Below are 112,159 nucleotides of genomic sequence, written 5' to 3' on the forward strand. Positions count from 1 at the left end.
GCGAGGGGTTCTGGAACAGCTCGATGTAGCTGCCGATGTCGATGGTGCCGAACAGCGAGTTGGCGGTCAGCAGGGTGCCGCCCGGGTTCAGCGAGGCGCTGATCACGTACAGGAGCGGGAACAGCGCGAACACGGTCGCGGCGATGCCGACGAGGTGGCGCCAGCCGGTCTCGCGGAAGTACTTGCCGAATGGCCGGCGCGGCTCGCGGCCCTCGCCGCGGACGCCGGCGCCTGCACCGGAGGTGACGATCGCGCTCGTGGAGGGCTGGGAGGGCTGGGTGGTCTGGGAGATGGTCATGTCAGTTCAGATCCTCCAGGGCCTTGGTGCGCCGGAACGCGATGACCGAGATGGTCGCGACGAGGATGAAGATGATGATCGAGAACGCGCTCGCCAGGCCGTAGTCGGAGGTCGAGCCGACGAAGGCGACCTTGTAGACCATCGTGATGAGGATGTCGGTGGCGCCGACGTTCACCCCGGCGGTGATGTCGCGGGGCCCGCCGCCGGTGAGCATGTAGATCAGGCTGAAGTTGTTGAAGTTGAACGCGAACGACGAGATCAGCAGCGGGGCGACCGCGACGAGCAGCAGCGGCAGCTTGATCGCCCGGAACACCTGCCAGGCGCTCGCGCCGTCCACGCGCGCGGCCTCCTGCACATCCTCGGGGATGGACTGCAGGGCGCCGGTGCAGATCAGGAACATGTACGGGAAGCCCAGCCAGAGGTTCACGAGGATGATGCTGGCCTTGGCCAGCCACTCGTTCGTCAGCCACGGGATGTCGGCGCCGCCGAAGACGACCACGTTGAGGAACCCGAACTCCTGGTTCATCATGCCCGCCCACACCAGCGCCGAGAGGAACCCCGGGAAGGCGTACGGCAGGATCATCAGCACCCGGTAGTACTTCTTCGACTTCATCCGGGGGTCGTTGAAGACGATCGCGAGGAAGAGACCCAGCGCGAAGGTCGTCAGCACCGACAGGATCGCGAACGCGAAGGTCCACACCAGCACCTGCAGGAACGGCCCGCGGATGGACTGCTCGGCGAACGCGCGCGTGAAGTTGTCGAAGCCCACGTTGATCTGCCAGCCGGGCCTGAGCTCGGTGCCGTCCTCGGCGGTGAAGGCGCCGGTGCCGATGTCGCTGTAGACGACGCCGCTGCTGGTGTCGGTCATGGTGCCTGCGGCCTCGTCGTAGACGAGCTTGGAGGTGTAGACGTAGGCGGACGACCCGTCGGGGGTGCGCAGCATCCCGTCGTTGGGGTCGTCGCTGAGCGGCACCGACATCTCGGCGATGCGCTCCTGCTGGGCGACGATGTCGCCGAAGGTGAGGGTGGTGTATCCGGCCAGGCCGACGGCCTTGCCGCCGTCCATCTCGGCGCCGGAGACCTCGTCGAGCGGCCGCTCCTCGCCACCGAGGAGCACGTCGCCGTCGGGGTCGGTGACCAGGAACGACAGCTCGCCGAGCTGGTCGACGATCGTGAGGTCGTAGGAGGGCGAATCCGGCACGCGCTCCTGGGCCGAGAGCATCAGCGCGTTCACCGCGCTGTCCTTGTCGGCGTTGTGCCCGGTGCCGTAATTGGTGAAGGCGACGTAGCCCGTGTAGAGCGCCGCGAAGATCTGGAAGACGAAGAGGAAGACCAGACCCGGCATGAGGTACTTGGCCGGCAGCCTGCCGCGGCCCAGGTACACCCAGACGGCGAGCAGGGCGACGGCGATGACGATGGCCGCGACGACCCACTGGTCGGTGCGGATCAGCACGAGGGCGGCGAAGACCGCCAGCGCGAGGATGAGCCCGAGCAGGACGATCTTGAGGAGCACGAGCCCCCAGCCGCCTCCGGCGGCCTCGGCGATGCGGGTGGCGCGACGCTGGCGCGTGGTCGCGGGCGCGGAGGAGGCGCGGCGCTCCGGGTCCTGGGTGATGGTCATGGCTGTCCTCGTCGGGAGTCGCGGATCGGCGGATGCAGAGGAGCCGGGCGGCATCCGCAGGGGATGCCGCCCGTCTCGTCTCGGATTACTTGCTGATCGCGCCCTGGATGTCGGCGCTCATCTTCTCCCACAGTGCGGCCGGGTCGCCGCCCTTGTTGTTGATGAGGGCCGTCTCGGTGACGCCCCAGAACTGCCACACCGCGCCCATCTCGGGGATGCTGGGCATCGGGACGGCGTTCGCGCCGACCTCACCGAAACCGGCGGTGATCGGGTCGCTCTCGACCGCGGCCTCGAAGGCCGACGTCAGAGCAGGAGCACGGCCGCCGACCTCGTAGAGGGCGGTCTGCACCTTCTCGGAGCCGACGTAGTTGAGCAGGAACTCGTTGGCGGCGAGCTTGTTCTTGCTCTCGGCGCTCAGGAAGAAGCCCTGCACACCGGCGAAGGGCTGTGCGTCCTCGCCACCGGCCGACGGGATCGGGTCGATCGCGATGTTGAGGCCGGCGTCGACGGCCGCGGGGGCGTTCCACGGACCGGTCAGGAAGAACGGCGACTTGCCCGCGAGGAAGTTCTCCTTGGCGAGGTCACCGGTGATGTTGGTGTTAAGGATGCCGGCGGCACCCTGCTCGCCGAGCCACGCGGCGAACGCCTTGCCGCCGTCGTTGCCGATCTGCAGGTCCTCGGCGTTGTAGCTGCCGTCGGAGTTCTGGCCGAAGACCGGGGCTCCGAATGAGGTCTGGAACGGGTACAGGTGGTACGGGTCGGCCTGCTCGGGGTCGAGACCCACGAGGAAGGCGTACTCGGTGCCTGCGGCCTTGCCCTTGGCGACCATGTCGGCGAAGTCGGCCGGCGCCTCGGCGACGAGGTCGGTGTTGCGCATGAGGCCGATGTTCTCGATGGCGTACGGGACGCCGTAGAGCTGGCCGTCGTAGCTGAACGCGTCCAGGGCGATCTGCTGGAACTCGCCCGAGCGGTCGCCGAGCTCGACGGGGGCGACAACGCCGTTGTCGACGAGGACACCCAGCCAGTCGTGAGCGCCGACGATGACGTCAGGGCCCTTGCCCGTGGGCGCCTGCTGCACGAACTGGTCGCGGATCTCGCCGAACTCCTTCTGCACGAGCGACACCTTCACGCCGGTGTCGTCGGTGAACTCCTTGGCTGCGTCCTTGACGACGTCGGCGCGGTCCGCGTCGACCCAGACGGTGATCTGGCCGGAGAACTCTGCCTTGTCGCCCGACGCGTCGTCGCCGGACGGGGTGGACGATGCGCAGCCGGCCAGAGCCAGTGCGGACGTGGCGGCGATGGCGCCGAACGCGAGGATGCTCCTCTTGGTCACCTTCATTGGTGCGTGCCTCTCTCGATGCGGGTGAACCTGCAAATCTGCAAGCGCTTACAGTATGCCTTGCCGAAATGCGGATGCGCAACGGCCGAGTTCACCGATATCAACCTGTGATGCGAGCAGCATCCGGCCCGTCGTCATGGAAACGCTTCCATATCGGATGCCGTCAGCACGGCGTCCTGTCCGGATCCTCCGCCCTCTTGCAGGTTTGGCCGTGATCGTCAAGGCGGGCGACCGCGCCACCGGACCGGCCTAGGGTCGGTCACGTGGCTGGCACGACAACCCGAAGCACCCGCAGCATCCGTCTGGAGTGATCCGATGAGCACCGTCGATGAGCATCCGACCGAGGCCCTGCTCGATGGTCGATACCGCCTGGCGACCTGTGTGGGCCGCGGCGGCACGGCACTGGTCTACCGGGCCGAGGACGTGCTGCTGGGCCGCACCGTGGCGATCAAGCTGCTGCGGCAGGCGGACGAGATGCCCGTCGAGGAGGAGCGCATCCGCGGCGAGAGCGCGCGGCTGGCCTCCCTCGATCACCCCTCGCTGGTGACCCTGTACGACGCCAAGCTCGATCCCGGGCATCCGCGTTACCTCGTGATGGAGTACGTCGACGGCCCGACGCTCTCGGGGCACCTGACGCACGGGCCGCTGAGTCCGGATGAGGCGGCAGACCTCGCCGTCGATCTGGCCGAGGCGCTGCAGGCAGTGCACGTGCGCGGCATCATCCACCGGGACGTCAAGCCCTCGAACGTGCTGCTGACCCGCGACCCGCATGACCGGCGCTGGATCGCGAAGCTCGCCGACTTCGGCATCGCCTACGACCCCGACGACGCGCGCATGACCTCGCCCGGAGTGGCGATCGGCACGGCCGCCTACATGGCGCCCGAGCAGGTCCGTGCGCAGGAGCTGACGCCGGCGGCGGACATCTACGCGCTGGGCCTGGTGCTGATCGAGGTGCTCGCAGGGCGACGGGCTTTCCCGATGACCGACGGGGTGCAGGCCGCACTGGTGCGCCTGACATCGTCGCCGTCCATGCCGGAGAACGTCGACGAGGCGTGGATCGAGTTGCTCACCCGGATGACGGACGACGAGCCGCTGCGGCGCCCCACGGCCGCCGAGGTCGCCGAGGCGGCATCCGCCCTGGGCGGCGCACGGACGCACTCGGGTGCGGTCACGGCGGTCACGGCCACGGCATCCGCTGCCACGGCTTCCGGAGCCACGCCATCCGGATCCGCCGCGCGGTCGGGTCAGGATGCTGCGGATGCCGACGGCACGCGCAGCATGACGGCTGCGGGCGGGCTGACGGCCGCGTCCGAGGACGACGAACCGGGGTCCACCCGGGAGTTCCCGGTGCCTGTCGGCCTGGCGGCCGGTGCTGTCGCCGCCCCGAGGCGGCGGCCCAGACGCTGGCTCGCGGTGCTGGGCGCAGCGACCGCGGCGATCGCGTTCGCGTGGGGATCAATGAGCCTGCTCGATCTCTCTCAGAGCGCCGAGCCGACCCGCACGAACCCGCCGGTGGTCTCGACGCCGCTGCCGACCCCGGCCGACGTCGGCGAGACCGAGGCACCGGCCGAGGACACGGCCACCGTCGACACGCAGACCGTCGATACGCAGAAGCGCGATGCCGAGGAGAAGGCCGGGGAGCCGGCGTCGAATCCGAACAAGGGGCCGGGAAGCAACTCGGGCAGCGGCAGCGACGCGAACTCGGGCAACGGGAACGGCGCAGGCAGGGGCAACGGCAAGTGACCCGCCAGATGACGTGACCCGCCAGATGACAGGGCATCCGGCATGGTTCGCCCGTACGTCGTATGGTGGTCATCATGGCTGACAGCTCCTTCGACATCGTCTCCAAGGTCGACCACCAGGAGGCCGACAACGCCCTCAACCAGGCCCGCAAGGAGGTCGAGCAGCGCTACGACTTCAAGGGCACCGGTGCCTCGATCGCGTGGAGCGGCGAGCAGATCCTCATCACTGCGAACTCCGAGGAGCGCGCCAAGGCCGTGCTCGACGTGTTCCAGTCCAAGCTCATCAAGCGCGGCATCTCGCTGAAGAGCCTCGACTCGGGCGACCCGGTGGCCAGCGGCAAGGAGTACCGCCTGGTCTCGAGCCTGAAGGACGGCATCTCGAGCGAGAACGCGAAGAAGATCGGCAAGATCATCCGCGACGAGGGCCCCAAGGGCGTGAAGAGCCAGATCCAGGGCGACGAGTTGCGCGTGCAGTCCAAGAGCCGCGACGACCTGCAGGCCGTGATCGCCCTGCTCAAGGGCAGCGACCTCGACATCGACCTGCAGTTCATCAACTACCGCTGAGGTCGCCTCGCGCGCGAGCGCCCGGAGAGTATCCGCGTATCACCCGGCCGGCCAGACCCTCCCTGTCAGTGCGGCGCGGTGCGCAGCATCCGTTCGTCACGAGTAAGATCTCGAGAACAGGACCGTGTGGGGCGGTCCTGAAGACGCCGCATGGCGCACAGTGGGGGTGACACCATGGTGTACGTCGACCAGCGACCGCCGGGACGATCGCAGACGGAACAGCAGCACGTGCCGCAGCCGGGCACCGAGATGCGGAAGCAGCTGCTGGCGGACGGGCTGTTCCATCTGATCGGCGAGCGCATCGTCAGCGGTGAGCTGGCGCCGGGCGCACGCATCCGCGATGCCGCACTGGCCGCGGAGCTGGCCGTCTCGCGCACCCCCGTGCGGGAGGCGCTGCAGCGCCTGGAGCGGATCGGGCTGGTGACGATGTACCCGAGCCGCTACACCGAGGTCACCCTGGTCACCGCCGAATCGATCGCGCGGGCGCGCGCGTTCGCCGGCATGCAGGCGGGATTCATCGCGCGTCTGACCTCTGAACGTCTGACCGAGGACGAGCTCGCCACCGCAAGCGTGCTGATCGGCCGTATCGCGGAGACTGTCTTCGATGCCGCCGCCTGCTCGCAGGCCCGCCGCGATGCGATCCGCTACCTGTCCGCGCGCAGCGGCGATCCACTGCATCAGCACCTCTTCGACGACGCGAGCCTCACGCTGGCCCGCGCCCTGAAGGACTACGCCATCACCCCCGAGGAGCGTCCGGTCGTCATCGCGGCGTGCGAGGAGCTGACCGCTGCGCTGCGCCGCCACGACGCGGATGCCGCCGAGCGCGCCTGCCGCGAGATCTACGGCGTGCGCTGAGCCTGAGCCTGAGCGGCCCAGCCGGTGACCCACCGGCTCAGGCGCGCGTACGCCTCGTCACGGGCCTCCCGTCCGGAGAGGAACACGTCGTGCAGGGCCCCGTCGATGCGCTCGATCGTGACCGACGGTCCGAGCCGCAGTGCGGCCCGGGCGATGTCGTCGACGACGAGCACGCTGTCGGCGCGAGTGAGCTCATCCGACCAGCGGGTCGGTACTGCCGTGCGCGCCGAGAGCAGCACGCACACCGGCGCGTCGATGTGCAGACCCGCCGAGACGCTGCGGTGTCCTTCGAGGATCGCGTGCAGCCACGCCGCGTGCACGAGCATGCTCTGCTCGGGGCGCCATGCGAGGTCGATCTGCATCGGGTCGTCCTCGACGGCGACCTCGTTCTGCGCGCGGGAGTAGAAGCCCAGGTCGACCTGCGGTGCGGCATCCTTCGGCCACCAGCGGGCCTGCAGCCCGACCATCGGAGCGATGGCGGCGCGGGCGACGCCGAGCTGGAACTCCAGCCAGGGAGAGTTGAGCACGACGGCATCCGCCTCGCCCGGATGCCGTGATGCCCACAAACTCAGCGTCAGCCCGCCGGTGGAGTGGCCGAGCAGCACGAGGCGGCGCCCCTCGGCATCCCCTCGGGCGGCGAGAGCGGCGGCGATGTCGGCGTCGTACTCGGTGAGGTCGGTGATGTAGCCGGGGGTCTGGCCCGGCCGCAGGCTGCGGCCGTACTTGCGCAGATCGAGGGCGAAGAACCGGGCGCCGCGCGCCGTCCAGAACCGGGCGAGCCGCTTCTGGAAGAAGTAGTCCGACCAGCCGTGCACGTACAGCACGTCGACGTCGGCCAGTGGCCGCGGATCCCATCCGAACCGCCACCAGGGTGCGGCCTGCGGCAGCGCGCGGACGAGGGTCGCGACGAGTTCGCCCTCGGAGTCCTCGCCGAGAGGCAGCGTCAGCTGCTCGAACTCGTCACCGAGGACATCCGGAACCCACTCCGCCATGCCGTCACCCTACCGGCGGTGTTCGCTCGCTCAGGAACCGGCGGACCCCGAGCTCATTCTCCGCGCGAGACGCGCACCATCTCGTCGCGCGGCACGAGCTTGACGCGCTCGCGCTCGCTCTCGTGAGCCGCACCGAGTGCGAGTTCGTGCTCGTCGAGCCGGTGCCAGCCGTCCAGGTCGGTCCAGGTCACGCCACGTTCGGCGAGCAGCGCCGGGATGGCGTGATCGGAGGGATCCTCCGGCTGCCACCAGGAACCCTGGTCGTTGATCAGGTGGCGGACGGTCTCCATGGCATCCGACTTGGTGTGGCCGATCAGGCCGACCGGTCCGCGCTTGATCCAGCCGGTGGCGTAGATGCCGGGCACCCGCTGATTCGACTTCGTCTCGAGCACCTGACCCTCGCGGTTCGGGATCACGCCGTGCTTCTTGTCGAACGGCACCCCGGGCAGCGGCGAGCCGAAATAGCCGATCGCCCGGTACAGGCCCTGCATCGGGATCTCGCGCAGCTCACCGGTTCCGACCGCACCGCCGGCGCCGTCGGACTTCGTGCGCTCGTAGACGAGGGCCGCGACGCGGCCGTTCTCGTCCTTCTTGACCTCGACCGGTCGCGCCCAGAAGTGCAGGTGCAGACGACGGGATGCCGTGCCGCCGGCGTTGTTGACAGAGTCCCTCTGACGCCAGGACTGCAGGATGCGGTCGATCACCATGACCTGCTTGTTGCTGGCCACGGCGTCCTTGGAGGCCTCGTCGTAGTCGAAGTCCTCGTCGTAGACGACCATGTCGACATCGCGCAGCTCGCCGAGTTCGCGCAGCTCGAGCGGGGTGAACTTCACCTGTGCGGGACCGCGGCGCCCGAACACGTGCACATCGGTGATCCTGCTGGCCTTCAGCCCCTGGTAGACGTTATCGGGCACCTCGGTGACGAGCAGGTCGTCGGCGTGCTTGGCGAGCATCCGCGAGACGTCGAGGGCGACGTTGCCGTTGCCGATGACGCCGACGGACTCCGCGTCCAGCGGCCAGTCCCGAGGCACGTCGGGGTGGCCGTCGAACCAGCTCACGTAGTCGGCGGCGCCGTAGGAGCCCTCGGCGTCGATGCCCGGGATGTCGAGCGAGGTGTCGCGCACGGCGCCCGTGGCGAAGATCACGGCGTTGTAGTGCCGCTTGAGGTCGTCGAGGGTGATGTCGGTGCCGAAGCGCACGTTGCCGAACAGCCGGATGTCGCCGCGGTCGAGCACGTTGCGCAGTGCCGTGATGATGCCCTTGATGCGGGGGTGGTCGGGGGCGACGCCGTAGCGGACCAGTCCGTAGGGGGCCGGGAGCTGCTCGAACAGGTCGATCGACACATCGAACTTGCGCTCGGCCTTGAGCAGGATGTCGGCGGCATAGATGCCCGCCGGTCCCGCCCCGACGATGGCCAGCTTGAGCTTCGTCATGGGGTTCCTTCCGTCAGCTGCTGCGATCAGCCAGTGTCTCCGCGAACCGCGTGAGCGCCTCGCGCACCGCCCCCTTGGGCAGCACGGAGAGCGCGGCGACGGCATCCGCCGTCCAGGTGCGGGCGAGCTCGAGGGTGCGCCGGGTGGCGTCATGGTCACGCAGCTCGGCGAGCGGTCCGTCCAGGATCGCGGGATCGGCGCCTTCACCGATGCGCGCGACGCCGTCGTCGATGCGACGGGCGAGGTCGATGTCGGCCGGCGCGGAGCCGGTCTTCAGCAGCAGGGAGGGCATGGTGGGCACGCCGGCACGCAGGTCGGTTCCCGGAACCTTGCCGGTCTCCTGCGCGTTCGCGGACAGGTCGATCACGTCATCGAGCAGCTGGAATGCGACGCCGACCTTCTCGCCGTACACGCGCATCGGCTCTTCGAACTTCGCCGGGGCGTTCGAGAAGATCACGCCGCCCTGAGTGGAGGCGGCGATGAGCGAACCGGTCTTGTCGGCGAGCACCCGAAGGTAGAACTCGATCGGGTCATCGCCCGGCTGGACGCCGACGGTCTCGTGCATCTGCCCGAGCACGAGACGCTCGAACGTGTCGGCCTGCAGCCGCATCGCCCGCGCGCCATAGCGCGACATGATCTGGCTGGCGCGGGAGAACAGGATGTCGCCGGTGAGGATGGCGATGTTGTTGCCCCAGACGCCGTGCGCGGCGGGCACACCTCGTCGGGTGTCGGCGCCGTCCATGACGTCGTCGTGGTACAGCGAGCCGAGGTGGGTGAGCTCGAGCGCCTTGGCGACGTCGATCACCGCGGGGATGCTGCCGTCGCCGAGCTGGGCGGCCAGCAGCGTGAGCACGGGGCGGATGCGCTTGCCGCCGGCCTCGTACAGGTAGCGCGCCGCGGCGTCGGCCACCGGGTCGGCGTGCTTCAGCTCGTCGGCGAGGCCCTTCTCGACGAGGTCGAGGCCGTCTTCGATCTGCGAGGCGATACGCCGGGCGGCGGGACCGAGGAAGACGCGGTCGCTGAAGCCCAGACGGCTCGCAAGTCGCGTGCCCGGGGAAACGGGGCTCGAAGTCACGCCCTCCAGCCTACCTGCGCGCGGCGGTGCCGACGTCCGCGGGACTGCATCCGTCTGTTCGTCACGTAATGCCGATATTCGTGCCGGATTCCGAGAGGATGCGCCAAATGGACGGGAGATCGGCGCCAGGGAGGACGCTCAGGCGAGGGCGTCGACGAGGGGACGGAACTTCACCCGGGTCTCGAGCAGCTCGGACTCGGGGTCGCTGCCGGCGACGATGCCGGCCCCGGCATATGCCGTCACCCGGCGCGCACCCGACGCGTCGGACGCGGCCGGCGCGAACTGGGCGCAGCGCAGCGCGATCGCCCACTCGCCGTCACCGGACGCGTCGATCCAGCCGACCGGGCCCGCGTAGCGGCCGCGGTCGAACGGTTCGATCCGGCGGATGGCCTCGACGGCGGTCTCGGTGGGTGTGCCCGCCACGGCGGCGGTGGGATGCATGGCCCCCACCAGGTCGAGAGAGGAGGCTCCGTCGCCCAGCTCGCCCTCCACATCGGTGGCGAGGTGGAACAGGTTCGGAAGCTCCAGGATGAACGGCTCGTCGTCGGCGCGGAGGGTGCGGGTGTGCGGGCGCAGGGTGGCGAGCACGCTCTGCACCGCGAAGCGGTGCTCGGCGAGATCCTTGACGCTGGCGGCGAGCGCGGCCGAGGCCTCGGCATCCTCCTCCGGGTCGGCGCCGCGCGCCGTCGTGCCGGCCAGCACCCGCGCGGTGACGGTGCGGGCGTGGGAGGTGACCAGCGTCTCGGGGCTCGCGCCGATGAGCCCGTCGACCGCGAACGTCCAGGTGTCCGGATAACCGGTAGACAGGGCCCGGACGAGCCGGCGCAGGTCGGCGTCGCCGGGCAGGGTGCCGGCCAGGTCGCGGGCGAGGACGACCTTGCTGTACTGACCGGCGGCGATCTCGTCGAGCGCGAGCCGGACGGCATCCTGATAGCACCGCGGAGTCTGCGCGCCCGGGCCGACCCGCCCGGCCCAGTGCGGGCCGTACGCGGCCGGCTCGGCGACCGGCGCGAAGTCGGCGGCCTCGGCGCGACGGATGCGGGTGATCCAGCTGCGCCCGTCGCGCAGGCCGATGACGGTATCGGGGACGATGAGGATGCTGTCGGCAGCCGAGTCCTCGTCGAAGGTGAGCGCGCCGAAGGCGACCAGACCGGTGCCGGGCAGGCCGAGCGGGTCGTCGATCTCGGCATCCGCGGCGATCTCGCGCCAGACGTCGGCGAGGATGTCGGACCGGCGGCGATCGCGGCCGGCGGGGATGCTGATCGTCGCCGCCACGCCGTCGCCCGCGGCCACGATCCCCTCGCCTCGGCGCAGCCAGGCGATCGGCTGCGCGGCGGAGGTGTGTGCCAGCAGATCGTCGACGGGCGGGATCTCGCGGGTCTGCGCGACCAGGCGGATGCTGCTCACCCCTCCAGCCTACTTCCCGCGCACGGGCGTGCCTGCCCGCTGGGCCACTGAGGCTCTCGAAGGGCCCTGCCACCGCTGGGTCCCTGAGGCTCTCGAAGGGCCCTGGCGTGCGTGGCCCTTACCGCGCCCGCCCGAACGCCTCGAGACGATCCAGCCACACATCCGCGGTGGCGTCGTCGAACGGCGCGACCTGCGCGCGCACCTGCTCCTCGAGCTCGAGCGCACGGGCTTCCAGATGGGCGATGACGTCGGCCGGATACCCGTACCTCACCAGGTGCTCGGCCCACTCGTCGCGGTCGTCGACCCAGGTGCCGCGCTCCCCCACGACGCGGATGACATCCAGGTCCATGTCAATGCCCTGGGCGAATGCGGGCAGCCCGCCCGGCACCGCGGCATCCGTCTCGCCTGTCCAGCGCAGATCCCAGGCGAGGTCGATGTAGATCCGCATCCCCTTCGGATGCCGCCTGTTGACGGTCAGCGCGTGATCGGCGGCGCCGGTCCCGGCATCCGGATGGGGAATGAGGGTGACGTTCGCGCCGGATGCCGTGAAGTCGCGCCCCGGCCGGTAGCTGCGCCATCCTTGCGGCTGGCCGACCCAGTCGCCCCAGCGGTCCGACCCGAGATAGATCTCCTCGTTCGACCAGTGCGGCGAGCCGTCCCACTTCCGCCACTGGACGATCATGGGCGTGCCGGGGGCGGGGCGATTCGCGTTCACCCGGCGAGTCTACGACCGGGCGCAGACACCCCGCCCGGCGAGCCGCGCCCGGCGGCCGTAGGATCGAGGCATGGAGCCGAACCGCGCCGATCTCGGCAAAGACCCCTCGCTCGTCAGCGGAATGTTCGACCAGGTCGCGGCCGGCTATGACCGCACGAACACCGTGATGACGTTCGGCAACGATGTGCTGTGGCGCGCGGCGACCACCCGCGCGGTAGCCCCCCAGCCCGGTGAGCGGATCCTGGATCTGGGCGCGGGCACCGCATCCTCCTCGGCATCCCTGGCCGCCAGCGGTGCCGACGTCATCGCCGCCGACTTCTCCGCCGGGATGCTGGCCGAGGGACGGCGCCGCCACGGCCACCTGCCGAACCTCGCCTTCGTGCGCGCCGACGCCACCGACCTGCCTTTCGACGAGGGCGAGTTCGACGCCGTCACCATGTCGTACAGCCTGCGCAACGTGCAGCAGCCGAAGAAGGCGCTGCGCGAGCTGCTGCGCGTCACGAAGCCCGGCGGGCGCCTGGTCATCAACGAATTCTCGACGCCTCCCGGCCGGCTCTTCCGCGGGCTCTACCGCTTCTACAACGCGCAGATCCTGCCGCGGGTGGCGCGCATCGCGGGCACCAACGCCGAGGCCTACGACTACCTGAACGAATCGATCCGCGACTGGCCCGACCAGCGCACACTGGCGGCGTGGATCCGCGAGGCGGGCTGGACCGAGGTCGCCTACCGCAACCTGTCCTTCGGCATCGTCGCGCTGCACCGGGCTCGCAAGCCGTTGAGCTGAGGGTTCAGCACCGAGCGGCCCTCAGCTCGCCGCGAGCCGCTTCTTCTCCGCCTCGACGTCGAAATCGGCCTTCGGCCACGGCGGGTCGATGTCTTCGAGTGCGTCGATGAGCAGCTCCTGCACGGCCAGGCGCGCGTACCACTTGTGGTTCGCCGGGATCACATGCCACGGGGTCTCCGGCGTCGAGGTGCGCTCGATCGCCATCTCGTACGCGGCCATGTACTCGTCCCAGCGCCGCCGCTCATCGACGTCGCCGGGGTTGTACTTCCAGTGCTTGTCGGAGCGGTCGAGCCGCTCCATCAGCCGGTCGCGCTGCTCGTCGCGCGAGATGTGCAGCATGACCTTGACCACGCGGATGCCGGATGCCGCGATGCGGCGCTCGAAGTCGACGATCGCGTCGTAGCGGCGCTCGATCTCGGCCTCGTCGGCCAGCCCGTGCACACGAGCGATCAGCACGTCCTCGTAGTGCGAGCGGTCGAAGACCCCGATGAATCCGGGCCGGGGCAGCCGCTTCTCGATCCGCCACAGGAAGTCGTGCGCGAGTTCCTCCTCGGTGGGCGCCTTGAACGCTGCCAGTTCCACGCCCTGGGGGTCGACCCCGCCGACGACATGACGGACGATGCCGCCCTTGCCCGCGGAGTCCATCGCCTGCAGCACGAGCAGCACGGCATCCTCCGCCTCACCGGTGCGCGACGCGGCGAACAGCCGCTCCTGCAGCTCGCCGAGCACCTCGCGCCGCGACTCGAGTTCCTTGTCGCCGGCCGCTTTGTCGCCCTCGTACCCCGGCGTGCCGTCGGGGTCGACCGTGTCGAGACGGAACCCCTCCTCACGCAGGATCTCGCCCGGAGCCTGGGTCCACCCGTCCTTGCTCATGCAGACATCATGCCGCGCCGCCGCCCGATGTCCGAGACCCTCGGCACAATCGAGTCATGGACACCTCACTTCTCGTGATCGTCGTCGCGGTGATCGCCGCGGCCCTGGCCGGCGCTCTCGGCTTCCTGCTCGGCGCGCAGCGGGCGCGCACGGCGGATGCCGCACGGCAGGCCGAGGCGCAGGCGGCGCTGCTGCGCGCCGACGCGCTGGAGCGCGAGGCCACCGCGCTGCGCGCGGAGGTCGCGTCGCGGGTGCAGGAGGAGCGCGCGCTGGGCGAGCGCCGGGTCGCCGAGGCGCGGGCGCTCGGGGATTCCGCGGTGGCGCAGGCGAAGAAGGATGCCGAGCGGATGCTGTCCGAGGTGCGAGCCGAGCATGTGCGACGGCTCGCCGAGGTGCGCGAGGAGGCGGATGCGGATGTCGCGGCCGAGCGCGTCCGTGCCGCCGAGCGGCTGGAGGAGCTCAAAACCGACCAGAAGCGGCTGTCCGACGAGTTCGACGCCCTGAGCCGGCGGGCGCTGGAGGCGAACTCGAAGGTGTTCCTGCAGCAGGCCGAGGAGCGGCTCAAGCGCAGTCAGAGTGAGGGTGCGGCCGAGCTGCAGAAGCGTCAGGATGCCGTGCAGCAGCTGATCGAGCCGATCCAGAAGACCCTCGACACGGTCAAGACCGAGATGACGAGCGCCGAGAAGGCGCGGCTCGAGGCGAATGCGGCGCTGTCGGAGCAGCTGCAGTTCATGCGGCAGTCGTCGGAGCAGCTCGGGTCCGAGACCCGCAACCTGGTCAACGCACTGCGGGCGCCGCAGGTGCGCGGGCGCTGGGGCGAGCTGCAGTTGCGCCGTGTCGTCGAGGCGTCGGGCATGGTCAACCATGTCGACTTCGACGAGCAGCTGCATCACACGACCGATGACGGCGCGCTGCGCCCCGACCTCGTGGTGCATCTCGCGGGTGAGAAGCGCGTGGTCGTCGACTCGAAGGTCGCGTTCAGCGGCTATCTCGAGGCTATGGAGGCCACCGACGACACGGTGCGCACGCAGCGGCTGCAGGCGCATGCCCGTCACCTGCGCAAGCACATCGACGACCTCGGCGCCAAGGAGTACTGGGACGTGGTGGCCGGCTCCCCCGAGTTCGTGGTCATGTTCGTGCCCGCTGAGCCGTTCCTGACGGCGGCGCTCGACCAGGACTCCACGCTGTACGAGTACGCGTTCGAGCGGAACGTGGTGATCGCCACCCCGTCGACGCTGATCGCGCTGCTGCGCACGGTGGGGCACGCCTGGCGGCAGGATCAGCTCGCGCAGGAGGCGCAGCAGATCTTCACGGTCGGCAAGGAGCTGCACAAGCGCCTCGGCACGCTGGGCCAGCATCTTGCGAAGCTCGGGCGGAGCCTGAACTCGACCGTCGACGCGTACAACAGGTTCGCCGGGTCGCTCGACCGCAACGTCGTCACCCAGGCGCGGCGGTTCAGCGCACTGCAGGGCCTCGACGAGGTGCTCACCGACACCTCACCGGTGGAGGCGCTGGCCATTGCGCCGCAGAAGGCCGACCTGTACGACGACGAGGACGGCGGGCAGGAGCGCTACGCGAGCGCCGACGTCGAGGCGATCGCCGACCGCCTGAGCTGACCCGCGCGCGCGGCAGCGACCGCGACCCCGGGCCGGCGTAGCTGATCCGGCCGACCGAGCATTTACTGGGCGTAGGAGAAAGCGCGGAGGTAGGACGGATTCCGCGGTATACGTCCTACGCCGGATGAATCGCCTACGCTCGTGCGACGGCCGGCACGCTCACGTTCAGCTCATCCGGCTGACCACGGCAACCACCAGTCCGCTCCCGTATGAGTTTGTGCCGGTTCCGCCGCCGCCAAGCGACACAAACTCATACGGGAAGGGCAGGCGGTGGGGGGGGGATCGGATAGCGTCAGCGGATGGCAGGCGACTTCATGACCGACCCCCGGCAGCTACAGGGTCTGAATGGGCAGCAGTACATCGTGCTTCGTCCGGTCGATGCAGTCATGCGCGAGTTCGACGTGGTTCAGGATGCTCTGCGAGCTCGCCTCGGTGACAGTGTCCACTATCCGGGCGCCGCGCACGTCACCTTTCGGGGGTTACACGAGCCAGACCGCGTGGACGAAGTACGTGCCGTCGTCGAGGACTGGGCTGCGCAACAGCATCCGATCGAAGTCGTCACGGAGGCGGTCGACTCATTCCCCGCCCCCTGGCAGATCGTGATCGCGCGGCTCGCCCGCACACCCTCGCTCCTCCATGCCTACGCTTCCCTCACCGAGACCCTAGACCGCACGGACCTGCGCCGCATCGGCGAACTGCCGGTGGACGACTGGATCTTCCATCTGTCGGCGGTCTACGCAAAGGGTCTGGATACCGAAGCCTGGGAGAAGCTGGCATCCGACTCCCAGCGCGACTATGCGAGTCGACCTGCAGAGACGATCACCGAGGTCGAGTTCGTCTCGTACTTCGACGGCGCGGAGCACCGCGAGGTGTTCCCGCTCGCCGCCGCGGCGGGTATTTAGCGGGCGTAGGAGAACACGCGTAGGTAGGAGGGATTCCGGGGCGTACGTCCTACGCCGGATGAATCGCCTACGTCCGTGCGACGTTGGCGCCCGCGGCATGCTCCAGGAGAACAACTCGCGGGCGCGTGGGTCACCGCTCCAGCGGCACCTCGATGATCTGCGGCCCGGTCACCGGCGAGGTGAGTGCCTGGTCGAGCGCCGATCGGGTGGTGACCTGCGTGTAGTCCCAGCCGTAGCCTGCCGCGATCTCACGCAGACCCGCCGCGTGCGGCGTGTAGAAGGCCCGGTCAAGGTCCTCGGTCCGGGCGGAGCCCGCCACCTCGAGCCCGTCGAAGATCGTCCCGCCGCCGTCGTTGCCGATGATCACCTGGATGCGCGGCCGGGGCTCGTCGGGCGGCAGCAGCAGCGCACCGACGTCGTGCAGGAACGCGAGATCACCGAGCAGCACGCGGGTGACACCGGCCGCACCCTCCGCCTGGCTGGCCAGGGCGATGCCGATGGCGGTCGCGATGGTGCCGTCGATGCCGGCCAGGCCCCGGTTCGCGTGCACGGGCACCTTCTTTCCGCCGAGCACCTGGTCGGCGCTGCGCACCAGACGCGACGACCCGAACATCAGCCGGTCGTGCGGCCAGGTGGCGCGCCACACGGCATCCGCCAGCAGTGCCCGGTCGACCCGCTGGCGCACGGCGTCGAGTTCGGCACGCACCGCACTGAGCCGCGCCGCCTTGTCGTGCGAGTACAGACCATCCTGGTCGGGAGCCGGGGCGGTGAGATCGACGGCTGCCGCCTGCGATGCGGTCATCCATGCGCCCAGCCACTGGCGGTCGGCGGGTCCGCCCTCGACAGCGGCCGCGGCAACCGCGCGCGTGCGGCCGTTGAGGTTCAGCGCCTCGCCGCCGCGTCGTACCGCCACGACCTCGACGTCATGCCGCGCGAGCAGGGCCGCGACCTCACGGCTGAGGGTGGGATGCCCGAACACGACGGCCCGTTCGATCCGTCCGCCCAGTGCGTCGTCGCGCAGCAGGCCACGGTAGCCGTGCACGACCAGTCGCCCGAAGCGTGCGCCGCTGACGATCTCCGCGATCAGCGGCCAGCCGCCCTGGTGCGAGAGCTCTTCGGCATCCGGTCCGCCATCCGCTCCCGCGATCACGACCGTGCGCGGGCCCCGTGACAGCACCGTCGGCTCTCCCGCAGCCGCACGCGGGGCCTCCCCCGGCACGGCCGACGCCTCGCCCGCGGAGGACAGCGGATCGCGCATGGGAAGGTTCAGGTGCACGGGACTGGGCACGCCGGGCAGCCCTTCGCCTTCGAGGCCGAGCGCCGCGCGCACCGCACGCTCGCCGAGCCCCGACCATGCCGTGGGCGCCGCCGGGAGTACCGGCACCTCGGCATCCGCCGCCAGCCGCACGAAACGGCCGAAGATGCCCGGCTGGATCGTGGCCTGGTTGGCGCCGACGCCCCGCAGCTCGGGCGGGCGATCGGCGGTCAGCAGCAGCAGCGGGATGCCGGAGTGGAAGGCCTCCATCGTCGCCGGCAGCAGATTGCCGGCCGCGGTTCCGGAAGTGCAGACGACCGCAACCGGCAGGCCGGTCTCACGGGCGATGCCGAGTGCGGTGAAACCCGCGACCCGCTCGTCGACGCGCACATGTACGCGCAGCGAGCCCGAGCGGGCGAGCGCCAATGCGGCGAGCGCGAGCGCCTGCGAGCGCGACCCGGGCGAGAGCACGAGATCGCGCACACCGTTCCCGACGAGCTCAGCCAGCAGTGCCGCCGCCGCATCGCTCGCCGGCGAAGGCGAGGTCACGAGCGCTGATCCGTGGCGTCAGGATCGTCGTCGAGGCGAGCGAGCTCGGCCTCGAGCTCGCGGATGCGGGCATCCTGCTCGGCGCGGCTCATGTGGCGCAGCGCCTCGGGATCGTCATCCGGTCCGACGATGTAGCGCGACGCGACAGCGCCCGGGCGCAGACGTCCCAGCGTGAACCACAGGATGCCGCCGATCACCGGCAGCAGCACGACGATGAGCACCCAGGCCGTCTTCGAGACACCACGGTGCCGCGTCGCCGGCTGCACGGCGCAGTCGACGATGCTGTACACCCAGAAGATGACGGCCAGGAAGCCGCCGACGATCAGGACGCGTGCCATAAGTCCAGTGTAGGTCGGCGCGCTGTGAGCGGCCCCGGGATGACTGTGGGCTCAAGTCGGGCTGACGCCCGCGCTCAGCGCGCCCCTAGCGACCGCTCGTAGACTGATCCGGTGAAGAAGCTGCCACCCCTCCTCATCTACACCGTGCTGCGGTTGCTGGCGTTCCTCGTGCCTCTCGCGATCCTGTGGCTCTTCTTCCCGATCTTCCGTGAGTTCTGGTGGCTGGCGGCCCTGTTCGCCGCACTGATCGGCATGAGCCTCTCGCTGCTGTTCCTGCGGAGCCCGCTCTCGCAGACCTCCCGCCGGATCTACGAGCGCCGGCAGAACCGCAACGTCGACGAGGATGCCGAGGACGAGCCCGAGGCGTGAGCCCGAGGCGTGAGCCACCGGCTCAGCGCCGGAAGGTGATGTGCGTGGTGCCGCTCTCGGCGACCTCGCTGGTGATCTCGTAGCCGTCCTCGAGACCCCGCAGTCCGTCCCAGATCCGCTCGCCGCGGCCGAGCACGATCGGCGCGACGGCCAGATGCATCCAGTCCACCAGCCCTGCCCGCAGGAACTGCCTCACGACGTCGACCCCGCCCCCGATGCGCACATCGGCGCCGTCGGCGACGTGCTGCGCCTGGGCGAGCGCCTCTTGCGGGGTGGCGGTGAGGAAGTGGAACACCGTGCCGTTGCCGAACTCGATCGATGGCCGCGGTGCGTGCGTGAGCACGAAGACGGGCACACGGAACGGCGGCTCCTCTCCCCACCATCCCCGCCAGTCGGGATCGTCGGCGTTCAACTGCAGGCCGAACATGCCCGCACCCATGATCTCGGCCCCGATTCCCTCGAAGTAGGCGCTGGCGTACTTCTCGTCGACGCCGGTGGTTCCGGCACCTGAGGTGTCGCCGAAGACGCGCTCCTGCATGGTCCTGGTCGCCACATACGCGGCGACCAGCCGCGACCAGTCCTCCCCGAACGGGTTCTGCGCGGTCTGGTCCGTCGTCGTCGCATATCCGTCGAGCGAGATGTTCAGATCGATCCTCACTGCCATGGGGTCTCCTCAGGCGTAGTCGGGGTTGGTGGACTTGCCGTCCAGCCAGAGCGTGTCGCTCGGATCGGCGTGCGTACCTGCGGATCCGACGTGCTTCTGACTGATCTGCGGGCCCTTGGTGATCACGTGCACGAGGGCCATGCCGTACCCGCGGGACAGGTCGTAGTCGGCTTTGAGCCACTCCAGGATCGGTGTCGCCGTGGTCTCGGCGCCGAACCCGCGCTCGGTGGCGAGGTCGACGAACTGGCGTGGCGTGAGGCCGGTCTTGGTCTCGATGTTGTCGAGATAGGCCTGAAAGGACATGTGTCTCTCCGGTCTTCGAGGTCAGTCGAGGTTGGTCTGGATGATGACGGGCGAGGCGTGGATGCCGATCAGGCGCATCGTGCTCTCGCCGGTGTTGGTGAACCGATGCGGCACGAAGGCGGGCCCGGTGACGGTGTCACCGGCCGTGGCCACGATCTGCTCGCCGCCGACGGCGAAGGTGACATCGCCCTCGAGCACGACCCAGGTCTCGGGGTACGGATGCCAGTGCAGGCCCGAGCCCTGACCGGGCTGGTTGTCGACGTAGAAGTACGAGACGGCCGCGCCGTGCTCGCTGCCCTGGAACCTTCGGCCGCGGCCGCTGCCCAGCCGGATCTGCTCCGGTTCGACGAGAGTCGGCTCAGCCAGCGTGTCGATCATGATGTTCCCCCTCTGCTCGCTGCTTCGTTGTGCGTGTTCACTCTGACGCGACGTACCGTCACGCCCTAGAGTTTCGATATGGATCGAAACACGGCACGCACCGATCGTCCGGTCGAAGGCGTGAACCACCCTGACCACCGTGTCGATTTCCGCCTGAGCCCCGGCGACATCCAGGCGGTCCGGTTCGGCATCTCGCCCGGCCACGAGCTCGCCCACGCGGTGCGCATCCTGCTGCGCCCCGGTCAGCATCCGCTGCAGTGGGGCTGGCTGCGCCAGGTGCGCGACCACCTGCCCCGCGAGCCGTTCGGCCTGCTCGCGCAGGTGATCGGCTCCGACGGGTACATGCCCGACTTCCTGACCGCCGACGCACGCTGGGACATGACACCGGCCGACGAGCTGGCCGCGCTGCGCACGGCATCCGTGCCGGGGATGCTCGTCGACCTCGGCAAGATGATCGTGCGGTCCTCGGGCGAGCGTCAGGCACTGCTGCGCCGCATGCGCGACGACCCCGAACGGACGCGGGAGCACATCGCCGACGCCTGGGAGCAGGTCTGGGATGCCGCGATCGCCCCGGTCTGGGCGCAGCTGGAGCGTCTGCTGCGTGCCGACATCGCCGTGCGCGCCCGCACCATCACCACCGACGGGATCTCGGCCATGGCGGGCGGACTGCACCGATCGGTGCGCTGGAGTGACGGCGCGGTGCGGGTGCAGTTGCGCCGGCACAGCGAAGACGTCGACTGCCGCGGCAGCGGCCTGGTGCTCGTCCCCTCGGTGATGTCGTCGTGGGGATGCATGGTGATCACCGAGCCGCCGGCACAGTCCACGCTGTTCTATCCGGCACGCGGCGTGACGGCCGGGTGGGCCCGCGATGCCGTCGACCTCGCCGATGCCCTGGGTGCGCTGGTCGGCCCGGTGCGGGCCGGCATCCTGCTGCAGGCGCACGACGCGCGCACCACATCGCAGGTGGCCCGGGATGCCGGGATCGCCGTGTCCACGGCATCCCATCACCTGACCGTCCTGCGCGACGCGGGACTGGTCTCCAGCTCCCGGGAGGGGAACCGGATGCTGCACCTGCGCACGCCGCTGGGCGAGGCACTGGTCGGTGCCGGGCTCTGAGCGGCGCGGCGGGTCGGTGACCGACCGGTCGGGGGCCCGCCGTCGTCAGCCGACGAGCGCCCAGTAGATCAGCACGGCGTAGCCGACTGACGACAGCGAGGTGAGGCTCAGCGCGATCACCAGTTCGCGCGGGTCACGGTAGGTCCACACGATGAGGACGGCCGGCAGGACCGCCAGCAGGGCCAGCAGTGCCAGCCAGGCGATCGTGTACAGCGTCAGCGCGAGGAACACCGCGACGCCGAACGGCACCAGCGCGAAGATCGTGAACAGCACCTGGGTGGCGCGCCGCCCGATGACGACGGTCAGCGTGCGCTTTCCGACCTCTCTGTCCTGGTCGATGTCGCGCAGGTTGTTGGCCAGCAGCACCGCACAGGCGAACAGTCCGGCGGCGACGGCGGCCAGCCACGCCTCGGGCGGTAGGGCGAAAGCCTGCACCCAGGTCGTGCCGAGCACGGCGACGAGCCCGAAGAAGACGAAGACGAACACCTCACCGAGCGCGTTGTAGCCGTAGGGTCGCTTTCCGCCGGTGTAGAACCAGGCGGCGACGATGCTCAGGGCACCGACGGCGAGCATCCACCACTGCTGGGTGCGGATGACGATCGCGAGTCCGGCGGCGGCGGCGAGCGCGAAGAAGATCAGCGCGGCGATGAGCACGTGCCGGGACGGCACGCGGCCGGATGCCGTCAGCCGGGCGGGTCCGACGCGATTCGCATCGGTGCCGCGGATGCCGTCGCTGTAGTCGTTGGCGAAATTGACGCCGATCTGCAGGAGGACGGCGACGGCGAGACAGGCGAGCGCGATCACCCAGTGCAGGTTCCGATCGACCACCTGTGCGGCGCCGGTGCCGAGGATCACCGGGGCGACCGCGAGCGGCAGCGTGCGCAGGCGCGCGGCTCCGATCCAGTCGCCGACGGCCACCGGGGCGAGTTCCACCGCGGGGCGTCTGGCCGGGTTGCCGGTGGTGCGGCGCCTCTGCTTCCGAGGGGCGCGCTTGCTCGACTTCTTGGACGTTCCTGCCACACGCGAATCCTACTGGCCGCGCCTACGCGGCCTCGTGGTCGAGGTTCTCCGCCGGTCAGGCGCGGGAGACGATCGGGCGGCGCTCGTAGAAGGTCTGCAGCACGACGGTGGTGCGGGTGCGCACGTTGGCGGCGATGCGGACGTCGCGCACGAGCTGCTCGAGGGCGCGCGGCGAGGCCACTCGCACGAACAGCATGTAGGCCGCATCACCCGCGATCGAGTGGCAGGCCTCGATCGCATCCAGGTGCTCGAGCATCTCCGGTGCGTTGTCGGGCTGAGCCGGGTCGAGCGGCGTGATCTCGATGAACGCCGACAGCGGCGCACCGACCGCCTCCGGGTCGAGCACGGCCTGATAGCCGGTGATCACTCCGCGGGTCTCGAGCCGCTTCAGCCGGGACTGCACGGCCGAGGTCGACAGTCCCACCCGCTCCGACAGCTGCGCGAGGGTGGCCCGCCCGTCGCGGGAGATGGCAGCGAGGATCGCTCGGTCGACAGCATCATCCATACATGGAAGAATAGCGGCATAGTCCGGTCACCACCGGAAAATTTCCACCTCTCCCCACGATCGGAGGTTCTGATGTCCCCCACCACCGCAAACTCCCAGGCCATCATCGGCGAACCGGAAGTGGTCGAGGACGCCTCCGTCGCCGAGCAGAGCACGGCCTGGAAGATGCTCAAGGATGCCGCGATCGCGATCCGCCCGCTGCAGATCAAGGACGGATCGATCCCGGAGCAGGGCGACCACGCCGCCGCCGGGCAGCACGTCGCGACGATCGTCGCCGGCATCCGCGCCCTCTCCCCCGCCTTCCCGCACGACGCCGAGTACCTCGACGCCCTGGTCATCGACTTCGAGCGGTGGGCCGCGGACGGCTTCGGCGTGCCCGACTTCCTCGACTCGCTCGTGGCGTTCCAGCCGCAGCAGCACCGCGTCGACGGCATCCGGCACCTCGTCGTCTTCCCGATGTACACCCAGAACGGCTCGAGCGACCGCCTCGTCGAGGCGCTGATCGTCGAGACCATCTGGCCGGAGTTCATCGCCGAACTCGAGGCCGGCGACTACGGCAACCGGCTGTTCGTCTCGCTGCGGCTGATCGACTTCACCCCCGGGTACGACACGAACTCGGCCGTGCTGTTCCCCGAGACCGTCGCGATGCGCGAGATCCCGACGTTCACCTGGGGCGCGATCTTCCAGGACCGCGAGGCCGCCCGGTTCCGCCGGGTGACCAGGGCCGCCGCCGAGATCACCAAGCTCGATCTGCCCGACGACGCCGCACGGATGCTGGATGACCAGGCCCTCACCGAGAAGACGTTCGTGATGTGGGACATCATCCACGACCGCACCCACATGCGCGGCGACCTGCCGTTCGATCCGTTCATGATCAAGCAGCGGATGCCGTTCTTTCTGTACTCGCTCGAGGAGCTGCGCTGCGACCTGACCGCGTTCCGCGAGTCGGTCAGGATCCAGAAGCGGCTCGCGACCCTCGCCGAAGGCGGCGAGACCCTTCCGGATGCCGAGCAGGAGATGCTCGAGCACGCCGGTCTCGTGCAGTACGCGGTGATCTTCGACCGCATCTTCCGCTTCGCGATCACGGGTTCGCGGGTGCGCAACTACGACGGACTCGGCGGTCAGCTGCTGTTCGCTTGGCTGCACCAGCGCGGCGTGCTGCACTGGACCGACACGCAGCTCGCCTTCGACTGGGACGGCGTGCCCGACGCGGTGGTCGCCCTGGGCGACGCGATCGACGAGCTGTACTGGCGGTCGATCGACCGGCCCAAGACCGCGCACTGGCTGGCGGCCTACGACCTCGTGCGCGGCGTGCTGACCCCGCACCCGGCATCCGCCTGGGCTCGTGGCCTGCCCGACGAGGTGCTCGCCGGCGCGCCCAAGGGATACACGGATGCCGTGCTGGATGACGAGTTCCCGCTGTCGATGTTCTTCGAGGCGCTGTCGAAGAAGATGAAGCCGGTCATCGAGTCGACGGTCGGCATCCGCGGCACCGACGACTGAGCGCCCGCGCAGGCACCCGATCTGCGGAGTGTGACCCGATCTGCGGACGTTCTCACCGAATCCGTCCGCAGATCGGCACACTGTCAGTGGATCGTGTCATCAGAGGAGGACGTCCATGAGCATCTCCCGCACCGTCGTACTCGCCGGAGCCACCAGCGATGCAGGCCTCGCGACCGCGAAGGCGCTGCTGATCGCCGCCGGCGCCCGCGTGATCGCCACCGGGCGCTCGGCCGACCGGCTGGCACCGCTGGCGGAGGCCGGCGCGCAGACCGAGGTCGCCGACGCGACCTCACTGGCTGAGATGAGCGCCCTGGCCGAACGGCTCGGACCGGTCGACGCGGTCATCCCGCTCGTCGGCGGCTGGCGCGGCGGCGGCGGGCTGGCCGGCCAGAGCGACGAGGACTTCGACGCGCTGATGCCGGCATTCCAGGCCGTGCGAGCCACGAGCCGCGCCTTCGACGAGCAGATCAAGGCCTCCGAGGCCGGGCGCTTCGCGATCGTCTCGTCCACGGTGGTCACCCGGCCGCTCGCGGGCGGCGCGAACTACGCGAGCATGAAGGCGGCCGGCGAGGCATGGGCGCGCGCGGTCGCGCAGGGCTACGCGAAGGCGGCCAGGGATGAGGGCGTGCCGCTGCGCGCGGCATCCGTCATCTTCCGCGTCGAGGGCGGCCTGCAGGCCGACGCCCTCGCACGCGCCGTCGTCGCGTTGTGGGATGCGGATGCCGCAGAGCTGAACGACACCGTCATCGAGCTCTGAGCGCTCAGGTCCGCTCGTCCCTCTCTGCCTCGGCCGCGTCGCTCACGGACGGGGCGACGCCGGCGGCCCCACCGCGCGCAGCGACCGGATCGAGCACCCCGCCGGGCACGGGGTCGAGCGTCGTCTCGAACAGGGCTGCAGGTTGAGCGACCGGCTCGTCCGCGGCATCCGGCTCCTCCCTCTGCGAACCGGCGTCCGTCGGCGTACCGGCGTCCTCCGGCCCACCGGCGTCCGCCGGGGCCTGCACGTACAGCTCGGTGAGACGGCGATACGAGCCGGTGAGGAAGGCGAGACCTGCCACCACCACCATGATCAGTCCGGCGAACAGGCAGATGAGCGCGATGCCGCGCGCCTCACCGTCGCCCAGCAGCCAGTGCCACTGCATCCGCCCCTCTCCCTCGCGCATGTACGGGATAATGACGAACTCGGCGATCGGGGCGATCAGGAACGCGGTGACGGGGGCCGCCGCGGCCTCCATCGCCGCGGCCATTCCGAAGACCCGCCCCTGGCGAGCGTAGGGAACGACCTTCTGGATCACGGTCTGCTCAGCCGCCTCGACCGGCGGCACCAGCAGCATGTACATCCACATGCCGACCACGTACAGCGGCCACCATTCGCGCACCATGAACAGAGCGCCGATGACTCCCATCGCAATGACCACCAGCAGCATCGTGCGCACAGGTCTGCGGCTCAGCCCGAACTTCGCCACCAGCGCGCCGCCGACCAGGAATCCCGTCGAGCCGACCGCAAGCATGATGCCCCACATCTGGGCATTGAACAGGGTGAGGCCGTAGGGATCCATCAGCGCCATGTAGACGCCGCCGATGAGATTGTTGAAGGTCGAGAACACGATGAGTGCGAACAGTCCGGGTGCCCGGCGGATCGCCGCGATGCTACCGCGGAAGTCCAGGGCGCTCGGCGCCTCGGGGTCGCGCTGCGGCGCGCCCTCGGGGATGCGCACGAACAGCAGGTGCACGAAGGTGAGCATCATCGCGGCGATGGCGATGACCAGCGTCCACCCCATGCCGAGGAAGCCGATCGAGAGCCCGGAGAACACGCTCGTGATCAGGAAGGCGATGCCCTGAACGGTGCCGACCAGCCCGTTGGCGTTGGCGTGGCGCTCTTCGGGGATGAGCAGTGTGACGGTCGTCGAGAGGGCGATATTGCGCAGCTGTTCGATCACCCCGCCGAACAGGATGATCAGGGCGAACAGCCAGAACCACGGCCCGCCGATGTCGAGCAGCGTCGACTCCGGCTGCCAGAGGTACAGGATGCCGGCTGCGCCGAACGCGATCGCCGAGACGACGCTCGAGAGCACCATGACGGTGTGCTTGCGGTAGCGGTCGACGATCGTGCCGAACACCATCGAGAAGAACGCCACGAGCAGCATGTAGGCGCCGCCGATCACCCCGGTGGCGAGCACCGACTGGGTCTCGATGTAGACCCAGAAGGTGAGCGCGAACCAGAGGAAGCTCGTCGTCACGTTGGCGATGAGCGTGTTGACGAGCACGTTCGCGAACGCCCTCGTCTCGGCTGTGGCCTTCACGGGATCCGAGCGTAATCCGGGGCGCCGACATCCGACAGTGCCTGTGTGCCGATCGGGCAGGATACCGAAGAAGTAGGCTTGCCGAGTGAGCGTTCTGCATGACACCCCGCTGCACGACACGACCGTGCGCGGCTTCGCATCCGACAACTATTCCGGAGTCCACCCCGCGGTGCTCGCCGCCATCGCGGCGGCCAACGACGGCCACCAGGTCGCCTACGGCGAGGACGTCTACACCGAGCGCCTGCAGCAGGTCTTCGCACAGCATTTCGGCGAGGGCGTGCAGGCATTCCCCGTGTTCAACGGCACGGGCGCGAACGTCACCGGCCTGCAGTCGATGCTGCCGCGCTGGGGGGCCGTGATCGCGGCATCCACCGCGCACATCAATGTCGACGAGGGTGGCGCCCCCGAGCGCATCGGCGGCTTCAAGCTGCTCACCATCCCGACCGACGACGGCAAGCTCACCCCCGAGCTGGTCGACCGCGAGGCCTGGGGCTGGGGCGACGAGCACCGCGCGCAGCCGCTGGTGGTCTCGATCACCCAGTCCACCGAGCTCGGCACGCTGTACACGGCCGACGAGATCCGGGCCCTGGCCGACCACGCGCACGAGCGCGGCATGAAGCTGCACGTCGACGGCTCGCGGATCGCGAACGCCACGGCGGCTCTCGACGTGCCGGTGCGCACCTTCACCCGCGACGCGGGTGTGGACGTGCTCAGCTTCGGCGGCACGAAGAACGGCGCCATGCTCGGCGAGGCGATCGTCGTGCTCAACCCCGAGGCCTCGGACGGGCTGATCTACGGCCGCAAGTTCAACATGCAGCTGTCGTCGAAGATGCGCTTCATCTCGGCACAGCTGATCGCCCTGCTGGAGGGCGATCTGTGGCTGCGCAACGCCCGCCACTCGAACGCCATGGCCGCGCGGCTGCGCGGTGAGATCGAGCAGGGTCTCGCCGATGGCAGCATCCGGGGTGTCGAGTTCACCCAGCCGACGCAGGTCAACGGCGTCTTCGCGACGCTCCCCGACGGGGTGGCCGACCGGCTGCGCGAGAGCTTCCGCTTCTACGACTGGGATGCCGCGCGCAACGAGGTGCGCTGGATGTGCGGCTTCGACACCCAGGAGGCCGACGTCGACGCCTTCGTCGCCGAGCTGGCGCGTCTCACCACCGCCTGAGTCATACCCGCCCGATTTATATTCACTGGGATATAAATCGGCGAGGCCTGTTGTATCGGATGACGGTCCGCGAGACCGTCGAAGAACGTCCGGCGACCATCCACTGCCGGACTCCACCGATCTCGGAAGAGGCAGAGAAATGAACAGGTTCGAAGGTCGCGTCGGCCTCATCACCGGCGGCGCAAGCGGCATCGGCAAGGCGACGGCCCTGCGGATCGCATCCGAGGGCGGGACGGTTGTGATCGCCGACCTGCAGGACGATGCCGGCAAGGCGGTCGCGTCGCAGATCGAGGGTGATGGCGGCCGCGCCGGCTACGTTCACCTGGATGTCACGAGCGAGCAGGGCTGGGCGGATGCCGTGGCCGAGACGCTCTCGATGTTCGGACGCCTCGACGTGCTGGTCAACAACGCGGGCATCGGCGACACCGAGCCGCTCGAGGTGACCACGAGCGACACCTGGAACAAGGTCGTCGCCGTCACTCAGACCAGCGTGTTCCTCGGCATGAAGGCTGCCGCCGACGCGCTCAAGGCCAGCGGCAACGGCTCTGTGGTGAACGTCAGCTCGATGTACGGGATCGTCGGATCGGGAGTGAGCCCGGCCTACCACGCCGCCAAAGGCGCTGTGCGACTGCTCACCAAGACGACGGCGCTCGGCTGGGCGACCGAGGGTGTGCGCGTGAACTCGGTGCACCCCGGGTTCATCGACACCCCGATCCTGGGCGACACCGACCGCGACATGCTGATCGCAGGCACTCCGATGGGCCGCCTCGGCCGCCCCGAGGAGATGGCGTCGCTGATCGCCTTCGTCGCGAGCGACGACGCGAGTTTCGCCACCGGTGCGGAGTTCGTCGCCGACGGTGGGTACACCGCCCGCTGAGCGCCGTCTCGGCGCACCGTATCCCTGCGCCGAGACCCCTCCGCATTGCCGACACCCCCTTCTGCTGACGTCAGCAGAAGGGGGTATCGACGCTCATGAGGGGTTTCGGCGGGAGAAGAGAGCGGATGCCGTCAGCGCAGCAGGCCGAGGTGCGCGAGGGCATGGCGCAGCAGGGTGCCGCGTCCGCCCTCCATCTCGCCGGCGAGGGCGTCGGATGCCGCTTCCTCGGGCGAGAACCAGGTGACCTCCAGGGCATCCTGACGCGGTTCGCAGGTGCCGGTGACCGGCACCACGAACACGAGCGAGACAGCGTGCTGACGGTCGTCGTGGTAGGCGCTGACCCCGGGCAGCGGGAAGTACTCGGCGACCGTGAAGGGCGTCGGCGAGGGCGGCAGCAGCGGGAACGCCATCGGCCCGAGATCGTTCTCGAGATGACGGAACAGCGCGTCCCGGATCGTCTCGCCGTAGCGGACGCGCCCCGAGATGAGCGTGCGGGTGATCTCGCCCAGCGGCGTCGACCGCAGCAGCACGCCGATCGAGGTGACCTGCCCCGAGCCGTCGGTCACGACCGGCACGGCCTCGACGTACAGCATCGGCAGCCGGCGGCGTGCGGCCTCGAGCTCGATGTCGGTCAGCCAGCCCGGATTGTCATCTGCAGACGGCACGTCGTCGAAACCGAAGTCGCCGTCGGGATCGGGATCAGGTGTGCGCACCGCCATGTGTCTTTTCTACCAGCCCTCGCCCCGGCATCCATGAGGTCGCCCAAGGTCGGCACGAGGTCGTCCGAGGTCGGTACTGGAGGGCAGGATGGGAGCATGACCGAGCCGCTGACGATCGACGACGCCGCCACGAGGTGGTCCACCGAAGACCGCGACGGGATGCCGCTGCTCGTGCTGCTGCACGGCTACGGCGCCGATGAGCACGACCTGTTCGGACTCGTGCCGTATCTGCCCGACGGCCTCGCCGTGGCATCCGTCGCCGCACCTCTCACGCCGCCGTGGCCGATGCCCGGACGCTCGTGGTACCTGATCGATTCGCTGCAGACGAGGGATGCCGCGGGCATCACGACCGCCGCCGAGTCGCTGCTGCGCTGGCTCGACACGGCCGCTGCAGGTGCGCCATCGATCGCCCTGCTGGGCTTCTCGCAGGGCGCAGCGGTGTCGCTTCAGGCGCTGCGTCTGGACCCCGACCGGATCGACGCGGTGGTGGCGCTGAGCGGCTACGCCGCGCAGGGAGAGCTGCCGGGTGACGCCGTGCTGCAGGAGCAGCGTCCGCCGGTGTTCTGGGGTCGCGGCAGTCGCGACGATGTCATCCCGCCCAACCTCGTCGATCACACCGCGCAGTGGCTGCCCGGGCACTCCGAGCTCTCCGGCCGCGTCTACCAGGGGCTCACCCACTCCATCTCGGAGCAGGAGCTCGCCGACGTGCGGGTCTTCCTGTCGCAGTGGAAGGACTCGGTCGCCCCGGCCTGAGCCGGGCCTCGGGCCGGGACCTGCAACCTCAGCGCTTCGCGCCGGGAACGTCGGCGTCGACCCAGACCAGCCGGTGGTCGCTCGACGGAAACGGGTACGTGCCCGTCAGCCGTGAGAGCGGATCGTCGGATGCCGGCCAGAAGACGCCGGAGTCGACGATGCGGATCTGCCGGCTGGGCAGCACGTAGTCCACGCGCAGGTTTCCCGGAGGCTCGGAGAAATCGGCGGTGTCCTCGGCCGGGTCGCCGAGGTGCTCGGCATTGACCCCGCCCTGCGAAGCGGCCGCCTCCGCACCTCCGGAGCTGGCGGGAACCGAACCGGTGTTGATGTGCGGATGCTCGAGCAGCTGCGCGATCGCGCCCGCCGTCGAGTCGCCGTCGTGCGGGTCGGCGTTCTGGTCGCCGGCGATGACGAACAGGTCGCCGCCGCCCAGGCCGCCGGTGCGCCCTGCGTCGTCGACGATGTACGCGCTGGTCTCGGCATCCGAGACGTAGTCGGCCCAGAAGCGGATCTCGTCGTGGTTGCGGGTGCCGTTGCGATCCTCGGCCCCGTCGAAGGTGGGCGGCGTGGGGTGCGAGACGAGGAAGTGCACGGTCTTGTTCTTCGACACGCGGATCGGCAGATCCCAGTGCGACTTGCTCGACAGCGGGAACTGCGCGAGCTCCTCCTCGGAGTAGAAGTCGCCGGGCTCAGGCGTCGAGGGATCGTCGGGAAGCATCGCCCCCGGCATGTCCGCCCAGCGGAAGTTCTGGAACGTGCGGATCGCGTCTTCGTCGATCGGATGCTTCGAGTACACCGCCATACCGTACTGGCCGGGGAAGAGACCGAATCCCCAGGCGTCGTCGCCGCCCGAGACCCGTCCGTCGTCGTTGAGATCGAAGCCGCTGGGCACTCCGGTGTTCACCGGCGCCGCGTATCGATAGGGGTAGCTGACCGGCTGCGCATCGCCGTGCGGCACAGCGAGGTAGTTGTCGTGGAAGAGGCGCAGCGCCTCGCCATCGGCGTCGTAGTCGAACTCGTTGATCAGCAGCACATCGGGGTCGGCCCGCTGGATGATCTCGGCCACCGCATCCGCCTGGGCATTGCCGGGCTCGGACAGGTCGCGCACGAGCGCACCCAGCTCGCCGCGGTTCAGTGAGGCGTTGAAGGTCGCGAATCGCACGTCAGCCACACCACCCTTCGTCTCGGACTGCGCCGGCTTGGAATGCGCCGGCTTCCGGTGCTCGGAGTTCTTCCCCTGGCCGGACCTGTCCGGCGTGTGCAGCGCCGGCGGCTCCCCGCCGGTTCCGCCGTCGTCGGCCAGCGCGGGCATCGCGACGGCTCCGGAGGCGCCGATGAACAGGACGGATGCGGCGAGCGCGAGACTGCGCAGGCGCCGTGGCGTGTTCGTCATGCGGTCACGATAACCGTGCAGGATGACCGGGGACAGGCGGTTGCGTGAACGGCCGGCCACATGCTCGACCCGGCCGTTCAGCGGTCAGCGGCGTCTTCCGGGCCGCCGGGGGCCTCATCACCCGGCAGGTCGCCCGAAGTGACGTCGGGAGCGACGTCGGGAGCGACGTCGGGCGCGGCATCCGCTGCGTCTGCGGCATCCGCTGCGTCTGCGGCATCCGCGTGACGACGGGCGCGACGCGCCCCGGCGACGGTGAACGCCGCCATCAGCGCGGCGCCGATGGCCACGCCGATGCCGAGCCCCAGGGGCATGTTGTCGAGTGCTGAGCCGAGCGCGACACCCGTGCCCATCCCGATCGCGAGCCCGGCGCCCCAGCTCAGCCGCGCGCGCATCTCGTGGGAACTCGGCTGCCTGTCATCCATGCCTCCACGGTACGGGGGCGCGGACGCTGCGGCATCCCTCGACCAACCCGCGTCGTTCCGTATTTGGAACGTTCGTTAAGTCTATTGAACAGCGAGTGGTTTTCCCGCTACTCTCGGGCCGACCCCGTCACCGCAAGACCGATCACAACGGAGAGATCAGCATGACAATCGACCTGTCACGGCGAACCCTGCTCATGGGCGTCGGCGCCATCGTCACGACAAGCGTCCTCGGCGACATCGCCGGCCCTCTGCCCGCGGCCGTCGCCGCCGGGCCCGTGACGTGGACCGATGTCGTCGGACGATTCGAATCACGCCACGAACCGTGGACGGTCTCGTACGGCCCCGAGTACGGCACCGCAGGCGGCGGATTCGTGCGGGACGAGGAACGTGCTGCTGAAGGGACGTTCTCGGGCCGGCTCACGGCGGACTTCACCAGCGCCGGACGATACGTCGCCCTCGTCAAGACGCTCGACCACCTCGAGATCCAGAAGGTGCGCTTCAAGGTCACCGGCCGCAACATCACCCGGGTCGCGGTGCGGCTGGTCAGCGGCACCCGGGTGCTGCGCCAGGCCTATGCCGCCGTACCACCCGGCCCCGGCGCCTGGATCGGCATCGAGATGGACCGCTGGAACAACATCGTCGGATTCCCCGACGCGGTCACCCTGCAGATCCAGGTCTGGAAGGACCACCTCGCCCTCGCCACCGACCCCACCGGCGACCTGTGGGTGGACGACGTGCAGATCGACCACCTCGTGCAGGAGCAGAAGCCGGCGACGCTGGAGACCTCGGGCCTGCCCGTGCTGCTGCTCGGCGATGCCGATCCTGTCCCGCTGAGCGTGCGAGCCACCTACTCCGACCGCGACCCGCGGGATGTCACCCAGCACTCCGCGCTGAGCAGCTCAAACACCGCAGTGATCACCATCGACAAGTACGGCGCGCTCAAGCCCGTGGCCGCCGGACGGGCTGAGATCCGCATCGAGCACCTCGGCGTCTCCCAGACGTTCCCGGTCGAAGTGCGCGCACCGCGCGACCTCGCACCGATCACGATCCGCGACGGCAAGTTCCATGACGGCGATGCGCCGTTCGGGTTCACCGGCTTCAACTACGACCTGTTCCTGCTTAGCTATCCGCGCCGCGCACTGTGGTCGGGCCTCGACGCCGACGTGAGCCTCATGGCCAGCTGGGGTCTCGCTGCGATCCGCGTGCCGCTCGCCATCGGTCTCGTGCAGCCGGCGAACGGCGTCTTCCCCGACGACGACGCCTGGGCGGGTGAGCTGCGCAAGCGCGGGCTGAACACCGAGTTCATCAAGATGCTCGACCATTTCGTCGCACGTGCCGGCGAGCACGGCATCCGGGTCATCCTCGACTGGCACCGCTCGCCCACCGACCCGTACGACTACTGGCAGGGCGGCACGCCGTCGGACCGCGGGACGGGCAAGCCGGGCACCGCGGTGTCGTACCTCGCACCCTCGCCCACCGAGAGCGGCGAGCTCGACCTGACGGATGCCGAGCACCGCACGGTGCTCTTCGACTCGCACCGGTGGATCGCCGGCCACTACAAGGGCAACCCGAACGTGCTCGGTATCGAGGTGCCGCACAACGAACCGCATGCCGCGTACATGTCGATCCAGTCGAACTGGCGTCGCCTGACCGAGCAGGCGTCGCTGGCGGTCAAGGCCGGCGACCCCGGCCGGCTGACCCTCGCGATGCCGCCCGCCTACGGCCACGACGTCTCGACGGCGGCACCGACCTGGCAGTTCTCGAACATCGTCGACGCGAACGCGCCGCACCACTACCTGCCCAATGCGCCGATCCCCGCCCGTGACGACGCGTCGTCGCGCCGGTCGCCGTGGCTGGCGCGCGACATCGACGCGGTCTTCGCCTACGCCATCCCGGCCCTGTTCGCGCCGTACTCCACCTCGAAGCACCCGGTCTACAACGGCGAGGGCGGCCACTACGGCTTCGAATCGTTCCTGCCCGACATGGATCGCGTCGAGGCCGCCGACTACATGACCGAGGCCGGGCTGGTGCAGTACTACGCGGCGGGTGCCGCCGGGCAGCTGCACTGGAGCCTGTGGCACAACCTGAACGACTTCGTGCCGTTCGAGGAGCTGTTCGACAAGCACTACCGGCGGTTCTCGCCGGTCTACTCGGCGGGGCCCGTCGACTGGTCGGGTGCTGAGGTCGCCTTCATCCAGAATCCCGCAGCGGTTCCCGCCGCGAACGGGCACAATTTCGCGGTCGTCCCGTTCGTGCGCCGCGCACTCGATCTGCACCTGCCGACCTGGCACCTGCTGACGGACGACGAGATCATCGAGACGATGCTCACCCAGGTGCCCTCTGGGCTCGAGCAGGTCGAGGGGCTGGCAGCCTCGTTCGACTACAAGGCGGTGGTCGCCGACCGGCGCAACCTCGACCGGCGCGTACGGCAGGTGCTCGAGCGCGACGACTTCGACCGGCCGATCCTCTGGCTCGACGACGCGGAGGATCTCACTGTCGATGCGCTGGGTGCGTTCCTGCGCCGCGCGGGTGTCGCAGAGGACAGGCGCACGAGTGCACACCTGCAGCTGGTCTACGGGCCGCAGCACCTGGTGGTCTACCGTCGCGGTGGCGCGGACGGCCGGGAACGCGTCTTCCCTCGGGTGCGACGGGACGGGGCGTTCTCGCTCGTGGACGAGTCGGGCGAGAAGGTCTACCAGGGGGATGCCGCGACCCTCTCGACCCGCGGGATCTCGGTCGATCTGCCCACCTGGCGCAGCCTGATCCTGCGCATCGAGTGATCTGAATCGGACGGGCGGGGTGGGGCCGCGGGTGCCCCGCCCCGCCCGTGTTCCCTGCAGCCACACGTGCGACACGCCCGGGTTGCGCGATGCAGGGATGCGCCGGTACAGTCGTCGAGTCCTGTCCGCCGTGTCTGGAAGTCCCTTGATCTGAATCGTCGCCTCTCCGCGTAATCATCCACGCGCTGATCCGACGATCCTTCCGACCCGCAGGAACCAGCCTTCCCGGCTCATGGTCCTCCGCGACCTCATGGTCTTCCGCGACCTCCGCGTCCTCCGCGACGCGATGCGACCTGTCCGAGGGCTCACCGTCGGCATCCGCGCACCCGCACACTCCGGGAGTCGCTCATGTCATCCATCTCCGTTCACACCGCGGTCACCCTCGACCGCCTCACCTTCACCTGGGCCGACGGAACCGTCGCGCTGACCGCGTTGTCCGGGTCGTTCGGCTCCGGTCGGACGGGCCTCGTCGGGCGCAACGGCTCGGGAAAGTCGACGCTGCTGCGCCTGATCGCCGGCGAACTGCATCCGACCTCGGGTCATATCACCACGACCGGCGACATCGCCTATCTGCCGCAGCGGCTGACGCTCGACACCGGCCGCCGCGTCGCCGACCTGCTGGGCATCGCCGGCGCACTCGACGCGGTGCGTGCGATCACGGCCGGTGACGTCGACCCCGCACACTTCGATGCAATCGGCGACGACTGGGACATCGAGGCGCGAGCCGAGGTGTCACTGACCGAGGCGGGGCTCGATCCATCGTTCCTCGACCGCACCGTCGGCGAGCTCTCCGGCGGCGAGGCGGTGCTGGTGGCGATCGCCGGCATCCGGCTGCGCCGCGCCCCGATCACCCTGCTCGACGAGCCGACCAACAACCTCGACCGCGAGGCGCGCGGTCGGCTTGCGGAGATGGTGCGTACCTGGAAGGGGACGCTGATCGTGGTCAGCCATGACGTGTCGCTGCTCGAGCTGATGGACGACACCGCCGAACTGTACGGCAGCGAACTCACGGTGTTCGGGGGCCCGTACTCCGAGTGGCGGGCGTGGCTGGATGCCGAGCAGGATGCCGCGCGCCAGTCCGAGCGCGACGCCGCGCAGGCCTACCGGAAGGAGAAGCGGCAGCGGATCGAGGCCGACACGAAGCTCGCGACGCGGGCGCAGATGGGACGGAAGGCGTTCGAAGAGAAGCGGGTGCCGAAGATCATCGCGAACGGGCGCAAGATGGCCGCGCAGGTGTCGGCGGGCAAGCTGCGCGGGGAGAAGCAGGCCAACGAGTCAGCCGCACGGGCGGCTCTGGACGAGGCCGGACGCCGTGTGCGCGACGACGACCTGATGAAGATCGTGCTGCCCGACCCCGGGGTGTCGGCCTCGCGCCGCATCGCCACCCTCGGCGACGGCTCCCGGTCGTGGATCGTCCAGGGGCCGGAGCGGGTCGCGCTGATCGGACGCAACGGCGTCGGCAAGACGACGCTGCTGCGGCGGCTGGTCGCGTCCGGTGCGAGCGAGATCGACGCTTCGCGCGGAGAAGTGCGCTTCGCGCGGACAGATTCGGGGAATCCTTCCGCGGCAAGCGCACATTCCCGCGCGGAGAGTGCGGATGCCCAGGCATCCGCACCTCCGATGAACCCGAACCTGCACGCCGAGTCGTACACCGACCGGATCGGGTACCTCTCGCAGCGGATCGACGGGCTCGACGACCGGGCCTCGGTGGTGCAGAACATCGCCGCCGCGGCGCCGCACGTGCCCGACAAGGAGCTGCGCAACCGGCTCGCCCGGTTCCTGATCCGCGGCGGCACCATGGACCGCCCGGTGGGCCTGCTCTCGGGCGGTGAACGGTTCCGCGTCGCCCTGGCGAAGCTGCTGCTCGCCGATCCGGCGCCGCACCTGGTGGTGCTCGACGAGCCGACGAACAACCTCGACCTGGACACGGTCGACCAGCTCGTCGAGGCGCTGCGCGCCTACCGCGGGGCGATCCTGATCGTCAGCCACGACGATGCGTTCCTCGCGCGGCTCGGGCTGGATCTGACGCTGGAGCTGGATGCCGATGGCGCGCTGACCGAAGTGTGACGCGCTGGGTCCACGAGCCCGCCCAACGCCCGAGCATCCCGGGGTTTTCCCTCCCACCCGGGCGGGGCAGGATGGGAGCATGAACGCTCTCATCCGCCCCACCCGGGACCGCGTGATCGCCGGCGTCTGCGCGGGCATCGCCCGCCGGTTCGATATCCGTCCGACCACGGTGCGCGTCATCACGGTGCTCGCCGTCCTGTTCGCCGGCCTGTCGATCTGGGCCTACGTGCTGCTCTGGATCCTCGTCCCGAACGAGGACTGACACGCGCTGATTCAGGCCAGCCGCGCGCTCCACAGATGCCCGGGCAGGGTGCGCTCCAGCGCCTCCGCCAGCCAGGCCCTGCGCTGCTCGTCGAGGAACGGCAGCGTCGCGTCGAAGTCGGCCTGATCCTTCGCGCGCAGCCCCTTCGCCTTGTACAGCAGCTGAATCTGCGGTTGCAGGTACCGGATGCCGTCGCGTTCCCACAGCGCTTGCGCCATCGGCATCCGGATGCTCGGGTCCCGCCGGTAGCGCCACTCATCCGGCGTTCCCGGGCCGAGCAGGATGTCGTACTGCCACGCGTCGGACGCGCTGCGCCGCGACCAGAGCTGACCGCATCCGTCCGGCAGGTCGCCGGGGTCATCGGATGCCACCGGCTTCAGCGCTCCCGAGAACGCGGCCCACAGATCGAGGCGGCCCTGCGCGTGCCTGCGCAACAGGGGCAGATCGGCGCGCAGGATGCCGGGATCGATGTCCTCGTGATGGCGCTCGACACCGGTGAAGGCCTCGAGCGCCCAGCCGCCGGCGATCCACCAGGCGCCCGGATAGCCCTCGAAGAAGTCGCGGACGTCGGCCGGCGTGCGCGGCATCCATTCTCCGTACAGGCGGGTGAACTCCGCGTCATCCATGGTTTCACGCTATCGGCACGCGATGGTCGGACCCCCGCATCCGGCGCTTCCTCGCAGAAATGCAGGCAGGATCCGCAGCTGCGGAGCGGATGTCGGAGGGGCGGGTGAAGATAGGAGGATGAGCGATGTGCTCGACCGCTTCACGCCCGCGACGCAGGACTGGTTCCGCGGGGCGTTCGACGCACCCACCCCGGCGCAGACCGGCGCGTGGGAGGCGATCTCCGCCGGCCGCAACGCGCTCGTCGTCGCGCCCACCGGGTCGGGCAAGACGCTCTCCGCATTCCTCTGGGCGATCGACAGCGTGTTCCGTGAACGCGCGACGGCGGATCCGGATGCTGAGAAGGGCGCGCCGCGCACCCGCATCCTCTACATCTCACCGCTGAAGGCGCTGGGCGTCGACGTCGAGCGCAACCTGCGCTCCCCGCTGATCGGCATCGGCCAGTCCGCACGCCGGCTGGGCGTGCCGGTGCCCGAGGTCACGGTCGGCGTGCGCTCGGGCGACACGACCTCGAGTGACCGGCGCAAGCTGGTCAGCGATCCGCCCGACATCCTCATCACGACGCCCGAGTCGCTCTACCTCATGCTCACCAGCCGGGCAGGCGAGACGCTGCGCGGCGTGCACACGGTGATCATCGACGAGGTGCACGCGGTCGCCGCGACCAAGCGCGGCGCCCACCTCGCCGTCAGCCTGGAGCGCCTCGACGCGCTGCGGAAGGCGCGCGGTGCCGAGCAGCCCGCGCAGCGCATCGGCCTGTCGGCCACGGTCCGCCCGATCGACGAGGTCGCCCGGTTCCTGGGCGGCTCTGCCCCCGTCGAGATCGTCGCTCCGCGTGCGGTGAAGACCTTCGAGCTGGGTGTGGTCGTGCCCATCGACGACATGCGCAACCCTCCCCCGCCACCGGGCGCTGCGACGGCGAACGACGAACCCGCCGAATACACGGAGGTCACGGGTTCGGTGTGGCCTCATGTCGAAGAGGCGATCGTCGACAAGGTGCTCGAGAACCGCTCGACGATCGTGTTCGCCAACTCCCGGCGCCTGGCCGAGCGGCTCACCGGCAGACTCAACGAGATCTACTCGGAGCGCATAGGGATGCCTGTGCCGGAGGGCGCCGCACCGCCCGCCGCGATGATGGCGCAGGCCGGGTCCACCGCGGGCGCCGAGCCCGTGCTCGCGAAGGCACACCACGGCTCGGTGTCGAAGGAGCAGCGCGCGCTCGTCGAGGAGGAGCTGAAATCCGGGATGCTGCGCTGCGTCGTTGCGACCAGCAGCCTCGAACTCGGCATCGACATGGGCGCCGTCGACCTGGTGATCCAGGTCGAGGCGCCGCCGTCGGCGGCATCCGGTCTGCAGCGCGTCGGCCGCGCCGGCCACCAGGTCGGCGAGGTCAGCCGGGCCTCGCTGTTCCCCAAGCATCGCGGCGACGTGCTGCACACCGCGATCGTCACCGAGCGGATGCTGGCGGGGCAGATCGAGGCGATCGCGGTGCCGCGCAACCCGCTCGACATCCTCGCCCAGCAGACCGTCGCCGCCTGCGCTCTCGATCCGATCTCCGTCGAGGAGTGGTTCGAGACCGTGCGGCGCAGCGCACCGTTCCAGACTCTGCCGCGTTCGGCGTACGAAGCGACCCTCGACCTGCTGGCCGGCAAGTATCCGTCCGACGAGTTCGCCGAGCTGCGTCCGCGCGTGGTCTGGGATCGGGATGCCGGAACGCTGACCGGCCGCCCTGGTGCGCAGCGCATCGCGGTGACCAGCGGCGGGACGATCCCTGATCGCGGCCTGTTCGGAGTGTTCGTCGCCGGAGAGACGACCGGCGCGCGGGTCGGAGAGCTTGACGAGGAGATGGTCTACGAGTCGCGCGTGGGCGATGTGTTCACACTCGGCACCACCAGCTGGCGCATCGCCGAGATCACCCACGATCGCGTGAACGTGATCCCCGCGTACGGGCAGCCGGGCAAGGTGCCGTTCTGGCACGGTGACGGCATCGGGCGCCCCTTCGAGCTGGGTGAGGCACTCGGGCGCTTCTCACGCGAGGTGTCGACGGCCGCGCCCGCGAAGGCCCAGCAGCGGCTGATCGACGCCGGCCTCGACGAGCGCGCCCGCGACAACCTGATCGGCTACCTGACCGAGCAGCGCGAGGCGACCGGCACCCTGCCCACCGATCGCACGCTGACCGTCGAGCGCGGTCACGACGAGGTCGGCGACTGGCGCGTGATCCTGCATTCCCCGTACGGCATGAAGGTGCACGCACCGTGGGCGCTGGCGATCAACGCCCGGGTGCGCGAGCGGCTGGGCGTCGAGGGTTCGGCTGTGGCGAGCGACGACGGCATCCTCGTGCGCATCCCGGATGCCGATGCCGAGCCGCCCGGTGCGGAGCTGTTCGTCTTCGACGCCGATGAGCTGGAGCAGATCGTCACCGCCGAGGTCGGCGGGTCGGCGCTGTTCGCCTCGCGGTTCCGCGAGTGCGCGGCCCGCGCACTGCTCATGCCCCGCATGAACCCGAACAAGCGCACGCCGTTGTGGCAGCAGCGGCAGCGGTCGGCGCAGCTGCTCGAGGTGGCCAGGCGGCATCCGACCTTCCCGGTGATCCTCGAGACGCTGCGCGAGGTGCTGCAGGACGTCTACGATCTGCCCTCGCTGCGGCGGCTCATCACCGACGTCGCCGAGCGGCGCATCCGGCTGGTCGAGACCGAACCCGCACAGCCTTCGCCCTACGCACGCGACCTGCTGTTCGGGTACGTCGGCGCGTTCATGTACGAGGGCGACTCCCCGCTCGCCGAGCGGCGCGCCGCCGCCCTCTCGGTCGACCCGGCGCTGCTGGGTGAGCTGCTAGGCACGGTCGAGATGCGTGAGCTGCTCGATCCGGATGTCATCGCCCAGTTCGAGCGCGAGGCGCAGCGCCTCGACCCGCAGCGGCGGGCACGCGGAATCGAAGGCGTGGCCGACCTGCTGCGGCTGCTGGGCCCGCTGGATGCCGATGAGGTGGCACTCCGGCTGGAGCCCGTCGCCGCTGCTGCTTCGGCCCCTGAGCATCCGGCGCCTGAGCACCCGGCCCCCGAGCGTCCGGCCCCCGAGCGAGCGGAGCGCGACGAGACGCCTTCGTCCGTCTCGGCGACGCCCGAACAGGCCGCTGCTATGCTCGCCGAGCTCGTCACCGCTCGCCGGGCCATTCCGGTCACGGTCGCCGGGCAGCCCCGCTTCGCGGCGATCGAGGATGCCGGGCGACTGCGCGACGCCCTGGGCGTGGCGCTGCCCACCGGCATCCCGGTCGCGTTCCTCGAGCCTGTCGCCGATCCGCTCGGCGACCTCGTGTCGCGCCACGCACGCACGCACGGTCCGTTCACCACCGCATCCGTCGCCGCCCGATTCGGGATCGGTGCGGCGGTCGCCCGGCACACGCTGCAGCGGCTCGAGTCGGCGGGTCGTCTGACCAGCGGCTTCTTCCTTCCTGCCGACGACGCCGACCCGGGCGGGGCGAAGGAATGGTGCGATGCCGAGGTGCTGCGGCGCCTGCGGATGCGCTCGCTCGCGGCTATCCGCGGCAGCGTCGAACCGGTCAGCCCGCACGCCTACGCACGATTCCTGCCCGACTGGCAGCACCTCACCCGACCGCTCGAGGGCATCGACGGCGTGCTCGCGGTGATCGAGCAGTTCGCGGGCGTGCCGATCCCGGCCAGCGCCTGGGAGTCGCTCGTGCTCCCGAGCCGCGTGCGCGACTACACCCCGGCGCTGCTCGACGAGCTCACCGCGTCGGGCGAAGTCGTGTGGGCGGGACACGGAGCGCTGCCGGGAAGGGACGGCTGGGTGTCGCTGCATCCGGCCGACCTCGCCCCGTTCACGCTGCCGGTGCCAGAGGAGCCGCCGGCCGCAGGGTCGCTGGAAGAGCAGGTGCTCGATGTGCTGCGACTCAGCGGCGCCTCGTTCGCGGGCGCTCTGCGCGCGATGACGGATGCCGAGAACGAGCAGTCCGTGCTCGACGCGCTGTGGAGTCTCACCTGGCAGGGCCATGTCACCAACGACACCTTCGCGCCGGTGCGGGCGCTGATCGCGGGCGGATCCCAGGCGCACAAGACGACGCGGCGCGCACCGCGCACGCGCACCTATCGCGGTGTCTCCCTCACCCGGCCCACCGCACGCCCGTCGACGGGAAGTTTCGGGGGCCGCTGGGCGGTGCTGCCCGAGACGGATCCGGATGCCGCGCGGCGCGCGACCGTCACCGCCGGGCTGCTGCTCGACCGGTACGGGGTGGTCACCCGCGGCGCTGTGCAGGCCGAGGGGGTTCCGGGCGGTTTCGCCCAGGCGTACCGCGTGCTGGCCGGGTTCGAAGAGGCCGGCCACTGCCGCCGCGGATACGTGATCGAGAAGCTGGGTGCCGCGCAGTTCGCAGCATCCACCACCGTCGACCGCCTGCGCACCTTCTCCGGCCTCGCCGACCCGCCACCGCGCAAGGCCGTGACGCTCGCCGCCACCGACCCCGCCAATCCGTACGGCGCTGCCCTGCCCTGGCCGCGCCTCGACGAGGTGTCGCACCGGCCGGGCCGCAAGGCGGGCGGGCTGGTGGTGCTCGTCGACGGCGCACTCGTGCTCTACCTGGAGCGCGGCGGTCGCACGGTGCTGGCCTTCGACGACGATCCCGACGTGCTGCGTGCGGCCGCATCCGATCTCGTCGCCACGTCGCGTGCCCGGCGGCTCGAGACGCTCACCGTCGAGAAGATCAACGGCGAGGGCATCTACGGCACCCCGTTCGCGCTCGCTCTGCAGGAGGCCGGCTTCGTCGCCACCCCGCGTGGCTACGCGCTGCGCAAGGCGGTGTGAATGGGCTGCGATCGACCGCAAGCGGCACGGACCGCGCGCTTCGCATCCGCGCGTCGGCCCCGTCTGGTTGACTTCTGATCATGGTCAGCGAGTTCCTCACCGGCATCCGCTTTCTCGGGCGCGGGTTCGGATACTGGCGGCGGCGCCCCGGGCTCATGATGCTCGGGCTGCTTCCGGGGCTGATCGCACTCGCACTGCTCGCCGCGGTGATCATCCCGCTGCTGTTCTCGCTGGGCGCGATCACGACCTGGATGACCCCGTTCGCCGACGGCTGGGATCCGTTCTGGGCCACCGCGCTGCGCGCCGCCATGTCGGTGGTGATCGCCATCGGCGTGATCGTGCTCGCCACCGTGACCTTCACCGCGCTCACGCTGCTGATCGGCGACCCGTTCTATCAGCGCATCTGGCGCGCCGTCGAGAACGACCTGGGGGGTGCGGTGCCCGAGAGCGACGGGGGTCTGCGGGTCGCCGTCGGAGAGAGCATCCGCCTGATCTCTCTTGGCGCGCTGGTCGCCCTGCTCGCCCTCGCGCTCGGGTTCATCCCTGTCGTCGGTGCTCCGCTCGCCGCGGTGGTCAGCGTGCTGCTCACCGGTCGCCTCCTCGCCCGCGAGCTCACCGGCCGCGCCTTGAACGCCCGCGACATTCCCGGCTCGGTCCGCTCGCGCATGCTCGGCGCGCGCCGCACCCGGCTGCTCGGCTTCGGCGTCGCGACGCAGCTGTGCTTCATGGTGCCGCTCGGTGCCGTCTTCATCATGCCCACGGCGGTAGCGGGTGCGACTCTGCTGGCGCGCGATCTGCTCGACCATCCGCCCCTTGCCGCACCTCGGACGACAGCCGCGTCGGAGCCCGCCCGCCGCACGCCACCTCCGCCCGCCCCACCGGAGCCCCCGCGTGACTGAGGGCGACACCGTCTTCCAGGTCGCGCGGCGTCTCGACGAGGCACTTCGCGACCAGACCGTGACGCGCTTCGACCTGCGCGTCCCTCGCGTCGCAACGGTCGATCTCACCGGCCAGATCATCCACGACGTCGTGCCCAGGGGCAAGCATCTGCTCATGCGCATCGGCGCGTTCACCCTTCATTCCCATCTGCGCATGGACGGCATGTGGCGCCTCTACCGCCCCGGTGAGAAGTGGCGGCATCGCGCGTTCAAGGTGCGCGCGATCGTCGGCACCGCGACGCGAGAGGCCGTCGGCGTCGACATCGCCGAGGTGAAGGTCGTCCCCACGCGCGACGAGAGCGAGCTCGTCGGCCATCTCGGCCCTGACCCGCTCTCCGAGCACTGGGATGCCGCCGAGGCCACGCGCCGGGTGGCGGCCGACGCCCGCAGCATCCACGTCGCGCTGCTCGACCAGCGCAATGTCGCCGGTTTCGGCAACGAATACGCGGCTGAGCTGCTGTTCCTGCGCGGCATCCTGCCCGAGACGCCGGTATCCGAGGTCGACACCGCAGCCCTGATCGACCTCGGCGCCCGCACGATCCAGGCCAATCGTGACCGGGTCGACCGCACCTTCACCGGCGACGCGCGCCGCGGCATGACCGACTGGGTGTACGGCCGGGCCGGCCGGCCCTGCCGCCGATGCGGCATGCTCATCCGCCGTGACGAGCTGGGCGCCTCGCCCACCAGCGAGCGCATCACCTTCTGGTGTCCGAACTGCCAGCACTGAACACATCTCCACCGTGCACAACGCCATCCCAGATGGGGAATGAATTTCCACTTCTGGTGGTTGTAGCTATATCCGGAAGTCTCCGGACGGGAGGAAATGTGGGTAAGAACTACATCGACATCGAGGACGACCAGGGCGCGACGCTGCGGTACCGCAAGCACGCGAACGGCCGTGGGCTCGTCGCGCACGGCGCGAAGGTGCACCCCAAGGCGCTCATCGAGGCAGGGGCCTATGTCGAACCCGGGGCGCGCATCGGCGCGGGTGCGAAGGTCGCCCGTGGCGCATGGGTGGACTCGGATGCCGTGGTCGGCGAGAACGCGTACATCGACGCGCACGCGCACATCGGCCAGGGTGCCGCGATCGGCGAGGGCGCGCACATCGGTGTCCGCACCGAGATCGGTGCCGGAGCCCGAATCGCACGCGGCGCACGCATCGGCGACGACGAGACCGTCGCCGCCGGCCTGCGGATCGCCACCGACCAGAAGGGTCTCTGGCTCGCCGCCTGAGTGCTGCCCGGCCGGCACCTGAATGGGGTGCTGGCCGTGACGCGCCGAGCCGCAGCCATCCGATGTCCCAGAAGATGCGGGTGCGACAGCCCGACACCCACCATTTCTGAGACATGCCCCACTGGTGTGTCCCAGAAACTGCGGGTGCGACCGCCCGACACCCACCATTTCTGAGACATGCCCCACTGGTGTCTCCCAGAAGCACCACGACCCCACCCATGGGTGCCTCCCCCGGCGACTGCGCCGGCGGCAGGCATCCATGGGCTGTCTCGTCAGGCCGGCTGCCGGGCCGACCCGTCAGTTCATCCCGTCAGCCGCGACGCCGCAGCCAGCCGTAACCGCGGCCGGCGGCCAGGAACGACAGGGCGAGCGCACCGACGAGCAGGCCGAAGTCGCGCAGCGCGATGTCGAGGTAGCCGCCCACGCTGACCAGGCTCACGATGATGCCCGCGAGCCACGCGGCGACGACGAGGCCGCCCAGCCGGGGCAGGAACGCGACCAGCACGCCGGCGGCGATCTCCACGACACCGACGATCGCCATCGCGGTGGTGGCGTCACCGGGGATGATGTCGTCCATCCAGGGCGCCAGATAGCGCTCCCAGTCCGACGTCAGGACCCTGACGAACTTGTCGAGCCCGAACAGGATCGGCGCCACGGTGAAGACCGTGCGCAGCAGCATGAATGCAATCCGGTCGCCGTCTCGCGTCACCGCGGGACGGGCCTCACTCCGAACGCTCATCTCCGAGCCATCCTTTCTAAAAGAAGTTATTATCAAAAATAGAAGCCTCCGCTTCTAAGCGCAAGATCAACTTCTTTTAGAGGTCATCATGGACATCACCAGTCGCGCATCGAGCATCGGCACCCTGGCGGACGACACCCGCAGGGCGCTCTACGACCACATCTCCGCGCAGCCGGAGCCGGTCAGTCGCGAGGCCGCGGCGAGCGCGGTCGGCATCCCGTCCCACATGGCCCGCTTCCACCTCGACAAGCTCGTCGAGGCGGGGCTCCTCGAGACCGAGTTCCGCCGGCTGAGCGGACGGACCGGCCCCGGTGCGGGGCGCCCGTCCAAGCTCTACCGCCGGGCATCCGGAACGATCTCGGTGTCGCTGCCCGAGCGCCGTTACGACCTCGTCGGGCACGTGCTCGCCGGGGCGATCGAGCGTGCGGCGGAGGGCGCCGACCTCGCGGAATCCGTCGCGATCGTCGCCCGGGAGGAAGGCCTGCGGATCGCCGCCGAAGCGGCCGGGACCGCGGATGCCGAGGGCGGCCTGCAACGGGCATCCGCCGTCCTGGCCACCCAGGGGTACGAGCCGCAGGGCGACGACGTCGCGCTCACGCTCGCCAACTGCCCCTTCGACTCGCTGGCCCGAGACCACACCGCACTGGTCTGCTCCGCCAATCTCGCGCTGGTCGGCGGCATCCTGGAGGGCCTCGGATGCAGCGAGCTGCACGCCTGCGCCGAGCCGCACGAGGGGCAGTGCTGCGTGGCCGTCCGCCCCGCCTGACGACGGACCGCACTCGTCGCCCCCGTCGCACGGCCGGCGAGAGAAGCGGATGCCGCAGCATCGCCGGGTACGCTGTGCAGGTGCCCGCATCGAGAGGTCGTCCCGGCCGCCCCCGCAAGCAGGCCTCGAGGTCTGCGAAGACGGTGAGGTCTGCGAAGCCGGTGAAGCCCGGGAAGAAGGATGCCGGCGGCCGGCAGCCCCGCGGCGCCGCGACCCGCCGCCCGCAGCCCACGCCCGGACCCGCGCCGGAAGAGCCGCGCACGTTGCGGCTCGGCCTGATCGCCGGCACCACACCGGGCCGGTGGATCGACAGCTGGCACCAGCGGATGCCGCACGTCACCCTCGAGCTGATCCCGGTGAGCTTCGCCGATCAGCGCGAGCAGCTGGAGGAGCTCGACCTCGCGCTTGTGCGGCAGCCGCTCGAGCGCACCGACGACCTGCATGTCATCCCGCTCTACGACGAGATCCCGGTGGTCGTGGCATCCACCGACTCGTTCCTGATGGCGACCGACAGGCTGACCCCCGACGACCTCGCCGGGCAGGTGCTCATCACGCCCGGCGACGACGTGCTCGGCCCGCTCGGTCTGCCGACCGTCGCACCGAACTTCCCGACGATCGCGACGACCGAGGACGCCATTGCGACCGCGGCATCCGGGGCCGGGATCGTCGTGGTGCCGATGTCGCTCGCGCGACTGCACCACCGCAAGGATGCCGACTACCGTCCGCTGCTGGGCGGACGCACCTCCCCCGTCGTGCTGGCGTGGCGTCGCGACGCGACGACCCCCGACATCGAGACGTTCGTGGGCATCGTCCGCGGCCGCACCGCGAACTCCTCCCGCTGACGCGGCACTCAAACCCCTCGCCGAGACCCCCATTTCGCGTCGACACCCCCAGCTGCGGGGATCCGCAGCTGGGGGTGTCGACGGCAGGTGAGTGTCTCGGCGGAAAAGGGTCAGGGGATGGCGGGCAGGGCGGCCTCGACCCGCAGGGCGCCGTCCACGGCATCCACCATCACCTGTCCGCCGTCGGTCAGCTCACCCGAGACGAGCAGGTCGGCGACGCGGTCGTCGACCTCGCGCTGGATCAGCCGGCGCAGCGGGCGGGCACCGTACTCGGGCTCGTAGCCGTGTTCGCCGAGCCACTCGATTGCGGCATCCGTGACCTCGATCGACACCTCGCGGCCGGCCAGCCGCTGGGACGTCGCCTGCAGCATGAGCCACACGATGCGACCCAGCTCGTCACGCGTGAGCTTCTGGAACAGCACGATCTCGTCGATGCGGTTCAGGAACTCCGGCCGCATGGCCTCGCGCAGCTTGCCCATCACCCGCGCCCGCAGGTCGTCGGCCGAGGCGAACCCATTGGCCGACCCATCCTGCGAGGCGACGAACCCGAGCGCGCCCGAGCGGGACGCCAGGAACTCCGAGCCGATGTTCGAGGTCATCACGATCACTGTGTTGCGGAAGTCGACCGTGCGACCCTGGCCGTCGGTCAGGCGACCGTCGTCGAGCACCTGCAGCAGCAGGTTGAACACGTCGGGGTGCGCCTTCTCGATCTCATCGAACAGCACGATCGAGTACGGGTTGCGCCGCACGCGCTCGGTGAGCTGCCCGGCCTCGTCGTAGCCGACGTATCCCGGAGGGGCTCCGACCAGGCGCGACACGGTGTGCCGCTCGCCGAACTCACTCATGTCGAAGCGGATCACGGCGTTCTCATCGTCGAAGAGTCGGTCGGCGAGGGCCTTGGCCAGCTCGGTCTTGCCGACACCGGTCGGGCCGAGGAACAGGAACGATCCGACCGGGCGACGCGCGTCGCCCATGCCGGTGCGGCTGCGGCGCACGGAGCGCGCGACCGCGGCCACCGCGTCGTCCTGCCCGATCACCCGGGCGTGCAGGTCGGCCTCGAGCTCGTGCAGACGCTCGCGCTCGGTCTCGGTGAGACGGCTGGCGGGGATGCCGGTGGCGCGCGAGATCACGGCCGCAATCTGCGCCTCGTCTACGACTGCCACAGGCACGTCGGCGACGTCGGCCACAGGCACAGCGGCAGAGGCGGATGCCGCAGGCGTCGCCTGCGCCTCGTCGATGCGGCGCTGCACATCGGCGATCTCATCGCGGATGCGCGAGGCCTCCTCGTAGTGCTCCGCTCCGACGGCCGCGTTCTTGCGCGACTCCAGTTCGGCCAGCTCGGCCATCAGCTTCGTCACGTCGGGGACGACACCGAGTCGCAGCCGCAGCCGGGCACCGGCCTGGTCGATCAGGTCGATCGCCTTGTCGGGCAGCACCCGGTCGGGAAGGTAGCGGGCGCTGAGCTCGACGGCGGCGCGGAGCGCGTCATCGGTGTAGCTGATGGCGTGGTGCTCCTCGTAGGCGGGCTTCAGCCCCTCCAGAATGCGCACGGCATCCTCGATCGAGGGCTCGCCGACCTTCACCGGCTGGAAGCGGCGCTCCAGCGCCGGGTCCTTCTCGATGCGACGGTACTCGCTGAGGGTCGTAGCGCCGACGAGGTGCAGCTCACCGCGCGCCAGGCGCGGTTTGAGGATGTTGCCGGCGTCCATGCTGCCGCCCTCGCCGGAGCCGCCCGCACCGACGACGGTGTGCAGCTCGTCGACGAACACGATGATCTCGCCCTTGTGAGCTGCGATCTCGTCCATCGTCTTGGTCAGTCGCTCCTCGAAGTCACCGCGGTAGCGGGTGCCCGAGAGCATCCCGGGCAGGTCGAGCGCGACGACGCGGCGGTCCTTCAACTGCGCGGGCACAGCGCCGTCGACGATCGCGCGGGCCAGGCCCTCGACGATCGCGGTCTTGCCGACGCCGGCCTCGCCGATGAGCACCGGGTTGTTCTTGGTGCGGCGGCTGAGGATCTCGATGGTCTGCTCGATCTCGTCGGCCCGGCCGATGACCGGGTCGAGCTCGCCGGCGCGGGCGCGCGCGGTGAGGTCGAGGCCGTACTGGTCGAGCATCGGCGTCTCGGATGCCGTCTGCGCGGCATCCTGCCCCGACTCCGAGGCCGTGTCGACGCCGGTGGAGACCGGCTCGCGCAGGCTCTGGGTGAGCGCTTCGGCGGTCACGCCGGCACGGGCGAGGATCTGCCCGGCGGGCACGTCCTGACCGAGCACGAGAGCGAAGAACAGGTGCTCGGGCTCGATGTAGGTCGCGCCCGACGAGCGGGCGACCTGGTACGAGTGGAACAGCGCGCGACTCGCACTGGGCGTGATGGTGGCCGCGCCCTGGCCGGATGCACTGCCGGGCATCGGCAGGCGCGCGTCGACGGCCTCGATGATCGTCTTCGGGTCGACGCCGATCTGACGGATCGCCTGCGAGACGGCCTCGTCGTCGACGATCATGCGCAGAACGTGCAGGGCGTCGAGCTCGGTCTGACCGCGTTCGAGCGCGAAACGACCGGCACGCTGCAGGATCTGCTGGGTGCGCGCGGTGAGGAACCGGCTGAGGTCGATCGAGCGTGCCTGCCGGGCCTGTTCACCTGCGAGGTAACGGGCCAGGAACTCGTCGAACGAGCCCGAACCCGCCTCGTTGAAGTCGTTGGGCATGTGTTTCCTCTCAAAGTTGAGCGTGTTGCTATCAACTTCAACGTCACACCATGACGACTATTCCCGGGCCCGGTGAAACGGACGAATAGAATCACCGCATGTCCTCGGTGCTGTACGTGTGCGTCCGCCCCGAGCGGAGTGCGGCGGATGCCGAGCACCGCTCGTTCCGGCGCGGCCTGGGCGTCGACAGCCTCGATCGCGTCGACCTGCTGCACGCCTCGCTCGAGACGGTGGAGTGGCAGCAGTACGACGGGTTCGTCATCGGCGGCTCGCCCTTCAACGTCACCGAGGCTGACAAGAGCGAAGCTCAGCTCGCCGTGGAACACGACCTCGAGCGCATCGCATCCCGGGCCCTCGACGGTGCGGCGACCGCGCTGTTCACCTGCTACGGCATCGGCGTGGTGACCCGGATGCTGGGCGGCGAGGTGACGCTCGCGCACCCCGAGCGCGTGCAGGCGGCGCGCATCCAGCTCACCGACGCCGGTGCGGCCGATCCGCTGTTCGGCCCGCTCGCACCGTCGCTGTCGGTGTTCACCGCGCATAAGGAGTCCGCCGCGGCCACGCCGCCCGGCGCCGTGCTGCTGGCGACCCGGGAGGAGTGCCCGGTACAGGCGTACCGCGCCGGCGACCGGCTGTACGCGGTGCAGTTCCACCCCGAGGCGTCTCCGCAGGACTTCGCCGACCGCATGGCCGTGTACCGGGCATCCGGCTATTTCGATCCGCGCGAGTACGCGCACACCGAGCAGACCGTGCTGTCGGCCTCCGTCGACGGCGACGCGCTGCTCTCGGGATTCCCCGGGCTGCTGGGCGCCTGAGCGCCGGGGGCTGGGGTACTGAGGCCCGCCAACTGGGATGCTGAGGCTCTCGAAGCACCCAGCATCCGGATGTCTGGGGCCCTTCGAGAGCCTCAGGGACCCAGGAAGCAGCTGTCAGGAGCGCAGGAGCGCGATGCGCTCGTCGAGATACCCCGCCAGCGGCACGAGCGCCCCGCCGGGCGACCAGCGCACGCCCGGCACGCCGTCGATCAGTGCGAGAGGGCCGGATGCTGCGCCGGAATCGACGGCATCCGGATCGAGCACCTGCCAGCCGAGGTGCACGACCTCACCCTCGCCGAAGCCTCCGCGTCGCGCCTGCGCGCGGCGTTCGGCGCGCGCCCTGGCCGATTCGGCGGTGTAGCCGCGGCGCACCTCCTCGGCGGCACGCAGGATCTCACCGGTGGCGAGCACCCCGTCATCGGTGAGCAGCAGCACGCCCAGGTGCCACGCCTCCCCCGCCCGTACGATGCGATCGGCGCGCCACCGCGAGCGGCGCAGCATCCCGAGTCCCTCCCGCGGCGTGCCGGACAGGCGGCGGCGTGCGTCGTCCAGCAGCGCGGCGGTGGGGCCCATCCCACCAGGGTAACGATTCGCCGCGGCCGGGCCGATGCGGGCAGAATCGACAGACACCCCGTATCAGGAGCGCCCATGCCTCAGACCGACACCGCACGCCTTCTCATCGCCTGCGACGACCAGCCCGGCATCGTCGCGGCCGTCGCCGGAGTGCTGGCGTCGCACGGGGCCAACATCATCTCGCTCGACCAGCACTCCACCGATGAGGAGGGCGGCCGCTTCTTCCAGCGCACCGTCATCCACCTCGAGGGGCTCACGGCGAAGCGGCCCGCACTCGAGGCGTCGATCGGCGAGGTCGCCGACCGCTTCGGCATGGAGTGGTCGCTGCACGACACCTCCAAGCGCAAGCGCGTCGCGATCTTCGTCTCGAAGTACGACCACTGCCTGATGGAGCTGCTGTGGCGCACCCAGCGGGGCGAGCTCGACATCGACGTGACCATGGTCGTCTCGAACCACCCCGACCTCGCCGAGTCGGTGCGCTCGTTCGGTGTGCCGTTCGTGCACATCCCGCGCGGTGAGGGCGCGGATGCCAAGTCCGAGATGGAGCAGCGCCAGCTCGAACTGCTGCAGGGCAACGTCGACCTGGTCGTGCTCGCCCGGTACATGCAGATCCTCAGCGACGACTTCATCGAGCGCCTCGGTGCGCCGGTGATCAACATCCACCACTCGTTCCTGCCCGCCTTCATCGGCGCGAACCCCTATGCGCGGGCAAAGGATCGCGGCGTGAAGCTGATCGGAGCGACCGCGCACTACGCGACGGCCGACCTCGACGAGGGTCCGATCATCGAGCAGGATGTCACGCGCGTCACGCACGCCGAGTCGGCCGCCGAGCTGCAGCGCCGCGGCGCCGATGTCGAGCGCTACGTGCTCGCCCGCGCCGTGAAGTGGCACGCCGAGGACCGCGTCATCGTGCACGGCCGCTCGACCGTCATCCTCTGATTCCCCCGTCTATATGTCACGAAGTGCAGAAATCCGGCGCCGATAACGACACTTGGTGACAAATAGACGGGAGGGGTGGGGCGCTCAGGCGGGGATGCCGGCGCGCAGCTCGGTGAAGACCTCGGATGCGGTGGTCCGGGTCGCCAGCGGGGCGGACTGGCCCAGCCAGAGCGACTGCAGCTCGCCGAGGCCGCGCTGTCCGGCCACCGCGCGGAAGCGGCCGGTCAGCCAGTTCTGCGCGGGGAACGGCGCGATCGCTCCGGATGCCTCGATCTCGGTCACGACCCGGTTGCGCGCCCCGCGCGACAGCCGTCCGCTCATCGCCCGGGTGAGCACGCTCTCGTCCGCCGCAGTGGAGCGGATGGCGGCCCGGTGCGCATCGTTGGCGGCCGACTCGCGCGTCGCGAGGAACGCGGTGCCGACCTGCACCCCCGATGCCCCCAGCGCGAACGCGGCTGCCACCCCGCGCCGGTCGGCGATGCCGCCCGCGGCGATGACCGGCACGTCCACGGCATCCGCCACCTGCGGCACCAGCGAGACCAGACCGACGAGCGATTCCTCCGCGGCGCGCAGGAACGAGACGCGGTGGCCGGCGGCCTCGGCGCCGGTGGCGACGATCGCGTCGACGCCGCCCGCCTCGAGCGCCCGGGCCTCGGCGACTGTCGTGGCCGTGCCGATCACCCCGATGCCGCGGCGATGCGCCTCGTCGACGATCTCGCGCGAGGGCACCCCGAACACGACGCTGAGCGCCGCAGGTGCCGCCTGCCAGATCGCCTCGAGCTGCTCGTCGAGCGAGGGCAGGTAGCGCTCGGGCCGTGCGGGGCGCTCGATGCCGACCTCGGTGAAGTACGCGTCCAGGGCGGCCGCGTACTCGTCATGCTCCCCGCCGGGCTCGACCTCGTCGCCCGTGGGCAGCCAAATGTTCAAGGCGAAAGGCGCGGAGGTCGCCTCGCGCAGCGCCGCGGCGGTGGTGCGGATGCGGGCCCCGTCGTAGCCGTACAGCCCGTACGACCCGAGTCCGCCGGCCTCGCAGACGGCCGCCGTGAGCTCCACCGACGACAGCCCGCCGAACGGGGCGAGGACGATCGGATGCCGGATGCCGAGCAGGTCGCGGAGGTCACTCATGCCTACGACGCTACGCCCGCCGCACGCCCGGTGGGTCCGTGCGACCTCCTGTTACACGAGCCCAGCGCCCGCGCATCCCGTGCACGCAAGCTCCAGCAGAGAACTCCCGCCCGCCCACGCCGTCGGGAAGGGGAGGTGGACGGCGGGGGCGCGGCGGGAGGATCGGGGGCGCCGCTCAGCGCGGCGGGAAATGCGGAATCGGCGACGGCGGCGACGAGCGGTCGGATGCCGTGGCGATGGCCAGGTCGAGAGCCCGCAGCAGCTCGTCGAAGTCGTGGAACCGTGTGCGTCTCGGGCACGGCCGGCGCAGCCACAGCACATCCAGCGAGCCGGTGATGTTGCGCTCGACGTATGCGATCAGGCAGTCGGCATCGGCCTGACGGCGGGCCAGGTCGCACACGCGCCAGCTGTCGCGGCCGATCGCCGTGAGCTCCCACTGGCTGTTCTGTGCCGGGAAACTCGGAGGGTCTGACAGTGCATTGCTCACAGCGCCTTACCTCCCGTCACAGCGAGAACGCTGCCCGAGGTGTACGACGATTCCTCCGCCGCGAGGTACACGTAGGCACCGGCGAGTTCGGCCGGCTGCCCGGCGCGACCCAGCGGGGTGTCTGATCCGAAGGTGCGCACGCGCTCGGCATCCCACCCGGTCGCCGGGATCAACGGCGTCCAGATCGGACCGGGGGCGACGGCGTTCACGCGGATGCCGCGCTTGCCCGCCTCCTCGGCGAGCGCCTTGACGAACGCGACCTGTGCGGCCTTCGTCATGGCGTAGTCGATGAGCCCCGGCGAGGGGTTGTACGCCTGGATCGACGCGGTGACGATGATGCTGGCGCCCGCCTCGAGATCCGGATACGCGGCACGGGCGGTGAATAGCGTGCCGTACAGGTTCGTCTCGAACACGCGCCGCATGTCGTCGGACTTCAGCGACCCGAAGCCGTCGATGTCGTGCTGGTAGGCGGCGTTGAGCACCAGCACATCCAGGCCGCCGAGTCCCTCGCGTGCGCGGCGGACGGCATCGGTCGCGAAATCCTCGTCGCGCAGGTCGCCGGGGATGCTGATGCCGGTGCGGCCGGCATCCTCGATGTACCGGACGGTCGAATCGGCATCCTTCTGCTCCTCCGGCATGTGCACGATCGCGACGTCGGCGCCCTCACGGGCGTACGCGATGGCGACGGCCCGGCCGATGCCGGAGTCGCCGCCTGTGACGAGCGCGCGACGCCCCTCGAGGCGGCCGTGGCCGGTGTACGAGTCCTCACCGTGGTCGGGCGTGGGGGTGGTGAGACCGGTCTTCCCCGGCTGGTCCTGCTGCTGCGCAGGGAACTCCTCTTCGCGGTGTGCGTGGCGGGGGTCGGAGGCACTGTCGGTCATCATCGCCCTCTCTTCAGATGTCATGGCTGTCCGACTGATGTCAGAACGTGGGGGAACCGGTCTGCACAGCTTCAGCCGGGCCGGCCCTCCCGGCCAGGGGCTTGACATCCCTCAGGGCACAAGCCACGTGCGCGAGGACGGCGGCAGATGGATGCCGAGACCGCCGTGGGCATCCGAAGCCGCCGGGTCTACCCCGGCCGTCCGCGAGTGTCAACGCCCGTGCGCCGGCGGCGACGCCGCCGCACGCTGGAGGACCACGAGAGGAGACGATCATGACCGATCCCAGGAACGCCGCCGGCGATACGCCGCAGCCGGATGCCGCTGTCGTCGGCCGCCCCGATCTGCAGCCCGACACACAGGAGGACGTGCCGCTCGATGCCGAGCTCGGCGAAGACGGCCAGGGCGATCTCGCCGAGGGCGACGGCAGGCAGCAGCACTCCGGCGACGCGCCGGACGATCTGCGCACCGCAGGCCCGTCGGGGCCGGTGCAGGAGCGTCACGCGGAGGGGCAGTGATGAGCGGCATCGATCAGGGCATGATGCCCGACTACGTGCAGCCCCAGCATCCCGACGACGACACCGTCGACGAGAGCGTCGCGAACCCGCACGACCACTCACCGGAGCAGACCGGGGATGGCCCGACCACCGACGAGCGGGCGCGGGCCGAGGAGCAGGCCGAGGTCGATGACGCCCTTGCGGGCATCTCCGACGACGAGCGCGCCGACTCCGAGCGGATGGCGCGGCGCGAGTCCGCTCAGGCGGCCGATGCGGCGGTGGGCGAAACGCGCAGCCAGCGATAGCCGTAGCCGTCGAGCTGCTGCGTGGTGTGCTCCTGCTGCGGCGGGCTGCCCGGATGCTCCACGAGCACCGTGGCGGTCCGCCCCTCGGGCAATGCGGGCAGCGAGACCGTCACCGACTCGGGCGAGAAGTTGTGCAGGGCGATGAAGCCGACGTCGCCTGCCGTGGTCTGATGCACGAGCACCCGCGGGTCGCCCGCATCGTGCACCTCGAACTCACCCCATGCGATCTCGGGCGTGGACCGATAGCGTGATGCGAGCATCGCGATGAACGACCACAGCGATTCCGGATCCCGGCGCTGGTCGTGCAGGTTCACGTGCGCAGGCGCATATCCGCCGGTCGCCATGCCGAGCCGCCGGCGCCGCGCCGTCGTGAACCCGCCCTTCGGTCCGCCGTCCCACTGCATGGCACCGCGGACGGCACCGCGGGCGAGGTCGCCGTCGAGCTCACCCATGCCGATCTCCTCGCCGTAGAACAGCATCGGCGCGCCGGGCAGCGAGAAGAGCAGGCTGTACGCCATCCGCAGCCGGCGCGGGTCGCCCTCGAGCATCGGGGCGAGGCGGCGCACGATGCCGCGTCCGTAGACCCGCTGATGCTCCTCGGGGGCGAAGGCGTCGAACACCTCGGCCTGCTCGCCCTCGGTCAGCAGTTCGAGCGAGAGCTCGTCGTGGTTGCGCAGGAACATCGCCCAGCCGTGCCGGGGGTCGACCTTGGGCCGCGCCGCGAGCACACGCGCGAGCGGCGTGGCCTCCTGGCGCACGAAGGCGAGAAAGGTCGTCTCGGCGGTGAGGAAGTCGAACTGCAGGTCGAGCTCGGTGGCGGCATCGCCGAAGTACGCGAGCTGCTCCTCGTGCGGCAGCCCGACCTCGCCCAGCAGCAGCGCCGATCCCTGCCGCCGGCCCACGAAGCGGTGCAGTTCGCGCAGGAACGAGTGCGGGTCCTGGGTGTCGGCGATGCCCTCGCGCGTGACGAGAAACGGCACCGCATCGACCCGGAAGCCGTCGATGCCCAGCTTGAGCCAGAAGCCGATCACACGTGCGATCTCGGCCCGCACCTCGGGGTTCGCGAGGTTCAGATCGGGCTGATGCCGGTAGAAGCTGTGCAGGAAGTACTGGCCGGTGCGCTCGTCGAGCTCCCAGATGCTCTCCTCCTCGCCCGGGAAGACGACCTTCTGCTGACCCCGCGGCGGCCGATCGCGCCACACGTAGTACTCGCGGTGCTTCGACTCGCGCGAGCGCCGGGCCGAGACGAACCACGGATGCCGGTCGGAGGTGTGGTTGACGACGAGATCCATCACCACGCGGATGCCGCGGCCGTGCGCGATGCGGATGGTCTCGGCCACCCGGCCCAGGTCGCCGAGCCTCGGGTCGACGCCGTAGAAGTCCGAGATGTCGTAGCCGTCATCGCGGTCGGGTGTGGGCTGGAATGGCATGAGCCACAGGCACGTGACCCCGAGCGCAGCGAGGTCATCGATCCGCGTCGCCAGTCCGGCGAAGTCGCCGTTGCCGTCACCATCGGAGTCCTGGAAGGTCTCGACGTCGAGGCAGTAGAACACGGCGGTACGCCACCACAGATCGCTTGTATCGGCGGGATTCACAGTCTTCTCCTCAGTGCGGGCAGCAGTTCGGTCTCGCATCGCTCGAGGAATGCGGACTGGTCACGGCCGACCTGGTGCAGGAAGACCGCGTCGAAACCGGATGCCGCTGCGGCGATCCGGTCGGCGATGTCGTCGGCATCCGCTCCGATGACGATCCCGGCACGCAGCCGTTCCGCCGTCGGGTCGGCGTGCCGCTCGAAGTCCTCGGGCTGCTCGAGCTCCCACATCAGCTCCGGCGGCACGGTCGCCTGCGCCCACTGCTCACGTGCCGCCTCGACGGCGCGTTCCTCGGTCTGCTCGAGGCTGAGGTGCAGCTGCAGCATCACCGGGCCTCGCCCGTCGGCATCCCGGTAGGCCTGCCGCGTCTCGCGCAGGGCCGCCGGGTCCGTGCCGACGGTGATGAGTCCCTCCGCCCAGGGGGCGACCAGGGCCGCGGTGTGCGTACTGATCGCGGCCGCCATCACCGGCGGCGGCGACGCCGGCAGACTCCACAGCCGCGCCTCGTGCACGCGTACCGGCCCGTCGGCATCCGCCTGCTCGCCGCTCAGCAGCCGGCCGATCACCGCGGCGCACGCGATCAGGCGGGCGTCGCGGTCGTCCTTCGCCGGCCACGGGTCGCCCGTGACGTGCTCGTTCAGCGCCTCACCGCTGCCGAGCGCCGCCCAGAACCGTCCGGGGAACATCTCCTCCAGCGTGGCCATCGCCTGGGCGACGATGACGGGGTGGTACCGCTGCCCTGGCGCGGTGACCAGACCGATCGGGAATCGCGTGCGCGCAAGGGCCGCACCGAGCCACGACCAGGCGAAGCCGGACTCGCCCTGGGCGGTGAGCCACGGCGCGAGGTGATCCGAGCACATCGCCTCGTCGAAGCCTGCCTGCTCGGCGCGCACGACGTCACGCAGCAGCGCGCTGGGCGCGTGCTGCTCGTGCGAGGCGTGGAATCCGATCCTCATCATCGGCGCACTGCTCTCCGCGGAATCCCGTCGGGGCAGGACGGTTATCAGAGCAGGAAGTCGGGATCCCGGCCCTGCACCGCGTCGCGGCCGTGGTCGCCGCCCTCGATGTTCTCCTTGAACCGCTTCAGGTCGGAATCGATCGCGCCCTGGTCGAGGTGCAGTGCGGCACCGGCCTTCTCGACGAACGACCTCGGCGCCCAGCCCAGCTCGACCGCCACCCGGGTGCGCTCGGCGTCGATGGGAACGAAGCGCACAGTGCCGGAGTGCATCTCCTCGGCGATGCTCGCCCACGAGATCCGCTCGTCGGGCACCAGCTCGGTCGTGCGGGCGTCGAACTCGCGTCTCACGCCGGCCACGCGCACCACCCAGTGAGTGGTGTCCTCGCCCGTGCGGGTCACCTCCTCGACCATCGACATGAACGACGGCAGCTCCTCGAGACGGGTCCACTGCTCGTACACGCGGCGCACCGGCGCCTCGACCTCGATCTCGGCTGTGACCTTCTCCATGAGTTCATTCCTCTCGTCGGAGAACCGACGCTACGAGCAGGAATGGACTCGCGCGTGGGGGTTGACGGGAGTTCGAGACGGCCTTATGCGCGGCATCCGTGCCGTCACCCCGGCGCTCAGGAGGCGGCGGGGCGCTCCTCTTCCGCGGGCGGCTCCTCCGGCGGCTCGGGGACCAGGTGCAGGCCGGTGGGGGTGTTCGCCGTGAAGGCGAGGGCCTCGATCCACGCGCGGTTGATCGAAGGCTGCCGGCTGCCGAAGTACTTGAAGACCAGCGAGCTGCCCGCGTGCACCCACACGGTCGTGCGGCCGCCACCGACGCTGGGGTCCTCGCGCCAGCTGAACGCGAACGGCTCGCCACGGCGGAGCTTCGCGGTGATGACGAGCTGCAGGTGCGTCAGCGCGCGATCCTCGATCTCGGTCTTGACCGAGCTGTCGTAGATGAACTTGCCCATGGGTCCCGCACTTTCGTTGCTTCGCGACTCTCCGGCCGCGAATGTCCTGGTCTTCCCAGTCCCCGAGAGATACTTTAGCCGCATGGGACAGCTCTTCTATGGAAACAACCCGGAGCCGATCATCATCGAAGATCGCGCACTCGCGCATCTGAAGGTCGTGGTCGCCACCAAGCTCCGCCGCAACGAGAGCTTCACGCTGTCCTGGCGGCATCCGGCCGACGATGCACCCGGGCGCACCACGCTCTGGCTGCATCCCTCCATCCCGCTGCGCTTCATCTTCGAGCACCCCGAGCCACCTGAGCTGAGTGCGCAGTGGATCACCAGAATGGCCCAGTCCGCCTCGACGAGCGGGGGCATCACGCTGCTCGAGGAGGACCTCGACGGGGAGTGACCTGCTCGGCGTCTCAGTCGGATGTCTCGGCCGACACGACGTGCGGTGCGCCGACCGGCTTCGACTCAGCCGAGGAGCGCTGACGAAGGAAGATCGCGAACGTCGCCATGGTGCCGACGGCGAGGAACTCGCTCTGCCAGTTCTGCAGCGTGCGATCCCAGAACTCCGGCGAGACCACGTACTCGGCCCAGCTCAGTGCAGATTCGCCGTGCTGGGCGGCTTCGTCATTCGCGACGACCACTCCGCTGAGCGACTGCATGAGCCACGACAGCACGAAGATCGCCCCCATCACGATCACCAGCGAGTTCTCGTAGACGACCAGCTTCCAGCCGCGGTTCTTCGCGACATCCGGGGCATCGTCGGGTGCGTGCTCGCCGATCTTCTGGTCCTCGTCGGTGCCGACTCCCTCGTCACCGGGCAGCTTCGACTCGGGTGACCCGCGCTGCACGAACCACACGGTCGCCGCGATGAACAGCAGGAACTGCAGGAACTCCGACTGCCAGTTCTCGGCCACGTCGACGATGAAGTCGCTCGAGAACACGAAGTCCAGGTAGTTCTGCACCGGCTCCCCGTGCTTCGCCAGCTCCTCGTTCGTGCGCAGGAACCCGGCGATCGACTGCCCCACGATGGCCAGAACGAAGAGGGCGAAGAAGAACAGGCTCAGTGCGTTGTCGCGCAGCAGGCGTCGCATCGGCCTCACCGTCCGCTCAGCAACACGACGGTCATCGACAGGAAGCCGACGATCACCACCGTCATCCAGGTCCAGAACATCGCCAGGGCTCCCCCGGGGTGCCGTTGCATGTGCTGCTCCTCTCCCTCTCGGTCGTCTCTGCAGACTCCCTTCGCCATCGCGGCGCGGAAAGGGGCTTGACGATGCGGCTGGGCGCTGTCAACCCCATACGAACGCGCACACCCCCTGGCTACCGTCTAGGCAAGACGATCCGGAACGACGAAGGGAGCGGATCATGACGCTGACCCGGGACATCATGACCGCCGGGGCGCAGTGCGTCGGCGAGAACGACGCACTCACGATAGCCGCGGAACTGATGCGCGATTTGGATGTGGGCGCGCTTCCGATCTGCGGTGAGGACGGGAGGCTCAAGGGCATGCTCACCGACCGCGACATCGTCGTGAAGGGCATCGCCGGCGGGCACGATCCCGACACGACCAACGCCGGCCGGTTCGCCGACGGCGCACCGCTGACCGCAGGCGCCGACGACGACATCGAGACCGTGCTGGAGCTGATGCAGACGCATCAGGTGCGCCGCGTGCCCGTGATCGATGAGCACCGCCTCGTCGGCATCGTCAGTCAGGCCGACATCGCCCGCCGGCTCGCGCCGGGCACCACCGGCGAGACGGTCGAGCAGATCTCGCGGGAGGAGCAGACATGAATGAGCACAGTGAGAATGAGCACAGTGAGACCAAGAACAGTGAGACGAACAGGCCGCTGACCACGCATGCCGCCTGGGGATCGGGAGAGCCGCATCTGCTGATCTCCCGCGGAGGTGAGGATCGCTTCGTCTTCGACCTGACGGCCGACCAGGTCAGCCTGGGTTCCGCAGAGGGCAATGCGGTCATCCTCGAGGGGACGGATGCCGTGCACGCCACGATCGTGCACGACGATGACGACGAGTACGTGCTGACGATGCACGGACCCGGCGAGATGAACGCGAGCAGCCACCCCGATCACGAAGGCGCGCGCAGCGAGGTGCTGCGCACCGGTGCCCGGTTCACGCTGGGCGAGTGGACGCTCGTCTTCGGCCGCGCCGAGTACGCCGACCACGGACGTCCGTTCGGCGGGCGCCAGGGCGGCGAGCTGTCGGATCAGCCCCCGCAGCCGGCACGTCCCGACTACGCGGCGCAGCGGGCGGGGCTCGAGACCGAGCGCGGCCAGGAGGTCAAGGACGGCTGAGTCCGCACCATCGGAGGGAACGCACCCAGAGGGAGGCCGTCAGTCGACGGCCTCCCTCTGCGTGCGGATGAAGTCTCGATCATGCACGGTGAGGTGCTCGTCACGCGGCATCCGGCTTCCGGTGATGTGCTCGACCTCATCGCGCACGATGTCGGGGATCAGATCACCGCCGAGGGCATCCAGCGTGTCCTTCGCGTCGGCCGACAGCTGCGGCCACCAGGTGTGGATCTCGGGATCGGTCATCTCGGACTCCTCTCGCGGAAGACGGGCTTCGATGCTCGCATCTCCGACGCCGGATCTCCAGGGGGCTTGACAGGGAACGCGGATCGGGTCGCTTCACTCGCGGCCCTCGGCGGCTGCCGCTCAGCGGACCGCGACGGCGATACGCGGCGGTGCATCGGCCGCACCCGCCGCCGCGAGCGCGGCATCCAGCTCCCGCAGCGGACGCACGGCGCTGATCGCATCGGCGAACGGATACGCGCGCCCGGGCCCTGCCAGGAACGAGATCGCCGCCGTGAGCGCGGATGCCGTGCAGGGCTGCGCGACTGCGCGCTCCGCCGCCCTGATCACGATGCCCGGTTCGGGCTCCCTGTTCGTGATGACGGTCGCTCCGAAGCGCTCCGCCAGCCTCCGCGGCACCGTGCCCGATTCGAGCAGCTCCACCTCGGCTCCGTGCGCGTGGGCGATCGCCGTCGCGGCGAGTGCGGTCAGCCCGGTTCCACGCACGCGCACGCGGGCGCCCTCGAGGTCGCGGCCGTGTGCGGCCGCCTGCACCGCCGTCCACGCCGCGACGATCGCGCAGGATGCCGGAGCGAGCACCGCGCCGGGAAGACTCTCGGGCACCCGGGCGATCAGCGTGCCCGCGCTCAGCTGCGCATGGCCGCCGAACCCTCCGGTCAGTTCACGGTGCGGCCCGATGCGACTGCCGCCGAACACCGCCGGCGTGCGGCAGGCCTGCGAACGTCCTGATTCGCAGCGGTCGCAGACGCCGCATGCGGTCACCGGTGCCCAGACCACGCGGTCGCCGACCTGCAGCCGGCCGCCGTCGGCGGCATCCGCTCCCCCTGCTCCGATGCCGATCACGCGACCGACGCTCTCGTGGCCGAGCACGACGGGAACGGATGCCGGCCGCAGGCCGCGCGCGATCTGCACGTCGAGCTCGCAGATGGTCGACACCTCGATGACGACGAGCACCTCATGCTCGGCGAGGGCGACCCCGGGAACGGCGATCTCCTCATGCCGATGGCCGGGCCCCAGGAATGCCATGGCGACGGCGGCCGGTCTCAGCACGTGGTCGGTGCGCGGCGCGGGCCCGCGCGACAGCATCGGCGCTGTCGCCAGGGTGGACTCGGCGAGCTTCATGGGGACCTCTCAGAGGGGTGTCGGATGGCATCCGACACAGACTCTGACAGCCCGGGAAGCGGGAAACGCGCTCGACTCGGCAGTGTTCAGCCCGAGTTCACCAAGCATTCGCGAGGGGCCGGGCATTCGCGAGGGGCGGCGTGACGGGGAATTCGTCCGCACACAGAAATGCGATCGCGAGCGTACTGGTAAGAGGCCTAGTAGATCACGCTCGCGATCGCAGCGCTGGGGACGCTATTTCTGGGGATCTCCAGATTAAGATCGCGGCGCGCACTTCAATAGCGTCGAAAGACGAGAGTTGAGATGGACTTTCGTCCAGGTCTGAGCCGTCACGACATCGGCAGCCGGGCGAGCACCTGCCACTGATCGCCCGAGATTCCGGCGCTGAACTCGCCGCTCGCGCCGATCACGCGCTCGGCCATACGGTTCAGTCCGGTGCCGCTGGACGGCAGGTCGCGACGTGGGGTCGTGGGCAGCGGACTGCGGATGCTGAGCTCGGCGGACTCGTCGTCGAGGTGCAGCCGGATACCGACCGGACCCGGTCCCGCGTGCTTGAGGATGTTCGTCGCGGATTCCCGGACAATGCGGGCGAAGACGATCTCGGCCACTCGCGGGATCCGCACGTCGAGCGGATCCCCGTCGAGCTCGACGCGGTGGCCGGCGGCTTCGATCTCGGATCTCGCCTCGGCGATGGCGGCATCCAGATCACCGGTCTGCACGCCGCTCGCACGGGGCCCGTCGTCGGCGAGCTCGATCACGAAGCGCAGATCGGCCATCGCCTTGCGGGCGGCGACGCGGATGGCCTCCTGGGACTCCGGCATCACGGCCGGGTCGTCCAGCATCTGGACGTGCAGCGCCACCACCGTGAGGTGATGGGCGATGCTGTCATGCAGCTCTCCGGCGATCCAGCGTCGCTCGGCGAGCACGGCCTGACGCTCCTGTTCGGCGCTGTCGGCGAGCCGCTTCTCGAGGATCTGCCCGCGCTCGGAGGCCAGTCGCAGCGCGAAGCCGATCGCTCCCGCGACGGTGGCGACGATCAGGTAGATGCCGACGTTCACCGGCACCCTGGTGTCGCCGTAGGCGACGACGGCGGTGGCTACCAGGAATCCGCCGGCGTACGACAGCACGAGCGCCATCGATCCGAGCCGCATGACCATGCCTGCGGCCACGGCCGCGGCGAACAGCACCGAGGAGTCGGTGCCGGCGAAGTACGACAGCGCGAAGACGAGTCCCAGCAGGGACGTGGCGACGGCCGGCCACCAGAGGTAGAGGACGAACGTCGCGGTGGAGGCGATGCTGAACAGAGCACCGACCCGGTCGACACCGGGTGTGAAGAACAATCCGAAGAGGTCGAGACCTGAGACAGCGACCAGGAACGCGAGCATGACGACGCGTTCGAGGGTGTTGAGGTGCTCTCCTCTGCTGAGTCGGAGGATGCCGGGGTCATCCCGGGTCGATAGACCAAACGGCATGACTTCAGTATCTCCTATCCGCCGGATACAATCAGCGAATGGCACCGAAAAGGCGTGCGAGCTGCTCCCAGAAGGACATGTGATTCACCTCCGCGATTACGTCATTTGTCCAGGTACGTATTGATCATTTCGGTTACGCACCTGAATCACATCTGACTGATGGCCAAACCTTGCTAGACGAAGGTCTAGACCCGTGGCGGGTGGGTGTTGCCCCTCCAGTAGGCTTCCCTCATGCCGGAGATCAGCGTTCTCATCGTCGATGACGACCCCCTGGTGCGCTCCGCTCTCGCGCATTTCGTCTCGCGCGACCCCGAGGTCGAGGTGGTCGGCCAGGCCGAGAACGGCCTCGAGGCGATCGCGTTCCTCGAGAGCCACCGCCCGGACGTCGTCATGATGGACGTCCAGATGCCCGAGATGAACGGCATCGAGGCGACGGCGGCCATCATCGAGCGCTGGCCCGACATCCGCATCCTCGCCGTCACCACGCTCGACGGCAGCGACACCGTGCTCCCCATGCTCAGCGCGGGCGCCTCGGGCTACCTGCTCAAGGACTCCAGCGCCGACAGCATCCTCGCCGGCGTCCGTGAGGTGCACAGCGGCGCGAGTTCGCTGTCGCCGCGCATCGCCTCGCTGCTGGTCAAGCACGTGCGCAGCAGCGGCCCCACCGGATCCGCCGCCGAGCTCGAGCCGCTCACCGAGCGCGAGGCAGAGGTGTTAGACCGCCTGTCGCAGGGCATGTCGAACGCCGAGATCGCACAGTCGCTCATCGTCTCGGAGGGCACCGTGAAGGCCCACCTCGGCCGGATCATGTCGAAATGGCACGTGCGCGACCGCGTGCAGATCCTCGTGGCGGCAGCGCACGCTGGCCTCGTCGAATTCCGCTGAGGTCGCGGCGCCCTCGGCGTCGTGTGGCGCGCGACTAGCATCGAAGGCATGCCCACCCGTTCCGCCGCCCTCACGCACGCCTCCGACCTCGCCGACTTCGTCGCCGCCTCACCGTCGAGCTACCACGCCGCCGAAGAGGTCGCCCGGCGACTGCAGGAGGCCGGATTCACGCGGCTGGACGAGACCGATGCCTGGCCGGCACAGCCCGGCGGGCGCTTCGTGGTCGTGCGCGACGGTGCGGCGATCGCCTGGGCTGTGCCCGCGGATGCCGCGGCGACCACGCCCGTGCATGTGCTCGGCGCACACACCGACTCCCCCGGCTTCAAGCTGAAGCCCAAGCCGACGATCGGCTCCCGCGGCTGGCTGCAGGCGGCCGTCGAGGTGTACGGCGGCCCGCTGCTGAACTCGTGGCTCGACCGCGAGCTGCGCCTCGCCGGCCGGCTGGCGCTGGCCGACGGACGCGTGCTGCTCGCCGCCACGGGTGCGCTGCTGCGCCTGCCGCAGCTGGCGATCCACCTCGACCGCCAGGTGAACGAGGCGCTGACCCTCGACCGGCAGACCGGTACCCAGCCGGTCTGGGGTCTGGGTGAGCCGGAGTCCGCCGACCTGCTCGGCGAGCTCGCCACGGCAGCCGGTGTCGACGCCGCCGAGATCCGCGGTTTCGACGTGGTGGTGGCGGATGCCGCGCGCGGCGCCGTGTTCGGCAAGGACGACGCCTTCTTCGCCTCCGGCCGCCTGGACGACCTCGCCTCGGTGCATGCCGGTGTCGTCGCCCTCATCGAGGCCGCGGGCGGCTCGTCGGCGAGGTCGCCGAGCTCGTCGGCGTGCATCCCGATGCTGGCAGCCTTCGACCACGAGGAGCTCGGCTCGGAGTCGCGCTCCGGCGCCGCCGGCCCGTTCCTCGAGGACGTGCTGGCCCGGGTCTACGCCTCACTGGGCGCCGACGACTCCGAGCGACGCCGCGCGTTCGCGGCATCCTGGCATCTCTCCAGTGACGTCGGTCACTCGGTGCACCCGAACTTCGCCCACAAGCACGACCCCGTGGTCCAGCCGGTGCTCGGCTCGGGTCCGATCCTGAAGATCAACGCCAATCAGCGCTACGCGACGGATGCCGTCGGCGCTGCCACCTGGGCGGCGTGGTGCGAGCAGGCGGGCGTCTCGTCGCAGGAGTTCGTGTCGAACAACGCCGTGCCCTGCGGTTCGACGATCGGGCCGATCACGGCCACTCGTCTGGGCATCCGCACGGTCGACGTCGGCATCCCGATCCTGTCGATGCACTCGGCGCGCGAGCTCGCCGGGGTCAGCGATCTGTACGACCTCTCGCGCGTGGCGCGCGCCTTCTTCGCCGGCTGACGTCGCGGGTCGCCCGGGGCGAGCCGGTGGCCGCGCTCAGGCCGCGAGGCGCACGCGCGACGCGAGCAGGGCGACGCGATGCGCGATCTCGTCGAACGCCGCCTCGAAGGCGGCATCCGTCCCCTCGCGCACCGGGTCGGGGATCGACCAGTGCAGCGCCTCGGCGGGGTACTCCTCGTGCGCACGGTCGCAGACCGTGATGATCAGGTCTCCCTCTGTGGCGCCCAGCGCCGCGGGCACCGCGGCGCCCAGGTCGAGCCCATGCCTGGCGGCGACGGCCACGGCGCCGGCCGCGACCCGGTCGGCCGGGTGGGTGCCGGCGCTGCGGGCCGGCACGGGGCTGGCGCGGTGCCAGAGCGCCTGCGCGAGCTGGGAGCGCGCGGAGTTCGCGGTGCAGACGAAGAGCACACCGGATGCCGTGAGCGCGGGACTCGGTCCGAGCCCCGCCAGCGCCTCGGGATCCAGGCGCACGTATGAGCGGCGGCCGTCGCCCTCGGAACGGATGCGGCTGACGATGCCCTCGCGCTCGAGCACGTTCAGGTGGTGCGCCAGCAGGTTGGAGCCGATCGCGAGGTGCTCGCGCAGCTCGGTCGGCGAGCGGTCGCCGAGCGAGAGCAGATCGACCATCCGCAGGCGGGCGGGGTCGCCCAGCGCCGCGTGACGTCGTGCTCGCGCGTCCAGATCATTTTCCTCAGCGTTCATTGCCTCAATCTTGACTGAGGCATATCCGATGCGTCAAGATGTTCCGGTCATGACTCGTCTCGCACTGCTCCGCCGCGCGGGCGCCGAACTGCTCGGCACCGGCGCCCTGGTCGCCATCGTCGTGGGCTCGGGCATCGCCGCCGAGCGACTCAGCACCGACCCCGGGCTGCGGCTGCTCGAGAACTCCCTCGCCACCGCACTCGGCCTCGCGGCGCTGATCGTGCTGCTCGGGCCGGTCTCGGGGGCGCACTTCAACCCCGTCGTCTCGATCGCGGATGCCGTGCTCGGCCGGCGCCGCGCGACCGGGCTGACATCGGCGGCGACAGCTGCGTACATCGTCGCCCAGCTGCTCGGCGGCATCTGCGGCGCCGTGCTCGCGAACGCCATGTTCCAGGTGCCCACCTCGATCTCCGTGACCGAGCGGGCGAACGCGGGGACGCTGCTGGGCGAGGTCGTCGCCACCGCGGGGCTCGTGCTGCTCATCGCCGGCATGGTGCGCGCCGCGCACGGCATCCCCGCCATCGCCATGGCGGTCGGCGCGTATATCGGCGCGGCGTACTGGTTCACCAGCTCGACCGCGTTCGCGAATCCCGCCGTCACGGTCGGGCGCATCTTCTCCGACACCTTCGCCGGCATCTCCCCCGGCTCGGCGCTCCCCTTCCTGGGGGCGCAGCTCGTCGGCGCCGCACTCGGGATGCTGCTGACGGTGGCCCTGTTCCCGGCATCCGCATCCGTCCTGCCGCCCTCAACCGCATCCGACGCGGGATCCGCCGCCGCGATCCAGCCCACCCGAGAGGAAACGCCATGACCGAGACCCCCACCGTGCTGTTCGTCTGCGTGCACAACGCCGGCCGCTCGCAGATGGCCGCCGGATTCCTGCAGCACCTCGCCGGCGACCGCGTGGACGTCCGCTCCGCGGGATCCGAGCCGAAGGATGCGATCAACCCCGTGGCCGTCGAGGTCATGCGCGAAGCGGGCGTCGACATCACCTCGGGCACCCCGAAGCTGCTGACCGTCGACGCCGTCAAGCAGGCCGACGTGGTCATCACGATGGGCTGCGGAGACGCCTGCCCGATCTTCCCCGGCAAGCGGTACGAGGACTGGGAGCTCGACGATCCTGCCGGTCAGGGTCTCACCGAGGTGCGCCCGATCCGCGACGAGATCCGGTCGCGCGTCGAAGAGCTCATCCGCGAACTCGGAGTCTGACAGCCCTCGTCGCGGAGCTGCCCGGCCGCCGGGACACGCACGACCTCCTCGCGCGGACGCGCCGCCGGTGCCAGGATGAGCACGAACCCGACATTCGGAGGCATCATGTCCACGACATCACCGGCTCCGGCGCCCGGCCTGATCGAGCGCACCGGCATCGAGATCATCCCCGAGTCCGAGCGCACGGCCCGGCCGCGCGACCTGTTCTGGCCGTGGTTCGCGGCCAACGTCTCGGTCTTCGGCATGAGCTACGGCTCGTTCGTGCTCGACTTCGGCATCTCGTTCTGGCAGGCGACGCTGGTGTCGGTCATCGGCATCGTCGTCTCGTTCCTGCTGTGCGGGCTCATCGCCATCGCAGGCAAGCGCGGGTCGACCCCGACGATGGTGCTCTCGCGGGCGGCGTTCGGCGTGCACGGGCAGAAGGTGCCCGGCATCGTGTCGTGGCTCACCTCGATCGGCTGGGAGACGTTCCTCGCGATCATGGCCGTGCTCGCCACGGCCACCGTGATCACGCAACTCGGCGGTGACGGCGACAGCGTCATGCTGAAGATCATCGCGACGATCATCGTGGCGGCGCTCATCGTCACCGCGTCGGTGCTCGGGTACCACACGATCATGAAGCTGCAGTCGGTGCTCACCTGGATCACCGGTGTCGTGACGATCCTCTACATCATCCTCGCCGCGGGCAGCATCGACATGGCGGCCGTGCTCGCGCAGCCCGACGGCGGCGTCGCTCAGGTGATCGGCGCACTGGTGATGGTGATGACCGGGTTCGGCCTCGGCTGGATCAACATCGCCGCCGACTGGTCGCGGTACCAGAAGCGCACAGCCTCGGACGGTGCGATCGTGTTCTGGAACACCTTCGGCGGGGCGATCGCCCCGGCGATCCTCGTCGTGTTCGGTCTGCTGCTGGCCGGCTCGGATGCCGATCTGCGGGCCGCCGTCGCCCTCGACCCGATCGGCGCGCTCGCCACCCTGCTGCCGGTGTGGGTGCTCGTGCCCTTCCTGCTCACCGCCGTGCTCGCCCTCGTGTCGGGCGCGGTGCTGGGCATCTACTCGTCCGGGCTGACGCTGCTGAGCCTCGGCATCCGCATCCCACGCCCGGCCGCCGCCGGAATCGACGGCGTGATCCTCACCCTCGGGACCATCTGGGTCGTGTTCTTCGCGGCCGACTTCCTCGGTCCGTTCCAGTCGTTCCTCATCACGCTCGGCGTGCCGCTGGCCTCGTGGGCGGGCATCCTCATCGCCGACATCCTGCGCCGCCGGCGGGACTACGACGAGGCCGCCCTGTTCGACGCGCGCGGCCGCTACGGCGCCTGGGACTGGACCTCGATCCTCACCATGGTGATCGCCTCGGCCATCGGCTGGGGTTTCGTGATCAACCTGTTCGCGGATGACGCACCCTGGAACAATTGGCAGGGCTACCTGCTCGGGCTGCTCGGCGGCAAGGACGGCGAGTGGGCCTACGCGAACCTGGGCGTCTTCTTCGCCCTGGTGCTGTCGTTCCTGGTGACCTGGTTCGCCCGGGCCGGGAAGATTTGGCGGCAGGAGCAGGCATGACCGGCACCGATGGCTGGCTGGTCGTCATCGACCCGCAGAACATCTTCGCCTCGCCGGAGTCGCCGTGGGGATCGCCGTTCTTCGCCGACGCGATGAGGAACATCCGGCTGCTCGCGGCGGCGCACGCCGACCGGGTGCTCGTCACGCGCTGGATGCCGACCGCCGACCGGTCGACATCGTGGGGCGACTACTTCGAGGCGTGGCCGTTCGCCGATCAGCCGGCATCCGATCCGCTCTTCGAGCTGGTGCCGAGTGCCGAAGGGCTGTCGCCGCATCCGACCCTCGATCTGCCGACCTTCGGCAAGTGGGGTGCACGGCTCGAGACGATCGTGGGCCGCGGGACGCCTGTCGTGCTGGCCGGGGTGTCGACCGACTGCTGCGTGCTGTCGACGGCGCTCGCGGGCGCGGATGCCGGTGGCCGGCTGACGATCGCGACCGACGCGTGCGCCGGCTCGACCGCCGAGAACCACGCCGCCGCGCTGCACGTGCTCGGGCTGTATCCGCCCCAGATCACCCTCGCCACCACCGCCGACATCATCACCCCCGCCTGACCCGCTGTGCGGAGTGGGATGCTTCGACAGGCTCAGCAACCCACTCCACCGGCTGGGTCCCTGAGGCTCTCGAAGGGCCCCGGCAGCAAGTCGCATTTCACCATTGTGACGGTCGCCACGAAAGTGATATCGTCCGGAACATGAGCACGGAAGCGAACGAGCGCGCACTCGAGGACGGCATCGTCACGGATCTGAAGGATCGGATGACGTACGGCTCGTACCTCGATCTCGACAGGCTGCTCGGTGCACAGCATCCGGTCTCGCAGCCCGAGCACCACGACGAGATGCTGTTCATCATCCAGCACCAGACCACCGAGCTGTGGCTCAAGCTCGTGCTGCACGAACTGGGCACCGCGCGCGACCGTCTCGCCGAGGACGACCTGCGCGCCGCGCTCAAGCACATCGCGCGCGTCAAGCACATCCAGGAGGTGCTCACCCAGCAGTGGTCGGTGCTGGCGACCCTCACCCCCACGGAGTACGCGGAGTTCCGCGGCGACCTGGGCAGTTCCTCCGGCTTCCAGTCGGCGCAGTACCGCTGCGTCGAGTTCGCGCTCGGCAACAAGAACGAGCGGATGCTGAGTGTGTTCCGCGACCATCCGGAGAACCTCGCTCTGCTCACCGCCGAGTGGGAGCGGCCGACGCTGTACGACGAGTTCCTGCGCTACGTCGCCCGCCGCGGGCTCGACGTGCCGCGCGACATCCTCGAGCGCGACGTGCGCCAGCCGTACCGCGAGCACCCAGGACTGGTCGATGCGATCCGCGAGATCTACGAGCACCCGCACGAGTACTGGGATCTGTACGAGGCCTGCGAGGAGCTCGTCGACGTGGAGGACAACTTCCAGTTCTGGCGCTTCCGGCACCTGCGTACTGTGACGCGCACCATCGGTTGGAAGACCGGCACCGGCGGTTCGAGCGGCGTGGACTTCCTGCGTCGCGCGCTGGATCTCACCTTCTTCCCGGAGCTGTACAGCGTCCGCACCGAAATCGGCCGATGACGGGGATCGGCCGATGACGAGGGTGCGTTTCTTCGACGGCGAGGCGGTGCGCGAGGGTGCGCTCGTGGTCGCCGACGGCACCGTGCGCCTGCTCGACCGGCCCGCAACGTCGGATACTCCCCTGCTCGACGGGCTGGTCACCGGCCGCTTCACCGATCACCATGTGCACCTTCAGCTGGTCGATCACACCCTGCTTCCGGCATCCCGGCTGGGCCGGGTGATCGATCTAGGGGCGACCCTCGAGTGGATCCGCGCCGCGCCCTCGCGGATGGAAACCGCCGGTGACACGGCATCCGCACCTACCGAATCCATCCGCGCCGCGCCCCCGCGGATGGAGAACGCCGGTGAAACGGCATCCACACCCGCGGAATCCATCCGCGGACTGACCGGCACCGCACAGAGGATGCCGATCATCGAGTACGCGGGTCCGTTCCTCACCGCGCCGGGCGGCTATCCCGCCGATCGCGCGTGGGCGCCCGACGGGTCGGTGCGCGAGGTGGCCGACGAACGGGCGGCACGCGCCGTCGTCGCTGAACTCGCCGCCGCCGGCGTCTCGACGATCAAGATCGTGGCCAACTCCGACGCCGGGCCGGTGCTCTCCGACGAACTGGTGCGCTCGCTCGTGCGCCTGGCAGCCGAGCACGGCGTCGGGCTCGTGGGCCACGCGGAGGGCGCCGGTCAGGCCCAGCGTCTGGCACGGCTCGGCGTGCCCCGGCTAGCTCACGCTCCGTTCAGCGAGCGTCTCAGCAATGACGAGATCTCCGCGCAGGCGGCATCCGTCGAGTGGATCTCGACGCTCGCGATCCACGAGGGCGAGCAGCGCGCGATCGCCGTCGACAACGTCCGCCGCTTCGTGGCCGCCGGCGGCACGGTGCTCTACGGCACCGATATGGGGAACGGCGACACCCCCGTCGACCTGCGCGAGGACGAGATCGCCGCGCTGCGCGGGACCGGCTTCGACGGCATCCGGCTGCTGCATGCCCTCGCCCCGCTGTCACCGCTCGACGCCGACGCTCCCCTGCTGTTCCTGCCCGCCGGCGACCCTGCCCGCGCGCGGCCGCTCATCCCCGCCGATCTGGAGGCCTGACATGACCGAATCCCTCGAAGACGAGCACCGCCGCGTCGCCGGGATCAGCGCACCCGACCTGCTCAGCGAGGCACGACGACTGGACGCCGCCGACCCGCTCGCGCACCACCTGGCCGCCTTCGCAGATGCTCCCGGTGTCAGCGCCTACCTCGACGGCAACTCGCTCGGCCGCCCGCTGCGCGACCTGCCCGAGAAGGTCAGCGCGTTCATCCGAGACGACTGGGGCACCCGGTTGATCCGCTCGTGGGACGAGCGGTGGATGGCACTGCCGATGACCGTCGGCGACCGGATCGCCGAGGTGACACTGGGCGCCGCCGCCGGGCAGACCGTCGTCGCCGACTCCACCAGCGTGCTGCTGTACAAGCTCATGCGCGCGGCCGTCGCCGCCCGCCCCGGCCGCGACGAGATCGTCATCGAGGCCGGCAACTTCCCCACCGACCGCTTCATCGCGGCCGGCGTGGCGCAGGAGGCGGGTGCCACCCTGCGCTGGGTCGAGCCGGATGCCGTCATGGGCGTGACCGCCGAGGACATCGCCGCCGTGGTCTCGGAGCGCACCGCCCTGGTCGCGCTCAGCCATGTCGACTACCGCTCGGGGGCGCTTGCCGACATGCCCTCGATCACCCGCGCCGCCCACGATGCCGGCGCACTGATGCTGTGGGATCTGTGCCACTCGGCCGGTGCCGTGCCGATGAAGCTCGACGAGTGGGGCGTCGACCTCGCGGTCGGCTGCACCTACAAGTACCTGGGCGGCGGGCCCGGTTCGCCCGCCTTCGCCTACCTGCGCACCGAGCACCACGGCGTGATCACCCAGCCGATCCACGGCTGGTTCGGCGCGGCCGACATCTTCGCGATGGGGCCGGAGTACGCGCCGGCCGACGGCATCCGCCAGCTGCTCAGCGGCACGCCACCGGTGCTGTCGATGCTGCCGATGCAGGGGATGCTGGACCTGATCGCCGCCGAGGGGATCACGGCCGTGCGCGCCAAGTCGATCTCGCTGACCGACTTCGCGGTGCGCGCCTATGACGAACTGCTCGCCCCGCTGGGCGTGCGGCTGCTGAGCCCGCGCGAATCCTCGCGGCGCGGTGGTCACATCACGATCGGGCACGATTCGTTCCAGGAGGTCACGAAGCGGCTCTGGTCGGAGGGCGTCATCCCCGACTTCCGCTTCCCCGACGGCATCCGCCTGGGTCTCTCGCCGCTGAGCACCTCGCACGAGGAGACCCTGCGCGGCATCCTCGCCGTCCGCGACGCCCTCGCATGACCCCGTCCCCAACACCGCCGAAACCCCTCATGACTGCCCAGACCCCTCATGATTCGCGCAATTCACGAGGGGTTTCGGCGACCAGGAGGGGTTTCGGCGAAAGAGAAGAGGCGGCGGTGCTCGATGACATCGAGGCGCGGCCGGGGAGCACGACGTCGCTGCTGCGCACGGTGGTCGGGCTGTACCTTCGCCGGCTGGACGGCGAGATCTCGCCGGCCGCGCTGGTACGGCTCGCCGGCGACCTCGGCATCCCGGCCGACCGCGCACGCACCGCGATCACGCGACTCAAGCAGCGCGGCCTGCTGACCGCCGCCGACGGCGGCCGACTCGCGCTGAACCCCGCCGCGATCCCGATGCTCGACCGCGGCGACCGCCGCATCTTCCAGGTGCACACGATGCGGCCCGGCGACCCGTGGACGCTCGTCTCGATCACGGTGCCCGAGCCGCTGCGGGCACTGCGGCATCAGCTGCGGCGCCGGATGCCGTTCCTCGGCGCCGGTGCGGTCGCCGCCGGGCTGTGGATCGCGCCCGGCCACCTCGAACACGAGATCGACGAACTGCTCACCGGCCTCGGCGCGCGCCCGTACGCCACCCTGTTCCGCACCGCCGATCCCACGCCGGCCGTGCCTCTGCCGCAGGCCGCGCGGTCGTGGTGGGACCTGGATGCGCTGCGCGCCGAGCACGAGCGCTTCCAGGCCTCGGTCGCAGACCTCGATCCGTCGGCACCGTTCGACGCCTACGTGCGGATGATCGACAGCTGGCGTGTGCTGCCGTACCTCGACCCCGGACTGCCCGCCGGGCTGTTGCCCGCGGACTGGCCGGGCGCGCGGAGCGCCGGCCTGCTGGCCGATCTCTCCGCGTGCCTGAGCGAACCGGCGTGGCGGCACGTCCGCGACACCGCGGGCTGACCGCCGCCCTGCCGGTTCAGTCGCCGTACCGGATCAGCTCGAGTAGGCGTCGGCGCATCCGTGGCTGATCACCAGCTGCGGGTTGCCGTCCATCTGGTCGGACCAGGCCGACACCGTGCCCATCAGCATGTCGAGGTTGTAGTACCCGCTGACGTACTTGAACGTTCCGTTGCCGGACTGCGACATCAGCGCGGTGCCCCAGGGCCCCGTGATCGTCGCGGTGGTGCCCTTCGTGGCGGTGAACACCCAGAGCAGGTAGCCCTCGCCGTCCGTGCCGCACTCCTCGGTCTCCAGCGCCGGACCGCTGCCGGTTGCCACGGTGCCCTGACCGGAGTACGTGACCGAGACATCGGCGAGTGCTGCGCTGCTTCCGCCCAAGGCGGCTCCGAGTGCGAGCGCGCAGACAGCAGCGATCTTCCCCATGCGTGACATGATTTCCCCTTTGAATACCGGTGTTGAGAATCGGCTCCCACAGCCGCACCGGTAGCCGGATCATAGCGCGCTCCACCGCCCGTGCACACCCCCATCTTCGGCCGAGCCGGCCGCCTCCGTGCTCAGCCCAGCTCGCGCACGAACGCCGTCACGTGCTCGCGCAGGCGCAGCATCCGCAGTTCCCGGGCGAGCTCGCGATCGTACCCCTCGTACGCCAGCGGAGGGAGCCTTCGCACGTTGTCGGAGCACCCGAAGTTCTCGCAGATCAGCGTGCCGATCGTGCCGCCGCTGCGGCCGGCGGCACCCGCCTTGCGGGCCGAGAAGAACTGCACGTCGTTGCGCAGGGTGATGTCATCGCACCACGAGCACTGCGCCCTCGCGCGGGTGCGCTGCTCGGTGCGCTGCAGCAGGATGCCGACAGGCTCGTCGTCGACCTCGGCGACGACATATGCCCGGCGGGGCATCTTCGGGTCGAACCAGCCGAGGTAGTCGAGCCGGTCGAAGTCGATCTCGGCGAAGCCGTCGGGAAGGGTGAGCGAGGAGACCTCTTTGCGGGAGGCGTTGCGGAAGGATGCGCGGATGGCGCGCTCGTCGAAGGGACGCATGAGTGTGCTTTCTGTTCGGAACCGCCGGTCACGGCGGGAGTGCGATGGAGAGGTCCGGCGCGGCCGCAGAGGCGGATGCCGGTGTGCGGCGATTCTCCGGAGACGGGGGTTCCGCCGCCGGATCGCACTCAGCCTCTGCCGTCGGCGCGGGAAGCGCCGACGATCACCCCCTGCGCCCCACGGGCGCGCTCGGCAGACACCGGAATCGAGAACAGCACGTCGCCCAGTGTACGTGGCGCCCCGGGACTACTCTGTGTCCCAGAGGGAAGGGGCTCCCATGGCACAGACGCCAGGAGCGGGGATGCCGCTGCGCGACCACCGCATCCACCGATACGTGAACGCGTTCTGCCCGCGGTGCCACGAGGAGAAGCCCGATCAGCCGCTCAGCGAGGTCCGCCGGCTCTCGGGATGGCTCGCCGATCGTGACGGCACCGTGTGGCTGGAGCGCGGATGCCCCGAGCACGGCATGATCTCGACGATGTACGACGAGGATGCCGACATCCTGCGCTATCTCGAGCAGTGGACCGCCCCGACAAAGGTGCACACCCCCGACACGATGGGCAACTTCAAGCCGGTGCCGCAGGCCTACGAGGACGGCCTGCCCGAGATGCAGACGCAGCACACCTGCATCCTGCTCGAGGACGTCACCGACCACTGCAACCTGCGCTGCCCGACCTGCTTCGCCGAGTCCGGCCCCGCAGCCTCGGCGGTGGCGCCGCTGGCCGAGGTGCTCGCCTCGGTCGATGCGAAGCTGTCGCGCGAGAACGACCGCATCGACGTGCTGATGCTCTCGGGCGGCGAGCCGACCCTGTACCCGTGGCTCGAGCAGCTCATCGAGCACCTCGTGACCCGGCCGATCGTGCGGGTCCTGCTCAACTCGAACGGCCTGCGCATCGCCAACGACGACGAGTTCGTCGCGTTCCTGCGCAAGCACCGCGAGCGCGTGGAGGTGTACCTGCAGTACGACGGCGAGGAGGCGGCATCCGTCGCCTTCCATCGCGGCGCCGACATCCGCCGTTTCAAGGAGCGGGCGCTGGAGCGGCTCTCGGATGCCGGGGTGTTCACCACGCTCACGATGACCGCCGCGCTCGGCGTGAACGACCACGAGATCGGGGCGGTCATCCGCCGCGCACAGGCCACGCCGTATGTGGGCGGGGTGACGATCCAGCCCGTGTTCGGCTCGGGCCGCAACTCGGGCATCGATCCGAATGAGCGGCTCACGCACACGGGCGTGCTCGCCCGGCTGGGACCGCAGACCGACGGTGACATCACCTGGCGCGACCTCACCGCGCTGCCCTGCTCGCACCCGCACTGCTGCTCGGTCGGCTACTTCCTCAAGGACGACGCCGGCGACTGGAAGTCGCTGGTCGCGCTGATCGGGCACGAGCGACTGAAGGAGTTCCTCGACCTCAACCCCGATCTGATCGCCAACCGCATCGCCGACTCGAACGTGAACAAGGCGATCCGCGACGTCGTGAAGAACTCGCTGCTCGACCTGCTCAGCGAGCAGTCGTCGCTCTCGCACCCGTCGATGGGCGACATCTGGCGCGACATCTGCGTCAACTGCGATCTCGGGGTCGGCACCCTGGCGACTCTGGCGGCGTCGCGGCTGCCGGGTCAGCACAAGCGGATGCGGGCGATGCTCGCCGACCGGGTGCTGCGCATCACCGTGAAGCCGTTCATGGACATCAACACGATGATCGAGGAGCGCCTCACGCAGTGCTGCGTGCACGTCGCCACGGTCAACGAGCAGACCCGCGCGCATCAGTGCGCCCCGTTCTGCGCGCTGCAGGCGTGGGCGCCGCTCAGCCGCACCCGCATCTCTACGGCGACCGGCCGCACGCAGTTGCAGGTGGTGACGTCATGACCGGCCACGGACTCAACCAGCACGACGCGACGGTGGGCGATCCCGCGCCGCCGTTCGACCCGCTGCGGTTGTGCGTGTTCACCACCGTCGCACTGATCGCGTGCATCCTCGGCCCGGTCGCGGTGCTGGCATTCGCGCTGGTCGCGATCGCCGGGTACGCGCGGGCGCGACGCGGCGGCCTGCTGCGCTCGCGCTGCAAGCTCGGCGATACCCGGCTCGTGCTGGCGTATCTGAGCGTGATCGCGGTCGCCGCGGCCGTCGGCATCCCGTTCTGGGTGATGCTCTGGGTTCGGATGCTGGCGGGCTGAGCCGTGTTCCCCACGCTGAGCGATCTGGTGCCGTGGCTTCCCGCGGTCGACACGCACTCGGTGTTCGTGGCGCTGGGGCTCGCCGCCGCCGGCATCGTCTTCCTGATCGAGATGCGCCGCCGCGGCGTGAGCGACCCACGCATCGCCTACCTCGTGCTGGGCGCACTCATCGGGGCGGCCGTGTTCTCGAGACTGGGCACGTGGGCGCAGCATCTCGACCCGGCGCAGAATCTCAGCCTGATCGAGCAGCTCAGCCGCGGCAACGCCTCGATGCTCTCGGCGCTGGTCGGCGCGTGGCTGGGGGTGCACGTCGCGAAGCGGCTCTGCCGCTACCCCGGACGCAGCGGGGACCTGTTCGCTCCGGCGGTCGCCCTGGCGATGGCGATCGGACGGATCGGATGCCTGCTCACCGAGCAGCCCGGCACGCCGACCGGCAGCGCGTGGGGGATCGTGCTCGACGCGGATGCCGCGGCCCGCACCGGCTCTCCGGCCGGGGTGCCGCTGCATCCGAGCTTCGTGTACGAGATCGCCTTCCACCTTGTCGCGTTCGCGCTGCTGTGGTTCTGGCTGCGGCATCGCCCGATCGCGGCCGGCGAGACGCTCACCCTGTACGTCGCCGCGTACGCGGTGTTCCGCTTCGGTGTCGAGTTCGTCCGCGGCAACGAGGTGGTCTGGCTGGGACTGACCCGGCCGCAGCTGTTCCTGCTGGTGACGGTTCCGCTGCTGGCCGCGAGAATGATCTGGATGCTGCGCACCGGCCGCTTCGGCGCCGGCGGCGCCGCGACGCACGAGAGGAAGGTGCGCGATGAACAGCACGCCTGACGAGCCCCGCCCATCGTTTCCCGAGGAACCGGGAGGGGATGCCGCGCAGGAGCCGGTGGTCCCGCCCGAGCCGGTGGTTCCACCCGAGCCGGTGGTTCCGACCGAGCCGTGGACGGCCCCCGCTCCGCCTCCCGGTGCTGCGTTCCCTCCACCCGGTGCCGGAGCCACGCCTCCCGGCGCACTGCCGCCACAGGGCGGGTATCCGCCGGCGCAGGACCATCCGCGCGGCGTGGGCTACCCGCCGGGCCCGTGGACGCAGCAGCCGCCACCACGACAGGGGCTGAGCTTCGGGGCGAAGATCGGCATCGGCATCGGCATCGGTGTGCTGCTGCACATCCTCGCGATCGGCGTGGTGTTCGCCATCCTCGCCTCCGCCGAGGGCGCCGGCGGACCGCTGGAGATCCTGCTGCCGTTCATCGTGATCGCCGTCGCCACCGTCGTGCTGATGTTCTTCGCGAAGACCCGTCCGTGGGCGACCGGCGTGCTGATCATCGTCGCGGCGATGTGGCTGGTCGTCGTCGGTCCGTGCGTCGCGCTGCTCACCGGGTTCGGCAGCTTCTGAGCGGCTGAAGGGCGGGCGGGTCGTCTGAGCACGGGCCGCCGGCAATGTTGCGCCGCGTGTCGCCGACGGTTGGCGGGGGAACGGTGCGGACGTAGCCTCGGTTCATCCGATCGTGAGGAGAGAACCGTGACCACGCCGCAGACCCGCCTTTCGCCCCTCGAGGTGCGTGAGCGTGCGGCGTGCATGTGCGGTCACGGCTACGCCTGCTCCTCGTTCGCGCCGGGTCACGCGCTGCATCTGATCCAGGCGCGGATGGCGTCGGCGACGCCGCTCGGCTGGGCAGATGCCATCGTCGAGCAGACGGATGCCGCAGCGCGCACGCTGACGCTGCGCACGCTCGACGGCATCCGCGTCACCGTCTGGAACGCCGGCGGCGCCGCGCTCGAGGCGAGCGCGGGCACGCCTGTCGCCCTGCACCGTGACTACGACGTCCTCGCGATCGGCGCTGTGCACTACAACGTCGCGCGCTGACCCGCATCCGCTCGCGCGGTCAGGAAGCCATCTTCATCATCGACTCGCGCATGGCCGTGCACGCATCCATGCAGGCCTTGCACGCCTGAGCGCACATCCGGCTGACGTCGCTGTGCTCGGCGTGCTTCATGCACTCGTCCATGCACATCTGGCACATGGCGATACAGGCGTCGAGCATCGACATCATCACCGCCGGGGTCATGCCCTGCAGCCGCAGCATCGACCGCATCATGGTGCCGCACATGTCGGCGCAGTTCATGCACGCCGGCGCGCAGTCCATCATCTGCGTCGAGCAGACCACGCACGCCTGCTCACAGGCCGCGCAGGCGTCGATGCAGGCCTGCATGACCGCCATGTCCATCATCTCCATGCCCGGCATCTTCATCTCAGCCGACATGGCGTCCATCATCATCGAGTCCATCGCGCACCGCTCCTCGTCCTCGGCTCTCGCCTGCTGCGGGCGGGCAGGTCGACCCGCCTGCTGTCAGGGTACGCCTGAGGCCCTCGGACGTCGATGGCGGAGTAGGGTCGCCCTGTGAACGCGTTCACTCCACTTCAGCGCGGGGTCGTCGTCGTGGCGATCCTCGCCTCGTTCGTGACGTTCCTCGACGGCACCGTGGTGACCGTGGCGCTGCCGGCGATCAGCCGTGAGCTGGGCGGCGGGATCATCACCCAGCAGTGGGTCGTCGACGCCTACCTCATCACACTGAGCGCGCTGATCCTGCTCGCGGGCTCAGTCTCGGACGCTTACGGACGGGTCACGGTGATGCGCATCGGCCTGATCGCCTTCGGTGTGGCATCCGTCGCCGTCGCGCTCGCACCCGACCCGCTCGTGCTCATCATCGCCAGGGCGGCGCAGGGCGCGGCGGGAGCCCTGCTCGTGCCGAGCTCTCTCGCTCTGATCACCGCGACGATGCGCGGCGAGGTGCAGTCCCGCGCGATCGGCGTCTGGACGGCGTTCACGACCGGCGCCCAGCTGGTCGGCCCGCTCATGGGAGGCCTGTTCGTCGACCTGCTGTCGTGGCGTTTCGTGTTCCTGATCAACGTGCTGCCGATCGCCGTGAACCTGATCCTGCTGCAGCGACTGCACTTGCCCGAGCGCGAGCGCCCGACCCGGGTCGACTGGTGGAGCGGCGCGCTGTGCGCACTCGGGCTCGGGGCACTGGTCTTCGCCCTGATCGAGCAGGAGCGGTTCGGCTGGTCATCGCCCGCGATCTGGATGCCGGGGATCATCGGCATCGTCCTGATGGCCGCGTTCCTCGCCCGGCAGCAGCGCTCGCGCGCGCCTCTGCTGCCGCTGTCGATGTTCCGGGTGCGCAACTTCGGCTGGGGGAACCTCGCCACACTGTTCGTCTATGCGGCGCTGTCGCTGAACGGCTTCGTCATCGGCGTCTATCTGCAGCAGGGCCCGGGACTCAGCGCGACCGCGGCGGGCCTGGCGAGCCTGCCGGTGACCATCCTCATGATCGTGCTCAGTTCGCGGGCCGGCGCCTGGGCCGGCCGGTTCGGCCCGCGCCTGTTCATGGCGGCCGGGCCGCTCGTGATGGCCGTCGGCGCCCTGCTGCTGCTCACCGTCGCCGAACGGTTCGACTACTGGTGGCAGGTGCTGCCCGCAATGATCGTGCTGGGCCTGGGCCTGTCGCTCACGGTCGCCCCGCTCACCTCGGCGATCCTCGGCGCGATCGACGAGAGCCGCAGCGGCATCGCCTCGGCCGTGAACAACGCCGTCTCGCGCGTGGCCGGCCTGCTCGTGGTCGCGTTGCTCTCCACGATCGTCGGCGGCGCACTCGACCAGGACGGCTTCCACAACGCCGCGTGGGTCACCGCGGCGCTGTTCGCGCTGGGTGGCGTGGTCTCGTGGATCGGCATCCGGCGCAATCCGGCCGAACCGGATCCCGACGAGACGGATGCCGCGCACGAAACGGCCTGAGCGCGCGGCGAGCCCCTGTCTTCGGGGTCCAGGTCATGAATCGAAGTCGATGCCGACCTTCTCGAGCAGGCGCAGCAGCACGCCCGGCCGACCCTGGTTCTCGTCGGCCTTCGCGACAGCGCGACGCACGAGCTGGATCAGCGGGTTGGAGAGCGGCTCGGGCGGCACGGGGAACGGGCGGCCGGTGGTGAGCTTGAGCCCGGTACGCCGCGTGCGCCGGCCGTCGAGCAGGTCGAGCATCGCCGCCGCGCCGAAGCGCGTGGCGGCGACGCCGAGCCCCGTGTAGCCCACGCTGTATGCGACGGCCCCGCCGAGCGCGGTGCCCTGGGTGGCGACCAGGCGGGTCGACATGTCGATCATGCCGCCCCACTTGTGGGTGAACCGCACGTCCTTCAGCTCGGGGAACGTGCTGAAGAAATGGTCTGCCAGCCGTTCGAAGGTCTCCTCGCGCTGATCGTGTCGGTCGAGGATGCGTCCGCCACGGTGGTACACCGCGTCGAAGCCGCCCCACAGGATGCGATCGTCGGCGGTCTTGCGCGCGTAGTGGAACTGTCTCCCGCTGTCGGTGAGACCGTGCCGGCCCACCCATCCGATCGCCTCGAGCTGCGCGGGGGTGAGCGGCTCGGTCATGAGCGCGTAGTCGTACACCGGGATGGTCCACGCCCGCAGGCGCCGCAGCGGCGAGGGGAACCCGTTGGTCGCGAGTGCCACCCGCTGCGCCGTGATCGTGCCGCCGCGCGTGCGCACGGCGACCGCGCCCGCGGTTCTGCGCATGCCGAGCGCCGGGGTGTCCTCGTGGATGCGCACGCCCAGCTGCACGCACACCCGGCGCAGTTCGCCCACCAGCCGTGCCGGGTGCACCAGCGCGTAGCCGTCGGACTTGAACAGGCCCGCCCGGTGCAGCGGCGAGCGCACGAGCTCGCTCAGTTCCGCAGTGCGCAGGAACCGGGCGTGCGGGCCGGATGCCGCGCGCAGCGCCTCGACCTGATGAGGCTCCGTCGCGACGGCGAGCACCCCGGCATCCTCGAACTCGACCTGCATGTCGTACCGGTCGAGCGTGTCGCGCAGTCCCGCGAAGTTCTCCTGCTCCTCCTGCCGGATGCGGTCCATCTCGCCCGCGAACCGGCGCCGGCCGTTCGCCCCGCCGTGGGTCAGAGTCGCCTCGCAGAACCCGCCGTTGCGGCTGCTGGCGGCCCAGCCGATGCGGCGCCCCTCGATGAGCACCACGTCGCGGTCGGGGTCGCGCTCCTTGGCCTGAAGAGCCGTCCACAGTCCGCAGTACCCGCCGCCGACGACCAGCAGGTCGGTGGCGATGTCGCCCTGCAGCGCGGGGGCCGCCTCACCGGCGGCCAGTGCGTCCGTCCAGTACGGAGCGGGCCGCGCGTCCGCCAGCGATGCGCGGATGAGCTCGTCGGAGTGCTGCCGCTCGGCGCCGTATGCCGGAGCACCCGGCCGCGGGCGGGCAGCCGCCAGCGTCACAGTCGCCCGTCGGCCACGTCGGCCGCCCGGTCTTCGGCGCTGCGCAGACCCGGGTCGCCGTAGCCGCCGCCTCCTGCGGTCTCGACGCGCACGACCGTACCGGCGTCGAGCGTGGTCGAGGCCTTCGACGGCGCCACGATCTCGCGCCCCGACGGGTCGACGAGCGTGATCGTCGTCGCCCGGCCGTCTGACCCGCCCGCCGCACCGCTCGGGCGGAAGTCCTCGTGGGTCTGCTCGGAGTAGAAGGTGACGCGCTGCGGGTGGTCGAGGATCATGTACTCGCGTCGCAGCCCGAGGCCGCCGTTGAACTGCCCCTCGCCCTGCGAGCCTGCGACGAACTCGGTCTTGAGCACGCGAATGGAGTAATTGGTCTCGACGACTTCGGCGGGCATGACGCCGACGTTGGACATGTAGGTGTCCACGCCGTCGATGCCGTCTCCGAACGGGGTCGCGCCGGTGCCGCCGCCCACCACGTCGGCCATCACCGCGGGTCGCCCCGTGAACGGGTCGGTGCTGCCGGCGTTGAAGCAGAAGAAGCTCACGGTGCTGCTGCCGACGGCCTTCTCGGGCCAGAGGTCGGACAGCGCGCGGATGAGGGTGTCGGCGAATCGCTGGCAGGTGTTGTGCCGAATCGACACGGCAGCCGGCGGCAGCGGGTTGAGCACGATGCCCTGCGGCGCCACGACGTCCAGCGCCCTCAGCAGCCCGTCGTTCGCGCCCAGCGCCGGGGCCACCACGGCGCGCACGCCGTAGACGATGCCGGCTCGGGTGCTGGCCCACGGGACGTTCATCGCCCCGGCCGTCTGCGGATCGCAGCCGGAGAGGTCGATGATCAGCCGGTCGCCTTCCTTGCGCACGGCCACGTGGATGCGGGTGGGGGCACCATCGCGGCCGTCGTCATCGAGGAAGCCCTCGGCCTGCCCCTCACCGTCGGGCAGGTTGCGCAACGCGGTGCGCACGCCCGACTCGACGGAGTCGAGCATCTGTGCCATCACGGTCTCGAGGGTCGGACGTCCGTAGCGTTCGGCGAGCTCGAGCACGCGGCGGATGCCGAGGTGGCAGGCCGCGCGCTGCGCGCGCAGGTCGCTGACCGTGCTGAGCGGGTCGCGGATGTTGTCGGACACGAGGGCGATGAGGTCCTCGTTCTCGACCCCGGCGATCGACAGCCGCACCGGCGGGAACACCAGCCCCTCGCCGAACAGGTCCTGCAGCTCGGGCCCCTCGCTGCCGGGGTTCACACCGCCGACGTCGATGTGGTGCGCCGCCGTGCCCGCCCAGGCGAGCAGGGTTCCGTCGAGGAAGACCGGGGCGATGATGTTGATGTCGGGCAGGTGCATCGCACCCAGATACGGGTGGTTGCAGATGTAGACATCACCCTCCTGGATGCGGTCTCCCCAGCGGTCCAGCACCGACTTCACCACCAGCGACATCGCCCCCAGCTGCGCCGGGATATAGTCGGCCTGGGCGACCAGATCACCGGATGCCGTGAAGAGCGCGCACGAGAAATCGTCCATGTCGCGGATGATGGGGCTGTAGCTGGAGCGCTTGAGTACGCTGCCCATCTCCTCGGCGGCCGACTGCAGGCCGGCCGCGGCGACCTCGAAGGTCACCGGGTCGATCTGCCGGGGTGCGAGCGTCTGTGCGTTCTGCATGGTCATGCCTGGTCCTCCTGAGTGATGATGAGGTCGCCCTGCGCGGCGACGGTGACGGTCTGCCCCGCCAGCACGAAGGTGGTCGAGTCCATCTGCTGCACGATGGCCGGTCCGGTGAAGACGTCGCCGGCCGCCAGCAGGGCACGGTCGTAGACGTCGACTTCGGTCGACCCCGCGCCGGGGATGAGCACCGTGCGGCGGGCGATGAGGGCCGCATCGTTCTGCTCCTGTGGCACGTCGGCACCGGAGGCCGGACGGGCGAGCGCGCCGGTCACGGCGATGCGCACGGTGACGAGCTCGACGTCCTCGCCACGGTTGGCGTGACCGTACAGCTCGGCGTGCGCGTCGTGGAACAGCTCCGCCGCACGCAGCAGCCCGTCCTCGCCGTGACCGGGGAGCGGGATGGTCAGCTCGTAGCCCTGTCCGCGATAGCGGCAGTCGACCGAGGCGAGCACGGCGATGTCGGCTGCGGCGACGCCGTCGGCGATCAGCCGCTGTCGTCCGGACTCGGCGGCCGATGCGTACCACTGTGCGATCTCGGCGATCGCCGAGGGGTCGAAGGTCTTCAGCACGGTGCGGGAGTCGTCGAAGCGCACACCGGCGACGAGCAGTCCGTCAGCCGAGAAGAGACCCGGCTGACGGGGCACGATCACCGATCGCAGTCCGAGATGCTGCAGCAGCAGCCCGGCGTGCAAGGGGCCCGCACCGCCGAAGGGCACGAGTGAGAACTCCTTCGGGTCGAGGCCCCGTTCGATACTCACCTTGCGCACGGCCTGCACCATGTGCGCGAGTCCGATCGCGAGGATCGCCTCGGCGGCCTCCTCGGGCGTCAGGGCGAGACGCTCGCCCACCGCGCGCATGGACTCGATCGCGGCCTCGCGGTCGAGGGTGAGACCGCCCGCAAGATCGCCGCCGCCGAGGGTGCCGAGTACCACGTGCGCGTCGGTGATCGTCGGCTCGGTTCCGCCGCGGCCGTAGCTGGCGGGTCCGGGCAGGGCCCGAGCGGACTGCGGGCCGACGCGCAGCCGATCGGTCTGGTCGACCCAGCCGATGCTGCCGCCGCCCGCGCCGATGGTGTGGATGTCGACTGTCGGCGCCAGCAGGGTGTGCCCGTGCACGTGCTGCTCGCGTGCGAACGGCGCCCTGCCCTCGCGCACGAGGCACACGTCGGTCGATGTGCCGCCCATGTCGAGGCTGATGAGGTTGCTGATGCCGTGCACCGCGGCGAGGTCGAGCAGGCCGGCCACCCCGCCCGCCGGGCCGGACAGCACCAGTTGGTGCGACTGCGGCTCGGCGCGGGTGGCGGGCACGCTGCCGCCGTTGGACTGCATCACGAGGAACGGCGCGCGCAGGCCCGCTTCGCCGACCGCCGCCTCGGCGCGCTCGAGGTAGCTGCCGACGACCGGGCGGAGCGCGGCGTTGATGACGGTGGTCGCCGTGCGCGGGTACTCGCGGAACTCGCGGGCCACGTCGCTCGAGAGCGAGACCGGCGTTCCGGGCAGCGCCCTCGTGAGCGCTTCGCCGATGCGACGCTCGTGTTCATCGTTGAGGTAGCTGAACAGCAGGCTCACTGCCACGGCGGAGGGTGCCGCGGCGACGACCTCGGCGACCACCCGGTCGATCTCGGCGTCGGTGAGCTCGGTCAGCACCTGCCCCCGGCTGTCGATCCGCTCGCGGACCTCGACACGCGCGCGCCGCGGCACGAGTTCCTTGGGCCGTTCCGGGGTGAGGCTGTACACATCGGGCCGGCTGCTCTGCCGGTAGCCCATGACATCGCGGAAGCCCTCGGTGGCGACCAGCGCGACCGGCGCGAGCTCATCGGTCAGGATCGCGTTCGTGGCAACGGTAGTGCCATGGCACAGCAGACTCACCTGATCGAGGGGCAGACCCTCGACGGCGAGCGCGAGGATCGCATTGCTGAGCCCCTGGGAGGGGTCGTGGGGGGTGGATGCCACCTTGGCCACCGCGACCTCGCCGTTCGCCGAACGCGCTATCGCATCGGTGAACGTTCCTCCTGCATCGATGCTGACCGTCCAGTTCGCAGCGTTCACGTCTTCGCCTTCCGTCATCGGGCTCCATTGCGCGGCCGGGTTGACTGCGTGAGAGCAAGCAAAGCCGCAGTGAACGGGATTCTCATGCGTCATTCGACGTATCATCGACCTTCATGACGACGACTTCTCCGCGGGTGCAGGAGTTCCGAGTGCGACTCTCGGGTCTGGATCCCGATGACCGATGCGACCCCGAGCTCGCCGGGCTGGCTCGCGGGTTCGTCGTCGCGGGCCGTGAGAGTGCCCGCTTCCTGTGGCACGCCGAGGACGGCTGGCGCGCTGTCGCGATGAGCCGCGAGGCTGACGATGACGAGGCCGCCTCCGCCCTGGTCACCGTGTCACCCGCGACACTGCCGCGCGGCATCACGACTCGTGAGGCGCAGGTGCTCACGCTGGTGGCGCTCGGCTTGACCAACGGTGAGATCGCGGGCCGGCTCGGCACGCGCCCGCGCACCGTGTCGACCCAGGTCGAACGCCTGCTCGGCAAGCTGGACCAGGGCAGCCGCGCGGGTCTCGCCGCGGTGGCCGTCGACGCCTCGCTGATCGTGCTCCCCCTTCCTGGCGGCCCGGTCGACTCGGTGTCGATCGCGCAGGCCGAGATCCACCACGCGGCCGTGACCCTGTCGGGGCGGGTCGCCCCGCGCAGCGAGGATGCCGTCGGGTTCACCCGGCGCCGATCGATCAGGCTCGGTACGCTCGCACCGCTCATCGGCGCCGCTGCCTCGGACGGCCTGGAGCTCGTGCGCGGTGCGTCGATCGCGGTCCGCGAGGTCAACGCGCGGGGCGGGATCGACGGACGCGAGATCGAGCACCTCATCGAGGAGGTCGACCTGTTCGACGGCAGCACCGTGACGACGGCGATCGAACGACTCACCGCAGCGGGCGTCGACGCGGTGCACACGAACTACGTCACCGCAGAGCATCCGGCGGCGCTCGCGCTGCTCGCCGACTACGGCCGACCCTTCCTGCACACCGCGACGCTCGAGTCGCAGGTCGCCCTCGTGCGTGACGACCCGGCCCGCTACGGGATGATGTTCCAGACCTGCCCCTCGGAGGAGTACTACCGGCTGGGGTTCGCCACGTTCCTGCGGGAACTCGTGCGAGAAGGGCACTGGAGTCCTGCCGGTCGCTCGGTGGTCGCGCTCGAGGCGGACAGCGCGACCAGCCGCGTCGCGGACGACACGCTGCGCGATCTGCTCTCGGACGCGGGCTGGCAGCTCGAGCACACCATCCGCACGCCTCTGCACGCTCCGAAGTGGGCCCGGATCGCCGCCGAGATCGAGAGCCGCGATCCGGACGTGCTGCTCATCTCGCACTTCCTGCCCGACGTGGCCGAACTGCAGCGACTGCTCGCCGCGCACGGATTTCGCGGCCTGGTCTACTACGTCTACGCCGCCTCGATCCCGCGTTTCCAGACTGTCGCCGGCGCGTCGTCCGAGGGCATCGTCTGGTCGACCGTGACCGGCCGGTACGACGACGCGATGGGCGAGCGGTTCCAGCGCCGTTTCGCCCTGCGCTACGGCGACCCGCCGGGCTGGTCGCAGGCGAGCGCCGCGTACGACCAGGTGATGCTGCTCGCGGGCGCGTGGGCGGGTGTCCGCTCGGCCGATCCCATGCGCACGATCGAGCACCTGCGCACCACGATCAGCCGCGGCTTGAACGGGGTGTACTTCCTGGGCGGTCCTGGTCAGGCCGCGCTCTGCTACCCGTACGAGACCGAGGACTCCTCACTGGGCCAGGCGCTGCTGATCTACCAGGTGCAGAACGGCACGCCGATCGCGCTCTCGCCCGCGCCGAAGGGCGATCTGCGGCGATTCACACCACCGGCACGTCCGCGCGGCCGCTGACGGGCGGACGAGGATGCTCGAGATCTCCAGGGCCCGTCGGCATCCGTCGGATGACGTATGCACAACCACCGAAGCACATCGCATAATCGTGGAACCCGAGCCGAAGACGGACCGGAACGAGCAGCGTCGCCGCACCCCAGCCCCGACCCCTTTCGCGACCACGACCGCGATGCCGCCTCGATCGAGCCCCCTCCGGCCCCGGACGGTGCGTGCGCAGGGGACCCTCCCGGCACGGCCGAGCATCCGATCCCGAGCCGATGGAGACTCCCCATGACGATCTCAGACGTACCCGCTCCCCCGCTTCGCCGCATCCTGGGCCTGGGCGCGACGGTGACCTTCGGTCTCGCGTACATGATCCCCCTGACGGTGTTCACCACCCTGGGGATCGCGAACGTGATGACCCGCGGCAACCTCGTCGCCGCCTATGCGATCACTCTCGTCGCGATGCTGTTCACCGCGTTCAGCTACGCGACCATGGTGCGGCGCTTTCCCGTCGCGGGCTCCGCGTACGCCTTCTCGCGCCGGGCGTTCGGTCCTCACGTCGGCCTGCTGGCCGGCTGGGCCCTGATGCTGGACTACCTGCTGCTGCCGATGGTCACCTACCTCGTGATCGGCATCTATCTGAACGCCGCGTTCCCCGCCATCCCGATGTGGGTCTTCTTCCTGGCGGCGCTGGTGCTGGTCACGGTGCTGAACGTCATCGGCATCCGGCTGCTCTCCCGGGTCAACATCGCCCTGCTGGCCGTGCAGTTCGTGTTCATCGCGGTGTTCATCGTCATGGCCGCGAGCGGCCTGAGCGGCGCGGCGATCCCGAGCTTCACCGAGGTCTTCCTCAACGACCAGGCGAACCTGTCGCTGATCCTCTCGGGCAGCGCCCTGCTGTGCTTCTCGTTCCTGGGCTTCGACGCGGTCTCCACCCTGTCCGAGGAGACCCGCGCCCCGGAGCGCACGATCCCCCGCGCCATCCTCATCGTGACGCTCGGCGGCGGCGTGCTGTTCATGCTGCTCTCTGCGGTGTCCAACTTCGTGATGCCCGACTTCGAGAGCTACACCTCGGCGGATGCGGCGTCCCTCGATGTCATGCAGGCCGCGGGCGGCGCGTTCCTCAGCGCCTTCTTCACCGCCGCCTACGTCGCGGGCTGCTTCGCGTCGGTGCTCGCATCCCAGGCGACCGTGGCGCGCATCCTCTACGCGATGGGCCGCGACCGCCTGCTGCCCAGCGCCGTGTTCGCCTTCGTGCACCCGCGGTTCCGCACCCCCACCGGCGCCGTGCTGGTCGTGGCGGTGATCTCATTGGCGGGACTGGCTCTCGATCTGATGACCCTGTCCAGCCTGATCAGCTTCGGCGCGCTCGTGGCGTTCAGCGTCGTCAACCTCTCCGTCATCAAGCACTTCCTCATCGATCGCCGTGAGCGCGGTGCCCGCGCGATCCTGCTCCACGGCGTGCTGCCGGGCGTCGGCTTCCTGCTCACCGCCTGGCTGTGGACAAGCCTCAGCGGAACGGCGCTCGTCGTCGGCCTCGTGTGGGCGGCCCTCGGCGTCTGCTACCTGCTCGTCATCACGCGCTTCTTCCGCAAGGCGCCGCCCGAGCTCGACATGCGCGAGACGGACTCGCTCGAGATGATCGCCGGATAGCGCACCGAGCGGATCGCCCCGCCTGCTCCGGCAGGCGGGGCGATCATGTCCTCGTTGACGCGACATCGGCTCGCGGATATGATCAAATATCATAACGGGTGTGCGACTTCACGATGAGCGAGCAGTGGGACTACGAGGCCGAGATCGCGATCGTGATCGGCAAGGCCGGCAAGGACATCTCGCGCGCGGATGCCATGGACCACATCTTCGGATACACCCTGGCCAACGACGTCTCGGTGCGCGATGTGCAGCGGGCGCACGGCGGCCAGTGGTTCAAGGGCAAGAGCATCGACCGCACCATGCCCCTCGGGCCGTGGATCACGACCCGCGACGAGATCGACGATCTTGAGGGGGTGCGCATCCAGTGCGAGCTGAACGGCGAGGTGCTGCAGGATGCCGTGGTCGGCCAGATGGCCTTCGACATCCCGCAGCTCATCGAGGAGCTCAGCCGCGGCATGACCCTCGACGCCGGCGATGTGATCCTCACCGGAACCCCGAGCGGCATCGGCAATGCACGCGAGCCCAAGGTGTTCCTGCGCTCCGGCGACACGCTGACCACGCGCGCCACGGGGCTGGGGTCGCTGACGAACCGCATACGCTAGGGACGATCATGTTGCGTGCATCGGGAGGAGCCCACGCGCGGATGGAGAAGTACCGCACTGCGCCGCCGCGGTCGAGCGTCGATTTCGTCGCCACCGAGCTCTACATGCACATCCTCGAGGGACGCTACGCCCCGGGCACGTTCATCCGTCTCAACGACGTCGCGACCGAGCTGGGCGTGTCGATGATGCCGGTTCGCGAGGCCATTCGCGAACTGGCATCACTCGGCATCGTCGAGATGCTGCCCAACCGCGGCGCGCAGGTGCGCGAGCTGAGCATCGAGGACCTCGTCGAGACCTACTGCAGCAGGCTGCACCTGGAGACGCTGACGCTCAGGCTGGGTGCGCCGAAGTTCACGCCCGAGCAGGCCGCCGCCGCGCGCGAGGCGAACGCCGAACGCATCGCCGCGGTCGAGAAGGGCGACTCGTACGCGATGATCACCGCGCACGAGCGCTTCCACTTCCTGCTCTACGAGGCGTGCGAGAACTCCTGGCTGGTGCGCGCGCTCATCCCGGGCTGGCGCAACACCGCGCGCTATCGCGACCTGTCCTTCCTCAGCTCGCAGGTGCGGCGCGAGCACGACGCGCAGCACGCCGAGATGATCGAGGCGATGGCCGCGCACGACGGCGAGCGCGCGGTGACCGTGCTCTACCGGCACCTCACCACCGCGGCCGAGGAGGTCGCACAGGAGATCGCCGGCGTCTCGGTGCTCGATCGTCTGCCGCAGCTCGAGGAGCTGCTCGGCTAGCACCGGCGAGCACGCCGTCGACGAATCGCACGAGCTCGTCGCCGGCATCCGCCAGCTCCCTGCCGTTGACGATCTCGAGGTCGACCGGGAAGCCGGGGGCAGGGTCGGCACGGTGCAGGCGCGCGAGCGCGGCATCCGACCCCTCCCTGCCCCGGGAGAGGATGCGCTCGCGCCGCATCTGCTCGGACACGGTTACCCGCACGACGCGCACGACGGGGAACGCGCCCGCGAGGTCGTCGAGCACGTTGACGACAGCCACCGCTCCCTCCTGCACCGCGGCGGCGACCTGCACGGGAACGCCGTAGCTGAGCCCGTGCGCCTCCCAGCGCATCGCGAAGGCGCGTGATCGGCGAGCGCCGCGAACTCATCCTCCGAGACGGGGCGGTGATCCTCCCCCGCCCCCGCGGGCCGGGTGATCACCCGCTGCGGGAACAGCAGGCGGTCGTCCTCGGCGAAGTGCGCGCGGGCGCACTCGATCACGGCATCCTTCCCCGCACCGCTGGGGCCGACGACGGCGACAAGCGCACCGGTCATGCCACCCGCACACCCTCGCGCCACACGCCGCGCACGACCGGCACGGGGGCACCCGACGGGTGGTGAGCGGCGGCATCCATCTGGTGCGCACGCACCCGCACCAGATCGGCGCGCAGGCCCTTCTCGATCACACCGCGGTCGTCGAGCCCCACGGCGCGGGCGGCGTTGGCGCTGACCAGCGCCGAGCCCTGCGGCAGCGTCACGTCGCCGCGGGCGAAGAGCGCGAACACGGCCTGCGGCGGGCTGGCGGGCACATAGTCGCTGGAGAGGATGTCGAGCAGCCCGTGCCGCAGCAGCTCGGGTCGCGCGGCGTACCAGGCCAGGAGGGCGAGGAGCCGCGATGTGGACAGGATCGTCTGACGCACCGCCCACCGCGCGCATCGCCATGCTCGCACCGTCGCTGCAGCCCAGCGAGCGCCGCGTCGCCGAGGCGATAGCCGCCGACGTCGAGGCGGCGATCGAGCGCACCGCTCAGGAGGTGGCGCGCGTGGTGGGCGTGGGACGGGCCAGTGTGGTCCGCACGGCGCAGTCGCTCGATTACGAGGGCTACCCGCAGCTGCGTGTCGCCCTCGCCCGCGAGGTGGCGCTGAACTCGTCGACCGCCGACGACGAGGTGGACGGCTCGATGCTCGGGATGCTGCGCGGCGCGGTCGACCGGTTCGCGGGGCGCCTGAGCCACACGGTGTCGGCGCTGACCGAAGAGAACCTGCAGGACTTCGTGCGGGTGCTCGACGAGTCGGAGCGAGTGCTCGTCGCCGCGAACGGGCTGTCCGCGCCGCTCGGGCTCGACCTGGCGATGCGCCTGTGTCTGTGGGCCGCCCGGTGGAGCACCTGCCCGACACGCTCGCGCAGCAGATCGCCGCCGGCAGGCTCGGCGCCGGTTCGGCCTGCCTGGTCGTCTCGGGCTCGGGAGCGAGCCGGGCGTCGATCGAGGTGATCACTGCGGCGCGCGACAGCGGAGCGACCGTGCTGCTGATCACGTCCTTCCCGCACTCCCCCGCCGCGCGCCTGGCCGACATCTCGCTCGTGGTGGCGCCGATCAGCGATTCGTTCAGCGACGAGCTCGTGCACACCTCGCGCGCCGCGCTGATGCTCGTCGTCGAGACGGTGGTCTCGCTGCTCGCGGCACGGCGAGGGGCGAGCGCCCGCGAGGCGCAGGCGGCGTCGCTCTCGGCGATCAGCCGGTCGCTCTCGGAGTGAGGGGGCGACCGGGCCGGGCCCGGCTTCCCCGGATCCCGCTTCGTGGCGCCCGGCTTCGCCAGGCCGAAGGTCCCACTCGCGGCGGTGTCGTGCGCGTTGACTGGTCATTGCAGGCGACCAGTCGACGAAAGGCGGTGCCGCACATGATGTGGGATTACGGATATTCGCGGTGGATGTGGATTCCGGGGCTGCTGCTGACGATTCTCATCATCGCCGGGATCGTGCTGCTCATCATCCTGCTGGTGCGCTCGACCGGGTCGTCCGGCCGGGTCGGCGGGGGCGGCGGTGCGGGCTTCGGGGGTGCCGTGGGAGGGGGTACTGACGAGGCACGACGCATCCTCGAGACGCGGCTCGCGCGGGGCGAGATCACGCCGCAGGAGTTCCGCGACCTGCTCGCCGCCCTGCTGGAAGGGCGCGGCGGAGCCGGATGATCCGCGCCTGTCCTCCGCCGCGTCCGCGGCGGAGGATCCGCCGTGCGTGACCCGGTCGTCCCTCAGCACTCTGGTCGGGTTCTCATGCGGCGACGCTAGAGTCTGTGGGTGATCGCGCCTGTGTCCGCGCGGCGAGGAGGACCCATGGAGAGTGCCGGAGCCGGGCATCCGGCAGCGCTGCTCGACGGCCGGTATGCGCTGGGCGAGTGCATCGGCGAGGGCGGCATGGCACGCGTCTATCGCGCGGAGGATGCGTTCCTCGGCAGGACCGTGGCCATCAAGCTCATCCGCCCCGGCATCGACGGAGCCTCGTCCGAGCGCGCCCACAGCGAGATGAGGGTGCTCGCCTCGCTCAACCATCCGTCGCTGGTCACCCTCTTCGACGCGCACCTCGTTCCCGGCCAGCCCGAGTACCTCGTGATGGAGCTCGTCGAGGGCCCCTCGCTGGCGGACCGGCTGGCTTCGGGTGGGGCTCTCACCTCCGAAGAGGCGGCGCAGCTCGGGGCCGAGCTCGCCGAGGCGCTGCACGTCGTGCACACCGCCGGGGTCGTGCACCGCGACATCAAGCCGTCCAACGTGCTGCTGAGCCCGGCGGAAGGCCGCGCGCCCCGATGATGGCGAGCGCTCCCGCCACGATGAAGTTTGCGATCTGCAGCCAGCCGAGGTCGCCGAGCGACAGCATGCTGAGGGGATGACGGCTGAGGTCGAAGCCGGGGCGCGTGAACGCCTGGATGAGCGAGACGGCGGCCCAGAGCGGACCCGTGACGGCGAGCGCGCCCAGCAGGGCACGGGACTTCGCAGCGGTGCGGATGCCGGGCTTCGCCTCGGCGGCGGGCAGTGCGGACATGATGAGGACCCTTCGTCGGTTTCCGATCGCCCGCGCTCGAGGCGCGGGCGGAGGCGAGCGGCGGGTGTGCCGCTCACCGACGGATGCTGGTCGCGATCCGTCGCGGTAACGCTCTCGCGCGACGCGAGGGTGCTCCAGAGTTTCGACGGAGATCGAAAGATGTCACTTCGATCATCGCCCGTGCCGCCATCAACGTCGGACGCCTGCCGTAGCGTGCCCGCATGACGAACACAGAAATCCTTGTCGAAGGCGAGCCCGTCCATCTGCTGCTCGACGCTTTGCAGGCGTTGCGAGAAACTGAGAGCGACGTGGAGGGCATGGTTCAGTTCGAGGGACAGCTGTCCGGCGATTCCGGCGCCGCTCTCGCCCACGCGCTCGGCCGGATCAAGGCCGAGCTTCAGGCTGCCGACATGCGAAGTTTCCTGCCTGGTGGATCCCGGACGACGCGAACAGATGGGCAGCGCGGCGCCGACGCTCTGATCCTGCTGATCGAACGGCTCGGGAACGCACTGGACCCTCGACCTTCCCACGCCTGAAGAAGGGACGGCTGGCTCGCGTCGCTCTGTGTCAGGTCCGGGCGGCGAGCACCTCCTCGTACCCCTCGCGGAACGTCGGGTATCTCAACGAGCCGGCGAACTCGAGCAGCAGACGTCCCTCGAGCACGGTGCCACCGCCCGATTCCGGCACTGCACGAGGAGGCGGGTCAACGCCGAGGCGGTCAGCGATGAACGTCACGACCTCGCCCAGGCGGGCGGGCCGCTGATCGACCGCGTGCAGCAGCGCGGGCGCCGACCCGGCGCGCAGCACGGCGTGCAGTGCGCCGATGAGGTCGGTTTCGTGGATGCGGTTCGTGCGCCGCGAGTGGTCGACCGGGGTGTGCTCGCGCACGCGGCGGATGAGCGAGCCGCGGCCCGGGCCGTAGATACCGGCGGGCCGGACGATGCTGGCGCCGAACAGTCCGACCGCGAGCTCCTCACCCGCCAGGAGCGCACACGCGCGCGGGCTCACGGGGGCCGGGGCGTCCGTCTCGCTGAGCGCGGCGTCGCCGGCGCGTCCCTCGAACACGCGTGTCGACGAGACGAACACGACCCGTTCGGGGCGTGCGGGCAGCGCGGCGGCGAGATGGGTCAGCGCGGCGGTGTAGATGTCGCGGCCGTCGCGCGATTCGGCATCCGGCGGCAGCGTGATCACGACCGAGTCGCAGGCGGGCAGCTCGCGGGTGCCGGCGACGCGCAGGTCGTCGGTGATCGCCGTGAATCCGGCGGGAAGCGCTGCGGCGCTTCGGCGGATCGCGATGACCTCGCTGCCGTCGGCGAGCAGCCGCTGCCCCAGGCCCATCCCGAGTCTTCCGCAGCCGACGAGCAGGGTGCGCCCGGGCACCCGTCGATCGCGGCTCCGGTCGTGCGGTGTGCTCACGTGTGCTCCTTAACCTGCGGTTCTCGAATCCTCTCATTCACGCGAGTTCACTTCTCGCGGCAGGCGCCCGCGTCGTCATTCGATCGATGGCCGTGCGTCGTCATCGGTCCGCTCCGATAGGCCTGTCGCCGGGGCATCGGCGCGGATATGCTCGCGGCATCGGTAGCGCATCCCGTCGAACCGGTCGCGCATCGCGCCCTTTCCAGGCGGCCGATCCGTCGATCGATCCGGTCGACGGCGAACTCCTCACAATGAAGTGGAGACAAAGATGAACTGTCGCAGGACGATCGGTGCTCTCTCGGCGGGCGCGCTCGCCGTAGGGCTCATGGGGCTCGCCGCGCCGCCGGCGCTGGCATCCGGGCCGGAGACGACGTATCTCGTACTCGCGCCGCAGGGCGCCAGCACCCAGGCCGCCGCTCAGCGCGTCGCCTCCGCGGGTGGCGACGTGGTCGCCGCCTATGACCAGATCGGCGTGCTCGTCGCAGCGTCCGACAGGGCCGACTTCGAGTCACGTGTCGTCGGCGCCGGCGTGCAGTCCGTGGCCGCGACCACGGGACTCGGCACCACGCTCATCGATGACGCGGTGATCGAGACGGTCGACTCCGCCACGATCGATGCCACCGGGGACCCGGCCGGCGAGCCGCTCTGGAGCTACCAGTGGGACATGGAGCAGATCGACGTTCCCGCAGCCCACGCCGTGACGACGGGTGATTCCTCGGTCGTCGTCGGCGTGCTCGACTCGGGCATCGACGCGACCCACCCCGACCTCGCGACGCAGGTCGCGAAGGATCAGAGCGCTTCGTGCCTCGGCGGTGTCGCCGACACGAGCGAGGCCGCGTGGAGCCCGACGACGTCGTCGCACGGCACCCACGTCGCCGGCACGATCGCCGCGGCGATCAACGGCGTCGGCATCGCCGGTGTCGCGCCCGGCGCCAAGGTCGCGTCGGTGAAGGTCGTGAACGATGACGGCTTCATCTACCCCGAAGCCGCGATCTGCGGGTACCTCTGGGCCGCCGACCACGGGATGCCGATCACGAACAACAGTTACTTCATCGACCCGTGGGAGTTCAACTGCGTGAACGACCCGCGGCAGCGGCCGGTCTGGCTGGCCGTGCAGCGCGCGCTGCAGTATTCGTCCGCCAAGGGCACTCTGACGATCGCGTCGGCGGGCAACAGCAACGTCGACCTGCAGCACAAGTTCGTCGACTCGGGAAGCCCCAACGACGGCAGCTCCCCCGTCGAGGACCGCACGATCAACGGCGCCTGCCGTGATCTGCCGGCCGAGGCTCCCGGCGTCGTGACCGTCTCGGCGGTCGGTCCGACCGCGCAGAAGAGCTACTACTCCTCCTACGGTCAGGGCGTGGTGGACGTGACGGCTCCCGGCGGCGACACCCGTTTCCGCACCGGCGGCGCCACCTCGACCCTCACGGATGCCGTCCTCTCGACGGTGCCCGGCGGCTGGGGCTGGGCGCAGGGCACCTCGATGGCGGGCCCGCACGCGGCCGGCGTCGCCGCGCTCGCCCTGTCGGCGCACCCGGACATGAACCCGGGTCAGCTCGCCTCGTTCCTCGAGCGCACGGCGACGTCGATCCCCTGCCCCGACGGCGTCTACGAGCCGCGCCCCGGATGGCCGGCAACGTGCACCGGCGGTGAGCGCAACGGGTTCTACGGCGCGGGGAACGTCAACGCGTTCAACGTCGTGAAGTGACGGACTGACGCAGACGGGGGCCGGGCTGCGCGCCCGGCCCCCGTTTCGTTCGCCGTCGGGCCGGTAGCCGCTCAGGACTCGGTTCCGCGGGATCGACCCCTGAGCGCCTCCCCGCATTGCCGACACGAAACAGCGAAGATGCGACGCGAAATTCCCACTTAGATTCTCTAAATGGGAATCAGGATGGGTAAACTTGCGGTTATGATCAATGGTCCCGCCTCCTGGCCGCCCCACGACGTCGAGACCCTGCCATGGCGACAGCAGGTCCGCGGCGGCATCCGTGAGGACCGGATGATGCGCTCCGTCGACGCAACCATCCCACCGTTCATCCGCGAGCTCGACTACGTGCCGCCGCTTCCGGTGATGCTCGACACGGAGAAGGCGCTGCTCGCAGTCGCTCAGGCCGACACGGATGCCGAGGGTCGCTCTGCCGCCCTGAGCCGCTTCATGGTCCGCTCCGAGTCCACCGCGTCGTCCAAGATCGAGCGGATCAACGCGTCCGCCCGCGACTATGCCAGGGCCCTCGCAGGCAACAAGAGCAACCTGTCGGCCACCAGCATGGTCGCCGCCTCCGCAGCCCTCCACGAGCTGGTCACCACCGTCGGCGAGACCGGACACTTCGACCTCGACTCGCTCCTGAACGCGCACCGTGCGCTCATGGCCAATGACCCGATGGAAGCCGACTACGCCGGGCGGCTGCGCGACATGCAGAACTGGATCCGCGGCAGCGACCACTCCCCGCGCGGCGCCCTCCACGTCCCCCCTGCGCCCGAGCGAGTCGAAGAGCTCATGGACGATCTGATCGCCTATCTGAACCGGGACGACGTTCCCGTGATGACGCAGGCTGCGATCGGTCACGCCCAGTTCGAGTCCATCCATGCCTTCACCGACGGCAACGGCCGCATCGGCCGCGCCCTCGTCGCCGCCGTACTGCGTCGCCGGGGGGTTACACGCAACGCCGTCATTCCCCTCGCCAGCGGGCTGCTCGCCGAGCGCGACGCCTACTTCGCCGCGCTCGGCGTCTACCGCCAGGGCGACCCGGCCCCGCTCATCCGCCTGTTCGCCCGGTCCGCCCGCGCGGCCGCCGAATGCTCCCGTGACATCATCGCCCGCTTGAAGGCGATGCCCGAGGAGTGGGCAGTCGAGCTGAAGCCGCGCGCAGGATCCGCTGCGGCCGCCCTCATCCATGCGTTCTACGACCACCCCGTCATGCGAGCCGATGACATCGAAGCTGTCGCCGGTTCCACCACGGCCGGATACCGTGCGATCGACCAGCTCGTCAACGCCGGCTTCATCGAGGAGATCACCGGCCGCAAGAAGGATCGTGTCTGGGCGGCGTCCGAGGTGATGGCCGAGCTCGACGACCTCGACCGCCGGATCCAGGCAGCCATGAATGAGGTGAACCACAGCTGATGCTCGTCGAATGGATCTGGTAGAAGACGCCAGACGGCATCAGCCGATTACCGAGAACTACCGACGCAGAACGGCTGAACCCCCGAAAGCGTCGACCCAGCCGTCCCAGTCTTCGCCGACCTCTGCGTTACGGGCTTGCCCTCGCTGCCCGCGTATGTGCGGACCCCGCGATCACGCTGGACCCGGTTGCCTGAGTGAGCGTCGTGTCACCGAGGAACAGCGCGCGGACGTGTTCGGCGTCCACACCCGGGTCAACTGCCGTAACCGGCCCGCCAAGGGGACTACTCGGCTGTTCGCTTGTCCTTGTTCAAGCGTTACCCAACGAAAGCTTCTAACTCAGCACTCATCGACTGGCGGTTGCGTCCGCAAAGCAGGTGTAGTAGGCAAAATGACCGTCGACCATCGTCAAACTTACTGGACCACTTTCATCAGGTCGCGTCGGCACGAAAGGGAAGCATCCAGAGATCGTCGTTGCCAGCAACACTGCCCCAATCGCGAGCATGCTCGCTCTGCTTCTTCTCAACAACCGTCATACCTCCCTTCGTGAAGCTCTGCGTCGAATTCAAACCAGTTGGCGCAACGTAATCGCCGACAGCAACTTCTGACTTCGGTATCGCGACTTCACGATGAGTTCCTCAGCGACCAGCGTCAATGGTCACCTCCTATTTTGTGAGTCGGCAGATGGGTGGGATTGCGCACGGTTCAGACGTTCGGCCAGTCGCTGGTGAGGTATGCCTCCACAGCGCGATGCCGGAAGGAGTAGGGCTTGCCCCGGTCGATGATGCCGCGCACAGTGTCGAGGCGCTGCGCGGTGGGGCCGGCATCGGTGACCTTCTTGAAGCCCATCGCCTCAGCGATGCGTGTGAGCGTGCGCTCGGCGGCCGGCAGCTCCGCCATGGCTTGCAACAGCTGGCGCTCGCGAGCAGGGAGGCGCTCGAGGATGCGCTCGACGTGCGCGGTTGCCTCACGCTGGGCGCCACGCCAGCCCTGGCGCACCTGGTCCGCGCTGATGGTCTGCGAGGTCCCGGCGTACCAGGCCTGTTCGCCGGCGAGCTGGAACAGGAACGGCTCGCCGCGGCAGAGGTCGACGATCGCAGCTGCCGCATCGGGGTCCATGCGGACGTGCGTGGTGCCGCCGCCGTCCGGGACCTCCCAGCCCTCGAGGACGAACTCCTGAAGTGCCTCGGCGAGGTCCTCGTCGTCGATCGCAGAGAGTGTGGTGGTCTTGAATCGTCGGGCGAAGGTGGCGCCTTTGCGGGCGCCGGCCATGTCCTCGAAGTCGGGCAGACCCGTGAGGTAGACCGCGATGGGCAGCGAGCGGCTGACGCGGGCGCCGCCGGGCACGTTGACCTCGATCTCGTGCGTGAGGGCGTCGCCGAGGGCGATGAGCAGCTGCGAAAGCGCCTTCTCGTCGGTGATGTTCTGGATCTCGTCGATGTGGATGAGCGCCATGACCTGACCGCGAGAAACAGCAGCGACACCGACCTCGATCAGCAGCTCCGTGAGAGCGGAATACGGCTCAGGTCCGTCGACGCCGCGGAGGGTGAGCGAGATGCCGGAGGCAGCCACGGCCTGCACGCGGGAGATCGCGTCACCGATGCGCTTCTCGCGCGAGGCAGCAAGCCCTGCGGCATCGGCGAGCTTCAGTACGGCGTCTGCGACGAGCTTGAGCGGATCACTGCCGGCCGGGATGCGCAGCTGCGGGGTGACCCAGTCACCGGCGCGCGATGCCTCCTGCGCGATCCGTCGCACGAGAGTGGACTTGCCGAGCCCCGGCTCACCGAGGATCGTCCGGCCTCGCTCAGCGAGACCGGCAAGGCGGCGGGGGCGGACGACATCGCGCCAGTCGCTCAGCTGTTCAGTGCGTCCTGCCCAGACCTCCGGGATAGTGTCGGAGCCGGGGCTGAAAGGGTTGTCGAGAGCATCGCGCATGCCGATAACTTTATCAGTATGCAGCCCTCTCGATAAGGTTATCGAGCGAACAGGTGGCACTCGTCGGCACCCGCACGGCGAGGACGACACAACTGTGTCGATCGCCCAGGACAACCCGGGATGTTCGACTACGCCGACCAGCCCGCAACGCAGCCACCACCCCAGCCGAGGAACCCCTCGGACCAGCCCTCTACGACACCGGCCTCGACGCCACTGAAGGCCTCTGGCTCCGCTCAGGATGGGCAGGACGCACATGACACGCCCGACCCCATCCACACGTTCTTGCCAATAACCCTGCACCACGGATGCACCACGTTGCCAGCCAATACGCGAAAACCCCCGATTTCTCGGGGGTTTTCATGGCGGTGACGGTGGGATTTGAACTCATACCCCACGACATTTCGCGGGTGTGCGAGGCGGTTCTCCCCCGTGTTTCCGCGGAAGTTGACCTTTCCTTTATGTGCCGCGCACGGTCTGTCGTGACGCGTCCTTTCCCACAGTCATACCCACGCAACGCCTTAGGGCGCGCATCAGCGAGAGGCCCTGTGAACTCCAGATTCTCCTCAAGTTCACAGGGCCGCGGCGCGCTAGCGGACCGTGCTCGCTTGCGCAGCGGAGACAGTGACCGGCACAGGCACCTCTTCCACGGTCCCTCCGGGCGCCTCGGCGGTGAGAACAGTCGAACGCGGCGGCAGCCCGGGACGACTGAATTCGACGTCGTAGGTCTCGGTGACGCCGGGCGCGAGGTCGCCGAGATCGAACGCGTCGAAGGCGGTGCGCAGATCGAGGGCCACGCTGGTGTCACCGTTGTTGGTGATGGTGAGTGACAGCGTGCGGGTGCTCTTGGTCTTCGTCGTCGCCGCCTCGACGTCCACGTCGACGATCACCTCTGCACTGTCGAGCTTGACGTAGGGAGCGATCACGGGTCCTCGCGTCCAGTCCATGACGCGGGACTGCGGCGCCTCACCGGACATGATGTCAAGCGCGTTCGAATCGCTCGTGTCGGTGTCGCGGGAGTCGAGTGCATCGGTCCATTCGCCGGCACCTCCACCAACGCGGTACGGTCCCACGAACCAGGGGCATCCCACCGCCTGTGCGCACTCTGCGCTGTAGACGGGGCGGATGTTGCCGACGCCTTCACCTTCCTCGGCGCCACTGAACATCGAAACCTGGTAGCCGACGTTCTGCAGGTCGACGTCGGCGAGCAGCGCGGCGGGCACCGACGCGATGATCTTCCCTGACGGGTCGACATCCAGATCCACGGCGCCGATCCGTTGCTGGTCGGGTGCATAAACTCCCCCGCCGAACCTGGACGACTCGTACCGTCCGTCCGCGACGATGGCGTACTTCCATGCGCCCTCAGCAGACATGTTGGTCCCTGGAAGGAGCGAGGTCGTCTCTGACGATCGCCCGTCGCGGAGGTAGATGTTCAGCCGCTGGGTGCTCATGCCGTCGCCACCCCAGGGGTTGTTGATCGCTCCTTCGGTGGAAGTGACGAATCGGATGGTGTCCCCGTCGCGGTAGACCTCGAGTGCGGTCAGGTCGAAGCTGCCTGGGTTGAAGGCGCTGTCCGTGGGATAGGTGTAGCTGCCCGGCCCATCGTCGTCGCCGGCGGGGTCCGTGATCTGACCGATCCGCTCTCCGAGGGCGGTGATGGTACGCCGCTCGACCGTCATCACCCCGTTCTCGGCGGTGGCAGTGATCACGATCCGGTTGGTGATCGCCGGCAGAGTGATGGCGACCGCAAAGGCTCCGTCCGTGATCTCGCCGGTCGCTTCGACGCCGTTGACGCGCACGGTGACGGTGTCGGCATCGGTGGTTCCGCGGACGACGACGTCGCGTGAGGTAGCGACGGACCCGTCAGCGAGCCCTTCGATATCGAGTGCGGGCGCGGACCCGATCGGCTGATCGTCGCTGGTGGCGTTCCAGCTTTCCCAGGTGTCGCCGTCGAAGTCCAGCCGTCCGAGCTCGTCACTGGCCCAGTTGTCCCCGGCTTTCAGGACGGACACGCCACCGACGGTGTAGTTGTAAAGACGGATGCCGTTACCGTCTGACATCTCGTTCCCGATGGTCACCTTGGTGCCGGTGCGGTCGGAGTGCCGCTTCAACAGGCTGGCCTGCGACCCGAGGTCGAGATCATTCCATTCGTCGACGGCGAAGTCCTCGATGTTGATGTTCTCCGTCTCGGACAGCGCGAAGATCCGGATGCCGCAGTTGAGCGCACCTTCGACGCGAGTGTCGGTGAAGGTCATGTTCCGGACTGTCGTGTCGGGGTTTGCCCTGTCGGTGGCCCCCATGTCCTCGTAGTGGGTGGAGGAGTTGAACACGCAGGTGTTGTACTTCACGTCCTTCCAGTACATGCGGTTGTGGATGATGTCGGTATTGGTTACGGAGACGCCGTCGATGTCGCGCGGGGTCCAGCCCCACTGGATGACAGGGCCGTTCTCGTTCTTCCAGATCACGGTGTCTTCGATCTGAACGTCGCTGTGGTACATCTTCAGCACGTCGTCGTTGGCGTGGAAGAAGGTGCTGTCCATGCGGCCGCCGGGGTACAGCTCGATGCCGTCGGTCTGCCAGTACCAGCTGCCCACCTGCTTGTAGTTCTCGACGTCCATCTGAAAGTCGCGCACGGGGATCTCGGTGGCGCCGTCATGGGCGTAGACGACGAACGAGTGATAGGGCGGCTCGTTGATCGTGATTCCCTGCAGGTCCAGCGACTGACCCGTGTTCGAGGACTCGAACTGGAGCATCTTCACGCAGTCGACGTGGCAGTTCTCGTTGACGTTGTGCTGGTAGCCGTTCGTGGTGTCCGGCTCGTAGACGTACTGCTCGCCGGAGAGGACGCCGAGCCCCGTCACCTTGTACTCGCTTTGGGTGTCGTGAAGGAACCTGAAGGCGCCTTTCACGTAGGCGCCGGGCGCGAGGTACACCCACCTCACGCTCTCGGGGAGGACGGCGTGATAATCGGGTCCCATGTAGTACGTGCCGGGGCCGAAGTAGAGGATCTCCTCTTCGATACCGCCCAGGTCATTCACCAGTCCGGGCTCAGGGCGGTGAATGGTTCCCGACTGCTCCGTAGGGATGAGCCGCTCGGCTTCGGCTCCGGTGAGTGCGGGGTTCGCGAAGATCATCATCGAGTTCTGAGGCTCGGTGTGGATCGCCCGGTTGCCTTCGGATTCGGTGGTGAGTGCTCCGCTGGTGCCGCTCATGTCGTTGTATGCGGTGATCAGCTGCGGGTCGAACTCGACAGAGAAGCGCAGCCCATCCTCGACGAAGGGAACCTTGACTCGGATCGTGGATGCGTCCACGAGCTCCTTCTCAAGCCCCAGATCGGTGGGACGGATCGTGACCTCGTCTGCGGAGGTGATTGTCTGTCCGGTGGTGAGGGTGACATCGACCCACACGTCGGCGGCGTACTCGAAGCTGGACCAGCTCATGGTGAGATCAGCGGCTGAGGAGAATTCGGCGCCATCCTCTTCGGTGTAGCCGAGCTTGTCCTTGCCGCTGCGGGGAACGCTCATGTACACGAACGAGTCGTGCGCGGTCGCCGGCTCTGCAACGACGGTGACAGCAGCGTCGTAGAACGGCGACTGCCGCACCTGATCGTCGGCGATCGGCTCGGTCGTGGCCACGGCATTCTCGTGCCCCCACGTCGTCAACGGGTCCATAGATGATGCGGCAGCGGGCGCTACGGCTGTGAGCAGCGAGCCGAGGAGCGCGGCGATGCCGACCACTCCCCACTTCGCCAGGGGTGTGCGGTTCATGTCAGAAGTCCCTTCAGAACGTCGTTGTCGTGATGGCGAGAGTCAGGTGGGTGTTCAGTCCGCGCGAGCGGCGAGCACCCGGGCCTCCCAGGGCGCGAACCGTGCCCCCGGGGAAGGTTGCATGTTGGTGAGGAGGACTGTGGAGCGCAGCCACGCGTCAGGTAGCGCGACCTCTCGCGGTTCGTTCGAGAGATTGGTCGCCACGAACAAGCGGTCGTTGCCAAGGGTGCGTTCGAACGCGAAGACGGCGGGATCTCCCAGGTCGAGTCGCGCGAAGTCGCCGTGGGCGACGACCTCGCGTTCGTGACGGAGCGCGATCAGATGGCGGTAGTAGTTGAATACGGAGCGGGGATCCTCGTACTGGGCCCGGGCGTTGAGCCACGTGTGGTTGGGGTTGACGTCGATCCACGGCGCACCGGAGGTGAACCCTGCGTGGGGGGACGCATCCCATTGCACTGGTGTGCGCGCGTTGTCGCGTCCGTTGCGCCGCATTCCGTCGAGCACGTGTTCGGCGGCGAGTCCGAGCGGGCCGGACCGGGCGAAGTAGTTGAGGCTCTCCACGTCACGGAATGTGTGGAGTTCGGGGAAGAATCCGTTGGTCATCCCGATCTCCTCGCCCTGGTAGATGAAGGGCGTGCCGCGCTGGAGGTGGAGCATCGTCGCCAGGGCCGTCGCCGACTCGCGCCAATGGTCGCGGTCGTTGCCGAACCGGGACACGGTGCGCGGCTGATCATGGTTGGACAGGTAGAGGCTGTTCCACCCGCGTTCTGCCAGCGCGTTCTGCCACTTGGTCAAGGAGTCCGCGAGAGCACCCGCGTTCAATGGGCGCGGGTCGAACTTGTTGCGCCCGTGATCCAGGCCGACGTGTTCGAACTGGAACACCATGTTCAGTTCGCCGCGCGCGGCGTCCGTGGCGAGGAGTGCTTCTTCGGTGCTCACCCCCGGCATTTCACCGACGGTGAGGAGAGCTTCTCGTCCGGTGAAAACCTCGCGGTTCATCTCCTGGAGGTACTCGTGCAACCGCGGGCCGTGGGAGTAGTGCGGGAACCCATCGCCGAGTCCGGTCAGCGGGTCGGGTTCGGCATCCGGCAGGGTGATGTCTTTGGAGATGAGGTTGATGACGTCCATCCGGAATCCGTCGACGCCACGATCCAGCCACCACCGCATCATCGAGTACACCGCTTGGCGGACTTCGGGGTTCTCCCAGTTGAGATCCGGCTGCTTGCGGTCGAACAGGTGCAGGTAGTACTGACCCGTCGTGGGATCGAGGGTCCAGGTCGGTCCGGAGAAGAAGGACTCCCAGTTGGTCGGCTCTGCACCGACCGTGCCGGCGTCATGACCTGGCCGCGGCTCGCGCCACCAGTACCAGTCCCGCTTGGGGTTGTCGAGCGAGGCGCGCGACTCGAGGAACCAGGGGTGCTCGTCGGAGGTGTGGTTGACGACGAGGTCCATGACCAGCCTCATGCCGCGAGCATGCAGGTCGCCGATCAGCTCGTCGAGGTCGTCGAGGGTTCCGAACAGCGGGTCGATCGCCTGGTAGTCGCTGATGTCGTAGCCCGCATCGGCATGTGGCGATCGGTAGACGGGGGACAGCCAGATGACGTCCACCCCGAGGCGTTGCAGGTGGTCGAGGCGGCTGATGATCCCGCGCAGGTCGCCGATGCCGTCGCCGTCGGCGTCGGCGAAGCTCCTCGGGTAGACCTGGTAGACGACGGCGGACTTCCACCAGTCCTTCGTCGGGGGTGTCGCGAGTGCGGCAGGCGCGGTGAGGCTCATTTGACGGCTCCGAGGTTGACTCCGCGCATCAGCGTGCGCTGGAAGAGGATGAAGAAGATCAGGGCGGGCAGGATGCCGGCCAGCGACGCCGCTGCGAGCGCGGTCGGGTCGCTGGTGTATTGACCGCTCAGCGCACCGAGCGCGACCGACACGGTCTGGTTCGCTGCACTGGGCAGCAGCACCAGCGGCAGGAAGAAGTCGTTCCAGGTCCAGATGAAGAAGAACGTCACCAGAACCGCGAGGGTGGGGCGGGTCAGCGGGAAGACGATGTGCCATAGCACCTGGCGTCGGGTCGCGCCGTCGATCCTTGCGGCCTCGAGGACCTCCTGGGGGAAGGCGCCGAGGACGGAGGACAGCATGTAGGTTCCGAACGCGCTCTGCAGCACTGCGAGGATCAGGATCACGCCGAGCTGGGTGTCGTAGAGGCCCAGCTCGCGGGTCACGATGAACAGGGGGTAGACGAGCGCTTCTTGCGGGATCGTGAATGCGAGCATGAAGACGGCGAGCACCCACACACGACCCTTGATGCGGCCGATGCCGATCGCGAAGGCGCTGAGCAGGCTGATCGCCGCGGCCAGGAGGGCGACGCTTCCGCTGATCACCACGCTGTTCAACAGCTTCTCGTTGAAGTCGACGCCAATCCAGAAATCGACGATGGCCGTGAAGTCGAGCTGGGTCGGAATGGTGATCGGGCCGGTTTCGATGTACTCCGCGCCGGGCTTGAACGCGTTGATGAGCGCCAGCCAGAACGGGAAGAGCATCAACAGGGCGCAGCCGAACAGAACGGTCACGACGACCCATGCGCTGACACCGCGACGCGTGCGGTTGCGTTTGTTCTTGCCCGGTGTGCGGGCGGGAACGGTGGCGGGAGTGGCCAATTCCAAGCTGGTGGCGGTCATTTCTCGAACCCTTCGGCGTTCCGCGTCTGGAACAGCAGCAGGCTGACGGCGAGGACGGTCACCACGAGCGCCAGGACTGTGGCGACAGCGGCGCCGTAGCCGACCTGGGTGGTGGTGAAGAAGTTGTAGAACGAGAAGTACGCCGGCACCATGGTGCTCGTTCCCGGCCCTCCGCGGGTGAGGACGAAGATGGGGGCGAAGACCTTCAGGGCTGCCACGCTCGTGGTGATGATCACCACCGCGATTTCAGGACGCAGCTGGTTGAGGGTGATGACGCGGAAGCGGGTGATCCATCCGGCCCCGTCGAGTTCGGCCGCTTCGTGCAGCGCGGGGTCGACGCGCGAGAGACCTGCCATGAAGATGACGACCGTGTATCCGATCTGAAGCCAGATCAGCACGTTGATCACGGCGTAGATCGCCACATCGGAGTCTCCGAGCCAGTTCTGCCGAAGCGCACCGAGACCGACCGTGTCGAGGATGCTGTTGAGAATGCCGTACTCCGGCTGATACATCCACTTCCACAGCACACCGGCGACGGCGATGGGGAGGATCTGCGGCAGGTAGAACATGCCGCGCAGCAGGCTTGAGGTGCGGGCCCCGAAGCGGGGCGAGATGAAGTCGAACAGCAGTGCAGCGACGAGGACGCCGATAGCGGTCGGGATGATCGCCATCGCCACGATGAAGACGAGACTGTTGACGAATGAGGTCCAGAAGGTGGGGTCGGCAAGGAGCCGGGTGTAGTTGTCGAGGCCGATGAACTGGGGAGTACCGACGCCGCGGAAGCGCGTGAAGCTCAGGTAGACGTTCATCCCGAAGGGGACGAGTACGACGGCGGCGAAGCCGATGGCTCCGGGCAGGAGGTAGCCCCAGTACCCGCCGGCGGGTTCGAGCCCGGGTCGGCCGCGTCTTGTGACGCGTCGGGTGGTCAGCATGGTCATGATGTCATTCCCTCGGGACCGGTGTGCGGTGGCGGTAGGCCGCCACCGCACACATGGCGGTCACATTCCCGCGTCAGCGCGTCCCTGGTCGTACGCGGTCCGGATGCCGTCGACGACCTGCTCAGGCGTCTTCGTCCCCTGCACGAGCTCGGTGTTGTTCTGGATGAGGATGTCGTTGAGTCCCGGAACCGGCCAGTCGGGATACCAGGCGAGGCCGCCATCGGCACTCGCCTCGAGTTCGGCGAAGCGCCCCAGCACGAGCTGCCCGACGGGGGACCCGATCGCCTCGACGTCCGCCGCGACGGGGACCTGCCCTTCGTCACCGAGGAGGTTCTGGATCTCTTCGCTCATCGTGATCTCAATGAAGTCGTAGGCCAGTTCCTTGTTGTCGGCCTTCTCGGGAACGACCCAGAGGTTGCCGCCGGAGCCGGGGGTCAGATCGTTGCCCGGGAAGAGGAACTGGTCGAACTCGAACTCGGTGATGTCGTCGACGAACGACCCGGCCCACCACGTGCCCGAGAAGAACATCGGGTAGGACCCGGCCACGAAAGCGTTGCCCGCATCTTGGGCCGGGATGCCGGTGGAATCGGTGCTGATGAATCCGCGTTCGGTCCAGTCGGCAACGGTCTCGGCGGCGAACTCCCACGCGGCCCAGTCGACTTCGCCGTCGAAGCGCTGGTAGGCGGCGAGAGAATCCTGATCCATCTGGCTGAGGGCGAGGGCATACAGCAGGTGCGGGCCCGGGTAGTCTGCCGAACCGAGAGCCAGCGGCGTGATGTCGTTGTCGACAAAGGTCTGCATGGCGGTTTCGAGCTCGTCCAGCGACGAGGGGACCTGCAGGTCGTACTCCTCGAAGAGGTCCTTGTTGAACCACATCGGGACGTACTCGCCGTAGTTGGTCACCCCGTATCGCTGACCCGAGCCCATGAGCCCGTCCTCGTAGAGCCCCACATCCTGCACGGAGCCGTCGAGGTCCCAGCCCCGCTCATCGGCCACGCCGGTGAGGTCCGTGAGCAGACCGGCCTGCGAGACCAGACCGGCGGTGGCGTTCCCCTTGAGGTACTCCAGCACGTCGGGAGCGTCGTCGGAATCCAGAAGCAGCTGCCCAGACTGCTGCATCTGCTCGTAGGTCTTCAGCTCGAACTCCACCGTGACGTCGGGATGCTCCTCCTCGAAGATCTCGATGGCGCGGTTCCATGCGGTCGAAAGAGCAGAGTCCTCGTTCTCCCACCACCAGACCTTCAGGGTCTCGCCATCGGCCTGGCCCGCGCCCCCCTCTGCGCCTGAGCAACTACTCAGCGCCAGAGCCGCCGTAACGGCAACGCCCGCGATGGCTGCTGTCCTACTCGTGGTCTTACTGCTGAACACGTGATGACCTCCCATGGTCCCTGGTGCGCGGCATCCGTCATCGGATCCGAAATATGTTTACACCAAACATATTGAACCCGTCAACAGGGGGAATGAGTAGGGTGGGAGGCACCGAATAAGTTCGTTTGACGAAAATGGTGGTGGATGGCCGCTCAAAGTGGGCATGCATGGGGTGCGGATGCGGGCGCCGCGCTCCCTGTGGCGATTGAGGTTCTCCGGCGCGGCCCCATCTCCCGCGCCGAGATCGGCAGACGGCTCGGGCTGTCGCACGCCTCCCTCAGTCGGCTGAGCGCACCACTCCTCGAGCGCGGCGTCATCTTCGACGTCGGCGAGCGCACCAGCGGGAAGGTCGGCAGGCCGTCCCGCCTTCTCGACGTGGACGCGTCATCGCACCACTTCTTGGGGATCAAGATCCGCGAGCACGAGATCATCTGCGCGGCCACCGACCTGCGTGGGGACGTGCTCGAGCACACCACGGTCCCACTCTCCGGTCGCGAGCCCCGGGACGTCGTCACCCGTATCAAGGAGCTGCACGCGCAGTTCGCGTCACGCCGACCGATCACAGGCATCGGCATCGGCATCGGAGGTGCGGTGCACGACCGCCGAGTGGTCACCAGTGCGGCATTCCTCAAGTGGACCGACGTGCCCCTCGCCGACCTCATCGAAGACGCGACCCGAACTCCCGCTCTCATCGAGAACGACGTCGTAGCGCTGTGCGAGTACGAAGACTGGTTCGGACTCGCCAGCCACGACGACCGGTTCGCTGTAGTCACCATCGGCATCGGCACCGGATACGGACTCGTGGTCGACGGCCAGCCCATCGTCGGCGACGACTACGGAATCGGGCTCGTCGGCCACTGGCCCATGGACCCCGCCGGCCCACTCTGCGCTCAGGGACACCGCGGATGCGCGGCAGCGCTGCTCAACTCCGACGCGATAGCCCGATACGCGACCGAAGCGCTCGGAACTCCCACCTCATTCGACGAGACGGTCCAGCTCGCCGCAGAAGAGCACCCCGCGGCCGCACGCATCGTGCACGACGCCGCCGCCGGACTCGGCATCCTGCTCGCAGCCATCTGCAACCTCACCCTGCCCCAGCGAATCATCATCGGCGGAGAAGGGGTGCGCCTCGCCATCGTCGGCGAAGCCTCCATGCTCACCAGCCTCGTCACCATGCGGGACCCACGCGCCAACACCCCGCCGATCGACTACGCGACCGGGGACAACATGGAGTGGGCTCGAGGTGCGGCCGTCCTGGCCATTCAGGCGTTCGCGCTCGGCAGGCTCGGGCCCCCGAACTGACGCCAGGCACCGCGTCGCAGGGTTACCGTGGGCAACGATCCCACGGCAGGCTCCACCAGCAAATTGCCTATCACCAGGGATTTCTGCGCCGTGTCTGCCGCTAAGTCCCTCGCGTGAGAAAGCAATGGGAAGGAGCGTCTTCCCACTCCCTTCCCGTGTCCGCGGCACGATAAACCATGATCAAACGGCAAAACCGCCGCACCCTAGGGCGCGACGGCTTTCCCACTCCCATTCAACGAGACTAGGAACGAGCCTCTGATCTGGGATTCATGGCGGTGACGATGGGAATTGAACGATGATCTGGCGCGTTCTGGCCCCGCCGCGAGGTTCCGAAACCGCGGAATTACGCAGAAGGTGGGCACATGTGCACACACCCGATAACGGGGTCGCGCAGATAATCCGTTACCACCGTGTGGTCAAGCCCCGGGGCGTGGTGTAGCCGTTGGTGATCCTTCAGCTGTCGGTGTCGGTTAGGCGCTGAGTTCGAGGACGGGGTCGCTCACCTCCTCGGTTCCGGTGTCGGTGACGAGGGTGAGGCGGGACTTGGCGAGCATGTCGACGCCAAGGTAGCGGCGCCCTTCTACCCACTCGTCGGTCTGCTCGGCGAGGACGGCGCCGACGAGGCGGATGATCGCGTCGCGGTTCGGGAAGATCCCGACGCTGTCGGGGCGGCGGGCATGCCTCGATCCTTCCAGAACAGGTCACCGGCGGTCGGCCTCCCCAGAAGTCTTGTTACCAGCATGTTCCCAAGCCGCTCATCCGGAGACGACGAAGGCCCCGACTTCCCAGTGTTTTCTAAGAGAGTCGGGGCCTTCGATCTGGCGGTGACGGTGGGATTTGAACCCTTACTCAGTGGCATTTCGCCGCTGTGCACGGTGCGGTCCGAGTTGGTTTTCCGCGGATTTCGACCTTTCGCCGATGTGGGCAGCAGGACGGGAATCGTTTGATCCTTTCCCACACGCTTTCTCACGTTTCCTTCGCGAGCGATAACCCAGCCGACACTGTGGCTGAGCAGATTCGGGACCGACCGGCTGCTCCGGTGCGCACAGCAAGTTGCACTCACCCAGTCACAGTGCAATACTGCACTCCATGACATCGGGTGCACCTTCGCTTCGCGATCGCCAGACCGCTGAACGGTCTCTTGCTCTGCGCACGGAGGCGCGACGACTGACGGCTGAGGGCGGCATCTCGGGTTTCACGATCGAGGAGCTCTGTTCCGAAGTCGGCGTCTCG

At 69.4% G+C, this 112,159-nt stretch carries 110 protein-coding genes and 1 pseudogene (2 of these 111 only partly in view); 58 read left to right on the forward strand and 53 right to left on the reverse strand.

Annotated elements, in window-relative coordinates:
- From H7694_RS12620 to H7694_RS12630, 3 genes are all read right to left on the reverse strand, one after another.
- Positions 1-298 carry the start of a sugar ABC transporter permease gene (locus tag H7694_RS12620; protein ID WP_193596828.1) on the reverse strand. 659 nt of this gene lie to the left of the window's left edge, so 298 of the gene's 957 nt are visible here — the first part of the coding sequence; it begins with the start codon at positions 296-298; the stop codon falls past the left edge of the window.
- 1 nt (position 299) lies between these two features.
- On the reverse strand, positions 300-1,919 hold the full coding sequence (locus H7694_RS12625; protein WP_193596829.1) for an ABC transporter permease subunit: 1,620 nt from the start codon (positions 1,917-1,919) through the stop codon (positions 300-302).
- Between the two features lie 85 nt (positions 1,920-2,004).
- Positions 2,005-3,258 (reverse strand): maltose ABC transporter substrate-binding protein, encoded by a 1,254-nt coding sequence (locus H7694_RS12630; RefSeq protein WP_193596830.1) that lies wholly within the window; start codon positions 3,256-3,258, stop codon positions 2,005-2,007.
- 315 nt (positions 3,259-3,573) lie between these two features.
- Between H7694_RS12630 and H7694_RS12635 the strand changes: the two genes are divergently transcribed.
- The 3 genes from H7694_RS12635 to H7694_RS12645 all read left to right on the forward strand — a co-directional run bounded on the left by H7694_RS12635 (position 3,574) and on the right by H7694_RS12645 (position 6,419).
- The gene (locus H7694_RS12635) at positions 3,574-5,001 is read left to right on the forward strand and encodes a serine/threonine-protein kinase (protein WP_193596831.1); all 1,428 of its coding nucleotides are present in this window, start codon (positions 3,574-3,576) and stop codon (positions 4,999-5,001) included.
- Positions 5,002-5,075: 74 nt separating this feature from the next.
- Complete coding sequence (locus tag H7694_RS12640) at positions 5,076-5,564, forward strand: YajQ family cyclic di-GMP-binding protein (protein WP_193596832.1); 489 nt, start codon at positions 5,076-5,078, stop codon at positions 5,562-5,564.
- A 150-nt stretch (positions 5,565-5,714) separates the two neighbouring features.
- Positions 5,715-6,419: a GntR family transcriptional regulator gene (locus H7694_RS12645; protein WP_193596833.1), complete on the forward strand. Its 705-nt coding sequence runs from the start codon at positions 5,715-5,717 to the stop codon at positions 6,417-6,419.
- Here H7694_RS12645 and H7694_RS12650 read toward each other — a convergent pair.
- From H7694_RS12650 to H7694_RS12670, 5 genes are all read right to left on the reverse strand, one after another.
- Entirely contained in the window at positions 6,404-7,411 is a 1,008-nt protein-coding gene (locus tag H7694_RS12650) for an alpha/beta hydrolase (RefSeq protein ID WP_193596834.1), read from the reverse strand. The two genes, H7694_RS12645 and H7694_RS12650, sit on opposite strands and share 16 nt — an antisense overlap.
- 53 nt (positions 7,412-7,464) lie before the next feature.
- On the reverse strand, positions 7,465-8,844 hold the full coding sequence (locus H7694_RS12655) for an FAD-dependent oxidoreductase (protein ID WP_193596835.1): 1,380 nt from the start codon (positions 8,842-8,844) through the stop codon (positions 7,465-7,467).
- Positions 8,845-8,857: 13 nt separating this feature from the next.
- Positions 8,858-9,919 (reverse strand): polyprenyl synthetase family protein, encoded by a 1,062-nt coding sequence (locus H7694_RS12660; RefSeq protein WP_193596836.1) that lies wholly within the window; start codon positions 9,917-9,919, stop codon positions 8,858-8,860.
- Between the two features lie 138 nt (positions 9,920-10,057).
- Positions 10,058-11,326, reverse strand: coding sequence for an isochorismate synthase MenF (locus H7694_RS12665; RefSeq protein WP_193596837.1), 1,269 nt, complete (start codon positions 11,324-11,326; stop codon positions 10,058-10,060).
- Between the two features lie 118 nt (positions 11,327-11,444).
- Positions 11,445-12,041: a hypothetical protein gene (locus tag H7694_RS12670; protein WP_193596838.1), complete on the reverse strand. Its 597-nt coding sequence runs from the start codon at positions 12,039-12,041 to the stop codon at positions 11,445-11,447.
- Between the two features lie 70 nt (positions 12,042-12,111).
- Here H7694_RS12670 and H7694_RS12675 point away from each other — a divergent pair, with 70 nt between their 5' ends.
- Positions 12,112-12,825, forward strand: coding sequence for a class I SAM-dependent methyltransferase (locus tag H7694_RS12675; protein WP_193596839.1), 714 nt, complete (start codon positions 12,112-12,114; stop codon positions 12,823-12,825).
- Between the two features lie 21 nt (positions 12,826-12,846).
- Here H7694_RS12675 and H7694_RS12680 read toward each other — a convergent pair whose 3' ends face one another.
- Positions 12,847-13,698: a PPK2 family polyphosphate kinase gene (locus H7694_RS12680; protein ID WP_193596840.1), complete on the reverse strand. Its 852-nt coding sequence runs from the start codon at positions 13,696-13,698 to the stop codon at positions 12,847-12,849.
- A 56-nt stretch (positions 13,699-13,754) separates the two neighbouring features.
- Here H7694_RS12680 and rmuC point away from each other — a divergent pair, with 56 nt between their 5' ends.
- Both rmuC and H7694_RS12690 read left to right on the forward strand, forming a co-directional pair.
- On the forward strand, positions 13,755-15,314 hold the full coding sequence (rmuC, locus tag H7694_RS12685) for a DNA recombination protein RmuC (RefSeq protein WP_193596841.1): 1,560 nt from the start codon (positions 13,755-13,757) through the stop codon (positions 15,312-15,314).
- A gap of 299 nt (positions 15,315-15,613) precedes the next feature.
- Entirely contained in the window at positions 15,614-16,216 is a 603-nt protein-coding gene (locus H7694_RS12690; RefSeq protein ID WP_193596842.1) for a 2'-5' RNA ligase family protein, read from the forward strand.
- A 130-nt stretch (positions 16,217-16,346) separates the two neighbouring features.
- Here the strand turns inward: H7694_RS12690 and menD are convergent, their stop codons facing one another.
- Both menD and H7694_RS12700 read right to left on the reverse strand, forming a co-directional pair.
- On the reverse strand, positions 16,347-18,020 hold the full coding sequence (gene menD, locus H7694_RS12695) for a 2-succinyl-5-enolpyruvyl-6-hydroxy-3-cyclohexene-1-carboxylic-acid synthase (protein ID WP_193596843.1): 1,674 nt from the start codon (positions 18,018-18,020) through the stop codon (positions 16,347-16,349).
- The gene (locus H7694_RS12700) at positions 18,017-18,358 is read right to left on the reverse strand and encodes a PLD nuclease N-terminal domain-containing protein (RefSeq protein WP_193596844.1); all 342 of its coding nucleotides are present in this window, start codon (positions 18,356-18,358) and stop codon (positions 18,017-18,019) included. The genes menD and H7694_RS12700 overlap by 4 nt, the downstream gene beginning before the upstream one ends.
- Before the next feature lie 111 nt (positions 18,359-18,469).
- On the opposite strand from H7694_RS12700, the gene H7694_RS12705 reads away from it, so the two are divergent.
- Positions 18,470-18,727, forward strand: a complete 258-nt coding sequence (locus tag H7694_RS12705) for a DUF4229 domain-containing protein (protein ID WP_193596845.1) — start codon at positions 18,470-18,472, stop codon at positions 18,725-18,727.
- A 22-nt stretch (positions 18,728-18,749) separates the two neighbouring features.
- On the opposite strand, the gene H7694_RS12710 is transcribed toward H7694_RS12705, so the two are convergent.
- Genes H7694_RS12710 through H7694_RS12720 form a run of 3 tightly spaced genes read right to left on the reverse strand, consistent with a single transcriptional unit; the run spans position 18,750 to position 20,072 of the window.
- The gene (locus H7694_RS12710) at positions 18,750-19,391 is read right to left on the reverse strand and encodes a dihydrofolate reductase family protein (protein WP_193596846.1); all 642 of its coding nucleotides are present in this window, start codon (positions 19,389-19,391) and stop codon (positions 18,750-18,752) included.
- Between the two features lie 9 nt (positions 19,392-19,400).
- The gene (locus H7694_RS12715) at positions 19,401-19,694 is read right to left on the reverse strand and encodes a DUF4287 domain-containing protein (RefSeq protein ID WP_193596847.1); all 294 of its coding nucleotides are present in this window, start codon (positions 19,692-19,694) and stop codon (positions 19,401-19,403) included.
- A gap of 21 nt (positions 19,695-19,715) precedes the next feature.
- Positions 19,716-20,072 carry a cupin domain-containing protein gene (locus tag H7694_RS12720; protein ID WP_193596848.1) on the reverse strand — a complete coding sequence of 119 codons (357 nt, stop codon included), beginning with the start codon at positions 20,070-20,072 and terminating at the stop codon, positions 19,716-19,718.
- 78 nt (positions 20,073-20,150) lie between these two features.
- Between H7694_RS12720 and H7694_RS12725 the strand changes: the two genes are divergently transcribed.
- Positions 20,151-21,188, forward strand: a complete 1,038-nt coding sequence (locus tag H7694_RS12725; RefSeq protein ID WP_193596849.1) for an ArsR/SmtB family transcription factor — start codon at positions 20,151-20,153, stop codon at positions 21,186-21,188.
- A gap of 45 nt (positions 21,189-21,233) precedes the next feature.
- Here the strand turns inward: H7694_RS12725 and H7694_RS12730 are convergent, their stop codons facing one another.
- Together H7694_RS12730 and H7694_RS12735 are read right to left on the reverse strand one after the other, a co-directional pair.
- The gene (locus H7694_RS12730) at positions 21,234-22,208 is read right to left on the reverse strand and encodes a 1,4-dihydroxy-2-naphthoate polyprenyltransferase (RefSeq protein WP_193596850.1); all 975 of its coding nucleotides are present in this window, start codon (positions 22,206-22,208) and stop codon (positions 21,234-21,236) included.
- 55 nt (positions 22,209-22,263) lie between these two features.
- Positions 22,264-22,713: an Lrp/AsnC family transcriptional regulator gene (locus H7694_RS12735; protein WP_319805253.1), complete on the reverse strand. Its 450-nt coding sequence runs from the start codon at positions 22,711-22,713 to the stop codon at positions 22,264-22,266.
- A 72-nt stretch (positions 22,714-22,785) separates the two neighbouring features.
- Between H7694_RS12735 and H7694_RS12740 the strand changes: the two genes are divergently transcribed.
- On the forward strand, positions 22,786-24,216 hold the full coding sequence (locus tag H7694_RS12740) for a DUF6421 family protein (RefSeq protein WP_193596851.1): 1,431 nt from the start codon (positions 22,786-22,788) through the stop codon (positions 24,214-24,216).
- Between the two features lie 115 nt (positions 24,217-24,331).
- The gene (locus H7694_RS12745; protein ID WP_193596852.1) at positions 24,332-24,973 is read left to right on the forward strand and encodes an SDR family NAD(P)-dependent oxidoreductase; all 642 of its coding nucleotides are present in this window, start codon (positions 24,332-24,334) and stop codon (positions 24,971-24,973) included.
- 4 nt (positions 24,974-24,977) lie between these two features.
- Here H7694_RS12745 and H7694_RS12750 read toward each other — a convergent pair whose 3' ends face one another.
- Positions 24,978-26,519, reverse strand: a complete 1,542-nt coding sequence (locus H7694_RS12750) for an MFS transporter (protein ID WP_193596853.1) — start codon at positions 26,517-26,519, stop codon at positions 24,978-24,980.
- A gap of 94 nt (positions 26,520-26,613) precedes the next feature.
- On the opposite strand from H7694_RS12750, the gene H7694_RS12755 reads away from it, so the two are divergent.
- Both H7694_RS12755 and H7694_RS12760 read left to right on the forward strand, forming a co-directional pair.
- Positions 26,614-27,687, forward strand: coding sequence for a threonine aldolase family protein (locus tag H7694_RS12755; protein WP_193599214.1), 1,074 nt, complete (start codon positions 26,614-26,616; stop codon positions 27,685-27,687).
- Between the two features lie 139 nt (positions 27,688-27,826).
- Positions 27,827-28,564, forward strand: coding sequence for an SDR family NAD(P)-dependent oxidoreductase (locus tag H7694_RS12760; protein WP_193596854.1), 738 nt, complete (start codon positions 27,827-27,829; stop codon positions 28,562-28,564).
- Between the two features lie 131 nt (positions 28,565-28,695).
- On the opposite strand, the gene H7694_RS12765 is transcribed toward H7694_RS12760, so the two are convergent.
- On the reverse strand, positions 28,696-29,283 hold the full coding sequence (locus tag H7694_RS12765; protein WP_193596855.1) for an NUDIX hydrolase family protein: 588 nt from the start codon (positions 29,281-29,283) through the stop codon (positions 28,696-28,698).
- Positions 29,284-29,379: 96 nt separating this feature from the next.
- On the opposite strand from H7694_RS12765, the gene H7694_RS12770 reads away from it, so the two are divergent.
- A complete protein-coding gene (locus H7694_RS12770; RefSeq protein ID WP_193596856.1) occupies positions 29,380-30,036 on the forward strand; it encodes an alpha/beta hydrolase in 657 nt (218 codons plus the stop codon).
- 28 nt (positions 30,037-30,064) lie between these two features.
- On the opposite strand, the gene H7694_RS12775 is transcribed toward H7694_RS12770, so the two are convergent.
- Together H7694_RS12775 and H7694_RS12780 are read right to left on the reverse strand one after the other, a co-directional pair.
- Complete coding sequence (locus H7694_RS12775; protein ID WP_227468104.1) at positions 30,065-31,429, reverse strand: endonuclease/exonuclease/phosphatase family protein; 1,365 nt, start codon at positions 31,427-31,429, stop codon at positions 30,065-30,067.
- A 77-nt stretch (positions 31,430-31,506) separates the two neighbouring features.
- Positions 31,507-31,851, reverse strand: coding sequence for a hypothetical protein (locus H7694_RS12780; protein ID WP_193599289.1), 345 nt, complete (start codon positions 31,849-31,851; stop codon positions 31,507-31,509).
- A 161-nt stretch (positions 31,852-32,012) separates the two neighbouring features.
- Here H7694_RS12780 and H7694_RS12785 point away from each other — a divergent pair, with 161 nt between their 5' ends.
- From H7694_RS12785 to H7694_RS12795, 3 genes are all read left to right on the forward strand, one after another.
- Positions 32,013-34,631 (forward strand): glycoside hydrolase family 5 protein, encoded by a 2,619-nt coding sequence (locus H7694_RS12785; RefSeq protein WP_193596857.1) that lies wholly within the window; start codon positions 32,013-32,015, stop codon positions 34,629-34,631.
- A 348-nt stretch (positions 34,632-34,979) separates the two neighbouring features.
- Positions 34,980-36,698 (forward strand): ABC-F family ATP-binding cassette domain-containing protein, encoded by a 1,719-nt coding sequence (locus H7694_RS12790; protein WP_193596858.1) that lies wholly within the window; start codon positions 34,980-34,982, stop codon positions 36,696-36,698.
- Positions 36,699-36,777: 79 nt separating this feature from the next.
- Positions 36,778-36,960 carry a PspC domain-containing protein gene (locus H7694_RS12795; protein WP_193596859.1) on the forward strand — a complete coding sequence of 61 codons (183 nt, stop codon included), beginning with the start codon at positions 36,778-36,780 and terminating at the stop codon, positions 36,958-36,960.
- Between the two features lie 11 nt (positions 36,961-36,971).
- Here H7694_RS12795 and H7694_RS12800 read toward each other — a convergent pair whose 3' ends face one another.
- Positions 36,972-37,586, reverse strand: coding sequence for a hypothetical protein (locus H7694_RS12800; RefSeq protein ID WP_193596860.1), 615 nt, complete (start codon positions 37,584-37,586; stop codon positions 36,972-36,974).
- A gap of 118 nt (positions 37,587-37,704) precedes the next feature.
- Here H7694_RS12800 and H7694_RS12805 point away from each other — a divergent pair, with 118 nt between their 5' ends.
- From H7694_RS12805 to H7694_RS12820, 4 genes are all read left to right on the forward strand, one after another.
- On the forward strand, positions 37,705-42,399 hold the full coding sequence (locus H7694_RS12805; RefSeq protein WP_193596861.1) for a DEAD/DEAH box helicase: 4,695 nt from the start codon (positions 37,705-37,707) through the stop codon (positions 42,397-42,399).
- Between the two features lie 80 nt (positions 42,400-42,479).
- On the forward strand, positions 42,480-43,298 hold the full coding sequence (locus H7694_RS12810) for an EI24 domain-containing protein (protein ID WP_193596862.1): 819 nt from the start codon (positions 42,480-42,482) through the stop codon (positions 43,296-43,298).
- On the forward strand, positions 43,291-44,064 hold the full coding sequence (locus H7694_RS12815; RefSeq protein WP_193596863.1) for an Fpg/Nei family DNA glycosylase: 774 nt from the start codon (positions 43,291-43,293) through the stop codon (positions 44,062-44,064). The genes H7694_RS12810 and H7694_RS12815 overlap by 8 nt, the downstream gene beginning before the upstream one ends.
- Positions 44,065-44,162: 98 nt before the next feature.
- Positions 44,163-44,570, forward strand: a complete 408-nt coding sequence (locus tag H7694_RS12820; RefSeq protein WP_193596864.1) for a transferase — start codon at positions 44,163-44,165, stop codon at positions 44,568-44,570.
- Between the two features lie 310 nt (positions 44,571-44,880).
- Here the strand turns inward: H7694_RS12820 and H7694_RS12825 are convergent, their stop codons facing one another.
- On the reverse strand, positions 44,881-45,309 hold the full coding sequence (locus H7694_RS12825) for a hypothetical protein (protein WP_193596865.1): 429 nt from the start codon (positions 45,307-45,309) through the stop codon (positions 44,881-44,883).
- Positions 45,310-45,397: 88 nt separating this feature from the next.
- On the opposite strand from H7694_RS12825, the gene H7694_RS12830 reads away from it, so the two are divergent.
- Together H7694_RS12830 and H7694_RS12835 are read left to right on the forward strand one after the other, a co-directional pair.
- On the forward strand, positions 45,398-46,075 hold the full coding sequence (locus tag H7694_RS12830) for a helix-turn-helix transcriptional regulator (RefSeq protein WP_193596866.1): 678 nt from the start codon (positions 45,398-45,400) through the stop codon (positions 46,073-46,075).
- A 143-nt stretch (positions 46,076-46,218) separates the two neighbouring features.
- Positions 46,219-46,917 (forward strand): LysR substrate-binding domain-containing protein, encoded by a 699-nt coding sequence (locus H7694_RS12835; protein WP_227468105.1) that lies wholly within the window; start codon positions 46,219-46,221, stop codon positions 46,915-46,917.
- Between the two features lie 110 nt (positions 46,918-47,027).
- On the opposite strand, the gene H7694_RS12840 is transcribed toward H7694_RS12835, so the two are convergent.
- Complete coding sequence (locus tag H7694_RS12840; protein ID WP_193596868.1) at positions 47,028-49,619, reverse strand: ATP-dependent Clp protease ATP-binding subunit; 2,592 nt, start codon at positions 49,617-49,619, stop codon at positions 47,028-47,030.
- Positions 49,620-49,717: 98 nt separating this feature from the next.
- Between H7694_RS12840 and H7694_RS12845 the strand changes: the two genes are divergently transcribed.
- Entirely contained in the window at positions 49,718-50,434 is a 717-nt protein-coding gene (locus tag H7694_RS12845; protein ID WP_193596869.1) for a glutamine amidotransferase-related protein, read from the forward strand.
- A 114-nt stretch (positions 50,435-50,548) separates the two neighbouring features.
- On the opposite strand, the gene H7694_RS12850 is transcribed toward H7694_RS12845, so the two are convergent.
- A complete protein-coding gene (locus tag H7694_RS12850) occupies positions 50,549-51,007 on the reverse strand; it encodes a glutaminase (protein WP_193596870.1) in 459 nt (152 codons plus the stop codon).
- Between the two features lie 75 nt (positions 51,008-51,082).
- Between H7694_RS12850 and purU the strand changes: the two genes are divergently transcribed.
- Complete coding sequence (purU, locus tag H7694_RS12855; RefSeq protein WP_193596871.1) at positions 51,083-51,946, forward strand: formyltetrahydrofolate deformylase; 864 nt, start codon at positions 51,083-51,085, stop codon at positions 51,944-51,946.
- Positions 51,947-52,030: 84 nt separating this feature from the next.
- On the opposite strand, the gene H7694_RS12860 is transcribed toward purU, so the two are convergent.
- The 3 genes from H7694_RS12860 to H7694_RS12870 form a co-directional block, all read right to left on the reverse strand.
- A complete protein-coding gene (locus H7694_RS12860; protein ID WP_193596872.1) occupies positions 52,031-53,071 on the reverse strand; it encodes an NAD(P)H-dependent flavin oxidoreductase in 1,041 nt (346 codons plus the stop codon).
- A 175-nt stretch (positions 53,072-53,246) separates the two neighbouring features.
- Positions 53,247-53,558, reverse strand: coding sequence for a hypothetical protein (locus tag H7694_RS12865; RefSeq protein WP_193596873.1), 312 nt, complete (start codon positions 53,556-53,558; stop codon positions 53,247-53,249).
- Positions 53,555-54,439, reverse strand: a complete 885-nt coding sequence (locus H7694_RS12870; RefSeq protein WP_193599216.1) for an SDR family oxidoreductase — start codon at positions 54,437-54,439, stop codon at positions 53,555-53,557. Before H7694_RS12870 ends, H7694_RS12865 begins: the two co-directional genes overlap by 4 nt.
- 272 nt (positions 54,440-54,711) lie before the next feature.
- Here H7694_RS12870 and H7694_RS12875 point away from each other — a divergent pair, with 272 nt between their 5' ends.
- Entirely contained in the window at positions 54,712-54,954 is a 243-nt protein-coding gene (locus tag H7694_RS12875) for a hypothetical protein (RefSeq protein WP_193596874.1), read from the forward strand.
- Positions 54,954-55,238, forward strand: coding sequence for a hypothetical protein (locus tag H7694_RS12880; RefSeq protein WP_193596875.1), 285 nt, complete (start codon positions 54,954-54,956; stop codon positions 55,236-55,238). Before H7694_RS12875 ends, H7694_RS12880 begins: the two co-directional genes overlap by 1 nt.
- Here H7694_RS12880 and H7694_RS12885 read toward each other — a convergent pair.
- The 4 genes from H7694_RS12885 to H7694_RS12900 all read right to left on the reverse strand — a co-directional run bounded on the left by H7694_RS12885 (position 55,193) and on the right by H7694_RS12900 (position 58,747).
- Positions 55,193-56,833: an alpha-amylase family protein gene (locus H7694_RS12885; protein WP_193596876.1), complete on the reverse strand. Its 1,641-nt coding sequence runs from the start codon at positions 56,831-56,833 to the stop codon at positions 55,193-55,195. The genes H7694_RS12880 and H7694_RS12885 overlap by 46 nt on opposite strands.
- Positions 56,830-57,789, reverse strand: coding sequence for a TIGR03885 family FMN-dependent LLM class oxidoreductase (locus H7694_RS12890; protein ID WP_193596877.1), 960 nt, complete (start codon positions 57,787-57,789; stop codon positions 56,830-56,832). The genes H7694_RS12885 and H7694_RS12890 overlap by 4 nt, the downstream gene beginning before the upstream one ends.
- Positions 57,790-57,833: 44 nt before the next feature.
- Positions 57,834-58,295, reverse strand: coding sequence for an SRPBCC family protein (locus tag H7694_RS12895; RefSeq protein ID WP_193596878.1), 462 nt, complete (start codon positions 58,293-58,295; stop codon positions 57,834-57,836).
- Between the two features lie 116 nt (positions 58,296-58,411).
- The gene (locus H7694_RS12900; RefSeq protein WP_193596879.1) at positions 58,412-58,747 is read right to left on the reverse strand and encodes an ATP-dependent DNA ligase; all 336 of its coding nucleotides are present in this window, start codon (positions 58,745-58,747) and stop codon (positions 58,412-58,414) included.
- A gap of 82 nt (positions 58,748-58,829) precedes the next feature.
- Here H7694_RS12900 and H7694_RS12905 point away from each other — a divergent pair, with 82 nt between their 5' ends.
- Positions 58,830-59,138, forward strand: coding sequence for a hypothetical protein (locus tag H7694_RS12905; protein ID WP_193596880.1), 309 nt, complete (start codon positions 58,830-58,832; stop codon positions 59,136-59,138).
- Positions 59,139-59,151: 13 nt separating this feature from the next.
- Here H7694_RS12905 and H7694_RS12910 read toward each other — a convergent pair whose 3' ends face one another.
- On the reverse strand, positions 59,152-59,829 hold the full coding sequence (locus tag H7694_RS12910) for a DUF6766 family protein (RefSeq protein WP_193596881.1): 678 nt from the start codon (positions 59,827-59,829) through the stop codon (positions 59,152-59,154).
- A gap of 274 nt (positions 59,830-60,103) precedes the next feature.
- On the opposite strand from H7694_RS12910, the gene H7694_RS12915 reads away from it, so the two are divergent.
- Complete coding sequence (locus H7694_RS12915; RefSeq protein ID WP_193596882.1) at positions 60,104-60,529, forward strand: CBS domain-containing protein; 426 nt, start codon at positions 60,104-60,106, stop codon at positions 60,527-60,529.
- Positions 60,526-61,050 carry an FHA domain-containing protein gene (locus tag H7694_RS12920; protein ID WP_193596883.1) on the forward strand — a complete coding sequence of 175 codons (525 nt, stop codon included), beginning with the start codon at positions 60,526-60,528 and terminating at the stop codon, positions 61,048-61,050. The genes H7694_RS12915 and H7694_RS12920 overlap by 4 nt, the downstream gene beginning before the upstream one ends.
- A 39-nt stretch (positions 61,051-61,089) precedes the next feature.
- Here H7694_RS12920 and H7694_RS12925 read toward each other — a convergent pair whose 3' ends face one another.
- The 3 genes from H7694_RS12925 to H7694_RS12935 form a co-directional block, all read right to left on the reverse strand.
- Positions 61,090-61,293, reverse strand: coding sequence for a hypothetical protein (locus tag H7694_RS12925; RefSeq protein WP_193596884.1), 204 nt, complete (start codon positions 61,291-61,293; stop codon positions 61,090-61,092).
- Positions 61,294-61,413: 120 nt separating this feature from the next.
- Positions 61,414-62,412, reverse strand: coding sequence for an alcohol dehydrogenase catalytic domain-containing protein (locus tag H7694_RS12930; RefSeq protein ID WP_227468106.1), 999 nt, complete (start codon positions 62,410-62,412; stop codon positions 61,414-61,416).
- A 329-nt stretch (positions 62,413-62,741) separates the two neighbouring features.
- Positions 62,742-63,884, reverse strand: coding sequence for a sensor histidine kinase (locus tag H7694_RS12935; RefSeq protein ID WP_193596885.1), 1,143 nt, complete (start codon positions 63,882-63,884; stop codon positions 62,742-62,744).
- Positions 63,885-64,115: 231 nt separating this feature from the next.
- Between H7694_RS12935 and H7694_RS12940 the strand changes: the two genes are divergently transcribed.
- On the forward strand, positions 64,116-64,769 hold the full coding sequence (locus H7694_RS12940) for a response regulator (RefSeq protein ID WP_193596886.1): 654 nt from the start codon (positions 64,116-64,118) through the stop codon (positions 64,767-64,769).
- 48 nt (positions 64,770-64,817) lie between these two features.
- On the forward strand, positions 64,818-66,122 hold the full coding sequence (locus H7694_RS12945; RefSeq protein WP_193596887.1) for a M18 family aminopeptidase: 1,305 nt from the start codon (positions 64,818-64,820) through the stop codon (positions 66,120-66,122).
- 36 nt (positions 66,123-66,158) lie between these two features.
- Here the strand turns inward: H7694_RS12945 and H7694_RS12950 are convergent, their stop codons facing one another.
- Positions 66,159-66,824, reverse strand: coding sequence for an ArsR family transcriptional regulator (locus H7694_RS12950; protein WP_193596888.1), 666 nt, complete (start codon positions 66,822-66,824; stop codon positions 66,159-66,161).
- Positions 66,825-66,873: 49 nt separating this feature from the next.
- On the opposite strand from H7694_RS12950, the gene H7694_RS12955 reads away from it, so the two are divergent.
- The 8 genes from H7694_RS12955 to H7694_RS12990 all read left to right on the forward strand — a co-directional run bounded on the left by H7694_RS12955 (position 66,874) and on the right by H7694_RS12990 (position 74,392).
- Positions 66,874-67,632 (forward strand): aquaporin, encoded by a 759-nt coding sequence (locus tag H7694_RS12955; RefSeq protein WP_227468107.1) that lies wholly within the window; start codon positions 66,874-66,876, stop codon positions 67,630-67,632.
- A complete protein-coding gene (locus H7694_RS12960) occupies positions 67,629-68,030 on the forward strand; it encodes an arsenate reductase ArsC (RefSeq protein WP_193596890.1) in 402 nt (133 codons plus the stop codon). Before H7694_RS12955 ends, H7694_RS12960 begins: the two co-directional genes overlap by 4 nt.
- Positions 68,031-68,135: 105 nt before the next feature.
- Positions 68,136-69,590: a purine-cytosine permease family protein gene (locus H7694_RS12965; protein WP_227468108.1), complete on the forward strand. Its 1,455-nt coding sequence runs from the start codon at positions 68,136-68,138 to the stop codon at positions 69,588-69,590.
- Entirely contained in the window at positions 69,587-70,141 is a 555-nt protein-coding gene (locus H7694_RS12970) for a cysteine hydrolase family protein (RefSeq protein WP_193596892.1), read from the forward strand. The genes H7694_RS12965 and H7694_RS12970 overlap by 4 nt, the downstream gene beginning before the upstream one ends.
- A 140-nt stretch (positions 70,142-70,281) precedes the next feature.
- The gene (locus H7694_RS12975) at positions 70,282-71,136 is read left to right on the forward strand and encodes a tryptophan 2,3-dioxygenase (protein WP_193596893.1); all 855 of its coding nucleotides are present in this window, start codon (positions 70,282-70,284) and stop codon (positions 71,134-71,136) included.
- Positions 71,137-71,149: 13 nt separating this feature from the next.
- Complete coding sequence (locus H7694_RS12980) at positions 71,150-72,223, forward strand: hydrolase (RefSeq protein ID WP_193596894.1); 1,074 nt, start codon at positions 71,150-71,152, stop codon at positions 72,221-72,223.
- Position 72,224: 1 nt separating this feature from the next.
- Positions 72,225-73,484, forward strand: coding sequence for a kynureninase (locus H7694_RS12985; RefSeq protein ID WP_193596895.1), 1,260 nt, complete (start codon positions 72,225-72,227; stop codon positions 73,482-73,484).
- Between the two features lie 116 nt (positions 73,485-73,600).
- On the forward strand, positions 73,601-74,392 hold the full coding sequence (locus H7694_RS12990) for a PaaX family transcriptional regulator C-terminal domain-containing protein (RefSeq protein ID WP_227468109.1): 792 nt from the start codon (positions 73,601-73,603) through the stop codon (positions 74,390-74,392).
- Positions 74,393-74,425: 33 nt separating this feature from the next.
- Here H7694_RS12990 and H7694_RS12995 read toward each other — a convergent pair whose 3' ends face one another.
- Positions 74,426-74,824: a hypothetical protein gene (locus H7694_RS12995; RefSeq protein WP_193596897.1), complete on the reverse strand. Its 399-nt coding sequence runs from the start codon at positions 74,822-74,824 to the stop codon at positions 74,426-74,428.
- Positions 74,825-74,946: 122 nt separating this feature from the next.
- Complete coding sequence (locus H7694_RS13000; RefSeq protein WP_193596898.1) at positions 74,947-75,429, reverse strand: FBP domain-containing protein; 483 nt, start codon at positions 75,427-75,429, stop codon at positions 74,947-74,949.
- Positions 75,430-75,706: 277 nt separating this feature from the next.
- Between H7694_RS13000 and H7694_RS13005 the strand changes: the two genes are divergently transcribed.
- The 5 genes from H7694_RS13005 to H7694_RS13025 all read left to right on the forward strand — a co-directional run bounded on the left by H7694_RS13005 (position 75,707) and on the right by H7694_RS13025 (position 79,459).
- Positions 75,707-77,296 (forward strand): radical SAM protein, encoded by a 1,590-nt coding sequence (locus H7694_RS13005; protein ID WP_227468110.1) that lies wholly within the window; start codon positions 75,707-75,709, stop codon positions 77,294-77,296.
- Positions 77,293-77,604, forward strand: coding sequence for a hypothetical protein (locus H7694_RS13010; protein ID WP_193596899.1), 312 nt, complete (start codon positions 77,293-77,295; stop codon positions 77,602-77,604). Before H7694_RS13005 ends, H7694_RS13010 begins: the two co-directional genes overlap by 4 nt.
- Before the next feature lie 3 nt (positions 77,605-77,607).
- Positions 77,608-78,426, forward strand: a complete 819-nt coding sequence (locus tag H7694_RS13015; protein ID WP_193596900.1) for a prolipoprotein diacylglyceryl transferase — start codon at positions 77,608-77,610, stop codon at positions 78,424-78,426.
- Positions 78,410-78,988: a hypothetical protein gene (locus H7694_RS13020; protein WP_193596901.1), complete on the forward strand. Its 579-nt coding sequence runs from the start codon at positions 78,410-78,412 to the stop codon at positions 78,986-78,988. The genes H7694_RS13015 and H7694_RS13020 overlap by 17 nt, the downstream gene beginning before the upstream one ends.
- 126 nt (positions 78,989-79,114) lie before the next feature.
- Positions 79,115-79,459: a hypothetical protein gene (locus H7694_RS13025; RefSeq protein ID WP_193596902.1), complete on the forward strand. Its 345-nt coding sequence runs from the start codon at positions 79,115-79,117 to the stop codon at positions 79,457-79,459.
- A 19-nt stretch (positions 79,460-79,478) separates the two neighbouring features.
- Here the strand turns inward: H7694_RS13025 and H7694_RS13030 are convergent, their stop codons facing one another.
- The gene (locus tag H7694_RS13030; protein ID WP_193596903.1) at positions 79,479-79,880 is read right to left on the reverse strand and encodes a hypothetical protein; all 402 of its coding nucleotides are present in this window, start codon (positions 79,878-79,880) and stop codon (positions 79,479-79,481) included.
- A 114-nt stretch (positions 79,881-79,994) separates the two neighbouring features.
- Here H7694_RS13030 and H7694_RS13035 point away from each other — a divergent pair, with 114 nt between their 5' ends.
- Positions 79,995-81,389 carry an MFS transporter gene (locus tag H7694_RS13035; RefSeq protein ID WP_193596904.1) on the forward strand — a complete coding sequence of 465 codons (1,395 nt, stop codon included), beginning with the start codon at positions 79,995-79,997 and terminating at the stop codon, positions 81,387-81,389.
- Between the two features lie 33 nt (positions 81,390-81,422).
- Here H7694_RS13035 and H7694_RS13040 read toward each other — a convergent pair whose 3' ends face one another.
- The 3 genes from H7694_RS13040 to H7694_RS13050 are packed head-to-tail and all read right to left on the reverse strand — an operon-like array spanning position 81,423 to position 86,589.
- Entirely contained in the window at positions 81,423-82,868 is a 1,446-nt protein-coding gene (locus H7694_RS13040; RefSeq protein ID WP_227468111.1) for an NAD(P)/FAD-dependent oxidoreductase, read from the reverse strand.
- Positions 82,865-84,526: a hydantoinase B/oxoprolinase family protein gene (locus H7694_RS13045; RefSeq protein ID WP_193596905.1), complete on the reverse strand. Its 1,662-nt coding sequence runs from the start codon at positions 84,524-84,526 to the stop codon at positions 82,865-82,867. Before H7694_RS13045 ends, H7694_RS13040 begins: the two co-directional genes overlap by 4 nt.
- The gene (locus tag H7694_RS13050) at positions 84,523-86,589 is read right to left on the reverse strand and encodes a hydantoinase/oxoprolinase family protein (protein ID WP_227468112.1); all 2,067 of its coding nucleotides are present in this window, start codon (positions 86,587-86,589) and stop codon (positions 84,523-84,525) included. Before H7694_RS13050 ends, H7694_RS13045 begins: the two co-directional genes overlap by 4 nt.
- Positions 86,590-86,684: 95 nt before the next feature.
- Here H7694_RS13050 and H7694_RS13055 point away from each other — a divergent pair, with 95 nt between their 5' ends.
- From H7694_RS13055 to H7694_RS13070, 4 genes are all read left to right on the forward strand, one after another.
- On the forward strand, positions 86,685-88,415 hold the full coding sequence (locus H7694_RS13055; RefSeq protein WP_193596907.1) for an ABC transporter substrate-binding protein: 1,731 nt from the start codon (positions 86,685-86,687) through the stop codon (positions 88,413-88,415).
- 270 nt (positions 88,416-88,685) lie between these two features.
- Positions 88,686-90,050, forward strand: coding sequence for an APC family permease (locus tag H7694_RS13060; RefSeq protein ID WP_193596908.1), 1,365 nt, complete (start codon positions 88,686-88,688; stop codon positions 90,048-90,050).
- Between the two features lie 98 nt (positions 90,051-90,148).
- A complete protein-coding gene (locus H7694_RS13065; protein WP_227468113.1) occupies positions 90,149-90,652 on the forward strand; it encodes a fumarylacetoacetate hydrolase family protein in 504 nt (167 codons plus the stop codon).
- 41 nt (positions 90,653-90,693) lie between these two features.
- Entirely contained in the window at positions 90,694-91,398 is a 705-nt protein-coding gene (locus tag H7694_RS13070) for a GntR family transcriptional regulator (RefSeq protein ID WP_193596910.1), read from the forward strand.
- Here the strand turns inward: H7694_RS13070 and H7694_RS13075 are convergent.
- Both H7694_RS13075 and H7694_RS13080 read right to left on the reverse strand, forming a co-directional pair.
- Positions 91,310-91,729 carry a hypothetical protein gene (locus tag H7694_RS13075; protein WP_193596911.1) on the reverse strand — a complete coding sequence of 140 codons (420 nt, stop codon included), beginning with the start codon at positions 91,727-91,729 and terminating at the stop codon, positions 91,310-91,312. The genes H7694_RS13070 and H7694_RS13075 overlap by 89 nt on opposite strands.
- 199 nt (positions 91,730-91,928) lie before the next feature.
- Complete coding sequence (locus H7694_RS13080; RefSeq protein WP_227468114.1) at positions 91,929-92,297, reverse strand: amidohydrolase family protein; 369 nt, start codon at positions 92,295-92,297, stop codon at positions 91,929-91,931.
- On the opposite strand from H7694_RS13080, the gene H7694_RS13085 reads away from it, so the two are divergent.
- From H7694_RS13085 to H7694_RS13095, 4 genes are all read left to right on the forward strand, one after another.
- Complete coding sequence (locus tag H7694_RS13085; protein ID WP_227468115.1) at positions 92,273-92,869, forward strand: MurR/RpiR family transcriptional regulator; 597 nt, start codon at positions 92,273-92,275, stop codon at positions 92,867-92,869. The two genes, H7694_RS13080 and H7694_RS13085, sit on opposite strands and share 25 nt — an antisense overlap.
- Complete coding sequence (locus H7694_RS17690) at positions 92,755-93,132, forward strand: MurR/RpiR family transcriptional regulator (RefSeq protein ID WP_227468116.1); 378 nt, start codon at positions 92,755-92,757, stop codon at positions 93,130-93,132. Before H7694_RS13085 ends, H7694_RS17690 begins: the two co-directional genes overlap by 115 nt.
- 143 nt (positions 93,133-93,275) lie before the next feature.
- Complete coding sequence (locus tag H7694_RS13090; RefSeq protein ID WP_193596913.1) at positions 93,276-93,563, forward strand: SHOCT domain-containing protein; 288 nt, start codon at positions 93,276-93,278, stop codon at positions 93,561-93,563.
- 144 nt (positions 93,564-93,707) lie between these two features.
- The gene (locus tag H7694_RS13095; protein ID WP_227468117.1) at positions 93,708-94,178 is read left to right on the forward strand and encodes a serine/threonine-protein kinase; all 471 of its coding nucleotides are present in this window, start codon (positions 93,708-93,710) and stop codon (positions 94,176-94,178) included.
- Here the strand turns inward: H7694_RS13095 and H7694_RS13100 are convergent.
- Positions 94,126-94,410: a DUF998 domain-containing protein gene (locus tag H7694_RS13100; RefSeq protein ID WP_193596914.1), complete on the reverse strand. Its 285-nt coding sequence runs from the start codon at positions 94,408-94,410 to the stop codon at positions 94,126-94,128. The two genes, H7694_RS13095 and H7694_RS13100, sit on opposite strands and share 53 nt — an antisense overlap.
- A 221-nt stretch (positions 94,411-94,631) precedes the next feature.
- On the opposite strand from H7694_RS13100, the gene H7694_RS13105 reads away from it, so the two are divergent.
- Positions 94,632-94,946 (forward strand): DUF222 domain-containing protein, encoded by a 315-nt coding sequence (locus H7694_RS13105; protein WP_193596915.1) that lies wholly within the window; start codon positions 94,632-94,634, stop codon positions 94,944-94,946.
- 31 nt (positions 94,947-94,977) lie between these two features.
- Here the strand turns inward: H7694_RS13105 and H7694_RS13110 are convergent, their stop codons facing one another.
- Entirely contained in the window at positions 94,978-95,826 is an 849-nt protein-coding gene (locus tag H7694_RS13110) for a sugar nucleotide-binding protein (RefSeq protein WP_227468118.1), read from the reverse strand.
- A gap of 268 nt (positions 95,827-96,094) precedes the next feature.
- Here H7694_RS13110 and H7694_RS13115 point away from each other — a divergent pair, with 268 nt between their 5' ends.
- Both H7694_RS13115 and H7694_RS13120 read left to right on the forward strand, forming a co-directional pair.
- Complete coding sequence (locus H7694_RS13115) at positions 96,095-97,534, forward strand: S8 family peptidase (RefSeq protein WP_193596916.1); 1,440 nt, start codon at positions 96,095-96,097, stop codon at positions 97,532-97,534.
- 201 nt (positions 97,535-97,735) lie between these two features.
- The gene (locus tag H7694_RS13120) at positions 97,736-98,947 is read left to right on the forward strand and encodes a Fic family protein (protein ID WP_227468119.1); all 1,212 of its coding nucleotides are present in this window, start codon (positions 97,736-97,738) and stop codon (positions 98,945-98,947) included.
- 702 nt (positions 98,948-99,649) lie between these two features.
- Here the strand turns inward: H7694_RS13120 and H7694_RS13125 are convergent.
- From H7694_RS13125 to H7694_RS13150, 6 genes are all read right to left on the reverse strand, one after another.
- The gene (locus H7694_RS13125) at positions 99,650-100,879 is read right to left on the reverse strand and encodes an ATP-binding protein (protein ID WP_193596917.1); all 1,230 of its coding nucleotides are present in this window, start codon (positions 100,877-100,879) and stop codon (positions 99,650-99,652) included.
- Between the two features lie 587 nt (positions 100,880-101,466).
- Positions 101,467-104,643 (reverse strand): glucodextranase DOMON-like domain-containing protein, encoded by a 3,177-nt coding sequence (locus tag H7694_RS13130; RefSeq protein WP_193596918.1) that lies wholly within the window; start codon positions 104,641-104,643, stop codon positions 101,467-101,469.
- Positions 104,644-104,697: 54 nt separating this feature from the next.
- Positions 104,698-106,419, reverse strand: coding sequence for an alpha-glucosidase (locus H7694_RS13135; protein WP_193596919.1), 1,722 nt, complete (start codon positions 106,417-106,419; stop codon positions 104,698-104,700).
- Positions 106,416-107,318, reverse strand: coding sequence for a carbohydrate ABC transporter permease (locus H7694_RS13140; RefSeq protein ID WP_193596920.1), 903 nt, complete (start codon positions 107,316-107,318; stop codon positions 106,416-106,418). The genes H7694_RS13135 and H7694_RS13140 overlap by 4 nt, the downstream gene beginning before the upstream one ends.
- Entirely contained in the window at positions 107,315-108,256 is a 942-nt protein-coding gene (locus tag H7694_RS13145) for a carbohydrate ABC transporter permease (protein WP_227468120.1), read from the reverse strand. Before H7694_RS13145 ends, H7694_RS13140 begins: the two co-directional genes overlap by 4 nt.
- A 60-nt stretch (positions 108,257-108,316) precedes the next feature.
- Positions 108,317-109,624 carry an ABC transporter substrate-binding protein gene (locus H7694_RS13150; protein WP_227468121.1) on the reverse strand — a complete coding sequence of 436 codons (1,308 nt, stop codon included), beginning with the start codon at positions 109,622-109,624 and terminating at the stop codon, positions 108,317-108,319.
- 144 nt (positions 109,625-109,768) lie between these two features.
- Here H7694_RS13150 and H7694_RS13155 point away from each other — a divergent pair, with 144 nt between their 5' ends.
- Positions 109,769-110,926, forward strand: a complete 1,158-nt coding sequence (locus tag H7694_RS13155) for an ROK family protein (protein WP_193596922.1) — start codon at positions 109,769-109,771, stop codon at positions 110,924-110,926.
- Between the two features lie 470 nt (positions 110,927-111,396).
- Here H7694_RS13155 and H7694_RS13160 read toward each other — a convergent pair.
- A pseudogene (locus tag H7694_RS13160) lies at positions 111,397-111,600 on the reverse strand (transposase); the annotation flags it as partial.
- 415 nt (positions 111,601-112,015) lie between these two features.
- Here H7694_RS13160 and H7694_RS13165 point away from each other — a divergent pair.
- Positions 112,016-112,159 carry the start of a TetR/AcrR family transcriptional regulator gene (locus H7694_RS13165; protein WP_193596923.1) on the forward strand. Its footprint extends 447 nt past the window's final position, so 144 of the gene's 591 nt are visible here — the first part of the coding sequence; the start codon lies at positions 112,016-112,018; the stop codon falls past the right edge of the window.

It is taken from the genome of Microbacterium sp. YJN-G (genome assembly GCF_015040615.1).
Lineage (GTDB): Bacteria > Actinomycetota > Actinomycetes > Actinomycetales > Microbacteriaceae > Microbacterium.

What these genes read in the sequence shown, in the direction of transcription:
- H7694_RS12960 (WP_193596890.1), top strand. Translation starts at nt 67,629, where the DNA reads ATGACCGAGACCCCCACCGTGCTGTTCGTCTGCGTGCACAACGCCGGC.
- H7694_RS12985 (WP_193596895.1), top strand. Translation starts at nt 72,225, where the DNA reads ATGACCGAATCCCTCGAAGACGAGCACCGCCGCGTCGCCGGGATCAGC.
- H7694_RS13155 (WP_193596922.1), top strand. Translation starts at nt 109,769, where the DNA reads ATGGCCGCTCAAAGTGGGCATGCATGGGGTGCGGATGCGGGCGCCGCG.
- H7694_RS13115 (WP_193596916.1), top strand. Translation starts at nt 96,095, where the DNA reads ATGAACTGTCGCAGGACGATCGGTGCTCTCTCGGCGGGCGCGCTCGCC.
- H7694_RS13005 (WP_227468110.1), top strand. Translation starts at nt 75,707, where the DNA reads ATGGCACAGACGCCAGGAGCGGGGATGCCGCTGCGCGACCACCGCATC.
- H7694_RS13135 (WP_193596919.1), bottom strand. Translation starts at nt 106,419, where the DNA reads ATGAGCCTCACCGCGCCTGCCGCACTCGCGACACCCCCGACGAAGGAC.
- H7694_RS13020 (WP_193596901.1), top strand. Translation starts at nt 78,410, where the DNA reads ATGAACAGCACGCCTGACGAGCCCCGCCCATCGTTTCCCGAGGAACCG.
- H7694_RS12675 (WP_193596839.1), top strand. Translation starts at nt 12,112, where the DNA reads ATGGAGCCGAACCGCGCCGATCTCGGCAAAGACCCCTCGCTCGTCAGC.
- H7694_RS12915 (WP_193596882.1), top strand. Translation starts at nt 60,104, where the DNA reads ATGACGCTGACCCGGGACATCATGACCGCCGGGGCGCAGTGCGTCGGC.
- H7694_RS12880 (WP_193596875.1), top strand. Translation starts at nt 54,954, where the DNA reads ATGAGCGGCATCGATCAGGGCATGATGCCCGACTACGTGCAGCCCCAG.
- H7694_RS12635 (WP_193596831.1), top strand. Translation starts at nt 3,574, where the DNA reads ATGAGCACCGTCGATGAGCATCCGACCGAGGCCCTGCTCGATGGTCGA.
- H7694_RS12650 (WP_193596834.1), bottom strand. Translation starts at nt 7,411, where the DNA reads ATGGCGGAGTGGGTTCCGGATGTCCTCGGTGACGAGTTCGAGCAGCTG.
- H7694_RS12845 (WP_193596869.1), top strand. Translation starts at nt 49,718, where the DNA reads ATGTCCTCGGTGCTGTACGTGTGCGTCCGCCCCGAGCGGAGTGCGGCG.
- H7694_RS12805 (WP_193596861.1), top strand. Translation starts at nt 37,705, where the DNA reads ATGAGCGATGTGCTCGACCGCTTCACGCCCGCGACGCAGGACTGGTTC.
- H7694_RS12740 (WP_193596851.1), top strand. Translation starts at nt 22,786, where the DNA reads ATGTCCCCCACCACCGCAAACTCCCAGGCCATCATCGGCGAACCGGAA.
- H7694_RS13060 (WP_193596908.1), top strand. Translation starts at nt 88,686, where the DNA reads ATGACGATCTCAGACGTACCCGCTCCCCCGCTTCGCCGCATCCTGGGC.
- H7694_RS12905 (WP_193596880.1), top strand. Translation starts at nt 58,830, where the DNA reads ATGGGACAGCTCTTCTATGGAAACAACCCGGAGCCGATCATCATCGAA.
- H7694_RS12645 (WP_193596833.1), top strand. Translation starts at nt 5,715, where the DNA reads ATGGCGCACAGTGGGGGTGACACCATGGTGTACGTCGACCAGCGACCG.
- H7694_RS12980 (WP_193596894.1), top strand. Translation starts at nt 71,150, where the DNA reads ATGACGAGGGTGCGTTTCTTCGACGGCGAGGCGGTGCGCGAGGGTGCG.
- H7694_RS12970 (WP_193596892.1), top strand. Translation starts at nt 69,587, where the DNA reads ATGACCGGCACCGATGGCTGGCTGGTCGTCATCGACCCGCAGAACATC.
- H7694_RS13030 (WP_193596903.1), bottom strand. Translation starts at nt 79,880, where the DNA reads ATGGACTCGATGATGATGGACGCCATGTCGGCTGAGATGAAGATGCCG.
- H7694_RS13045 (WP_193596905.1), bottom strand. Translation starts at nt 84,526, where the DNA reads ATGACCATGCAGAACGCACAGACGCTCGCACCCCGGCAGATCGACCCG.
- H7694_RS13140 (WP_193596920.1), bottom strand. Translation starts at nt 107,318, where the DNA reads ATGACCGCCACCAGCTTGGAATTGGCCACTCCCGCCACCGTTCCCGCC.
- H7694_RS12895 (WP_193596878.1), bottom strand. Translation starts at nt 58,295, where the DNA reads ATGGAGAAGGTCACAGCCGAGATCGAGGTCGAGGCGCCGGTGCGCCGC.
- H7694_RS12745 (WP_193596852.1), top strand. Translation starts at nt 24,332, where the DNA reads ATGAGCATCTCCCGCACCGTCGTACTCGCCGGAGCCACCAGCGATGCA.
- H7694_RS13120 (WP_227468119.1), top strand. Translation starts at nt 97,736, where the DNA reads ATGATCAATGGTCCCGCCTCCTGGCCGCCCCACGACGTCGAGACCCTG.
- H7694_RS12965 (WP_227468108.1), top strand. Translation starts at nt 68,136, where the DNA reads ATGTCCACGACATCACCGGCTCCGGCGCCCGGCCTGATCGAGCGCACC.
- H7694_RS12770 (WP_193596856.1), top strand. Translation starts at nt 29,380, where the DNA reads ATGACCGAGCCGCTGACGATCGACGACGCCGCCACGAGGTGGTCCACC.
- rmuC (WP_193596841.1), top strand. Translation starts at nt 13,755, where the DNA reads ATGGACACCTCACTTCTCGTGATCGTCGTCGCGGTGATCGCCGCGGCC.
- H7694_RS13090 (WP_193596913.1), top strand. Translation starts at nt 93,276, where the DNA reads ATGATGTGGGATTACGGATATTCGCGGTGGATGTGGATTCCGGGGCTG.
- H7694_RS12720 (WP_193596848.1), bottom strand. Translation starts at nt 20,072, where the DNA reads ATGATCGACACGCTGGCTGAGCCGACTCTCGTCGAACCGGAGCAGATC.
- H7694_RS12655 (WP_193596835.1), bottom strand. Translation starts at nt 8,844, where the DNA reads ATGACGAAGCTCAAGCTGGCCATCGTCGGGGCGGGACCGGCGGGCATC.
- H7694_RS13145 (WP_227468120.1), bottom strand. Translation starts at nt 108,256, where the DNA reads ATGACCATGCTGACCACCCGACGCGTCACAAGACGCGGCCGACCCGGG.
- H7694_RS12825 (WP_193596865.1), bottom strand. Translation starts at nt 45,309, where the DNA reads ATGAGCGTTCGGAGTGAGGCCCGTCCCGCGGTGACGCGAGACGGCGAC.
- H7694_RS13125 (WP_193596917.1), bottom strand. Translation starts at nt 100,879, where the DNA reads ATGCGCGATGCTCTCGACAACCCTTTCAGCCCCGGCTCCGACACTATC.
- H7694_RS12955 (WP_227468107.1), top strand. Translation starts at nt 66,874, where the DNA reads ATGACTCGTCTCGCACTGCTCCGCCGCGCGGGCGCCGAACTGCTCGGC.
- H7694_RS12945 (WP_193596887.1), top strand. Translation starts at nt 64,818, where the DNA reads ATGCCCACCCGTTCCGCCGCCCTCACGCACGCCTCCGACCTCGCCGAC.
- H7694_RS12795 (WP_193596859.1), top strand. Translation starts at nt 36,778, where the DNA reads ATGAACGCTCTCATCCGCCCCACCCGGGACCGCGTGATCGCCGGCGTC.
- H7694_RS12765 (WP_193596855.1), bottom strand. Translation starts at nt 29,283, where the DNA reads ATGGCGGTGCGCACACCTGATCCCGATCCCGACGGCGACTTCGGTTTC.
- H7694_RS12640 (WP_193596832.1), top strand. Translation starts at nt 5,076, where the DNA reads ATGGCTGACAGCTCCTTCGACATCGTCTCCAAGGTCGACCACCAGGAG.
- H7694_RS12920 (WP_193596883.1), top strand. Translation starts at nt 60,526, where the DNA reads ATGAATGAGCACAGTGAGAATGAGCACAGTGAGACCAAGAACAGTGAG.
- H7694_RS12715 (WP_193596847.1), bottom strand. Translation starts at nt 19,694, where the DNA reads ATGTCCTTTCAGGCCTATCTCGACAACATCGAGACCAAGACCGGCCTC.
- H7694_RS12735 (WP_319805253.1), bottom strand. Translation starts at nt 22,713, where the DNA reads ATGGATGATGCTGTCGACCGAGCGATCCTCGCTGCCATCTCCCGCGAC.
- H7694_RS12890 (WP_193596877.1), bottom strand. Translation starts at nt 57,789, where the DNA reads ATGATGAGGATCGGATTCCACGCCTCGCACGAGCAGCACGCGCCCAGC.
- H7694_RS13050 (WP_227468112.1), bottom strand. Translation starts at nt 86,589, where the DNA reads ATGACGGAAGGCGAAGACGTGAACGCTGCGAACTGGACGGTCAGCATC.
- H7694_RS13085 (WP_227468115.1), top strand. Translation starts at nt 92,273, where the DNA reads ATGTGGACAGGATCGTCTGACGCACCGCCCACCGCGCGCATCGCCATG.
- H7694_RS13055 (WP_193596907.1), top strand. Translation starts at nt 86,685, where the DNA reads ATGACGACGACTTCTCCGCGGGTGCAGGAGTTCCGAGTGCGACTCTCG.
- H7694_RS12680 (WP_193596840.1), bottom strand. Translation starts at nt 13,698, where the DNA reads ATGAGCAAGGACGGGTGGACCCAGGCTCCGGGCGAGATCCTGCGTGAG.
- H7694_RS12690 (WP_193596842.1), top strand. Translation starts at nt 15,614, where the DNA reads ATGGCAGGCGACTTCATGACCGACCCCCGGCAGCTACAGGGTCTGAAT.
- H7694_RS12900 (WP_193596879.1), bottom strand. Translation starts at nt 58,747, where the DNA reads ATGGGCAAGTTCATCTACGACAGCTCGGTCAAGACCGAGATCGAGGAT.
- H7694_RS12875 (WP_193596874.1), top strand. Translation starts at nt 54,712, where the DNA reads ATGACCGATCCCAGGAACGCCGCCGGCGATACGCCGCAGCCGGATGCC.
- H7694_RS12725 (WP_193596849.1), top strand. Translation starts at nt 20,151, where the DNA reads ATGGATCGAAACACGGCACGCACCGATCGTCCGGTCGAAGGCGTGAAC.
- H7694_RS12790 (WP_193596858.1), top strand. Translation starts at nt 34,980, where the DNA reads ATGTCATCCATCTCCGTTCACACCGCGGTCACCCTCGACCGCCTCACC.
- H7694_RS12975 (WP_193596893.1), top strand. Translation starts at nt 70,282, where the DNA reads ATGAGCACGGAAGCGAACGAGCGCGCACTCGAGGACGGCATCGTCACG.
- purU (WP_193596871.1), top strand. Translation starts at nt 51,083, where the DNA reads ATGCCTCAGACCGACACCGCACGCCTTCTCATCGCCTGCGACGACCAG.
- H7694_RS12995 (WP_193596897.1), bottom strand. Translation starts at nt 74,824, where the DNA reads ATGTCACGCATGGGGAAGATCGCTGCTGTCTGCGCGCTCGCACTCGGA.
- H7694_RS12870 (WP_193599216.1), bottom strand. Translation starts at nt 54,439, where the DNA reads ATGACCGACAGTGCCTCCGACCCCCGCCACGCACACCGCGAAGAGGAG.
- H7694_RS13010 (WP_193596899.1), top strand. Translation starts at nt 77,293, where the DNA reads ATGACCGGCCACGGACTCAACCAGCACGACGCGACGGTGGGCGATCCC.
- H7694_RS12785 (WP_193596857.1), top strand. Translation starts at nt 32,013, where the DNA reads ATGACAATCGACCTGTCACGGCGAACCCTGCTCATGGGCGTCGGCGCC.
- H7694_RS13070 (WP_193596910.1), top strand. Translation starts at nt 90,694, where the DNA reads ATGGAGAAGTACCGCACTGCGCCGCCGCGGTCGAGCGTCGATTTCGTC.
- H7694_RS12810 (WP_193596862.1), top strand. Translation starts at nt 42,480, where the DNA reads ATGGTCAGCGAGTTCCTCACCGGCATCCGCTTTCTCGGGCGCGGGTTC.
- H7694_RS12630 (WP_193596830.1), bottom strand. Translation starts at nt 3,258, where the DNA reads ATGAAGGTGACCAAGAGGAGCATCCTCGCGTTCGGCGCCATCGCCGCC.
- H7694_RS12760 (WP_193596854.1), top strand. Translation starts at nt 27,827, where the DNA reads ATGAACAGGTTCGAAGGTCGCGTCGGCCTCATCACCGGCGGCGCAAGC.
- H7694_RS12775 (WP_227468104.1), bottom strand. Translation starts at nt 31,429, where the DNA reads ATGACGAACACGCCACGGCGCCTGCGCAGTCTCGCGCTCGCCGCATCC.
- H7694_RS13105 (WP_193596915.1), top strand. Translation starts at nt 94,632, where the DNA reads ATGACGAACACAGAAATCCTTGTCGAAGGCGAGCCCGTCCATCTGCTG.
- H7694_RS12910 (WP_193596881.1), bottom strand. Translation starts at nt 59,829, where the DNA reads ATGCGACGCCTGCTGCGCGACAACGCACTGAGCCTGTTCTTCTTCGCC.
- H7694_RS13095 (WP_227468117.1), top strand. Translation starts at nt 93,708, where the DNA reads ATGGAGAGTGCCGGAGCCGGGCATCCGGCAGCGCTGCTCGACGGCCGG.
- H7694_RS12925 (WP_193596884.1), bottom strand. Translation starts at nt 61,293, where the DNA reads ATGACCGATCCCGAGATCCACACCTGGTGGCCGCAGCTGTCGGCCGAC.
- H7694_RS12860 (WP_193596872.1), bottom strand. Translation starts at nt 53,071, where the DNA reads ATGAGTGACCTCCGCGACCTGCTCGGCATCCGGCATCCGATCGTCCTC.
- H7694_RS12840 (WP_193596868.1), bottom strand. Translation starts at nt 49,619, where the DNA reads ATGCCCAACGACTTCAACGAGGCGGGTTCGGGCTCGTTCGACGAGTTC.
- H7694_RS13100 (WP_193596914.1), bottom strand. Translation starts at nt 94,410, where the DNA reads ATGTCCGCACTGCCCGCCGCCGAGGCGAAGCCCGGCATCCGCACCGCT.
- H7694_RS12850 (WP_193596870.1), bottom strand. Translation starts at nt 51,007, where the DNA reads ATGGGCCCCACCGCCGCGCTGCTGGACGACGCACGCCGCCGCCTGTCC.
- H7694_RS12800 (WP_193596860.1), bottom strand. Translation starts at nt 37,586, where the DNA reads ATGGATGACGCGGAGTTCACCCGCCTGTACGGAGAATGGATGCCGCGC.
- H7694_RS12935 (WP_193596885.1), bottom strand. Translation starts at nt 63,884, where the DNA reads ATGCCGTTTGGTCTATCGACCCGGGATGACCCCGGCATCCTCCGACTC.
- H7694_RS12780 (WP_193599289.1), bottom strand. Translation starts at nt 31,851, where the DNA reads ATGGATGACAGGCAGCCGAGTTCCCACGAGATGCGCGCGCGGCTGAGC.
- H7694_RS12625 (WP_193596829.1), bottom strand. Translation starts at nt 1,919, where the DNA reads ATGACCATCACCCAGGACCCGGAGCGCCGCGCCTCCTCCGCGCCCGCG.
- H7694_RS12710 (WP_193596846.1), bottom strand. Translation starts at nt 19,391, where the DNA reads ATGGCAGTGAGGATCGATCTGAACATCTCGCTCGACGGATATGCGACG.
- H7694_RS12940 (WP_193596886.1), top strand. Translation starts at nt 64,116, where the DNA reads ATGCCGGAGATCAGCGTTCTCATCGTCGATGACGACCCCCTGGTGCGC.
- H7694_RS13130 (WP_193596918.1), bottom strand. Translation starts at nt 104,643, where the DNA reads ATGAACCGCACACCCCTGGCGAAGTGGGGAGTGGTCGGCATCGCCGCG.
- H7694_RS13000 (WP_193596898.1), bottom strand. Translation starts at nt 75,429, where the DNA reads ATGCGTCCCTTCGACGAGCGCGCCATCCGCGCATCCTTCCGCAACGCC.
- H7694_RS12930 (WP_227468106.1), bottom strand. Translation starts at nt 62,412, where the DNA reads ATGAAGCTCGCCGAGTCCACCCTGGCGACAGCGCCGATGCTGTCGCGC.
- H7694_RS13075 (WP_193596911.1), bottom strand. Translation starts at nt 91,729, where the DNA reads ATGCGCTGGGAGGCGCACGGGCTCAGCTACGGCGTTCCCGTGCAGGTC.
- H7694_RS12830 (WP_193596866.1), top strand. Translation starts at nt 45,398, where the DNA reads ATGGACATCACCAGTCGCGCATCGAGCATCGGCACCCTGGCGGACGAC.
- H7694_RS12700 (WP_193596844.1), bottom strand. Translation starts at nt 18,358, where the DNA reads ATGGCACGCGTCCTGATCGTCGGCGGCTTCCTGGCCGTCATCTTCTGG.
- H7694_RS12950 (WP_193596888.1), bottom strand. Translation starts at nt 66,824, where the DNA reads ATGAACGCTGAGGAAAATGATCTGGACGCGCGAGCACGACGTCACGCG.